A 115343-nucleotide genomic window follows, 5' to 3' on the forward strand; every position below is an offset into this window, starting at 1 on the left:
GACGCGGCGGCCAGCTCGGCCTCCGCCCGGGTGCGCGCCGACGTGAGCAGCTGCTCGGCCTCGCGCCGGGCCCGGGTCAACGTACGCTCGGCCGATTCCTCAGCCTGCTGGCGGATCTTGGTCGCCTGCCCGGTCGCCTCGGCCACGCGACGCTCCGACTGTTCGGCCGCCTCGCGCATCTGGGTGGTGAGGTTCTCGGTATCGCCCGCGATCTGCGCGTGCTTGTCGGCGAGCTCCTTGGCCTGCTGCTCGCGCTCGTCGGCCAGCCGCGCCCGCAATGCGGCGGACTCGCGCTGAATCGCCGTACGGATCTTCTCGGCCTCGTGCAAGGCGCCGTTCTTCAGCGTGCTGGCCTGCTGCTCGGCGGTGAGCCGCAGCTGCTCCGCCTTACGCCGGGCTGCCGCCAGGATCTCGTCGGCCTCGGTCTCGGCGGTCCGCTTGATCTCCGCCGCGTCACCCTCCGCCGTACGACGCATGCTGTCCATCTCGGTCAGCGCGACGGTCCGGATGTCCTGCGCCTCCCGCTCACCCGTCGACCGCAGCGCCTGCGCCTCCTTGGTGGCCTGCGCGCGCATCTCGTCGGACTCGCGCTTGGCCTCCTCGAGCGCCTCCTGCGCCTGGTCCTGCGCAAGCCTCAGGATCTGCGCCGCCCGGTCACCGAGCCCGGCGTACGTCGGATTGGCCGTCGCGTCGAGCTGCCGCTTCGCCTCCTCCAGCTGCGCGAGCAACGGAGCCTGACCGGTCGACAGCGCTTCGGCCTTCGTCTTGACCTCGGCCAGTTCGGCCTCCAGTCCGCGCACCGCCTCATCCACCGCATCCTTGTCGTACCCGCGCCTTCCCACTGGGAAAGTGCCGGCGGCGGACGCCGTCCGATCGAAGAACGGCAAACTCGATTCTTCAGCCATCACAGGGACCCTTCTGAGCGGCTCGGGGGCAAGACCAGACCCACCCTAGAGGTACCGCCCAGGGGCCCCGCTAGCGGTCGCGGAAGCGGTTGATCTGCGTGAGGTGCTTGGCGCGCATCTCGGGGTCGCGAACGCCCAGACCTTCCTCGGGCGCGAGGGCGAGGACGCCGACCTTGCCCTGGTGGAGGTTGCGGTGCACGTCGTACGCGGCTTGGCCGGTGTCCTCGAGGGAGTACGTCCGGCTGAGGGTCGGGTGGACCATGCCCTTGGCGATCAGGCGGTTGGCCTCCCACGCCTCGCGGTAGTTCGCGAAGTGGGAGCCGATGATGCGCTTGAGGTTCATCCAGAGGTACCGGTTGTCGTACTCGTGCATGTAACCCGACGTCGACGCGCAGGTGACGATCGTGCCGCCACGGCGGGCGACGTACGTCGAGGCGCCGAAGGTCTCGCGGCCCGGGTGCTCGAACACGATGTCCGGGTCGTCCCCACCGGTCAGCTCGCGGATCTTGGCGCCGAGGCGCTTCCACTCCTTCGGGTCCTGCGTGTGCTCGTCGGACCAGAACTGATAGCCCTCGGCATTCCGGTCGATGATCAGCTCGGCGCCCATCGCCCGGCACAGCTCGGCCTTTTCGGGGCTGGAGACGACGCAGACCGGGATCGCGCCACCGTTCAGGGCGAACTGCGTTGCGTACGAGCCGAGTCCACCGGAGGCGCCCCAGACCAGGACGACGTCGCCCTGCTTCATGTTCGCGCCGTTGGCCGAGACGAGCTGGCGGTAGGCGGTCGAGTTCACCAGGCCGGGGCTCGCCGCCTCTTCCCAGGTGAGGTGGGCGGGTTTCGGCATCAGCTGGTTCGACTTGACCAGGGCGATCTCCGCGAGGCCGCCGAAGTTCGTCTCGAAACCCCAGATCCGCTGCTCCGAGTCCATCATCGTGTCGTTGTGGCCGTCGGGACTCTCCAGCTCGACCGACAGGCAGTGCGCGACGACCTCGTCGCCGGGCTTCCACGCGTTCACGCCCGGGCCGGTGCGCAGGACGACGCCCGCGAGGTCCGAGCCGACCACGTGGTACGGCAGATCGTGGCGGGCGGTCAACGGCGAGAGCTTGCCGTACCGCTTGAGGAAGGAGAACGTCGAGACCGGCTCGAAGATCGAGGTCCAGACGGTGTTGTAGTTGATCGCGCTCGCCATCACCGCGACCAGGGCTTCACCCGGCCCGAGCTCGGGCGTCGGTACGTCGTCCAGGTGCAGGCTCTTGCGCGGATCCTTCTCCTTCGCCGGCATGCCTTCGAACATGGTCACGTCCTCGGCATGCACGGTGATACCGCGATAGTGCTCCGGTACGTCGAGCCGGCCGAAGTCCTCCGCCGGGGTGTCGCCGGCGAGAATCGCTTCGAGGATCTGCTTCACGTCGTTCCTCCTGGAGCCTGGAGCGTGGGATCGCGGTTCGATTTCGCCGGAATCTACCGACCAGTAGACCTCTATGGCACCGCCTTGTGACCCACTTCGCAAGGCCATCCGGCGTAACCGTGAGGCGTGTCACGGAATCAGGCCACCGTGAACAGTGGTCTTATCCCGATGAAGCCTTACCGAAAGCCGTCAGGAACGAGCGGGTTCCACCAGTTCGACGAGTACGCCGCCGGCCGAGCGCGGGTGGATGAAGTTCACGCGGGAGTTCGACGTACCGCGGCGCGGCTCGTCGTACAGCAGCTCGAGACCGCGTTCGCGCAACGTGCGGGAGACGGCGTCGATGTCGTTGACCCGGTAGGCCAGTTGCTGGATGCCCGCGCCTTTGCGGTCGATGAACTTGGCGATCGGCGACTCGTCCGACAGTGGTGCGAGCAACTGGATCGAAGAGCCCGAGTCGCCCACGGACAGCATCGCCTCGCGCACACCCTGCTCGGTGTTGACCTCTTCGTGCGCCACTTTCATGCCGAAGGCCTCCGCGTAGAACCGCACGGCCTCGTCGAGATCCGGTACGGCGATCCCCACGTGATCGATCGCCTCGAACAGCTGGGTCGGCAATTGCGTTCGCATATCGTCAGGGTCGCGCAACTCCGTGCGGGAAGCCATCAAGTGTGGCTGGTACAACACCATCCGTGTGACCTGATCGACAGGGCCGTACCAGTGTGAGCGCAGGTATCGTGGCGACATGTCGAACTCCCAGAACTCCACGGTCATCGTCGCCGGTGCGCGCACCCCGATCGGGCGGTTGCTCGGCGGCCTGAAGGGCTTCACCGGCGCCGATCTCGGCGGCTTCGCGATCAAGGGTGCGCTGGCCAAGGCCGGCGTCGCTCCGGAGCAGGTGGAGTACGTGATCATGGGCCAGGTGCTGCAGGCCGGCGCGGGCCAGATCGCCGCCCGCCAGGCCGCCACCAAGGGCGGTATCCCGATGACCGTCCCGGCTCTGACCATCAACAAGGTCTGCCTGTCCGGTATCAACGCGATCGCCCTGGCCGACCAGCTGATCCGCGCCGGTGAGTACGACGTGATCGTGGCCGGCGGGATGGAGTCGATGACGAACGCGCCGCACCTGCTGCCGAAGTCCCGCGAGGGCTACAAGTACGGCGACACCACGTTGGTCGACTCGATGGCGTACGACGGTTTGTGGGACGCGTTCACCGATCAGGCGATGGGTCTGCTGACCGAGACGGCCAACACCGACGGGCTCAAGCTGACCCGCGAGGAGCAGGACCAGTTCGCCGCCCGGTCGCACCAGCTTGCCGCCGAGGCCTGGAAGAACGGTGTCTTCGCCGACGAGGTCGTGCCGGTCGAGGTCCCGCAGCGCAAGGGCGACCCGCTGGTCGTCGACACCGATGAAGGTATCCGTGGCGACACCACGGCCGAGTCGCTCGGCAAGCTGCGCCCGGCCTTCAGCAAGGACGGCACCATCACCGCCGGCTCGGCCTCGCAGATCTCCGATGGCGGTTGTGCCGTCGTCGTGATGAGCAAGTCCAAGGCCGAGGAGCTGGGCCTGACCTGGCTTGCCGAGATCGGTGCGCACGGCGCCGTCGCCGGCCCGGACTCGTCCCTGCAGAGCCAGCCGGCCAACGCGATCGCGAAGGCCTGCGCCAAGGAGGGCATCGAGCCCGCCGCGCTGGACCTGGTCGAGATCAACGAGGCCTTCGCCGCCGTCGGTATCGCCAGCTCGCGCGAGCTGGGCGTCGACGTCAACAACGTGAACGTGAACGGCGGCGCGATCGCGCTCGGCCACCCGATCGGCATGTCGGGCGCCCGGATCGTGCTGCACCTGGCGCTGGAGCTGCAGCGTCGTGGCGGTGGCACCGGCGCGGCCGCGCTGTGTGGCGGCGGTGGCCAGGGCGACGCGCTGATCGTCCGAGTGCCGCAGCGTTGATGGTTGAGGGCTGATGCGCCGGACCGCGCCGGTTCCGGAGCTGGTCGAGCGGGCCCGCGCCGGGGATGCCCGCGCGGTCGCCCGGCTGATCTCGCTGGTCGAGGACGAGTCGCCGCTGCTACGCGAAGTGATGGCGGCGCTCGCCCCGCATGCCGGTAAGGCCCATATCGTCGGCATCACCGGTTCGCCCGGCGTCGGCAAGTCGACGTCGACGTCCGCCCTCGTTTCGGCGTACCGGGCGACCGGGCAGCGCGTCGGAGTGCTGGCGGTCGACCCGTCGTCGCCGTTCTCCGGTGGTGCCCTGCTGGGCGACCGCGTCCGGATGCAGGACCATGCGACCGACCCCGGCGTGTTCATCCGGTCGATGGCGTCCCGCGGCCATCTGGGCGGTCTCGCCTGGTCGACGCCGCAGGCGCTGCGCGTGCTCGACGCGGCCGGCTTCGACGTCGTACTTGTCGAGACGGTCGGCGTGGGCCAGTCCGAGGTCGAAGTGGCCGGGATGGCCGACACGACCTTGATATTGCTGGCACCGGGTATGGGTGACGGCATTCAAGCGGCGAAAGCAGGCATTTTAGAGGTCGGCGACATCTATGTGGTGAACAAAGCCGACCGTGACGGTGTGCAGAACGTCACTAGGGACCTGCGGGCCATGCTGGCGCTGGCCGATCGAGGCCCGGACGACTGGGTTCCGCCGATCCTCAAGACGGTTGCCAGTCGCAACGAAGGTGTCGACGAAGTGGTCGCGAAAATCGGTGAGCGACTGGCCTGGATGAAGGCCACCGGGGTGCTCGAAGAGCGTCGCCGAAGCCGCGCCAGGGACGAGATCGAGGCCATCGCGATGACCGCGTTGAGGTCGCGTTTCGCCCATCTCCATGGGGATTCCCGGCTCGACGTACTGGCCGCGAAGGTGGCCGGCGGCGACACCGATCCGTACGCCGCTGCCGACGAGCTGATCGCCGCGCTCTAGGCGGACGTGAACCTCGGGCCAGGCCGGGGCATGACCGCATGGTGAGACAGGTGGCCCAACGATTACTGACTGGTACCGACCGGTAAGGTGCGACCCGCCCGGACACTTCTCCGGGCGACGGCGCGCCGGGCTGTGCCGTGCCCCCCGATCCGTTACAGAATAGGACTTGTAGCTGGTGGGCATTGTGCGGTGGGCTGTGTTCAGTCAGTGACAATGAGTGACTAACCGTGATACAACACAGTCGACCGAATTGGTTGAGAACGAGGAGTGGTGACATGCCTAAGAAGCTGCTGATCTGGCTGGTCATCGCCTTTGCGGCGTTTTATTTGATCTCCCAGCCGGAGAATGCCGCAAACGCTGTGGGCGGTGCGTTCTCGGCCGTCGGGGATGCATTTGGAAGCGTTATCACCTTCCTGACGGCGCTGTTCAACTGAGCCCGCTGACCTAAGCTTGAGTCTCAGAGCTTGTCTTTCAGGGCCACACGGCCTGGTACGGGGCTGACGATGGTGGAGCGCGCATGGCGGGGATAGGCCTCTTCAAGATCTTCGACCCGAAGGTCAGGCGCCACCTGATCGCGGACGAGGGCGAAGTGGTGATCGACGAGGTCCGCCACCACTGGGTGGTGTTCTTCGTCCCGATGCTCGAGGTCGCACTCGCGGCCGCCTTGCTGGTCACCATGCTGCTGCTGTCGCTCAACGCGGCGGGAGTGGTGCTCTTCCTGGTGCTGCTTCTGCTCGGACACGCCTTCTGGCGGTTCCTCACCGAGCACCGGGACAGGTTCGTGGTCACGAACATGCGGGTGATGCGGATCCGGGGTGTCTTCAGCCAGCGAGTGGCGACCACCCCGATCGCGCGAATCCTGGACATCACCTTGGAGAAGCCCTGGATCGGCCGGTTCATGGGCTACGGACACTTCATCTTCGAGTCGGCGGCCCAGGACCAGGGCTTCCGCGAGATCCGCTTCGTCAGCCGGCCGGACGAGCGTGATCTCACCATTCAGCGCGTCATCCAGCGCACCGGCCTGCGGGCCAGTGCGAGTGTCGACACGGTCGTGGTCAGCGATGAGGACTCCGACGACGACGGCACCGGACCGATCGGGATGGATCCGGCGACCGAGGTCACCGCCGGGCCGGTCGCCAGTTCGCACCACCACGCGCCGACGCGCGCGACCAGCAAGTCGATCTTCAACAGCGATCGGGCCAACTGGACCGATGGCCACCCTGACGACTAGCCCCAACGGACCTGAGCCCTACCGACTGGCGCCCCCACTGACTGGCGCCTACTGGGTAGCCTCCTTCAGCCTCGCCCGGAACTCCTGGGTGACCTCTTCGGAGCCGGCGATCTGGATCGCGTCCTGATCGAGACGGCCCCAGACCCACAACAGCACCGCAGCGGGCTCGCCGAAGATCTCGGCGGCGACCTCACCTTCGGCGCCATCCGTCACCGTCACCTCGGTGCCGGTCAGCGCGACCGTCCACGACCGGCCGGCGGCGGTGATCCGGATCGACGCGTCCACCGGGTGCTTGGAATCGCCCTCGTCCCAGACGCCGCCCATCATCACCCGTAGCACCTCGTCGATGCCGTCGCTCGCCAGCTCGGCGTCGATCGGCGTCACCACGTCATGCGCCAGCTCGACGTCGACCCGGTGCACTGCCGTCTCCTGCGCCATCCGGCGGAACCAGAAGCCCGTGGTCTGGTCCTCCGGCCACCACGTCCAGCTCGGGGCCGAGGGGCCTGACTCGGCGAGTTGGGCGAACAGGCGCGCGGTCGCGTCGTCGTACAGCTCGAGGGCATCGCGATCGTCCAGGCCCGCGGGCGGCCAGGGCTCGGGTCTGGCGTTGCGCTGGATGGCCTCGATCTTGTGCAGATAGACCATGGCGACATGGCGGACGACCGTCTCGACGGTCCAGCCCGGGCAGCACGGGACCTCGGCGGTCAGGCCGAGCCGGGCCACCTCGGCGAGGCGGTCGGCGTCGGCCCGGAGGGTGCGGAGGAAGAACTCTGGCGTCGGCATGAGCAGAGCTTGCCAGGCAGCTCCGACACTTTGGGTACTCTGCGGCCATGGCGAGGAAGAAAGCGCTTCCGTTCGACCCGATCGACGAGGCCTCCCGGCAGTGGGGGCGGCGTTGGGGCGCGGTCGAGCAGATGCGTGCCGTCACCTCGCTGATGCGGGCCCAGCAGATCGTCATCGGTGAGCTGGACGAGCTGTTGAAGACGCACGGTCTGACCTTCGCCCGGTTCGAGGCGTTGGTGCTGCTCACGTTCTCCCGCCGCGGTTCGTTGCCGCTGGGCAAGATGGGGGAGCGGTTGCAGGTCCATCCGACTTCGGTGACGTCGATCGTGCGCCGCTTGGAGGCGGCCGGCCTGGTCACGCGTACGCCGCACCCCGACGACGGCCGCGCCGTACTGTGCGAGATCACCCCGGCCGGACGCGACCTGGTGGAGAAGGCGACGGCCGACCTGGTCGAGGCCGATTTCGCCCTGCGCGGTCTGACCGACGAGCAACTCCGCATGCTCTGGTCGGTCCTCGAGCCACTCAGGCACAACGCGGGCGATTTCTGACTGGCCCCAGGCTGGTCAGAAACCGCCCGCGCCGAATCAGGCCGGGCCGCCGAGGCCCCAATTGCCGCAGGGACAAAACCAATGGCGGTTCTTCAAGAGCTTCCTCCAGGCGTGCTGGTGCGGGGGCAAGCCGGGCGCTCCGGCCGCGGATCCAGCCAATCGCGTGGTCGTGGATGGGCCAATCGTTTCGAGGCGTCCCGAAGGTTCAACGATTTCCGTGATCGAACGATCGTGGTCCAACCGGCGTTCGGGCTGGGAAATAGTAGGACGTCCTAGTAGTTTGGAGGCGAGCACCCAGGAGGTCTGACATATGCATGCCGACGACATCGCGGCCGGCCGGAGCCGGTGGCAGCAGCGGTACGACGCTTCGAAGCGGCGTACGGCCGATTTCACCACCCTGTCCGGGACCGAGGTCGAGCCCGTCTACGGCCCGCCCGAGGGGTACGACGATCCCCGGATGGAGCGGATCGGCTGGCCGGGGGAGTTCCCGTTCACCCGTGGGCTCTACGCCACCGGGTATCGCGGCCGGACCTGGACGATCCGGCAGTTCGCCGGGTTCGGTAATGCCGAGGACACCAACGAGCGGTACAAGATGATCCTCGGTTCGGGCGGTGGCGGTCTGTCCGTCGCGTTCGACATGCCGACGTTGATGGGCCGCGACTCCGACGACCCGAAGGCACTGGGCGAGGTCGGCCACTGTGGTGTCGCGATCGACTCGGCCATCGACATGGATCGCCTGTTCAAGGACATCCCGCTGCAGGACGTCACCACCTCGATGACGATCTCCGGCCCCGCCGTACCGGCGTTCTGTATGTATCTGGTCGCGGCCGAGCGCCAGGGTGCCGACATCACCAAGCTCAACGGCACGCTGCAGACCGACATCTTCAAGGAGTACATCGCGCAGAAGGAGTGGCTCTTCCCGCCCGAGCCGCATCTGCGTTTGATCGGCGACCTGATGGAGTACTGCCAGCACAACATCCCGGCGTACAAGCCGTTGAGTGTGTCGGGCTATCACATCCGCGAGGCTGGTTCGACCGCCGCGCAGGAGCTGGCGTACACGCTCGCCGATGGTTTCGGGTACGTCGAGCTGGGGCTGTCCCGTGGGCTCGATATCGAGAAATTCGCGCCGGGTCTTTCGTTCTTCTTCGACAGTCATCTCGACTTCTTCGAGGAGATCGCGAAGTTCCGCGCCAGCCGCCGTATTTGGGCTCGTTGGCTGCGCGATGTGTATGGCGCCAAGACCGAGAAGGCCCAGTGGCTGCGGTTCCACACGCAGACGGCAGGCGTTTCGCTCACCGCGCAGCAGCCGGTCAACAACGTCGTGCGTACGGCGGTCGAGGCGCTCGCGGCCGTGCTCGGTGGCACCAACTCGCTGCACACCAACGCGCTCGACGAGACGCTCGCGCTGCCGACCGAGGAGTCGGCGGAGATCGCGCTGCGGACCCAGTCGGTGCTGATGGAGGAGATCGGTGTCATCAACGTCGCCGATCCGCTTGGTGGTTCGTGGTACGTCGAGGCGCTGACCGACAAGATCGAGGCCGAGGCCGAGGAGATCTTCCAGCGGATCAAGGACATGAGCTCCGACGGCACCATGACAGCGGGCATTCTGCGCGGGATCGAGGACGGCTGGTTCATGTCCGAGATCGCCGACGCCGCCTTCGAGTACCAGCAGAAGCTGGAGAAGGGCGAGAAGAAGATCGTCGGCGTCAACACGCTGACCGACACCGTTTCGGGTGAGCTGGAGATCCTCCGGGTCAGCCATGAGGTCGAGGTCGAGCAGTGCCGGGTGCTGGCGGCGCGCAAGTCACAGCGCGATGAGGACTCCGTCCGTCGTACGCTGTCGGCGCTGGTCGAGGCGTCCAGAGGGACCGGCAACCTGATCGAGCCCATGCTGGAGGCGGTGCGTGCGGAGGCCACGATGGGGGAGATTTGCGACGTCCTCCGAATCGAGTGGGGAGAGTACCGGGAGCCCGCCCGCTTCTGAGCCACCTTCGAAACCCGCTCAACCGGCTCGGCCGACCTCTCCCGACGGTCGCAGCGTCATCGTCTGTGGTTCGGACCGTACGACGCTGCGGGTCGTCTCGGAACTGGTCGATTCCGGCGAACGCGTGACCGCCATCGTCAATCCCGACTCGCGTCACTTCGAGCGCATCGGCGAGCTGGCCGACCACCAGATCGGCGTCCGCGTGCTGAGCGAGACGACGCTCGCGCGCGCGGGCGTCGACGCCATCGACGACAAGCCCTCGGCGGCGCGGGCGCTGGTTCTGCTCGATACGAACGACGTCCGCAACGTGCACGCTGCCCTGACCGCGCGGGACCTCGACCCGCGGATTCGGATCATCGTGCAGATGGTCAATCCGCGGATCGGGGAACAGCTGCACGCGCTGCTCGGCGACTGCGTGGTGATCTCGGGCCCCTCGCTCGCCGCCCCGGCCTTCGTCGCGGACGCGCTGGAGGAGGACGAGCTGATCTGGACGGACCTCGGCGGCCGCCGCTTGGTCGCCGGACCGGCCGACCGGATCAACGAGCAGCTGACCGTACTGGCCGACACGTCGTCGTCCGCGCGGCCGGATCTGCTGCCGGATACCAGCGACGACCCGACGGCCGACGTCGTCCTCGGTACGAGTATTCGCCGCAAGCCATTGCGCAAGGACGTCCGCCGGGCCGGTTTGATGATCGCGATCCGCGACGACGTCTTCGATCGGCGAGTGCGTTGGATCATGGCGGTGATGGCCCTGGTCGCGTTGGCCGGCACAGTGACGATCGCGCTGGGCACTGGGCCGGACGTGACTTGGTTGCACGCGCTCTACCTCGCGCTCGGTGCGATCACGTCCGCCGGTATCGAGGACGACTTGTTCTCGCACGCGGATCCGTGGGTGAAGGTCGTCGCGGTCGGCGTACAACTGACCGGCATCGTGCTGGTCGCGCTGCTGACCGCGGTGGTCGTCGACTCGCTGATCGGTGCCCGGTTGAGCCGGGTGATCGGTGGTGTCCGCGGTGAGCCGCGCAACCACGTGGTCGTCTCTGGCCTCGGTACGGTCGGCGCGCGCGTGCTCGAACTGCTGACAGAGCGCGGTGTCGCCGTCGTCGGGATCGAGAAGGACGAGGATGCGCCGGGCGTGCAGACCGCCCATCGGCTGCGCATCCCGGTCATCATCGGCGACGGCAGTGCGGAGGAAACGCTGCGCTCGGCGGGAGCCGCCCGATGTCAGGCGTTGCTCGCGATCACCGATGGCGATATCACCAACCTGGAAACGGCGATGGTGGTGCGCGGGCTCAATCCCGACGCGAAGATCACCATGCGCATGTTCGACCACGACCTCGCGCAACGGGTGGAGCGGCGGCTGAACATCGGCTCGAGCCGTTCGGTGTCGATGCTGGTCGCCCCGGCCGTCGCCGCGGCTGTCACGAACCGGTTGGTGCAGGCGACCGTACCGGCCGGTCGTCGCGTCCTCCTGCTCACCGAGGTCGTCGTACAGCCGAACTCCGTCGCCGTCGGCCGCCGCCTCGGCGAACTCCAGGAGCGCGGCCAGTCCCGGATCCTGGCGATCCGCAGGCCGGCCACTGGGCGTAAAGAGTTCGAGTGGGGCTGGAATCCGCGCTGGGATATGCGAGTCGAACCAGGCCTGCGCATCGCCGTCGCCGCCACCCGTAGCGGCCTCGCCCGGCTCCTCCTGGCCACCCGCGCGCCACGTGGTGGGGGGCTGTCGGAGAGGATGGAACCATGAACGTAAGAAGTGACCGATTCAGCGGAGGACAGCGGTGAGCCAGGCGAACTTCTCCCGGCCCGGAGCGATCGATCTCTCGGCCCTGCGTAAACCTGCCGGTGGTGCTGCTCCTGGTGCTGCTCCCGGGGCTGGGGCTGGTGCTGCTGGTGCGCCGGCCGCAGGCGGTGGGGCTTATGTGCTGGATGTGACTGAGGCGGCCTTTCAGGCGGATGTGATTGAGCGGTCGCTGCAGCATCCGGTGGTTGTTGAGTTCTGGTCTCCGCGTTCTGGTGCGTCGAATCAGCTCGCGCCGATCTTGGCTGCGCTGTCGACTGAGTACGACGGCAAGTTTTTGCTGGCGCGTATTGATATCGATGCCAACCCGGGGTTGGCGCAGGCCGTCGGGGTTCAGACTGTGCCGTTGGTTATCGGGGTGCTGCGGGGGCAGGTGGTGCCGTTGTTCCAGGGGCCGGTTGGGGAGCCTGAGGCTCGGCAGTATGTTGATCAGCTGCTGACTGTGGCTGTGGCTAATGGGATCGCTGGGCGTGCGCAGCCGGTGGCGGCCGCTGGGCCGGTTGATGCTGAGCCGGTGGTTGATGAGCGGTTTGTTAAGGCTGAGGACGCTGTGGGTGCTGGGGATCTCGACGGGGCGATTGCCGCGTATGAGGAGATCTTGGCGCAGACGCCTGGGGATGCTGAGGCTAAGGCTGGGTTGTCGCGGGTGCAGTTGGTGAAGCGGACTCAGGATGTGCCGGCTGATTTCCGGGAGAAGGCCGCGGAGGATGCTGCGGATGTTGAGGCGCAGATCTTGGTCGCGGATGTTGACCTCATGGGTGGGCATGTCGAGGATGCTTTCAACCGGCTGATCACGACTGTCCAGAACACGGCCGGCGAGGATCGCAACAAGGCGCGGGTCCATCTGCTTGAGCTGTTCGAGGTTGTGGGTGCCGATGACGAGCGGGTCGTGCGCGCTCGGCAGCGACTGATGATGGTTCTGTTCTAGGCAGGTCGTGTTGGTGATGTACGTCGTGTTGGCGTGCATCGTGCGGGTTGGTCGGTGGCACCCGTCCCCCTGAGTTCTTGCGAATTGTCAGGCCGGTCCGGGCCGCGTCAAGGGTTCCATCGGCTAACGCCGACGCATGCGCGCCCTTGACCCGACCCGAACCAGCCAAAGGCGGCAGCTATCAGACATCCCTAGTGCTAGGGAGTCAAGCGGCGGTGGTTTTGGTGCGGTGGGCCCAGGCGGTGTGGGTGTCGTAGTGGGTGCCGGTTTTGAGGCAGCCGTGGAGGAGGCCGACGAGCCGGTTGGCGAGTTGTCGTAGCGCGGCGTGGTGGCCGTGGCCGCGGGTGCGGAGTTCGTCGTAGTAGGCGCGGGTGTGTGGGTCACGCAGGATGGCGGCGCCGGCTTGCTGGTCGAGGGCGTTGACGAGCCGGTTGTTGTGGACGAACCGGGCGTGCACCGTTTTCAGCCTTCCGGATTGGCGGGTGAGGGGTGCGGTGCCGGCGTAGTTCTTGCGGGATTTCGCGTCGGCGTAGCGGCCTGGGGCGTCGCCGAATTCTGCCAGCACCCGGGCGCCGAGGATCGGTCCGAGGCCGGGCAGGCTGCGGTAGATCTCAACGTCCGGGTGCCGGCCAAAATAGGCCTCGACCCCTGCCTGCAGGCCGGTGATCTCGGTGTTCAGGGCCTGCAGGATCGCCACCGTGGAACGGACCGTGGCGGCGTAGGCGTCGGCCACGATCTCGGACTGGCCGAGTTGCTCGGTGCGCAGCGCGGCCTGAATCGCGGCGGCCCGGCTGGGCAGATCACCGCGCCGGCGAGCCGTTTTCAGCGCGGCGGTGATCTGGCCGGTGGTGAGTTTCGCCGCGGCCGCCGGGGTGGCCGCTTTGGCCAGCAACGCCAGCACATCAGGACTGGTCAACGTCAACGTCCCTTGCTGATACGCCTCCAGCGCGGCCGGGAAGTAGTCCAGCAACGCCGACCGCATCCGCAGCATGTGCCGGGTCCGTTCCTGGATCAGCGATTGATGCGCCCGGGTCAGCACCTTCACCCCGGCCGCGAGCTGCGAATCGGCCTCGGTGGCCACGAGTTGGTGACGCCGGGTCCGGACCATGTCGGCCAGGCTGTGCGCGTCGGTCTTGTCGTCCTTGGCACCCGACAACGACACCACCTCACGATGTCTCGCGGCCAGTTTCGGGTTCACCCCGAACACCACATAACCCGCCGCGATCAACGCGGCCACCCACGGACCCCGCTCGGTCTCGATCCCGACCATCACCTGGCCGGGGCCACCATCATCAGGCAAGTGTTGCGCGATCAGCTCATGGAACTTCACCATCCCCTGGACCCCCTCGGGGACCCGGCGAATGCCCAGCACCCGGCCCTGATCGTCTTGGACCTCGAGGTCATGATGATCTTCGGCCCAGTCGTCACCAACGAACAACACGATGAATTTCTCCCGTCACGCACTCGATGAGTGTCTGAGTAGCCCGCAGGAGATTCCGGCGCCCTAATGGATCAGTGCTCACACCACCCGAAAAGCGGCAGGCACGACACCCCATCAGCCATTCACATCTCCCGACCACCAGCAAGGGCACGCTCTGATACCAGGACTCAAAGCCCGGGGGTACGGAGTGCTCACCTACCAGCGACCACAGACACCGAGTCTGCCAGCGACCGACCCGATAACACCCATTAGGGGGACGGGTGAAGTCTGACCGGGCTTGGTCCATCGCACTCTGCCGCGCCGGGTTACCCGCGCGCTGCCGCGCCGGGTTTGCCGCGCGCTGCCGTGCCGCGCGCTGCGGCGTGGGGTTCGCGGACGTGCAGGCCCACACAACGGCCGGTTTTCAGCGAAATCGGGCCTAATCGGCGCCTCGTGTGGGCGTGCACGTCCGCAGCGGACGCCCACCCCTACACAAGTCCCGCTTTTCGCCTGCCTTAAGGGCTCCGGGCATGGTTTATGTAGGGCTGGCGGTCCGCTCCGTTCACCAGTTGGCGTCTTCCCGAGCGGACTGGACGTTTTCCGGCCGCGAAAACGTCCAGTTCACTCGGGAAGATGCGGGCAGCCGTCGATGCGCGCGCCCTCCGGTCCGGAAGCGCCGCTCCAGTGCGGATGGGCGCCTCCTATTCCGAGGGTCGACATGCGGAATGGGGGGTCGACCCCAAGGCCGGTTAGTTAGGCGGGTTGGTGGGCTGTCAGGGCGGTGGAGTGAGGATGTCGATGTTGATGGTGGCTTGGTAGGTGGTGCGGTTGGTGTTGGGTCCTTTGGCGGGGTATTTGGAGGTGGATCGTTTGACGGTGCGGGGGCCGAGGCGGGTTCGGCGTGGGGGTAGCAGGTTGGCCAGGACGAGTCGGCCGATGTGGCCGACGAGGTCGATTACGGTGCCGGCGATGACGCCGGTGGCTTGGATGAGTTGGTCGCGGGCGGCGTTGAGGGCGATGGTGAAGCTGGCCCGGTCGGGGTCGGTGCCGGGTTGGGTGTCGGTGGCGTCGGTCATGGCTTGGCGCAGGACCTGGTAGGTGATCAGGAGTGCGTAGACCTCTTGGGTGATGCCTTCAGGGGTGCGGGCGCGCAGGACGTGTCCGCCGAGGATGGTCGATTTGATCGCCAGGTAGGCCGACTCGATTTCCCAGCGCTGGTGGTAGAGCTTGACCAGGTCGATGGCCGGGTGGTTGCCGGGGTCGAGCAGGGTGGTGACGAGCCGGTAGGTGCCGGTGCGTCGGCCGTTGCTGGTGGCGATGGTGACCTCGGCCTCGATCACACGGACTGGAGTCGTATCCCACATCGACAGGTAGGAGCCATCGCGGTGGCGCTGCAGAACAGGGAGTTTGCGGTTGTCTTTGCAGCGGATCAGCAGGTCGGCGCCGGCGTCTGTGATCGCGGTGATGACCTGCCGGGCGGCGAAGTTCCGGTCGGCCAGCACGATCATCCCGCGGCGCAGGCTGCGGGCCAGTAGCGGCGGCGCATAGCGGGTTTCCCCGATCAGAGCTGACCCGAAGGCCGCGTCGATGATGGTGCGGGTGCCGCAACACACTACGACCATCAGCCGTAACAGCGGATAGCCCGATCCGCCGTGGCTGCCGGTCTGTTTGGTGAACACGCCCAGATTGGTGGCGGTGTCCGGCACGGTCATCGTGGTGCCGTCGATCGCGGTGACCAGCAGTCCCCGCCACCGCACCCCGGCAGCGGCGATCGGCGCGGACGGGCCACGGAGCAGGTCGAACAAGGCCTTCAACGGTGCAGCACCGAGTCGCCGCCGGGCATGGGTCAACGCGGCCGCGGTGGGTGTCGCGACGGTCAGGCCGTGCAGCCCGGCCACCAGCCGGTGCCACACCTGGCCATAGCCACGATCGCTGAACAGGCACCCCGCCAAGACCAGATACACCACCACCCGGGCCGGCAGATCACGCACCCGGGCCTGCGTCCTGCCAGTCTGGGCGAGAGCCTCATCGACCATCTCGAACGGAATGAACTGGGTCAACTCGCCCAGATGACCAGGCGCGAACGCACCCTCAGCCACCCTGATCGTGCGAGTAATGACAGACTGAACAGGCAGCGGAGCCTCACCGGTAGCTGGTTGTCTCGCGAGGACAAACCTGTCTACCCGCGGAGCTCCGCTGCTCGATGTCCAACACGCCCACCCAGTCCTGGGCAACCACCCGAAACGCCTAACTAACCGGCTTTGGGGTCGACCCGGCAAGTTTGGCGAGTCGACCCCCCATTCCGCATGTCGACCCTCGGAATAGGGGGATGGAGGTGGCGGGGTTACCAGGTGCCGCCGAGGGGGCGGGTGGGGTCGCCGGTGAAGGCGCCGGCTAGGAGGTCGGTGGGGTTGGGGGGTTGTACGTCGGTGGTGGGGGTGATGTGGTGTTCGGCGTTGTCGTGGGCTTTGAAGCCGATGGCTAGACCGGCTTCGGGGGAGAACCACGTTCGGGTGTTGGCTGATACGCCCCACACGATGTGATGGCCGGGGTGGTCCAGGGCGGCGGTTGCCTCGACCAGTCGCGCTAGGTCGCCGGGGGAGACCCAGGTTGAGAGGGTTCGGCCGCCGGTGCCGATGTCGGCGCCTACTGTGCAGATGCGGGCTGATACGACCGACATGCCGAAGCGGTCGGCGTATAAGGAGCCGAGTGCCTCCATCGCTACTTTGCCGACGCCGTAGTACGTGTCTGGGCGGGGTGGTAGGACGGGGGCGGCGGCCGCGTCGGCGGCGCGGACGAAGCCGACGGCGTGGATCGAGCTGCCGAGCAATACGCGTTGGACGCCTGCGCGTCGGGCGGCTTCGAGGACGACGTGCGAGCCGTTGATGTTGGTCTCGAGGATGTCCCGCCAGGGGCGCTCCGACTTGTGGCCGCCGAGGTGTACGACGAGGTCGGCGCCTTCGAAGAAGGAGGTCATCGCGTCCAGGTCGGTCACCGAGGCCTGCACGAATTCCTCGCCGGCGGCCAGGTCGCTGACCACCGAGATGTCGCTCAACCGCAGCACTCGGTCCGGTACGCGCAGCAGGGGCCGGATCAGGGTGCTCACCTGGCCGGCGGCGCCAGTGATCGCAATGGTCATCGTGAGCTCCTCAGGGGCGGCAAGGCTGTCCGAATCTGGACAGTGCGGGTTTCGGCTCGTTGACAGGTATGCGAACAAACTATTACGTTTCAAACCGTTCCGCCAATGTGGAGGACATTCACATATGTGGACAATCAGGCGAGACGAAGGGCAGACTCCCGTTGAAGATCACCGACCTGCACATCACCCCTATCGCGTTCGCCGATCCGCCGTTGCTCAACTCCACCGGAGTCCACGAGCCACTCGCCTTGCGCACGATCGTCGAACTGGAAGTCGACGGGACGGTCGTCGGCCTCGGCGAGGGATCGGGCGAGCTCGAAATCCTCGACGCCCTTCGATCCGTCCGGGACGTCGTCATCGGCCAGGACGTCTTCGCCATTTCCTTGCTAGAGGCATCGATCTACGAGGCCCTCGGAACGGTCAATCGCAGCGTTTTCTCGATCATCGAAGTGGCGTGCCTCGATGCCCAGGGCAAGCTTCTCGGTCGCCCGGTGAGCGATCTGCTCGGTGGCGCCGTTCGGTCGACCGTGCCCTACAGCGCCTACCTGTTCTACAAATGGGCGGCGCATCCGGGTTCGCCGGACGACGAGTGGGGCGAGGCGCTCGATCCCGACGGCATGGTCCGTCAGGCTCAGCGCATGGTCGACCTCTACGGGTTCGGCTCGATCAAGCTCAAGGGCGGCGTCTTCCAGCCGGACGAGGAGATCGCCGCCATCCGGGCTCTCGCCGAAGCCTTCCCGGACCATCCGCTGCGGATCGACCCGAACGGCGCGTGGACGGTGTCGACCTCGTTGTACGTCGGCAAGGAGCTCGACGGGGTGCTCGAATATCTCGAGGATCCGGCGCTCGGCTTCGACTCGATGTCCGTCATCGCCCGTCGCGTCTCGATGCCCTTGGCAACCAATATGTGCGTGATCAGCCCGGAGACGATCGCTCCCGCGTTGGCCGTCGACGCGGTCCAGATCGTGCTGTCGGACCATCACTATTGGGGTGGCCTGCGGCATACCCGCGAGCTCGGAGCCATCTGCGACACCTTCGGCCTGGGCATGTCGATGCACTCGAACTCCCATCTCGGCATCTCGCTCGCGGCCATGACCCACGTCGCCGCCGCCACGCCGAACCTGGCGTACGCCTGCGATACGCACTACCCGTGGAACCAGGCCGATGACGTGATCGAGCCCGGCGTACTCGTCTTCGACAAAGGCGCGTTAGCCGTGCCGCAAGGGCCGGGGCTAGGCGTGACACTGAACCAGGACAAACTGGCGGAACTGCACGAGCGGTACGTCGCCTCCGGCCGGACAACGCGCGCGGATACGGCGTACATGCGTCAGGTCCAGCCCGACTACGACCCGACCTTGCCGAGGTTCTGAGTGCGCATCGCCATCTACGCCTACCCGTGGGACGACGTCGACAGGGCTGACCTTGGCGCGGATCAGGTCGTGGTCGCGACGTCGTACCACTCGGTCCGGGCGGCAACGCCCCGCCACCCGCGCCATCGCGTCCTCACCGCCGCCTCCGGTCTCTACCTGCCGGTCGACCCGTCTGCCTGGGGTCGGCTGGTGCCGGCCGCGCGTGAGCCGATCGTCGAAGGGTTGGGCGAACGCGCGGCCTGGGTGGTCCTCACGCACAACAGCGTCATCGGGCGCGACCACCCGGACGTCTGCGCGCGGAACGCCTTCGGCGACCTCTACGAGTACGCGCTGTGCCCGTCCGTCCCGGCCGTCCGGGAGTACGCCGCCAACCTGGTCCGGGAGATCGCCCGCGCCGGCGCCACCTCGATGGTGCTCGAGGCCTGCGGGCCGATGGGCCTCGGCCACCTGAGCGCCCACGAGAAGACCGCCGGCGCCGATTGGTCCGCGATCGACGAGGCGTTGTTGTCGATCTGCTTCTGCGAGGCCTGTACGACGGCGCTCGCGGATGCGGGTCTCGACGTGGTCCACCTGCAAGACGCCGTACGTCGTGCAGTTGGCGCGGGTTGTGCGTCGATGGAGGACGCTCTCGGTCCGGACGCCAAGGTGGTGCTCGACGTCCGTCGCCGTGCCACCGCAGACCTCCGCGATCAGGTTGTCGCCGCTGCCCGCGCCAACGGCGTACGGGATATCGCGATGCACGCGTCGATCGATCCCTGGTCGACTGGTCCGGCGGCCGCCGTCGACTCGGTCATCGCGGGTATCGACCGGTTCGTCATCCCGGCGTGGGAACTCACCGGCGCGGGCGTCGAACGCGTCGCGCAGTTTCGCCGGCACCGCCTTCGCCCGGCGCGGCTGGCCGCCTACGTGACCGCGCTACCGCCTGTCCCGGCGCGTGCCGAGGTCCTCGCGGCCCATTGGCTCAGCCTGGTTGAAGCAGGTGTGGGGGAGTTGCACGTCTACCACGCAGGTCTCGCCTCGACGGCCCGCCTCGACGCGATCAGAACGGCCATCGCCATCGTTCGCGGGGCCACCGAGTGACGGCCGAGACCACGGGATACGACATGACGGCCGAGGCCACCGGATGACGGCCGAGGTCTGTCTGTGGATCACGCCGAAGATCTTCGATGATCTGACCGATCCGTTGCCAGCGATCGAGGCGTTCTTCGAGCATCACCGCGACTGGGGGACCGCGCTCACGATCGTGTTATGCGCGTCGAACGGCGACCACGTGCTGAACTACGCCGGGCCTTCGCATCGCGACGACGTGTTCGACTGGGCCCGGTACAACTGCTTCGCCGCCGTACCGGGGGAGACCGCGGGAGCGACGACCCGGCGGCACAACGCGGACTGGCTCAACCGCGTCCGCGAAGGCGGTGAGCGCTCGGCCAACCCGTATTCGGCCGGCCCGATGTTCACGCTTTCGGAACAGCCGATGGACTACCGCGTCCTCGCCGGGATCTACGCCGCCATCCGTACCGTCGCCGCCCGCCGCGGGGTCGACGTACGGCTGCTCGAGTATTTGGAACCCGGGCCCGAGTTCTGCCACAGCATCTGGAAGACCTCGCGCCATCCGGAGGTCGCCTCAGCAGCAGCAGACGCCGGCGGCCACATCATCCCGGGCGTCATCGACGTGACTTTGCCGCTAGCTGCCGACCCCCATCAATACGCCGCCTATCCAACGGGGATTCCGGCCGGGCTGCTCGCGGGAGATTTCGTAGCCGCCCAAACAGCCGCATTCGTTGAGGATTTCGGCCTGGACGGCATCCTGCTGGGCAACCAGTTCGGCCTGGTCGGATTCTGGGATCCCGCCCAGGCACCTCCGTTGACTCCGTCAAGGGCGCAGGGGATCGAGCGGTTCTTCGTTGCCATGCGCAAGCAACTCGGCGACCGGGCGCTCTACTGGATGGACACGTACTGGCGGGCCGAGGTCGAGCGCACGGTGTGGGGAATGACCGACACCTGCTACGGCACGCTCGACGCGATCATCGTCTCCACTTTCGCCGTACTGGTGGAACGCACCGAGATCGTGCCGAACCTGCGCAGTAAGGCCGCGCTGAACGGCCCGCGGGTGCTGCTCGGCCTCGATTTCGTCGATCCCTGGTACTGGTATCGCACCCACCTGGACGATCGTCGCACCTACGCCTATCAACGCGAGGTGCTCGCGGCCGAGTCCGCCCTCATCGACGGCGTGACCTTCTTCGCCAACGACACCTTCGGTCACTTCGTCCCGCCCGGTCCGCTCCGGGAGACCCTCGACGTCCTGAGTTTGGAGAACACCCAGTGACACGTATCGCCTTCATCGGTCTCGGCATCATGGGGTTGCCGATGGCAACTAACCTGCTCGCCGCCGGGTACGACGTCCGCGCCTACAACCGCAGTCCGCGTCCGGGCTATGAAGGGGAGCTGGCCTCGTCGGTCGCCGAGGCGGTCCAGGACGCCGAGGTGATCATCACGATGCTGCCCGATTCCCCGGACGTCTCGTCCGTCGTCCTCGGTTCCGACGGCGTTCTCGCATCAGCCGCACCGGGCGCACTCCTGATCGACATGAGCAGCATCTCGCCAGCCACGGCTCGGTCGATCGCCGCGGCCGGCGCCGACGTCGGCGTAGGGGTGCTCGATGCGCCAGTCAGCGGCGGCGAGCAAGGCGCGATCGAGGCGACGCTGTCGATCATGGTCGGCGGTGCGGCGGATGACGTGGCGGCGGCCCGTCCGATCCTGGAGACCGTCGGCAAAACCGTCGTGCACGTCGGCCCGGCCGGTTCTGGCCAGACCGTGAAGGCCGCCAACCAGCTGATCGTGGCCGGCACCATCGAACTCGTCGCCGAGGCCCTGACCTTCCTGGACGCCCATTCGGTCGACCTCGAGCCGGCCGTCGAGGTGCTCGCGGGCGGTCTCGCCGGGAACCGCATCCTCGATCGCAAGGCGGCAGGCATGATCGCGCACGAGTTCGCGCCCGGCTTCCGGATCGACCTGCACCACAAGGATCTCGGCATCGTCACCGACTCCGCCCGCGACGCCGGCGTGGTCATCCCGCTCGGCGCGCTGGTCGCCCAGCTGATGGCCTCCGCTCGCGCTCGCGGCCTCGGCGACCTGGACCACTCGGCCCTACTCCTCGGCGTCGAAGCCCTCTCGGGCCGCGGCCAGAACGGCACTGCAGCGACCGAGTAGCGCCAGCAGCGTGGCCCTCTCGTCGGCGTCGAACTCCGCCGCGAGGGCCCGCTCCACCTTCGTCGCCCTCTTGTCGGCGGCGTCGAGCGCCTGCTGCCCGGCGGGCGTCAGCCGGGTCTCGATCACGTGCCGGTGGAACGGATGCGGCGTGCGCTCGATCAGGTCGCCCGCCTCGAGATTGCGCAGGATCGTCGTCATCGTCTGCGGCGTGACCAGACACCGCCGCGCGAGCTCCGCGCCGGAGATGCCGGGCTGCTCCTCGAGCACAAAAAGCGCCGCATACTGCGCGACGGTCACGCCGGCGGGCTTGACCGCGGCCGCCTTCGCTACGACCAATTCCTGCTCGACGCGCTTGAGGTGACCCCCGATGCGCTCCTCGAATGACATCCGCATGAGCTCGATTGTATGACGATTGACAACCATCAGTGCTCTGATTACTCTCAGCCTTCTTGTCACTATGGGAGGTCTTATGGTTCTCCGGTCACTCATGACCGTTGTCGTCCTGGTCTCGACCCTTCTCGCTCCTTCTCCGGCCGCCGCTGAGGCCAAAGCTGAGGTCGTCGCTTCGTCGATGCCGGCGGTCATCCAAACCACTTCGCCGCGGCTCCACCCCGAGGGCATCGCGTGGGATCCCACCCGGCAGGCGTTCCTGGTCAGCTCGATCACGCACGGCACGGTCTCCGTCGTCGACCGAGCCGGTCGCACCCGCACCCTGGTCTCGGACCCGCACCTGATCTCGACGTTCGGCATCCACGTCGACGCTCGCCGCAGCCGCGTCCTCGTGACGTACGGCGATATGGGCGTGGCGGACCGATCCACCCCGGAGACGGCGTTCACGCGCTCGGGCGTCGGCATCTACGACCTGCGCACCGGCCGGCTCTTGCACCGAGTCGACCTCAACACCGCACAGCTCAACCCGAACGGCGGCCGCCACGCCGCCAACGACCTGGCGATCGATGCCCTGGGCAACGCCTACGTCACCGACCCCGCAGGTGATGCTGTCTACCGGATCACGGTGGCCGGCAAGGCCTCGGTGCTCGTCCGCGACGCCCAGCTCGCCAGCCCGACGATCGGCCTGAACGGGATCGCCTGGCACCCCGCCGGGTATCTCCTGGCCATGCGGTACGACACCGGCCAGCTCTTCCGCATCACCACCGCCGGCCACTTCCGCGAGGTCCCGACCGGCCAGTCCCTTGCCGGTGCCGACGGCCTCGCCTTTGGCCGGAATGGCCTGTACGTCGTGACGAACCACCTCGCCGCTCCGTCGGGAGTCGAGGCCGTCACGGTATTGCGTAGCGCCGACGGCTTCCGCACCGCTCGCGCTGTCCGTCGTACGCCGTGGCCGGTGAAGGCGCCGACCACGATCGCCCTCACGCCGTACGGCGGCTATGTGGTGTCGGGCAATCTGGATCTACTCCTGGCGGGCACTCCGTCGGACGAATTCACCCTGCGCCGAGTCTGACCTCTCGTTCCGACGCCCCGACGCGCATTGACGACCGCGCGCAGCTTCCTGAGCGGACTGGACGTTTTTCGGCCCGGAAAACGTCCAGTCCGCTCGGGAAGCGCCCCGAATTCGGTCTATTCGGCACGCGAACCCAGGAGTTGGCACGCGAACCCCCTCCACGTCCGGTCCGCGCGACGGCTTGCGGGACGCGCGGGCGCCGACACAACGGGAGACGTCCGACCCGGTCATACCTCACCCGTCCCCTGAGATAGCCCGCCGTACTTGGTGGACCCGGGCCGGGTCAAGGGCGCGCATGCGTCGGCGCTAGCCGATGAAACCCTTGACGCGGACCGGGTCCACCTGACAATTCGGAAGAGCTCAGGGGACGGGTGCAACCAACACAACCCGGGCCGAAGTCCGTACCTGGCAAGCGATTAGCGTTGATTCGTCCGAATCCGCCCGCCTACGCCGGTGACCAATCGACCCGCCGCGGAATGGGCGAGCGGATACAGACCAATCAACGCAGCCCAAAAGGTCTGAGCGCAGCCCAAAAGGTCTGAGCGCAGCCCAAAAGGTCTGAGCGCAGGCCAAAAGGTCTGGTCTGTCGATCTGGCCGTTGCTTGTTCGTCGGATAGGCGTCAGGTTTCCCGATGCGGAGGAGTGGTCGATGGGTAAGTACATGTTCTCGTTGTATGAGGCGGCGGATTGGATGGATCAGGCGTCCGAGCAGGAGTGGCAGGACGCGATGCGGGCGCATGAGCAGTTCGCCGCGGCGGTCAAGGCGGCCGGGGCTGAGGTGGTCAGTGGTGAGGGGCTGGCCAAGATCACCACCGCGACCACGGTCGCGGACGGCGTGGTGACGGATGGGCCCTACTTGCCGTCTTCGGACGTGCTGGGCGGGTTCTACGTGATCGAGTGCGCCGATCTGGACGCGGCACTCGCGCTGGCGAAGGTCTGTCCGTCGCCCGCGGTCGAAGTACGGCCGACGCTATAAAACTAGTTCGGGTGTGTTGTCGATTCCCCTGATGGTCGTTCGTCGGGAAGATGTCAGAAGACCCGAGAGAGGGAGCCAGTCATGGCGCAATACATGTTCATGCTGTTCGACTCGGAGGAGTGGTACGACCAGATCACTCCCGAGCAGTGGGAGAGCACGATGAAGTTGCACAACGATTTCTCGGCGGCGGTGGAGGCGGCGGGAGCCAGCATCACCGGTGGTGCCGCCCTGGAGCGCTCGTCGACGGCGACGACCGTGCGGCAGCCGGACGGAAACGCGCTGGTCACCGATGGTCCGTTCATCGAGACCAAGGAGGCGCTCGGCGGCTTCTACCTGATCGAGTGCCGCGACATGGAGCAGGCGCTCGAGCTGGCCAAGCTCTGCCCGTCGGGCAACATCGAGGTCCGCCCGGTGATGGACACGTCGAGCGAGACCCCGCCGGAGTGATGCCCGGCGCGCGGGATGTCGCGCGCTTGGTGGACGAGGCGCACCGCGGGCACTGGTCCGCGGTGCTGGCCTCGACCGTGCGGCTCACCCGGGACATCGATCTGGCCGAGGACTGTGCGCAGGACGCCTTCGTCCAGGCGCTGCGGACCTGGCCCGACGGCATCCCGGACAACCCGGCCGCCTGGCTGACCACCGTCGCGCGGCGGCTGGCCCTGGATCGGCTGCGGCGCGAGACAACGTTGCGCCGCAAGTTGCCGATGCTGATCGAGGACGCCGACCCCGATCCGGATGGTGAGCGCCCAACCGATCCGCTCCGGCTCGTCTTCACCTGTTGTCACCCGGCCCTGGCGCGCGAGTCCCAGATCGCGTTGACCCTGCGGCTGATCTGCGGTCTGACCACGCGCGAGGTGGCCGCCGGTCTGCTGGTGCCGGAGCCGACCGTGGCCGCGCGGATCACCCGGGCCAAAAAGAAGATCAGCGCCGCGGGCATCCCGTATCGCATCCCGGCCGACGCCGAACTCCCCGAGCGCCTGGACGCCGTACTCACCGTGGTGCATCTCGTTTACACCGCCGGCCATGTCGCCGCCGGGCCCGATCTGACCCGGGCCGATCTGACCGGGCGCGCGATCGACCTCGCTCGCATGCTGGTCCGCCTGATGCCGGCCGAGCCCGAGCCGCAGGCCTTGCTCGGGTTGTTGCTGATGACCGAGGCGCGTGGTGATGCGCGAGTTAGCGAGGACGGCGAGCTGGTATTGCTGGCCGACCAGAACCGCTCCCGCTGGGATGCGCGTTTGCTGGCGGAAGGCATCGCCCGCGCAACGGCTGCGTTGAATGCCGGCCAAGGGCGCTTCGCGTTGCAGGCGGCCGTCGCGGGACTGCACGTCACCGCCCGGTCGTGGCAGGAGACGGATTGGCCTGCCGTGGTTCGGATGTACGACGCGATGATGGCGCTCTGGCCCACCCCGATCGTCGCGCTCAACCGGGCGGCCGCGCGCAGCCTGGTGCCGGATGCGGATCTGGTCGCGGTCTTGGCCGAACTCGATGGGCTGGCGTCCTCGCCTGCGCTGAAGGCGTACGCCTATCTGCCGGCGACGCGGGCCGACGTACTGAATCGGCTGGGGCGTGCGGAGGAGGCGGCAGCCGCGTACCAGGAGGCTATCGATCTCACCGCGAACGAGGCGGAACGGCGGTTCCTGCTCCGCCGGCGTGCTTCACTTTCGCCATGAGCTACGGTCCTCCCGGTCCTGGTGCCGGTCCTGTTCCACCCCGGCCGCTGTCCGCGTCCGAGGAGCGGAACTGGGCCCTCGCCTCGCATATCGGCACGCTGGTCGCCGCCTGGCTGGCGATGGGCTTTCTCTGTCCGCTGGTGATCTGGCTGATCTTCCGCGAGCGGTCGGAGTTCGTCCGGCGGCATGCGCTGGACTCGCTGAACTTCCAGATCAGCCTGCTGATCTACAGCGCGGTGGGCGTCATCCTGTCGATCGTGACGTTCGGGCTCGGCGCGATCGTCGTCATTCCCGTCGCGGCCGTGGTCGCCGTTGTCGCGCTCGTCTTCATCATCCTCGCGACGATCGCGGCAGCCGACGGCCGCGAGTACCGGTACCCGCTGACGATCCGCTTGGTGCACTGACGGGTATTACTCCGGGTTGCCGTCGCGGAGTTGGTGCAGGCGGTTCGGCTCGGCCAGTACGCGCGGAAGGCGTCGTTCGTTCAGGGGTGATACGAGGCCTTTGAGGTCTTCGGCGTTGTACCAGTCGGCCTTGAGGATCTCCCGGCCGTCCGGCTGGAGCTGTTCGAGCAGCTCGGGCGGATGCACGCCGCCGTCGTACAGGATCTCGATCGCGTCGCCCCAGCCCTGCCACGGCGGCAGCCAGTCGATCGCGACGACCTGGCCGACGGGTAGTTCCATGCCGAGTTCTTCCACCACCTCGCGACGGGCGCCGGCGGCCGGGTCCTCGTTCGGCTCGACCACGCCGCCCGGGAGTTCCAGGTCGCGCTTGAAGCCGGTGGTGCAGAGCAGAATCCGGTTGGCGGTGTCCCGGACGACCACGTGCGCGATGACGCGTTTCTTCGGCAGCAGCGTGTCCATCTGGGCAGTCCAGCCGGGGAGCGTGTCCGGCGCCGGGTCGTCCTTCTGCAGGCCGAAGACCAGCATGTCGCGCCTGGCGCCTTGGAGGGTCGCCGAGCCGCGTAGACGTCCCTCGCGCCTCAAGCCGGCACGGACGGCCACTGCGATCGAGGCCCGGTTCTCGGCGTCCACCTCGGCGTGAACCCGGTCGAGCCCGAGCTCACCGAAGGCGTACACCGTGAGCATCCGGACGGCGCGAGGCGCGATCCGGCGGCCGCGATACGGCTCGTACGTCGTCCAGGACAGCTCGCCGACCCCGGGCGCGGTCTGCCGGACCTCGACGTTGCCGGCCGGCCCGGTCTCGCCCTCGAGCTCGATCACAAAGTTCACCGTGGACCGGTTCTCGTCGTACAGCCGGTGCCAGCGCTCGACCGCGTCCGCGAGGCCCTCCCGGGGCGGCAGGCCCTCGAAGTCGAACCAGCGCGAGATCTCGTCATCGGCCAGGCCGTGCGCGATGTCGATATCGTCCTCACGCCACGGGCGCAGCGTGATCTCGCCATCGGTCAGGGTCGGCTGCGGCGGTACGGCGGTCACGCCCGAACGCTACCCCAGCGTCGGTAAGGGGTCGCCGGGTGTCTGGCCTCGCAACTTTGCCGGTCTGGTGTGCATCGTGATCTATAACTGGATCGAGGAGAACCATGAAGAAGTATTCGATCGCGGTGGCCTGCCTGCTGTCGGCCCTGACAGCGGCCCACCTGGCGCCGGCTTCGGCCGCGCCAAGCGCTGTAAGCAACGTCAAGGTGGCCTGGTCTGACGCCACCCACTCGTCGGTCAAGATCACCTGGACCTCCCCGTTGGCCGACACCGTCGAGCTGACCACGCAGTACGGCCCGATTCCGCTCGGTTCCACCGCCGCGGGTGCCACGGACCAGCTGATCGTGCCGGTGAGCAAGTTCTACCCCACCCACGACGCCGCGCGGAGCAGCCAGATCGTGGTCACGGATTCGGGTGGCGCCACGGCGTCGTCGGTGCCGTTCGACCAGTACGTGCCGCGGGCGCGGCCGACCAACGTCGTGGTCGGCGCCGGTAACACGCTGCAGGGCACGGGTACCGTCGAGAACAACGCCGACACCACGCCGGGTGACCCGCTGGATGTCTCCGTGCCGCTCCGGTACACGCCGGATCTGCTGATCGACTGTGTCCGGCAGAGGTATGCGACCTCGGCCTCGCCGTCCTTCACTGTGCCGGTTCCGAGCGTTCCGGCCCTGATGTGGATCGATACGGCCAACGAATGGCCGGCGCCACGCGTGGACGAGGGGTACACCGGGTTCGACCTGCCGAAGGCGCTGATCAGCACCACGGCGCCGACCTCAACGACGTACCGCCAGGTCTTCACGCTGACTGGTGTCGTCTATCAGTTGCAGGAGTTCTACACCTTCGAACAGGGCAACTGCGGCGTTGAACGGACTTCGCCGGACCCGCGAACCGTGCTGATCCAGGCCCGTAAGGACAGCGGATCCGCGTGGGCCCTGGTCGGATCCACCAAGACCGTGACCGTGAGCGGCGCGGGCAGCCCGTACCCGTCCAGAGGTGTCTACTCCTTCAAGGTGACCAATCCGGGCACCCGGCAGTACCGGGCTGTTGTGCCGACCATCCGGACTTCCAACTCGATCGACTTCGGTGTGATCAGCGGGACGCGAACGGTCAAGGCGACGACCCAGGTGCTCTCGGCCAAGTTCCTGACCTCGGTGGTGAGCTATGGCCAGCCGGCGACGGCGTACCTGGCCGTTGCTCCGGGCCGCAGCCAGCGTGCGCTGCTGCAGGCCAAGAACACGTCGGGCGTGTGGGCGGGCGTGACCTACAAGACGCTGACCGCGGGCAAGGGGTATGCCACCTTCACCTGGCGGCGTCGCGGACTCACAGCGTTCCGCTGGTACAGCCCGGCGACGACGACCAGCACTGGCCTGAGCGTCGGTGCCGTGTTCACCGGACCCTTCTACCTGACCGTTCGGTAAGCGCTAGGCGCAACTTTTGAAAGGCGCTCTGCATCGTAGGAAATGTACCGATCGGTCATCGACCACGAGGGAAACCAATACATGAAGAAGCGTTCCATCGCCGTGGCGGGCGTGCTGTCCGCCATCGCGGCCGCGAACCTTGCTCCCGCCTTTGCCACCCCGGCCGCCGTGAGCGACGTCAAGCTCGCGTGGGCCGACGCCGCTCACTCGGCGGTCAAGATCACCTGGACCTCCCCGCTCGCCGACACGGTGGTGCTGACCGCCGCCTTCGGCCCCCAGACTCTTGGCAGCACCGCGGCCGGCGCGCCGAACGAGCTGACCGTGCCGGTGGCCAAGTTCGGCGCCACTTACGATCCGGCGGTGATCTCGCAGATCACGGTCACCGACTCGGCCGGCGCGAAGGCCACGTCCGTGAAGTTCGACTCGTACGTGCCGCGCGGCGTTCCGTCGTCGGTGACCTTCGGCGCCGCCAACGCCGTACAGGGGACCACCAAGGTCGAGCAGGAGGCCGACCTGACGCCGGGTGACCCGCTGGATGTGTCCGTGCCGCTGCGCTTCACGCCGAGGCTCAAGACCGATTGCGGGGACACGCTGTTCGCGACCTCGACCTCGCCGTCCTTCAAGCTGCCCTCACCCGGCGCGCCGAGCAGCCTGTGGATCAACACCGCCAACGAGTGGGGCGTGCCTGAGTTCGACGCCGGCTACCTCGGCTATGGCATCACGACGAGCGCTCTCAAGACGTCGGCGCCGACCACGTCGCCGTACGGGCAGGTCTTCACCATCAGCGGGTACGTCTTGCGGAACCACCAGTACTACGCGCCGTGGAATGGGGATTGCGGTGTCGAGCAGACCGAGCCGACGGGCGGGATCGTCGTCGTCCAGGCTCGCAAGGACAGCGCGAGTGCCTGGGGCGTCGTGGGGACCACCAAGGCCGATGCCATGGGTCGCTTCAGCTACCAGGTCACCAACCCGGGGACTCGGCAGTACCGGGTGGTCGTGCCGAACTACGCCGGTGCCAACAGGCTCGAGTACGGCGTAGCCGGTGGCGTGCGCACGATCGTCGCGACGACTCGGGTGCTCTCGGCGAAATTCCTGAGCACCTCGGTCGTCTACGGCAAGCCCGCGACGGCGTACCTGGCCGTTGTTCCCGGTGGCAGTCAGCGCGCGCTGTTGCAGGCTAAGAGCACGACGGGTGTGTGGTCCGGCGTTACCTACAAGACGCTTTCCGCCGGTAAGGGCGCGGTTGCCATCACCTGGAAGCGTCGCGGCCTCACGGCGTTCCGCTGGTACAGCCCCGCGGTCAAGACCGGTTCGGGCCTGACCGTCGGCGCTGCCTTCAGCTCGCCGTTCTACCTGACCGTGCGTTAACCCTTAGCCCTCGTCGATCGTCGGGGTGGTCGAAGCGGGGGTGTAGCTGAGCCAGACGGCGCCGAGCGGGGGTACGGAAAGCTCGGCGCTGCTGGCCATCCCGTGCCACTCCGGACCGCCGGCGGTGACGCCACCGAGGTTGCCGACCCCGGAACCGCCGTACTCCTGGGCGTCCGAGTTCAGCACCTCGGTCCAGTGGCCCTCGAACGGCAGACCCAGCCGGTACCCGTAGTGCGGCACGGCCGAGTAGTTCACCACGCACGCGATGGCCGAGCCGTTCGGGCTGAACCGCACGAACGAGAAAACGTTGTTGGCGGCATCATTCGCGTCGATCCAGGAGAAGCGCTCCGGGTCGTGATCGGTGCCCCACAACGCGTCGTTGGCGCGGTAGATCCCGTTCAGGTCCTTGACCAGCCGCTGCATGCCCTGGTGGTCGCTGTGGTCCAGCAGCCACCAGTCGAGCTCGCCCTTCTCGGACCACTCCGACTCCTGGCCGAACTCGCAGCCCATGAACAGCAGTTGCTTACCCGGGTGGGCCCACATCATCGACAGGTACGCCCGGAGGTTGGCGAGCTGCTTCCACCGATCGCCCGGCATCTTGCGCAGCAGCGAACCCTTACCGTGCACCACCTCGTCGTGCGAGAGCGGCAGCACGAAGTTCTCCGAGTAGGCGTACATCATCGAGAACGTCAGCTCGTGGTGGTGGTACTGCCGGTGGATCGGGTCATGCTCCAGATAGCGGAGCGAGTCGTTCATCCAGCCCATGTTCCACTTGAACCCGAAGCCGAGACCGCCCAGATGCGTGGCCCGGGTGACGCCCGGCCAAGAGGTCGACTCCTCGGCGATCGTCACGACGCCCGGCACGCGCCGGTAGATCGTGGCGTTCATCTCCTGCAGGAACGAGACGGCCTCGAGGTTCTCCCGGCCGCCGAACTGGTTCGGTACCCACTGGCCTTCACTGCGGGAGTAGTCGAGGTACAGCATCGAGGCCACCGCGTCGACCCGCAGGCCGTCGATGTGGAACTCCTCCGCCCAGTAGAGCGCATTCGCGACCAGGAAGTTGCGCACCTGTGGCCGGCCGAAGTCGAAGACCAGCGTGCCCCAGTCCGGTTGTTCGCCGCGGCGCGGATCCGGGTGCTCGTACAGCGGGGTGCCGTCGAATCGCGCCAGCGCCCAAGCGTCCTTCGGGAAATGCGCGGGCACCCAGTCCACGATCACGCCGATACCGGCCTGGTGCAGCGCATCGACCAGGAACCGGAAGTCGTCGGGATTCCCGAACCGCGAGGTCGGCGCGAAGTACGACGTGACCTGGTACCCCCACGAACCGCCGAACGGGTGCTCCATCACCGGCATCAACTCGACGTGCGTGAACCCCATCTCGCTCACGTAGTCGACCAGTTCGGTGGCGAGATCGGTGTACGACCGGCCCTTACGCCACGACCCGAGGTGCAACTCGTACACGCTCATCGGCTCGGCATAAGCCTGCGAGCTGGCCCGTTTCGCCAGCCATTCGTCGTCTTTCCACTCGTACGTCGACTCGAACACGACCGACGCGTTCGCCGGGGGAGTCTCGGCCAAGTTGGCCATCGGGTCGGCCTTCTGCCGCCAGACGCCATCCCGCCCGCAGATGTCGTACTTGTAGCGCGTGCCGGATCCGACGCCCGGGACGAACAGCTCCCACACGCCAGACGAGCCCATCGAGCGCATCGGATGCGCCCGGCCATCCCAGAAGTTGAAGTCGGCGGTGATTCGCACGCCCTGCGCATTCGGCGCCCAGACCGCGAACGAAGTCCCGGTCACGACGCCGGTCGGACCCTCGTAGCGCCGCACATGCGCGCCCAGCACACTCCAGAGCTGCTCGTGCCGTCCTTCACCGATGAGGTGCAGGTCCATCTCGCCTAACGACGGGAGATAGCGGTACGGGTCGTCGACCTCCTGCGCGGGAGCATCGCCGTACGCCACCTCTAGCCGATAGTCCGGCACGGTCGGCGTATTCAGCACGCCCACCCAGATGCCGTCGAACTCGTGCTCAAGCTCGGTCCGCTGCCCGTCTACCACAGCGGCGACACTCTTGGCGAACGGCCGGAGCACCCGCAACGTCACGGACTCCTCGCCGAGGTGCGGACCGAGCACCTGATGCGGGTCGTGATTGGTCCCACTGACAAGTCGTTCGAGCTGACCACTGTCGACCGGTACGGGAGTGATCTGACGCTCGCTCGATTCCATGAACCCCATCCTGCCCGATAGCTGTGCTTGACGTTATTCGTGACTCAGTTGGGCGGCCGCGGTGAGCGGGATCGGGAGCCACGACGGGCGGTTGCGTGCCTCGTACAACGTTTCGTAGATGACCTTGTCCGCGGTGAAGGCTCGCAGCAGCACGCCCTGCTCGCGTGGGTCGCTGCCGTAGACCTCGGCATAGCCCTCGCAGAACGCGCGACGGTTGCGGTTGGCCCATTCGCCTGACCGGTAAGCGATTTGCTGGTCGCCCGGGTGATCGGCGAGCAGACTCTTGGCGGCGTAGTCGAACGACCGGAGCATGCCGGCGATGTCCTTGATCGGGGTGTCGAGGGCGCGCCGTTCCACCAGGGACTTGGCCGGTTCGCCTTCGAAGTCGATCAGCTTCCAGCCGTCGATCGTGCGCAGGGTCTGACCGAGGTGGAAGTCGCCGTGGATCCGCTGCACCAGCACGGCATCGTCGTACTCGGCGAGGGCATCGAAGGCCCGGCCCAGTCCTTCGGCGAATTCGCCCAGCTCGGGCACGGCCTCGACGGCCACGGTCAGACGACGACGCATGGCGGCGGCGTGCTTGACCATCTCCGCCGGCTCCCACACGTCCGTGCCGAGGGCCTTGGCCAGCTCGAGGTGGACGGCGGCGGTGGTGGAACCGAGGCGGTGGGATTCGCCGGCGAAGTCGCCACCGACCTCTTCGGCGTGCAGATCGGCCTCGGCGTACAGATCCCGGACCGAGGTGGATGCGTAGTTCCAGCCGTCGGTCGCCGACCTCTGGAACGCTGTCATCATCGCCAGGTCACCCGAATCGGTACCGCCACCGGCGCGTGGCCAGGAACCGCGCACCGAGCCGAGCACCTCGGGCACCAGGTCGGAACCCGCCTCGGTGAGCGCCGACTCGATCTCGACCCCGGGGTTGCTGCCCGGTTCGAGCCGGCGGAACACCTTCAGCAGGGCCACGTCGCCGAAGACCAGCGACGTGTTGCTCTGCTCGACCGTCAGCACCAGCGACTGGGAGTCCTCGGGCACGACCGTGGCGTGCTCCGGCGCGTGCACGGGGTGGAAGACCAGGCCGTCCAGCGTCCGCCCATGGGTGAGGGCGTCCAGCCAGTACGGCGTGGCCTCCTTGTCGTGCAGCGCGTCGTACACCCAGACCTGGGTGTCGCCGAGATCCTGCTCGTCCCAGTCGCCGATCAGGGCGTGGCCCATGTTCTCCACCGGTTCACGGTGATAGCTCAAGGGCAACTGGTAGACCCTGATGGCCGCCTCCGCGCCGGGCGGACCGGCGCAGTAGACGAATCCGATCCGGACCGCGGGCCAGACGCCCTTGTCCGACAGCCACGCGGACGTGGCCATCGCGTCGACATGGACGTCATGTCCCTTCTCACCGAACCAGCGCTGGCCGGTACAGAAGGACTGGACCTGGTCCAGATGCGAAGTCACGAAGAGCTCTCCTCACGATTGACCGGCAGCCGGAACCAGTAGAAGCCGTGCGCGCCGAGGGTGAGCAGGTACGGCAGCTCACCGATGGTCGGGAAGTGGACGCCGCCGAGCAACTCGACGGGTTCGACACCCTGGTACTGACGCAGGTCCAGCTCGATCGGCTGCGGGAACCGGGAGAGGTTGTTGACGCAGAGCACCACGTCATCGCCGAACTCCCGGATGTACGACAGCACGCTCGGGTTGGAACCGCCCAGGTCGGTGAAGGTACCCATGCCGAAACAGGGGTGCTGCTTACGGGTCTGGATCATCCGCCGGGTCCAGTGCAGCAGCGACGAGGAGTTCTCCATCTCGGCCTCGACGTTCACCGCCTGGTAGCCGTAGACGGGATCCATGATCACCGGCAGATGCAGTTTGCCCGGGGTGGCGGTCGAGAACGACGCGTTCCGGTCGGGGGACCACTGCATCGGCGTCCGCACACCGTCACGGTCACCGAGCCAGATGTTGTCGCCCATGCCGATCTCGTCGCCGTAGTACAGGATCGGTGATCCCGGCAACGACAGCAGCATCGAGGTGAACAGCTCCATCCGGTTCACGTCGTTGTCGAGCAACGGCGCGAGCCGGCGGCGGATACCGATGTTCGCCTTCATCCGCGGGTCCTGGGCGTACTCACCCCACATGTAGTCCCGCTCCTCATCGGTGACCATCTCCAGCGTCAACTCGTCGTGGTTGCGCAGGAAGATGCCCCACTGACAGGTGTCGGGGATCTGCGGGGTCTGGGCCAGGATCTCCGAGATCGGGTAGCGCGACTCCCGCCGCACGCCCATGAAGATGCGCGGCATCACCGGGAAGTGGAAGGCCATCTGGCACTCGTCACCACCGGAGTCGCGATCGCCGAAGTACTCGACCACATCCGCGGGCCACTGGTTCGCCTCGCAGAGCATGACGCGGTCGGTGTAGTTGGCGTCGACCTCCTTGCGGACCCGCTTCAGGAACTCGTGCGTCCTGGGCAGGTTCTCGCAGTTGGTGCCCTCCTCCTCGAAGAGGTACGGCACGGCGTCGAGGCGGAAACCGTCCACGCCGAGGTCCAGCCAGAACTTCAGCGCCTCGATCATGGCGTCGCCGACGGCCGGGTTCTCGAAGTTCAGGTCCGGCTGGTTCGAGTAGAACCGGTGCCAGAAGTACTGCCCGCGGACCGGGTCCCAGGTCCAGTTGGAGACCTCGGTGTCGACGAAGATGATGCGCGCGTCGCTGTAAGCGGTGTCGGTGTCGGACCAGACGTAGAAGTCGCCGAAGGGTCCGTCCGGATCGTTGCGCGAGGCCTGGAACCAGGGGTGCTGGTCCGAGGTGTGGTTCATGACGAAGTCGACGATGATCCGGATGCCGCGAGCGTGCGCGGCCTCCATGAAAGCGGCGAAGTCGGCGATCGTGCCGACCTCCGGCATCACACCGGTGTAGTCCGAGATGTCATAGCCACCGTCACGCAGGGGTGAAGGGTAGAACGGCGGCAGCCAGAGGCAGTCCACTCCGAGCCACTCGAGATAGTCGAGTTTCTCGGTCAGGCCCTGCAGGTCGCCGATGCCATCGGCGTTGGAGTCCTTGAAGGACCGCACCAGCACTTCGTAGAAGACAGCCCGCTTGAACCACAGCGGATCACTCTTCGGCAGCCCATGGGATAGGCCCGGGTGCTGATCCGGCAACATATCGGTCACGCTCACCTCCATCTGATTTCGACCCCTTGTGTCCAACCTAACCGTTATCGCGCGCATGGGCAGGTGCACGGGATTCGGCGAACGCCGGTGGGGAATTCTGACTGTCCGGAAGGACTTCCGGACATTGTGAACCACGATCCGGCACTACCGGCTTTCGCCCCGCCGGTTTTGGACGGACGTCATACAAGCGGACCAACTGGTACTGCTATTTCTTACGGCGCCGTTCGTACTTGGTGAAGCCCGCGGCCGCCGCGTCCGCCTCGGTCCGGAACCAGACCTCAGGCTTGGTCCGACCGTAATACGGTGAATCGGTGGTGTGGAACAGCATGGACTGCGCATTGCCTTTGACCGTGTATCCATCAGGCACCGATCCATCCGCCGGCGACGCGATCGACCCCGGCCCGTACGGCCCAACCTCCGCGTCGACGCCGTCCGTCTGGTCTTCAGCCTGTACGTCGAACAGCGTCGCCGCCTCGGCCTTTGGTGCGGGGGATTCGGCCTTTGGCACACGCGGTTCGGCTTTTGGCGCAGGCGGTTCCACCTTGGCCGCAGGCGTTTCCACCTTAATCGCGGGCTGTTCGGGCTTCGGCCGGGTCGGCTCCGGCGCCGTACGAGCTGGGGGAGCCGTACGGGCTAGGGGAGTCGTAGCGACTCGGGCCGTTGCGGGAGTGGTCATTCGTGGATCCCGCCGGATCAGGAGGATCCAGGTGATGACGGCGCCGAGGAGGAAGGCGAGGACCTCCCAGAGCCAGTTGTGCCGAAATAACCAGGACATCAGCGAACCTCCTTCGAGCCGGCGCGGGCCTTCGCCAGTAGCCAGGCGGCGAGGCTGCCCAGCACGAAGGCGATCACCACCAGGATCCAGGTCTGCAGGATCAGCCAGCTCATCGGGTATCTCCCTAGTGGCCCGTCACAAAGTCAGCGGACCCTGAATTCGGCCCGGCGGTTGACGATCCGGCCGGCCTGGGTGTCGTTGGCGGCGATCGGGCGGGTGTGCCCATAGCCCTTGACGGTGATCCGGTCGGCGGCGATACCGAGGTGGACCAGTTGCGTCTTCACCGCGACGGCCCGGTCGGTCGACAGCGGCAGACTGGTGGACGGGTGGCCGAGGTTGTCGGTGTGCCCGCTGACCTGCACCTTGACCGAACCGCACTGGCGGAGCAATTCGGCCACCCGGATCACGGTCAGCTGGCCGTCCGCCGTGGTCTCGGCAGTACCGCCGCGGAAGAGCACGGGGTTCTGCGCGACCAGCCGGTCGAGCCAGGTCTGCGGGCTTTCGCAGACGCTGACCTCCCGCGGGGGTTTGACGTTCGGGGCGTGCAGTTCGTTGGCCAGCACGGCGCCCGGCACAGCTGCGGCGGCAGCGCGGCCGGCCGTCGCCTTGGTGGCCTGGTCCGGGACGTCGCCGGTGAGCGTCATCACCTTGCCGTCGTACCGGACGGAAACGTCGCCCTTGGCGCGCGCCAACGTGGCGAGTAGGGCGCCGATGGACTGCAGGTCTGGCCGGCCGACGGTGGCGTCGACCTCGATCTCGTCCTTGAGTTCGCCGCCGGGCAATAGTTGCGGTTGCGCGGCCGCGAGCAACGATTGTTCGGTCGACTCGTCGGGCACGATGGCCTGGACGCGGACGTTGTTGCCCGTCCGTTCGACGGCGAAGGGCTCGATCGCCACCTGGAGGCCGCCCGTCGGGGTGGTGGACGGCGACGGAGTCGGTTGCGCCTTGAAGGCCGGGTCGAGCGAGACCGTGCGCACGCCGTCGACACCGGCGACGATCTGCCGGACCTGTTCGATATCGATATCGGCATCGATGGAGACCCGGGCATCGCGCCCGGTGAACTCGACCTTGGCGCCGATGATGCCGGCCGAGGCCAGCGCGTCCATCGAACGGCGCTGCAGATCTTCCTCGATCGGACCGGTGCGCAGGCTCAGCAGAACGGCCGTGATCAGCACCGGGACGAGTAATAACGCCAGCAGCCAAAGCACCCAGGGTCGCCGGAAAAAACTGGTGGCCGGGCCGGATCCAGTGGCGGGGCCGGGTGACGTCTCACCCGAGGATGCTGGCACTGCTCCTCCGTGTCTGAGGCATTGTGACCGTCTGCGAGGAGGTTACTCCGTACGGAAGTCACGGCACACGGCAGTCTCACCACTGGAACGGCTGGTCTCCCACCACAGTGCCAACTGGTCTCTCACCATGGTTGCAACTGGTCTGCTGAGGCTTTAATTTAGGATTCTCCATTTGTTAACCGCCAGTGCTGGGCAGAGTGCGCTTAGTTGCCCCGCCTTCAGGAGGAACAACCATGAGAGTCCGCCCAGTCTCATCCGTTCTCGCCGCGGTGGCCATACTCGGCGCCGGGCTCGTCCCGGCCGTCGGGACCGCGGCCGCGTCCACAACCATCACTGCCGACCTCCCGATCCGTGAGGTCCAATCAACCCAGCAGGACTCGGCGAACGCCCCCGCCGCCGGGAAGCGCGTGGTCGGCTACTTCACCGAGTGGGGTGTCTACGACCGGAACTACCACGTCAAGAACATCAAGACGAGTGGTTCGGCCGCGAAGCTGACCAACATCGTCTACGCCTTCGGCAACACCACTGGCGGTCGCTGCACGATGGGCGACTCGTACGCGGCGTACGACAAGGCGTACGACGCAGCAGGTTCTGTAGACGGTGTGGCCGACACCTGGGACACAGGAGCGCTGCGTGGCAACTTCAACCAGCTGCGCAAGCTCAAGAAGCAGTACCCGAACATCAAGGTCGTCTGGTCGTTCGGCGGCTGGACCTGGTCCGGCGGCTTCACCCAGGCCGCGCAGAACCCGGCAGCCTTCGCGGACTCCTGCTACAAGCTGGTCGAGGACCCGCGGTGGGCCGACGTGTTCGACGGCATCGACATCGACTGGGAGTACCCGAACGCGTGCGGGCTCACCTGTGACACCAGCGGCCCGAACGCGTTCAACAACGTCATCAGCGCCTTGCGCAGCCGCTTCGGTACGTTGGCACTAGTGACCGCCGCGATCACCGCGGACGGTACGAACGGCGGCAAGATCGACGCGACCAACTACGCCCTGGCGGCGCAGAAGCTCGACTGGATCATGCCGATGACGTACGACTACTTCGGCGCGTTCAACGCGCAGGGGCCGACGGCACCGCACTCGCCGCTCACGTCGTACAACGGAATCCCGCAGGCTGGGTTCCACAGTGACGGGGCGATCCAGAAGCTGAAGAGCAAGGGCATCCCCGCGTCGAAGATCCTGCTCGGTATCGGCTTCTACGGCCGCGGCTGGACCGGCGTCACCCAGGCGGCTCCGGGCGGTAAGGCGACGGGTGCGGCTCCTGGCAAGTACGAGGCCGGCATCGAGGACTACAAGCTCATCTCGACCCGTTGCCCGTCGAACGGCACGGTCGGCGGTACGGCCTACGCGTACTGCAACGGCCAGTGGTGGGGATACGACACCCCGGCCACCATCCGGAACAAGATGGTCTACGCGAACAACCAGGGTCTCGGCGGCGCCTTCTTCTGGGAGCTGTCGGGTGACACCACCAGCGGCGCGCTGATCACCGCGGTCAAGACGATCGGCTGACCTCTGTACGACGGAGCGCCCGGGGCACCCACCCGGGCGCTACCGCGTGTCACCGTGGTGTCACGTCTCTTCCGGGCCGTGTAATCGCTTGACTTCAGCCAGTTGCACGCCAGTACTTGTCTCTGCGCTACAACGTTGTGAATGGAGGGGGAATCCATGCGAGATCCAGCCGCCACGTCCCTGGTGATCGGTGTCGCGAGCACCCCCGCCGAACGAGTCCGGCTGGCCGGTCTGCTGGCCGGCGCCGACGCGTTCCTGCTGGTCTCGACCCCCGAACAGGCCCGCGCCTTCCTGGACCTGACCGGCGTCCAGGCACCGGAGCCGGCTGCCACCAAGACCGAGCTGGCCGTCGTACGACCGCCGCTGTCCGTCGTGGTGTCACCCGAACTCCAGCTCGACATCGAACGGCGCATCCTGCGCTGGCGTGATCGCGAGGTCGGTCTGACCCGGCTCGAGCACGACTTCCTGCACTGCCTGGTCGCCGAACCAGGAGAGGTGTGGACGTACCAACGGCTGCATTCCGCCGTCTGGGGTAACGAGCATCTCGGCCACGGCTCGCACATCCACTCCGTGGTCAAACGCCTCCGCCGCAAGCTGGCCCGGGTGGGCGCGAACACCACCATCCACGCCATCCGCGGCGTCGGCTTCCACCTACTGCCGGTCTAAACGTGGACCGGCCCCTTCAAGTCCGAAGACTCGAAGGGGCCGGCTACTAGCTCACTGCGACCGCTAGCACTTCACAGGCTTGAGGGCGAAGTCCTCCACTGTCGGTTCGGCGACGTTCACCGAGCTCTGACGGACCTGGGGCTTCCAGCCGTCCTTGGCCGCGATGATCGTCAACGGGTTGTTGCGACGGTCGAGCCAGTAGGCGTAGCCGCCCGTGGCGTCGGTGGTGAAGGTGAACGACATCGCCCACGAGTCGACCTGGACGGTCGCGCCGGGAATGGCGACGCTGATGCCCTGGCAGTTGATACCGGTGACGGTGCCGGAGAGCTTGCCCCAGGTGGTCGGTGGGTTCACGTTCATCGTGACGCCCACGGGTGCGACCGAGTAGGGGGTGTTCTCCTTGATGCTGATCCCGGCGGTGTACTTACCGGGCTGGTCGACGGCCGCGGTGGTGGTCACCTTGACCACTACCTTGGCAGCCGGGGCCAGGGTGACCGACTTCTGGTCGATCGTCAGCCAGCTGACGTCGGCCGCGGCCTCGTCGCAGTCCTCGAAGCCGGGCAGCACCTCACTGTCGACGGTGGCGGTGAAGCCACCCGAGGAACCACCGACCTTGTAGAACCCACAGGCCGCGCCACCGCGGTACCGCGCGGTGTTGGCGTTCGGCAGGCTCGACCACGCGTTGGCGTCGGCGTCGTACGCGAAGCCGGCGTTGGTGACGGCCGCGCCCTGGACACCACCGACGACGAGCAGCTTGCCACCGCCAGTGGCGACGGAAGCGGCCCAGTTGTCGGCCGGAGCGTCGGCGATCGGCGTCCAGGTGTTGCTCGACGGGTCGTAGGAGGCACCCGTCTTCTGGCCGGCCGTGCCGTTGTTACCACCGGTGCAGACCACCGCGTCACCGACCGCGCCACAGGCGGCGAAGGCCACCGATGCCGGGTAGTTGGCGAGGGTCTCCCAGGTGTCGGACGCCGGGTCGTAGCGCACCACGGTGTTGGACATCGGGGTACAGGCGGCCGTGGTGCAGCCACCGATCGCGTACAGCTTGCCGTCGAGCACGGCCTGGCCGGCGGCCGCACGCGGTGCCGGGTTGGCCTTCACCGCGGTCCAGGCGTTGGCAGCCGGGTCGTACGACCAGGTCGCCGCGTCCGGACCGGAGGCGCCCCAACCGGAGCTGACGATGATCTTGCCACCGACGGCGCCGGCCGTGACCGCGTTACGAGCACCCGGCAGCGGCGCGATGGCCGTCCAGGTCTTCGCGGCCGGGTCGTACACATAGTTGTTGGCGCTGGAGGCCGAGCCGTTGCCACCCGCGATGGAGTAGATCTTGCCGTCGAGGCTGACCGTGCGGTTGTCCATCACGGTCGACGGGTAGTTGGAGATACCCGCCCACGGGTCGGCGCTGATACCGGGCTTCGCGGCCGGCACCGGCATCTTGCCGTTCAGCTTCTGACCGAACGAGGTGGCCACCTGCAACCGCTGCAGGGGAGCGCCCTCGGACTGCTCGATCTCGGACCGGGTCTTGCGGCTGCCGTCGGCGCCGAGGATCTCGACGTCGCCCTCGACCTCACCGAACTCGACGTCCACCGGCGCCTTACCCGTGTTGGTCACGGTGAAGGACTTGGTGGTCTTGCCGGTCGGCATCCGCAGGGTGGTCTCGATGGTGCCGGGGCTGACGCTGAGCCGGCCCGCGTCGAGCGCGAAGCTCGCCAGGGTGGTCCAGTCGGCCTCGACATCAACCGCGGTGGTCTTGCTGGTGTAGTTGCCGGCCTTCGCGGTGAACGGGTGCGAACCCGTGACCGAGGAGAACAGCCAGTAGAAGCCGTCCGCCAGACCGGTGTCGGCCGGGGTTGAGACCGTGGTGGTGGTCTCGGCCGGCTTGTCGCCACTGGTGACGACCGCGCCGTTCACGGCCGCACCGGTGTTGGTGTCGGTGACGTGTCCGGTGACCAGACCGCCGTTGACCGGCTGGCAGATGACCTTGCTGCCGATCAGTACGTTGTCGACCTGCCACCACCAGTCGTACGAGGCGTCGAAGTAGTGGAAGCGCACCTGTACCTCGGCCTTACCGGCCGCCTGCGGGATGGCGATCTCCTTGACGCCGCGGACGTCGGCCGTGGCCTGCGTCAGCACGGTCTCCCAGGTGGCGCCGCCGTCGATGGAAAGCTCGACGTTGGCCTTCTCGCCGCCCAGGTAGTTGAAGTCCTGGCCGAACTTGATCACCGGAGCGGCAACCGCGGTCAGGTCCACCTTCGGGCTGACCAGCGAGGTGTTCTGCTTGCCGCCCGAGCCGTACTTGTCGCTGTCGGCGATCGCGAACTTGCCGCTGCCGCCGGTCAGGTTGGCCCGGTTGCCCGGGTTGTTGAAGGTCCACACCTGGCCGTTGGCCGGCACCTGGTTGTCGACGACGGTCCAGCCGGTCGGCGCCGCGCCGGACTCGAACGTCTCGTAGACGCCGTCCGAACCGTTGACGTAACCGGGAGCCGAGAGGCAGGAGTCACCGCGAACGGGCACGGCGACGTTCAGAGTGGCGTTACCCGCACCCACGACGACGGGCTTGGTGACCGTCTCGTAGCCGGGGATCTGCGACTCGATCTTGACGTTGTACGTCGCGTTGGACGGCACCTGGAAGCTGTACCGGCCGTTGGTCGGCGTGGTGAAGTCGAACACGCCACCCGGGCCCTCGACGGTCACCTTCGCGTACAGCGGCCAGCCGTGGCCGGAGCCGTCCGTGATGGTGCCACCGACGTTGACGGTCGGGGCGGACTCGAGCGCGAAGTCCTTGGTAGTGGTCGCGTTCGCGGTCACTGTGGCGGTACCGGTGACCGACTTGAAGCCGAACGCCGCGACCGCGAGTGAGTAGTCGCCGGCGGTGACCTGGGTGGTGTAGGTGCCATCGGCGCCGGTGGTGAGCTGACGCTCGGTCGGGCCGGTGACGGTGATGGTGGCGCCGGCGATACCCGCACCGGTGGCGGTGTTGGTGACCTTGCCGGTCAGGGTGCCGGTGTCGCCGATCGGGGCCGCGTTGAGCAGCGCGAGGGCGTCGAGCCGGCCCTCACCGTAGACGTTGTTGTCGTCCGCGGTGCCGCCGCACTGGGCGCTGTCCTTGTCGCTCGCGGTGTTGTCGAGCAGCGCCTTGGTGGCCGCGACATTGCCGACCAGGCTGGGCGCCGCGGACCAGAGCAGCGCGATCGCGCCCGCGACGTGCGGGGAGGCCATCGACGTACCGCTGAAGTTGGCGTAGCCGCTGCCGGGAATGGCGGAGCGGACGTTGGTACCGGGCGCGGAGATGTTCGGCTTGATCTCGCCGTCCTGACCGGTGCCACGGCCCGAGCCGTTGTTGATGTTGTTGTTGATGTCGTAGTTACCGGCCGAGTAGTTGATGATCCGGCTGCCCGGCGAACCACTCGACTGGCAACCCAGCGCACCACTGTTGCCGTTGGCCCACATCCCGAAGATGCCGGACGCCTCCCATGCGAGGGCGATGTCCTCCATGAACGGGTCGTTGGACGGCTGCTGGCTGCCCCACGAGTTGTTGATGATGTTCGGCCGCTTGCTCGCGTCCGGGTTCTGCCCGGCGAGGTTGGTCGGCTCGAGCATCCACTGGCCCGACGTGATCAGCGCGGCGTCGCTCGGGCAGCACCCGTTCGCGGCGATCCACTTGACGTCGGGAGCCACCCCGATCTGGTTCGCGCCACCGTCGGAACCGGCCATGGTGCCCATCGTGTGGGTGCCGTGCCCGTTGGCGTCACAAGGCGCCGCGGCACAGGTGCCGGCCGCGTTGAACCAGTTGTAGTTGTGGTCGAACGTGCCGTCGGCCTTCTTGCCGCGGTACTGGTTCACCAGCGCCGGGTGGTCGAACTGCACCCCGGTGTCGATGTTCGCGATCACGATGCCGGCACCCTTGGCGCCGTACGTCGACCACACGTCGTCGGCGTTGATGTTGGCGATACCCCACTCCACCGCCATGGTGGTGTGGTCGCCGGAGGTGTCCTTGTCGACCTTCGGCGCCACGTACTGGACCGGCGCGTAGAGGCCCTCGACCTCGGAGAACGCGGCCAGCTTCTGTACGTGCGCCATCGAGCCGCCCGACACCTTGATGGCGTTGGTGCCCCAGAAGGCCTCGTACTTCAGGTGCATGCCGTCGAGTTCGGCACGGACCTTCGCCTGGCTCTCCGCCGCGGTCTTGCGCAGGGCGGCGGCGACGGCGGTGCCGCGCTCGTTCCAGTCGGTGATCCGGCCGGCCTGGCTCAGATCGGCCTGGTCGCCGAAGCGGACCCAGAAGTCCGTGGCCATTTTGGCCTGCAAGGCCTTGGTCAGTTCAGGCTTGATCTTCTCCGCGGCGGGCGGCGGGTCCGCCTGAGGTGCGGCCTGTGCGCCCACACTTGTGGCCGCCAGACTCGTCGCGACGACGGCCGCGGCGGCGATGGCACTCACCAGTGATCTGGCGATGCCCCTTCTTCGGTTGCGTGATGACATGGTTCTGCAGCCCCTCCTTGTACGACTCCGTGAACTCCCCCGAGCCATGGAGAAAGGGGACAGAAGACCGCCCACCGGCAGATGAACCGGTTCGGAACGATCATTCAGCGCCCAGAGCCAGACCGGATGACAGTCGTGACCTGCTGTGGACCTTATGTGTCACAGAGTGATGCCAACAAGCACCCCACGTGAGCAACTTGTCACTAACCGTCGAGGCAGAAATGCAGGTTTTTGCCAATCATTGTCAATTCATTGACGATTTCGGGCAGCTGTTGACATCGTTGCCTCCGTGCGTGGGGCAACCGGGGGAGAAGTGCCAGTGGGTGGATCCGGCCGTCCCGAGGGGGAGTCGCTGCCGTTGCTGATCGCGGTGAGCGCCGATCCGGAGCAACGGATGCGCCTGGCCGAGCTGCTCGACGGCGTCGGCCCGCTGCTGATGGTCTCCGGTCTGGACGAACTCCGCCGCCTCCTTGACGAGGGAAAGCCCAGCCCGCCGGCCGTGATCGAGCCCGAGCCCGAACCGGACGGCCTCAAGGTCGACGCGGATCGCCTGGTCGCGAGCTGGAGCGATCGCGAGGTACCGCTCACCATGCTCGAACGCGACCTGCTGACGCACTTGCTCACCGAACCCCTCCAGGTCTGGACCTACGAGGCGTTGCACCAAGCGGTCTGGGGCACGGGCCACCTACGCAGTACGGCGGACGTGCACTCCCTGGTCAAACGCCTGCGCCGCAAACTCGCCGACCTCGGCAACGCCGTCACCATCGACGCCGTCCGCGGCATCGGCTTCCGCCTGACCGACCACCAGAACCCGGTACGCCGTACAGGCTGAACCGGGTGCCGGTGGTTCTAGACCAGGTCAGGCTTGGCCGCGGCGGACGGCGAGGATGTGGGCGGGTTCGCCGTTGGGGTCGAGTTTGACGTAGTTCTGGCGGCCCCAGCGCCAGGTCGCGCCGGTGATCTCGTCGTGCACGGTGAAGGTGTCCTCGGGGCGCATGCCGAGTGCGGCCATGTCGAGATTGACCAGGCTTTCGCGAACGGTGTGCGGGTCGGTGTTGACGACCACGATGACGATGTCGCTGTGACCGTCCGGCCCGGTGGTGCGCTTCGACCAGCAGCTGATCGCCTCGTCGTCCACCTGGTGCAGGGTCAGGTTGCGCAACTCCTGCAGGGCCGGGTGGCGACGGCGGATGTCGTTCAGCTTGGTGATGTACGGCGCGAGCGAGCGCCCCTCGGCCTCGGCTGCCGCAAAGTCGCGCGGGCGGAGCTGGAACTTCTCGGTGTCGAGGTATTCCTCCGAGCCGGGCCGCAACGCGACGTGCTCGAACAACTCGAACCCGGCGTACACGCCCCAGCTAGGAGACGAGGTGGCCGCGATGGCCGCGCGGATCTTGAAGGCGCCCGGGCCGCCGTACTGCAGGTAAGCGGTGAGGATGTCCGGGGTGTTGACGAAGAAGTTGGGCCGCAGGAAATGGCCGGTCTCCTTGGTCATCTCCTCCAGGTATTCCTCGAGCTCCCACTTCTCGTTGCGCCAGGTGAAGTAGGTGTACGACTGGTGGAACCCGACCTTCGCGAGCTCGCGCATCATCGGCCGGCGCGTGAACGCCTCGGACAGGAACAGCACGTCCGGGTCGGTCTTGCGCACCTCGCCGAGCAGCCACTCCCAGAAGTTGACCGGCTTGGTGTGCGGGTTGTCGACGCGGAAAACCGTCACGCCATGCGCGATCCACAGCTTCACGACCCGCAGCACCTCGGCGTAGATGCCCTCGGGATCGTTGTCGAAGTTGATCGGGTAGATGTCCTGGTACTTCTTCGGCGGGTTCTCGGCGTACGCGATGGAGCCGTCGGCCCGGACGCTGAACCACTTCGGGTGTTCCTCCACCCACGGGTGGTCCGGCGAGGCCTGCAGGGCAAGGTCGATCGCGACCTCCAGGCCGACCTCGCGGGCCCTGCTGACGAACGCGTCGAAGTCCTCGAACGTGCCGAGCTCGGGGTGGATCGCGTCGTGCCCGCCCTCGGACGAACCGATCGCCCACGGCGAACCCGGGTCACCCGGCTTCGGGTCGAGCGTGTTGTTCGGGCCCTTGCGGAACGACTTCCCGATCGGGTGGATCGGCGGCAGGTAAAGGATGTCGAAGTTCATCGCGGCCACCGCGTCGAGGCGCTGCGCGGCGGTCTCGAACGTGCCGGAGATCCAGCGCCCGGCCCCCTCGTCGTACCGCGCGCCCTCCGAGCGCGGGAAGAACTCGTACCACGAGCCGTACAGCGCGCGCTTGCGGTCGACCCAGATCGGGTACGCCGCGGAGGCCGTGATCAGCTCGCGGACGGGATACCGGCTGAGCGCGCCGACGACCTGCGGCGACGTACCGGCGGCCAGGCGAGCCTCGGGCGGAAGGGCCGGGTTCGCGACGGCCTGCGCGGCATCGCTCAGCGTGGCCCGGTCGACTCGGACCGCGGGCGGCACCCCGGCCGCGGCGCGATCGAAGAACGCCGCGCCCTCGGCGAAGACCAGGTCGACGTCGATGCCCGCGGGGATCTTGATCTCGGCCGCGTGCCGCCAGGTGCCGTACGGATCGCTCCAGCCCTCGACCGCGAACGTCCACGGGCCGGGCTCGGCGAGCACCACTTCGACCTGCCAGTCGTCGGTGCCCTGGCCGAGCGGGACCATCAGCATTCGCCGGGTCTGCCCGCTCGGTGAGGTGAGTACGACGTTCGCGTTGACGGAATCGTGTCCCTCCCGGAACACGGTCGCCCCTACGGTGAAGGTTTCGCCGACCGCCGCCTTGGCGGGATAAGCCCCGTTGTCGACGGTCGGGCTGACGTCGGTGATCGGGATGCGGCCTGTCATCGATTGTCCGGCGTGAAACCCCGTCCGTCAGGGCGGGGAGGAAGCGCCGGTCCCTCCATTCAGGTTTTGTCGGGGGTGTCGGTTAGGTTTGTGGTGCTGGTCCGCGAGAACCAAGCGGCCAGTACAAGCACCATAGTTGGACCTTGCGGTGACTGCGGCCAGACGGGCCGTGGCAGCGCGGTGAGCCTTCTTGCGCAGTGGGCACGGCTACGATCCGCGAACCTCATCTCGCTACCTTCGGGTGGTGGGTTGGAATCCCCCGCCTTCAGGTGGGTGGAGGACGTCAAGGCGAGAGTTGACCTTCGCTTCTTCCGGGTAGATGTAATGACCAGGTGTAACGCTATCGGTTCCCGTACCCACTGAGGCGCAGAACTGTCCCGTAAAAGAGGTGGCTTGATCGATGCCACCTCTTTTACGGGATGCCAGGTCAAGCACTGCAAGATTTTGCTTGTGTTGCAAAATAGATGCATCCCACCTGTGTGCCAGCGCGGGGAGGGCTAGTACGGTGTCCCGGTGCGAGCGATACGACGATTCTCCGTCCGCCCAGTCCTGCCCGAGCCGTTGACCGGTCTCGGCACACTGGTCAACAACCTGCGATGGGCCTGGCACCCGGATACCCAGGACGTTTTCGAGGCGGTGGACGCCCAGCTGTGGCGGGCCACCGGCGGCGATCCGGTCCGCCTCCTCGGCGAGGTCTCGGCCGCCCGGCTGGAGCAACTGGCCGGTGACGGTGCGTTCCTGCGCCGGCTCGAGCTGGCCGTTGCCGACCTCAACGAGTACGTCGGTGGGCAGCGCTGGTTCCAGACCGAGGCGGGCAGCGCCGTCAGCGCGGTGGCCTACTTCTCCCCGGAGTTCGGCATCACGCACGTGCTGCCGCAGTACTCCGGCGGTCTCGGCATCCTGGCCGGCGACCACCTCAAGGCCGCGAGCGACCTCGGCGTACCGCTGATCGGGGTCGGCCTGCTCTACCGGCACGGCTACTTCGTTCAGTCGCTGAACCGCGAGGGCTGGCAGCAGGAGCGTTACCCGTTGGTGGATCCCGATGATCTGCCGATCAGCCAGCTGCGTGACGGCGACGAGCCCGCCACGATCAGCGTGACCCTGCCGGGCGGCCGCAAACTCGGCGCGCAGATCTGGGTCGCCCAGGTCGGCCGGGTGCCGTTGCTGATGCTCGACTCCGACATCGAGGACAACGAGTCCGCCGAGCGTGAGGTGACCGACCGGCTGTACGGCGGTACCACCGAGCACCGCCTGCTGCAGGAGCTGCTGCTCGGCGTCGGTGGCGTCCGCGCCGTCCGCGAGTACTGCCGGATCAACGGCACGCCCGCGCCCGAGGTCTTCCACACCAACGAGGGCCACGCCGGCTTCCTCGGCATCGAGCGCATCCGCGAGCTGTCGGTCGACGAGGGTCTCGACTTCGACACCGCGCTGGAGGTGGCCCGGGCCGGCACGGTCTTCACCACCCACACGCCCGTTCCCGCCGGTATCGACCGGTTCCCGCAGGAGCTCATCCAGCAGCACTTCTCGCCGGACGCCTTCGGCGAGGGCGTTCCGGTGGACCGGATCCTCGCGCTCGGTTGCGAGGACTTCGAGGGCGGCGACCCGTCCGTCTTCAACATGGCCGTGATGGGCCTTCGCCTCGCGCAGCGCGCCAACGGCGTCTCCCAGCTGCACGGTGTGGTCAGCCGCGGCATGTTCGCCGGGCTGTGGCCGAGCTTCGACCCGGTCGACGTACCGATCAGCTCGATCACCAACGGCGTGCACGCGCCGACCTGGGTGGCGCGCGAGATCTCGGAGCTGACCCACGCGGCCGCCTCCGAGGGCGATAGCGAGACCATGTTCGACGCGCTCGACCAGGTCTCGGACGACCAGCTCTGGGACACCAAGCGGATCCTGCGCCAGCGCTTCATCGACGACACCCGGTCCCGCGTCCGCGCGTCCTGGGTGAACCGTGGCGCCAGCGAGGCCGAGCTCGGCTGGGTGGACGAGATCCTCGACCCGGACGTGCTGACGATGGGATTCGCCCGCCGCGTTCCGTCGTACAAGCGCCTCACCCTGATGCTGCGCGACCCCGCGCGGTTGAAGGCGATGCTGCTGCACCCGGAGCGGCCGATCCAGATCGTCATCGCCGGTAAGGCTCACCCCGCCGACGAGGGTGGCAAGAAGCTGATCCAGGAGATGGTGCGTTTCGCCGACGACCCCGAGGTCCGGCACCGCATCGTGTTCGTGCCGGACTACGACATCGCGCTGGCCCAGCCGATGTACCCGGGTTGCGACGTCTGGCTGAACAACCCGCTCCGTCCCTACGAGGCGTGCGGCACGTCCGGGATGAAGGCCGCCCTCAACGGCGCCCTCAACCTGTCGATCCGCGACGGCTGGTGGGACGAGTGGTACGACGACGAGTTCGGCTGGGCGATCCCGTCCGCCGAGGGTGTCGACGACGTTGACCGCCGGGACGACCTCGAGGCCAAGGCGCTGTACGACCTGATCGAGAAGCAGGTCGCGCCGCGCTTCTACGACGGCAAGACGCCCGCCCGCTGGATCGAGATGCTCCGGCACACCATCAAGGAGCTCGGCCCGAAGGTGCTCGCCACCCGAATGGTCCGCGACTACGTCCAGAAGCTGTACGTGCCGGCCGCCGAGGCCTCGCACAAACTCAACGAGACGTACGACGGTGCGCGCGACCTGGCTGTCTGGAAGGCGAAGGTGCGCGCTGCCTGGCCCGAGGTCCGCGTCGACCACGTGGAGCTGCAGGGTCTTGGTGACGTGCCTCAGCTGGGTACGACGGTGGGCGTGCGCGCCTTCGTCACCCTGCCGGCCGGCTTGAACCCGACGGACCTCGACGTCCAGGCCCTCCACGGCCGGGTGGATTCGTCCGACGAGATCACGGACGCCGTCGCGGTATCGCTCCACCTCGCGGAGTCCTACGACGACAACCGCCACCGGTTCGAGGGCGACCTCAAACTGGACCGCACGGGGGCCTTCGGCTACACCGTCCGGGCGCTTCCCACCCACCCGCTCCTGGCGACGTCAGCCGAACTCGGCCTGGCGACCGCCCCTTCCACCCCCGACGTTCCTGCCGGGACTGAGTTCTAACTACCTGTAAGCGACAACGCCCTCCCTGAGCTTTGGGAGGGCGTTGTTGTTTGTCAGGAGCGGAGCCATTTGGCGGTGCCGCCGACGGCCGTCATGCCTACTCCGACCATGACGAGGACGACCGAGAGCAAGAGCATCCCGGCCCCTGGGTCGCTGTCCTCGGCCACGAATGCCAGCATCGCTCCGCCGCCGAGGCCGAGGATGGCGGTGCCGGCCGACAACAGGACATCGGTCCAGCCACCGCTGGTACGACGGATTCTGACGGTGTGCGCAGCCTGCTCGACGTAACTTGCCGATACCGAGTCCGAGCCGGAACGATGGGCGACCCGTTCTGCCTCCTCGTACAGCTCTAGCGCGTGCTCGCGCAGAATCTGGCGAGCCTTCGCATCGGAGGCAGGTGGCCAGCTCTTCTGCCGGGCCACTCCACCATCCGTCACGCCCGGCCCTCTCCAGGTCGGAAGATGTTCGTCCGGGGCCGCTTCTGCAGCACGATCTCCGCCCAGGCCGCGTCAGCGGTACGCATGGCGCGAACGTCGGTCTGCGTGGGCCGATGTCGCTGACTCCGCAGCAGGCCGGTGACCACCGATGCGAGCAACACCGAGAGCACCAGGATCAGGCCGATTCCTGGCGCCGCTGCATAACCGGCACTGTCCGACCCGGGCACAGGGAACGGCTCTGGATCAGTTCCGCCGCCTGGTCCCGACGAGATGATGAGGTCCACTGCCAGCCAGGTCGATACAACGACCAGCACCAAGGTCACGAGTCCAAGGCCGAGCACTGCCTTGCGCCGGCGCCGTTCATGCGTCGCCATCTCCGCGAGGAGCCTCTCGGCACTCACCTCGCGCTCTGGTCGCGGCTCCTCCGGACTCGACATGCCCCCAATCGTATCCACGCCACGGTCCCCTAAGCCTCTGCCGCCGTCCGGGTTTGCGCCCGCCAGGTCCACGCGGTGAGCGTTTCGCCGCGACTCGACGCGGCGGGACGCGGTGCACCCCGGCGCGGCAGCGAACCGGCACCACCTGATGCGGCAGCGAACCGGCCGCCTAACCCGGTCAGACTCCACCCGGCCGAAAAGTCCTTACCGGGCAGGCGTTTAGCGTTGATTCGTCCGAATCCGCCCGCCCACGCCCGCGACCAATCGACCCGCCGCGTAAGGGGGCGAGCGGATGCAGACGAATCAACGCAAGAGTGGGGGCAGGCGGATCAACGCAAGAGTGGGGGCAGGCGGATCAACGCAAGAGCGGATACGGGCGAATCAGCGGAGGGAGGAAGGCGTTCGGAGAGGTGTGGGGCGGTGGTGGCCGGTGGGGGAGAGTGTCTGGATGGTGGCGGTGGGCCGGAGGGGTGGGACGTAAAGGGCCGTAAGAGTGGCGTCGGCGTCGGCGGTGTCGGCGGTGTCGGCGGCTAGGAGAAGGGTGGCGAGGGTGTCGGTGGGGGTTAGGTCTTCGGGGAGGTCGGCGGACATTTCGCCCCAGATGTCCCAGAGGAGGAGTTCGTCGCGCATGCGGTGGGCTAGTTCCAGGTAGACGTAGTCGCGGATGAACCAGGGGCCCTTGAGGTCGTCGGTCGCGCCGTACAGGTCGGGGTCGATCAGGCCCTTGCGGTAGTCGGTCCACACCTGGGCAGCACTGAGCATTACGCCAGGCGGCAGGTCCAACGGGTCGAACGACCAGTCGCCGGCAGGGTCCAGTTGGGTGTCGGCCCAGACCCAGCGGGAGCCGTTCCAGTATTCGGTGACTACGTGGTCGTGGTTGAAGTCCGGCGCGAAGTACGTGGCGAAGCCGATTCGGCTCCGGGCCGGGATGCCCTTGTGGCGAAGGGCGGAGACCGTCAGCAGGGTGTAGTCGCGGCAGCAGCCGACCACTCGGTCGAAAGACTCGCGCGGCACCGCCAGCTCACAACCATTGCGGTTCTGGTCGACGGTGAGCAGGGTGTCGATCCAGCGGTTGTCGATCTCCGCGAGGCGGTCGCCGGTGAACTCGATACCGCCGCCGCGATAGTGGATCAGCGTGTTGCGTACGACTTCGCCGATCCCCGGCAGGTCCGACGGCAAGGCGTCGATCAGGCCGACGTACGGGCCAGGGTCGCTGTAGACGGACTGGCGGGCGTAGTCATCCAGCGTAGGCATGGTTGCTCCTAGCAACTAGCGGGAAACAGGTTGGGCGATGTGCACGCTCGGCTGGTCGGTGGGACCGGCCATGAAAGCGGGCAGGTAGATCTCGCGTACGGAGCCGGCGCGGGGGAGTGCGGAGTCGGCGATCCACACCTCGAGCAGGTCGTAGGCGAACATGATGCGCGGGAAGAAACACTCGTCCCGGCTGATCGTGCAAAAGGCTTCGGTATGCGCCGGTTCGACCCGCAGCGCGATCGGCCCACGCGGGTCCGCCGTACCCTCAAATGGCACGCAGATCTCGATCTCGCCCGCGCTGTCCGGCGTCACGTACCCGTGGTAAATCACCCAGCTCTCGCCAGTCATCGCAACACCGGCGGCGGCAAGGTGCTCACAGATGTACGTCGTATTGCCGACGATCTCGCCAACCAACCCAGGCTGATCGGTCGACGTACGGATCGACGCGATCTTGGTATCCGGCACGTCCCGAGTACTCACCGGCCGCGCCGGAAAATCCCCACCGGTCCGGGTGAACCGGGCCCGGATCCACTCGAGCGCACTCTTCCGCGCAGCGACTTCGGCCTGCTGCTCGTGCCACCAACGGTCCAACTGGTGCGCAGCCTCTTCGTCGGTCCCACGCAGTACGTCGGTGACGGTGGCGAGCGGCATCCCCAGCTGCCGCAGCACGCTGATCCGCCGGGCGCGTTCGAGCTGCGACGGCGAGTACAGGCGATACCCGTTCGACGGATCGACTGACGCCGGCGGCAGCAGGCCGGATTCGTCGTACAGCCGAAGGGCCTTTTGCGACAACCCCGCCCGGCGCCCGAACTCCCCGATCGTCAGTGCATCCATGCCAGGAAGTCTGGCCCCTACCCCAAGGTCAAGGTCAAAGAACCCGAGGCAAGGTCAACCATCACTTTGCATTCATTCGTCGGAATCCGCCCTCTGGCCACAGCGGACCGGTGCGGGTTGGCAGTCGGGTGAGGGCGGATTCCGACGAATGAATGCAAAGTGGGAAGGGCCCGCGCCTTTGGTCAGAGGGGACCGATGATGGGCGACACGCCGTGTCACAAGGGCCCGATGATCGGAAGGGGAGGTTAGAGGGCGGCGAGTAGGACTAGGCAGCGGGGTTCCAGGTTGACGGTTGCGCCGGCTTCGACTTCGGTGATGCCGGAGCGGCTGGTGTCGAGGACGACCTCGTACGCCGGGGCCCAAGAAGCATCCGGTACGACGACTCGGCGGGTTTCGGGCGTGGCGTTGAGAGCGAGCAGGAACGAGTGGTCGGTCAAGCGGTTGCCCTCGCCGTCCGTGCCGCGCAGCGCGTCGCCGGCCAGGAACATGCCGAGCGTGCGAAGCGACGGGTCGTGCCAGTCGGCCTCGGTCATCTCGCCACCATGCGGCGCGATCCACGACAAGTCCTTGCGACCGCCCTCGACCACCGGGCGGCCCTTGAAGTAGTGCCATTGCCGCAACGCCGGGTGCTTCCCTCGAAGCGCCAGCACATTCCGGGTCAGCTCGAACTGTCCACGCCACTCGCGAGACGTCGGCAGGGTCCAGTCGAACCAGGAGATCTCGTTGTCCTGGCAGTACGGGTTGTTGTTGCCGCCTTGGGTCCGCCCGCACTCGTCGCCGGCGGTGATCATCGGGACGCCGGTGGACAGCAATAGCGTGGACATCAGGTTGGCCGCCTGCCGACGACGCAACGCGTTCACCGCAGGGTCATTGGTCTCGCCCTCGACACCGCAGTTCCAGGAGCGGTTGTCGTCGGTGCCGTCGCGGTTGCCTTCGCGGTTGGCCTCGTTGTGCTTGCGGTCATAGCTGACGAGATCCCGCAGGGTGAAGCCGTCGTGCGCGGTGATGAAGTTGATCGACGCATACGGATGGCGGCCGTCGTCGCCGTACAGGTCGCTGGAGCCGGAGAGGCGGTAGGCGAGGTCCTGCACGGTGTGCGAGTGGCCGCGCCAGATGTCGCGAACGGCGTCGCGGTACTTGCCGTTCCACTCCGACCACGGGGTGCCGAAGTTGCCGAGTTGGTAGCCGAAATGGCCTACGTCCCACGGCTCGGAGATGAGTTTGACCTTGCGCAGCACCGGATCGGCCGCGATCTCGGTGAGAAAAGGGTGTTCGAGGTCCACCTCGTGCCGCTCGTTGCGGATCAGCGTCACCGCCAGGTCGAGGCGGAACCCGTCCACGCCCATCTCGGTCACCCAATAACGCAGCGAGTCGAGGATGAGGCGGCGGACCTGTGGGTGCGAGGTGTCGACGGAGTTGCCCGTGCCGGTCACGTCGTACATCGCGCCGCTGTTGCCGAGGCGGTAGTACACCCGGTTGTCGATACCGCGCAGGCTCAGCGTCGGGCCGTCGAAACCGCCCTCGGCCGTGTGGTTGAACACTACGTCGAGAATGACCTCGAGCCCGGCCTCGTGGTACGCCGCGACCATCGCCTTGAACTCCGCCACCTGGCCGCCGTCCGACCTGGCCGCGGCGTACGGCGCATGGGGCGCGAAGAAGCCGAGGGTGTTGTAGCCCCAGTAGTTCGGCAGGCCGCGGGCGGCGATCCCCGGCTCGGTGACCGAGTGGTGGATCGGCAGCAACTCGATCGAGGTGACGCCGAGGTCCTTGAGATAGCCGATCACCGACGGATGCGCGAGCCCGGCATATGTCCCGCGCAGCGCCGGAGGCACGTCAGGATGGGTCATCGTGAAGCCGCGCGCGTGCAACTCGTAGATGACGGTCTCGCCCCAGCGCACCGGGCGGCTGATCGGCGGCGGCGGATCGCTCGACTCGACCACCACGCCGACCGGCACGTGGCCGGCCGAGTCGCCGTCGGAGGAGTCGTAGATCAGCGGGCTGGCGAAATCGAGGGAGCCGTCGATGGCCCGGGCATACGGATCGAGCAGCAGTTTGGCCGGGTTGTAGCGCAGGCCGTGGGTCGGCTCGAACGGGCCGTGCACGCGATAGCCGTAGCGCTGGCCGTGGCCGACATCGGGCACGTCGGCCGACCAGTACTCCCCGATGTGCTGCAGGTCGAGATTGCGGTGGTTGCCGCCGTCGTCGAGCAGGGTCAGTTCGACGCGCTCGGCGTCGGGTGCCCACAGCGTGAAGGTGGTACCTCCCGGGTGCACGACGGCACCAGGAGTCGTCGAACCGAGGGCGGTCGGGGCGGCGGTGGCTTCGGTCACCGGCACATTCTGCCCGTCACCACCGACAGGCCAAGGGGACGAGGGTCACATCACCCCTCTTTGTCACGTCAAACCTAGGTAAAACCGCGCAAATAGCTGAACCGGTGTCCATGAGATAGCCATTGCGAGCACTAGCGCGCAGTGATAGAAACGAATGAACTGTAACTAACTGTCCGCGGAATACGCCTTCCATGTTCATGCTTTACGGCAAGGAGACAGTTGATGCGCACCCCCAAGTTCCTCATCACTCTCACCACCCTCCTCGCCGTACTCACGGCATGCGGCGGTGAGGGCGGTTCCGGTGCCGGTGACGTGAAGGTCCCGGACGACCCGGCCCAGGTCAAAGGCGACATCACGTACGCCATCTGGGACGTGAACCAGCAGCCCGCCATGCAGGAGGTCGTGAAGGCCTTCAACCAGACCTATCCGGGCGTGAAGGTCTCGATCTCGCTGGCCACCTTCGACCAGTACTTCACCAAGCTGAAGACGCAGGCCTCCAGCGACAACCTGCCCGACGTGTTCTGGATGAACGGCCCGAACTTCCAGCTCTTCGCGGCGAACAAGCAGCTCGCGCCGGTCGCCAACCTCGCCGACGCCAAGAACTACCCGCAGGCGCTCAACGACCTCTACTCGCTCGACGGCACCCAGTTCGGCGTTCCGAAGGACTTCGACACGATCGCCCTTTGGTACAACAAGAAGCTCTTCGCGGACGCCGGCGTGGCCGCGCCGACGGCCGAGTGGACCTGGGACGACTACAAGTCCACCGCGGCCAAGCTGAAGACGGCGCTCGGGCCCAAGGGCATCTTCGCCACTGGTGACGAATTGGGGAACCAGGGCAACTGGTACCCGGCGATCCTCAGCAATGGCGGCCACATCATCAAGGACGGCAAGTCCGGGTTCGGCGATGCCAAGACGGTCGAGGCGCTGCAGTTCTGGTCGGACATGGTCAAGCAGGGCTACACCCCGAGTGCGGCCCAGGGCGCCGACATCCGCGGGCGCGACCGGTTCTTCGCCGGCAAGGCCGCGATGATGTGGAACGGCAACTGGCTCGTCTCGGCCGCGCTCAAGTCGCCGGTCAAGGACGATCTGGCCATCCTGCCGTTGCCCAAGGCCCCTAGTGGTGACCGCAAGACCGTCATCCACGGCATCGGCAACGTGATGAGCGCCAAGACGAAGAGCCCGGAGGCGGCGGCCGCGTTCCTCTCGTTCCTCGGTGGCAAGGAGGCCGCTCTGATCCAGGCGAAGGCGGGCGCCGCCAACCCGGCGTACAACGGGACTCAGACCGACTTCGTGAAGTCCGCGCCGTACGCGTTGCAGACGTTCATCGACGCGGCCGCGCAGTACTCCGAGCCGTATCCGGTCAGCAAGGACACCGCCGTCTGGAACAAGCTCGAGACCGACCTGATCCTCCCGGCCCTCGGTGGCGACAAGCCGATGTCCGAGGTCGGCGCGGAGGTCGCCGCCAAAATGGACGAGGCACTGGGCAAGGAGAAGTGAAGTCCGACGGCCGCTGGCCCTGGCTTTTTGTCGGGCCGACGTTCGCCGGGGTGCTCGTCTTCTACCTGTGGCCGTTGGGTAAGACGCTGTACGACAGTTTCACCGAGATCGGGCCGTTCGGCGGCAGCACCTGGGTCGGCGCTGAGAACTACAGCCGGCTCGTCGCCGACGGCGAGGTCTATCGGGCGATCCTCAACACCGTCGTCTACACCGCGATCGTGCTGCTCGGCATCCCGTTGGCGGTGGTCTTCGCGAGCCTGATGAACCGCCCGGGCCTGCGCTTCGCGATGGTCTACCGCACCCTGTTCTTCCTGCCGTACGTCGCGATGCCGACGGCCATCTCGCTGGTCTGGCGGATCATCTACAACGGCGACTACGGCGTACTCAACCAGGCCCTCGGGGTGATCGGGATCGACGGCCCGACGTGGATCTCGACCGAGTGGTTCGCGTTGGTCGCGGTCGGCCTGGTCGGGTTGTGGATGTCGATCGGGTTCAACCTGATCGTGCTGTCGGCCGGGCTCAAGGGCATCCCCTCCGAGCTGTACGAGGCGGCCGCGCTCGACGGCGCCGGCCGGTTGCAGCAGTTCCGGGCGATCACCGTGCCGTTGCTGACGCCGTCGATCTTCTTCCTCTCGGTCATCACCACGATCGCCGGCTTCCAGCTGTTCGACATGTTGTTCGCGCTGCTCGGCCCGACGAACCCGGTGATGCCGAAGACCCAGTCACTGGTCTTCCTCTTCTACAACGCCGCCTTCGATAACAACGAGCGCGGGTACGGCGCTGCCGTCGCCGTCCTGATCCTGCTGGTGGTCGGGCTGCTGACGTTGTTCCAGTTCCGCTTCCAGCGCCGGTGGGTGAGTTATGACTAAAGGCAGCAATCGCTGGGCGCACGTCGTGCTCATCGTCGGCAGTCTGGTGATGATGTTCCCGTTCATCTGGCAGCTCAAGCTCTCGATCTCGACCCAGGCCGAGGCGACCGCCGTACCGCCCGACCTCGTGCCCGGCGGCATCGAATGGCGGAACTTCGTCGAGGTCTTCGAGCGGCTGCCGTTCCTCGACCAGTTCTGGGTCTCGGTGGCGGTCACCTCGGCCCGGACCATCGGCCAGTTGGTGCTCTGCTCGATGGCCGGCTACGCCTTCGCGCGGATGCGGTTCCGGCTCAAAGGCGTACTGCTTGCGTTGATCCTGTCGATCCTGATGGTGCCGTCTCAGGTCTACCTGATCCCGCAGTACCAGCTGATCCAGAAGCTGGGCTGGCTGGACACGATCCAGGGCATCGTTGCCCCCGGCATCTTCAGCGCGTTCGGCACCTTCCTGATGATGCAGTTCTTCCGGTCGATCCCGGTCGAGCTGGAGGAGGCCGCCCGGCTCGACGGCTGCAACCCGTGGCAGACGTTCTGGCGAGTAGTGCTGCCGGTCGCCAAACCCGGCCTGATCTCACTGGCCATCATCACCACGCTCACCTCATGGGGTGATCTGCTCTGGCCGCTGGTCGTCAGCTCGTCACCCGAGCGGATGCCGCTGGCGGTGGGACTCGCCACGCTGAGTGGGTACCAGGGCAGTATCTCGGTGGGCGTCATGATGGCGGCGGCCCTGATGGCGATGGCGCCGATCCTGGTGCTGTTCGTCGTACTGCAGCGCCGGGTGGTCGAAGGCATCGCGTTCTCCGGACTCAAGTAAAGGACCTCTGACTTGCTGAACGATCTGACCGTTGGCCTGATCGGCGCGGGCAATATCGCCCACGTCCACATCGCCGCCTGGAAAGCCCTCGGCGCCCGCGTCCTCGTGCACTCCGCGGCGGGTGCACCCGAGTTCGCCGCACAGTACGGCGTGGAGGCTGTCGCGTCGTACGACGAGTTGCTGGCGGAGGTGGAGTTCGTCGACATCGTCACGCCTTCGCCGACGCACAAGCAGGTCGCGCTGCAGGCGATTGGCGCAGGGCGTGACGTCATCTGTGAGAAACCGCTGTCGCTCACGGCCGAGGACGCCGCCGAGATGTCCGCAAAGGCCATAGCGGCCGGGGTACGGCTCTACCCGGCACACGTTGTCCGGTACTTCCCGGCGTACGCGTCGGCCCATGCCGCCGTACAGGAGGGACGGATCGGCAAGGTGGCCGTGGCGCGCTACTTCCGGGTGGCGAGCACTCCGGCGGTAGCAGGTTGGTACCGGGAGGTGGCCCGCTCTGGTGGCGTGATCATGGACCTGATGGTTCACGACCTCGACCAGGCCCGGTGGACGTGTGGCGAGGTGGACACCGTGTACGCCGTGCAGAGCCCGCCAACCGTGGATGGGATCAGCCCTGTCAACGTGGCGGCACACGTGACGCTTACGCACACCAGTGGCGCGATTAGCCATCTACGGGCGACGTGGGGCGCTACTGGTACCAAGTTCCGCTCTGGCTTCTCTATTGCGGGGGAGCGCGGGAAGCTCGAGTACTCGTCTGCTGTCCAGACTGGCATCGAGGAAGAGCTGCAAGAGGCAGAGGCGGGTGACCTGCTCATACCCGCGTCAACGCTCTACGAGAGCCCGTACCTGACACAGCTGCGGGAGTTCGCTCAAGCGCTCAGAGGCGGTCCACCCCCGCGGGTGACGGCCGAAGACGGCGCGGCCGCGGTCTACCTGGCCGAGGCGGCCCGCGAATCCATGGCGACCGGCCAAGCCGTCTCGATGTCCGCCTTCCGGAACGGAGCAACCGCATGAAGGTCGCTCTCGCGTCGTTCGCCCACACCCACGCAGCGTCATACGCACGGATCCTCAAGAGCCTCCCGGATGTCGAGGTCCTCTCGGCCGACCCCGACGGTGCCGCGGCGCCCGACCCCGGCCCGCGCGGTCTGGCCTTCGCCGTCGAACAGGGCATCCCGTACGTCGACACCTATGACCAGTTGTTCGCGTGGGGCCCGGACGCGGTCGTCGTCACCAGCGAGAACGCGTACCACCGAGCCCTGGTCGAACGCGCCGCGGCGGAAGGCGTGCACGTGCTGTGCGAGAAGCCGCTCGCGACTGAGGTCGCCGACGCCGAAGCCATGGTCGAGGCGTGTACGGCGGCCGGGGTGATCCTGATGACGGCGTATCCCGTCCGCTTCGCGCCGTCGTACGCGAGTCTGCGCGCCTCGGTCGAAGCCGGCCGCGTGGGAGACCTCTTCGCCGTACTCGGGACGAACAATGGGCAGATCCCGCACGCTCAGCGGCAGTGGTTCACCGATCCGGAGTTGGCCGGAGGTGGTGCGTTGGTCGACCACACCGTGCACTGCGCCGACCTGATCGACGGTTTGACCGGGGGAGTGGAGGCGGCTCGTGTCTACGCGGCGGCGAACCACGTCCTCCATGCGGACAAGGGCGTTTCGGTCGAGACCGGCGGGCTGGTCACCATCCAGTACAAGAACGGGCTGATGGCAACGATCGACTGTTCGTGGAGCCAGCCGGACAACGCGCCGACCTGGGGCGGGCTGACGCTGCAGGTCACGGGCACGCACGGCTCCATCGAGATCGCGCCGTTCGCTCCGCACGTCGGCGGGACCGACGCGACTGGCGAGGTCCATCTGCCGGTGGGCGCCGATCTCGACGGGTTGATGCTGGCCGAGTTCCTCACCGCGGTTCGCACTGGCACAATTCCCCAGCCGGATGGTTACGTCGGCGTCCGCACCCTGAAGATCGTGGACGCCGCGCGGCGGTCCGCCAAGACTGGTCAGCCTGTGGACCTGTGATGTGAGTGGTCCGATACCGTGCCTGAAGTGACTGGCGGGTAGCAGTAGGGTGGCCAGTTGAGTCTGGAACGGGATCAACCGAGGAGCTGAGGCATGGGCGAGTTCGTCAATCTGACGGTGGCCGACGGAGTGGGCACGATCCGGCTGGACCGGCCGAAGATGAACGCGCTGAACGTGCAGGTCCAGGAGGAGATCCGGGCCGCCGCCACCGAGGCCGCGACGAACGACGACGTGCGCGCCGTGGTGATCTGGGGTGGCGAGCGGGTTTTCGCCGCCGGCGCGGACATCAAGGAGATGGCCGACATGTCGTACGCCGACATGGTCAAGCGCTCCGGCCCGCTGCAGTCCTCGCTCAGCGCGGTCGCGTCGATCCCGAAACCGACTGTGGCGGCCATCACCGGCTACGCCCTCGGCGGCGGGTGTGAGCTCGCGCTCTGCGCCGACTACCGGATCGCGGCCGATGACGCCAAACTCGGCCAGCCCGAGATCCTGCTCGGCATCATCCCCGGCGCCGGCGGTACCCAGCGGCTGTCCCGGTTGATCGGCCCGTCCAAGGCCAAGGACCTGATCTACACCGGCCGCTTCGTCGACGCGGCCGAATCGCTCCAGCTCGGCCTGGTGGACAAGGTCGTCCCGGCCGCCGAGGTGTACGACGCCGCCGTCGCGTGGGCCTCGCAGTTCAGCAAGGGCGCGTCCCTGGCACTGCGCGCGGCCAAGGAGTCGATCGACAGCGGCCTCGGGGTCGACCTGGCCACCGGCCTGGAGATCGAGCGTCAGCAGTTCGCGGGCCTCTTCGCCACCGAGGACCGTTCCATCGGCATGAAGTCATTCGTACAGAGCGGCCCCGGCAAGGCCGAGTTCAAGGGACAGTGATGACCGCTAAGCCATCCGCCACCGCTGAAGAAGTCGAAGCGGCGTGGAGTGACAACAAGCTCGCCCAGGTGCTGTACCACGACTGGGAGGCGTCCACGTACGACGAGAAGTGGTCGATCTCGTACGACGAACGCTGCGTCGCGTATGCCCGCGAGCGGTTCACCGACGTCGCCGGCACCGACGGTTGGCCGTATGCCAAGTCCCTCGAGATCGGCGCCGGGACCGGCTTCTTCACCCTGAACCTCAAGCTGGCCGGGGTAATGGCCGAGGCGCACGTCACGGACCTCTCGCCGGGCATGGTCGAGGCGGCCAAGCGCAACGCGGAGACACTCGGATTCGCGATCGAGGGCCGGGTCGCGGACGCGGAGAAGCTGCCGTACGACGACAACGAGTTCGACCTGGTCGTCGGTCACGCCGTCATCCACCACATCCCGGACGTCGAGCTGGCCTTCCGCGAGATGCTGCGCGTGCTCAAGCCCGGCGGCCGCTTCGTCATCTGCGGCGAGCCGACCAAGTACGGCGACTTCGTGGCGCGCCGCCTCTCCCGGTTGACCTGGTGGGCCGCCACGAACGTGACGAAGCTCCCGGCCCTGACCGAGTGGCGCCGGCCGCAGGCGGAGCTGGACGAGTCGTCCCGGGCGGCAGCGCTCGAGGCGGTCGTGGATCTGCACACGTTCGACCCGGACGAGCTCAAGCGGACGGCCTTGCGCGCGGGCGCGGTCGACGTACGGACGGTGACCGAGGAATTGCTCGCCGCCTGGGTCGGTTGGCCGATCCGGACGTTCGAGGCCGCCGTACCCGAGCAGAAGCTCGGGTTCGGCTGGCGGATGTTCGCCTACCGGTCGTGGCAGCAGCTGTCCAAGGTGGACCGCGTGCTCGCGAAGGTCGTACCGGACGAGCTCTACTACAACGTGTCGATCAGCGGTACCAAGCCCTAGCGAGCGGCCCAGACTTCCGATCGGCACTGTTGAGGGACACTGAGGGTTATGCGGTTGCTGACGGCGGCGAATCTGCGCTGGGTGCTTAAGCATCGGGCGTGGACGCCGTACTACCTCAAGCGGTACTGGCGGTATGCCATTTTCCGCTTGCGGCACCCGCAGGTCGTGCTGGAGGGGTTCGTCTTCCTCGGTAAGAAGATCGAGGTGACGGCCCGCCGCGGTCACGGTCGGCTGGTGATCGGCAAATGGGTGCATCTCGGCGATGCCACCCGGCTGCGGGCGCACGAGGGCACGCTGCGGATCGGCGACAAGGTCGTCTTCGCGCGCGACGTGACCGTGAACTGCTACCTGGACATCGAGATCGGCGCCTCCACGCTGATCGCGGATTGGGTCTACATCTGCGATTTCGACCACAAGACGGACGATCTGGGCCTGCCGATCAAGGACCAGGGCCTGGTGAAGTCGCCGGTCCGGATCGGGCCCGACTGCTGGCTGGCGACCAAGGTCAGCGTGCTGCGTGGCGCCGATATCGGGCAGGGCTCGGTGATCGGCGCGAACAGCGTCGCCCGGGGCCGGATTCCCGAGTTCAGCATCGCGGTCGGCGTGCCCGCGACCGTGGTCAAGGATCGCGTCAGCGCGTACGCCGCGGCGGCGGACCGGCGGGCGTACCTGGAGAAGATCGCGCGTCAGGACGCCGCGGCGCTGGCCCGGGCTGGCAGTGTGGGTGCTGGAGCAGACGTGCCCGAGGGGTTCTCAAGTTACTCACCGGTCGGGCACTATGTTCCGAACGTTGCCGGAGAGGAGAGCCAGCGTGGCTGACAAGCCAGGACCGGATGGGGCGGAGGTCGTCTCGAGTCTGGACAAAGCCGTGTCCAGACAACGCGGCCCGCTGCCGAATCCGGACGCGCGTGGCAAAGCCGGCCCGATCTCCGGCGCCCGTCGCAGCAAACCACTGCGAAAGACGGAGCGGGTAACCGCCGAGGAACCAACACCGACACCGACACCGACATCGACACCGGCTGGGGAGATGGACGACGTGGCCATACGCAACAAGGCGGGCCAAACCGCCGAACCAACGGCCGAAGAGGCCAAGGTCGAGGAAACGCCTGCCGCAGCTGAGGTCACGAGCGAGGCTGACGACAGCACGAAGACGACGCAACTGAAGCCGATGGCGGCGCCTACGGCCACGAAGACCGCGGCCGCGGCCGCTACGGCCACGAAGCCTGCGGCCGCCAAGACGGCGCCGGCTGCCAAGGGTGGCGCGGGTGAGAAGGGTAAGGCCGCACTGACGGCCGTCGGATCCGGGGTGGCCCGGTTGCGTAACCTGATCGCCTCGATCGTCTGGCTCGCGGCAGTGCTTTGTGCGGCGCTACTGGCGCTCGGTGCGTTGTTCACCGCGCTGGACCAGGCGAACCAGAGCAACGAGATCGTGAAGTGGGTGCTCGATCGCGGTCACGACCTGGTCGGGCCGTTCGCCGACGTGTTCCGCCTGGAGACCGCGAAGAACACCCTGCTGGTCAACTGGGGTATCGCCGCGCTGGTCTACCTGATCGCCGGCAAGGTCCTCGAGCGCGTCATCCGGCCGTAGTTCATTCGGCGGAAAGTCACTCGGCCGTGAGGATCAGGTCGAGTGAGCCGTCGAGGTCGGCGTCGGTTCGCGGCGCGCGGATGGTGAAGTCCGTGTGCCGCACCGAGCGGACGAGCGCCTGCAGCTCGATCGACCAGTCGTCCGGTTCGGCGGCCAGTTGCGCGTCCACGACGGAACCGTTGGCCTCTTCCCAGGAGGTCAGACGTGGCCCATGCCACAGTCCGAGCATCTCCACGGCCTTGAACTCCGCGCTCACCAGCTCGGCCAATTCCGGCCCGGTCAGCTCGGTCGTGTGATACCAGTTGCCGCTCGGAAAGGTCAGCCGGTTCGGCGTTGAGAGCACCAGTGTGCCGCCCGGCCGCAGCACCCGGCGGCACTCGGTGATGAACCTCGGCTGCTCCCACAAATGCTCGATCGTCTGCATCGAAACGACCAGGTCGAAGCTGTCCTCCGCGAACCCGGTCTGGACGAGATTCCCTTGTGCACAAGGGATTTCGTAACGCTTCCGGACATGCCGGATGGCTGCGGTGTCGTAGTCCAGGCCGACCACGGTCGCCGTACCCGATGCTGCGATCAGCCCAGCGCCGTACCCCTCGCCGCAGCCGGCCTCGAGGATTCGGCCGGAGGAGGTGAGGCCCGTACGAGTGAGCCACCGGTACGCTGCCTCGTGCCGGGCGAACCAGTAGTTCTCGTGCCAGATCCCCGGCGCTGTTCTTTCGCCGGTCAGCGGTAACGTCTCAGTCACCCGGTGAGCCTAACGGTGAGCAGGACTGTGATCGGACTCGCACCGAACATAAGTTCCTCGCGAGTAACATCCGTGGCAGGCTGGGAGAGACCGCAAACCAGAAGGGGTCCCACAAGCTATGAAGATCGTCGTCTGCGCGAAGTTCGTGCCGGATGCCACCGCGGACCGCCGGTTCCGTGCCGAGGACAACACGGTGGACCGGGCCGGTGTCGACGGCCTGCTGTCCGAGCTGGACGAGAACGCGGTTGAGGCCGCACTCGCCGTTAAGGACAGTGGGGGTGACGCTCCTGATATCACAGTGACCGTGCTGACCGTTGGCCCCGAGCAAGCGGCCGACGCAGTCAAGAAGGCTCTGCAGATGGGCGCGGACGCCGGCGTGCACGTCGTCGACGACGCGATCCACGGCTCCGACGCGCTGGCCACCTCGCTGGTGATCGCCAAGGCGCTGGAGAAGATCGAGCACGACCTGGTCGTCTTCGGCATGGCCTCCACCGACGGCTCGATGGGCGTTGTCGCCGCGATGGTGGCCGAGCGCCTCGGCGTGCCCGCGGTGACGCTGGGCTCGGAGGTGACCGTCGACGGCACGACCGTGAAGATCCGCCGTGACGGCGACACCGCCAGCGAGACCATCGAGGGCACGCTGCCGCTGGTGCTGAGCGTGACCGACCAGGCCAACGAGCCGCGGTACCCGTCGTTCAAGGGCATCATGGCCGCCAAGAAGAAGCCGGTGCAGACCTGGTCGCTGGCCGACCTCGGTCTTGACGCCGCGCAGGTCGGCGCCTCCGCCGCCTGGTCGCAGGTCACCGAGGTGACCGCGCGTCCGCCGCGGACCGCCGGCACCATCGTCACCGACGACGGCACGGGCGCGACCCAGCTCGTCGAGTTCCTGTCCACCAACAAGTTCCTCTGAGGGGCGACCAGAGCATGTCGAACATTCTCGTTCTCGTTGACCACGTCGGTGGCACGGTTCGCAAGACGACCACCGAGCTGCTCACGATCGCCCGCCGCCTCGGCGAGCCGGTCGCGGTCTTCATCGGTGATGGCGTTGCCGAGGCTCTGCCGGTGCTGGGTCAGTACGGCGCGACCAAGGTGATCACGCTGACCAACCCGGAGCTCGGGCAGTACCTGGTGGCCCCCAAGGCCGAGGCGCTGCAGCAGGTCGCGGCCAAGCTCGAGCCGGCCGCGATCCTGATCCCGTCGAGCGCGGAGGGCAAGGAGATCGCCGCCCGCCTCGCGGTCAAGCTCGAGTCGGGTCTGATCACCGACGCGAATGACGTCCAGGTCGCCGATGGCGGTCCGGTCACCACCCAGTCCGTGTTCGCCGGCAACTACTCGGTGCAGGCCAAGGTCACCAAGGGCACGCCGATCATCACGGTCAAGCCGAACTCCGCCGCTCCCGAGGTCGCCGAGACCTCGCCCGAGGTGGAGGAGTTCGACGTCTCGATCTCCGACGGCGCGAAGACGGCCCGCATCACCGACTCGCAGCCGCGTGCGGCGACGGGCCGCCCGGAGCTGACCGAGGCCGCGATCATCGTCTCGGGTGGCCGCGGTACCGGTGGTGACTTCGCCGGGGTCGAGGCCTTCGCGGACTCGCTCGGTGCGGCCGTTGGCGCTTCCCGCGCGGCGGTCGACTCGGGTTGGTACCCGCACGCCTACCAGGTCGGCCAGACGGGTAAGACCGTCTCCCCGCAGCTGTACGTCGCCGCCGGTATCTCGGGCGCCATCCAGCACCGCGCGGGTATGCAGACCTCGAAGACGATCGTGGCCATCAACAAGGACGAAGAGGCCCCGATCTTCGAGCTGGTCGACTTCGGCGTCGTCGGCGACCTGCACAAGGTCCTCCCGACCGCCACGGAAGAAGTGACCAAGCGCAAGGGCTGATAGCTGTTCCTCCTGCTGCCGCGCCCGGATCTCTCGGGTGCGGCAGCGGTTTTATGTCACGACGTGAAGCTGTTGAGCATTGCCGCGAGCTCTGCGGGGCGGCTGAGGGCGGGGCAGTGACCGCTGCGGAGCTCGTCGGGAGTGATTCCGAGGCGGTCGTGTGCCAGCTGGCGCTGGAATGGGGCGGGGAACAGGCGGTCCTCGGTGCAGACGATGTATCGAGCCGGTGTGGCCGGATGGGCGTCGAGGGGCCAGGGCTCGTAGTAGGCCGTGTTCGAGGGCGGGCTGGGTTCCCTACTCTCCACCTGGTCGGCCAGCTCCTTGGGTACGTCGTGGAAGTAGCCCACGTAGGGGTCGGAGGAGCCGGTGAGTCCGCCGTCTTTGGCGGCCTGGATTCGGACTGCCTCCGGGTATCCGGTGTTGTCCCACCAGTCGGCCGGCGGTTCGCCGGGCCGGGGGACCATGGCCGTGACATAGACCAGTCCGGCGGTCGGAACGCGGTCGGCGACCAAGGGCGCGGTGAATCCGCCGAAGGAATGGGCAACGACGAAGAGTTCGTCGGACGTGTCGATCAGGTTGACGACAGTGTCGGCGTAGTCGGACAAGGTGTCCGTATCGTCGCCGGTCCACAGGGTGGGAGCGACGGTGGTGTGTCCGAGGGATCGGAGCTCGGCTTCTACCAGGTGCCAGAACCAGCCGCCACCGACGCCGGCGCCGTGGATCAACGCGAAGGTACTCATAGCTCATTGCCTCCCTTGCTGTGGTGAGGCTGACGACGCTAGCTCCGGGATTGGCATCGGGTATAGCGATGCTTTGAGATATAAATGATCGTTGCAGGCGATCATTCAGTGGCTGGCTCCGCGATGTGGTGTCCGCTGGGTCAGCGCGCGAGATACCTCGACGGCGATCTCGATGGCGTGCGCGGCGAGCGGCGACCTTGCGGTGTGTCCGGGCGGCCAGTGCAGGTAGATCTCGCGCGTGGGGGTGGGGTCGAGCTCGTGCACCCGCAGCGGTTGATCCGCACCGCCGTCCGAACCGTGGATGTCACCGCAGGACGGACAGATGAGATGGCGGATCGCCAGCCAGGGCAGGACGGCGGACCCCATGCCGGCTCGCACCATCGACAGGATCGTGTCGTTACCTGGCGTTCGGAACACGATTCGCAGCTGGGCGCCCGCTGCTGCCAGGGCTTCTTCGAGTCGCGGCTGGCCGTAGGTCGCCGGCCAGGCCACTACCCCTTTCCCGTCCAACGCTGCCAGGGGCAGCTTGCCGGCGGGCAGGTCGTCCGGACGTGCCACCACCAGATAGGGGTCGTCCGTCAGCAGCACATGTTCCGCGTCGTCGCCGATCGGCCGGTCATAGAACAGGAGGTCAAGTTCGCCAAGCTGCTCTTGGTCGGGCGCTTCTTCCGAGAGGCGTATCTCGCAGTTGGGATGTTCGACCTGGAGGCGACGCACGACCGTGGGAAGGATGACGTTGGAGATGCTCGGCAGGGTGCCGATGTCGATTCGGCCGTCGCCGGCCTTGAACCGGTCAACCGCGTCTTCCAGTGCTTCGGCGTTCGACAGCAGTTCCCTGCCGTGCTCGATCACGACGGCTCCCAGCGGGGTGATCCGCACCGGCTTCGGGCCGCCGGGCCGATCGAAGACCGGACCCCCGACAGCCTTCTCGAGTACGGCGATGTGCTGGCTCACGCTCGATTGGGTGTAACCAAGCCGGCTCGCGGCCTTGGCGAAAGTCCCCTCTTCGGCAATCGCCACCAGCGTCCTGAGGTGCCGCAGTTCCGTGTCGCCCATCTACATAATGATAGTTCAAAGCGATCACTAACATCGAAGATGATCGCTTTTCTTTGTATTCCCGCGCTTCTAGGGTCGTACTTCAGCAGCCCACTAGAAAGGCAACCGCCATGACCGAGCAGACCCTGAGCGCCGACGGGATAGAGCTGTGCTTCGAGACGTTTGGCGACCCAGTCGATGCGACGGTGTTGTTGATCGCCGGCGGAGCCCAATCGATGGTCTGGTGGGAGGACGAGTTCTGTGACCGGCTCGCCAAGGCCGGTCGCCACGTCATCCGGTACGACCACCGTGACACCGGCCGCTCGTCCAGCTCACAGCCCGGACGGCCGTCGTACACCTCTCGCGATCTGCTCACCGACCCGCTGCGAATCCTGGATGCCGTGGGGGTGGAACGCGCACACCTGGTGGGCTTGTCGATGGGCGGCGGCATCGCGCAGCGCATCGCGCTCGAGTACCCCTCGAGAGTGCGCACGCTGTGCCTGGCCTCCACCAGCCCTGTGGTCCCCGCCGACCATGCGCGTGAGCTGCCACCGCCGAGTCAGCAGGTGATGGCCACGTTCACCGAATCCGAACCCGAACCCGACTGGAACGACCGGGACGCCGTGGTGGCCTATCGGGTCGACGCCGAACGGCCGTATGCGGGAAGTCTTGGGTTCGACGAGGCGCGCTACCAGCAGCTCGCGGCCCGGGAGGTGGATCGAACCCGGGACATGGCTTGCTCGATCACCAACCACTTCGTGCTCGACGACGACACCCCGGCCGATGCCCGGCTCGAACAGATCACCGCGCCCACCTTGGTCCTGCATGGCACCACCGACCCGATGTTCCCGATCGAGCATGGCCAAGCCCTCGCCGCTGAGATCGCTGGCGCACGGCTTGTGCCACTCCCGGGTGCCGGACATCAACAGCCGCCACCGGAACTCTGGGACCTGGCCATCGCGGCCATCGTCGAACACACCAAATAACCCTGAGCCCAGGTGGCCGGCGTTCGGTAGCGTGAGCGGGTGGAGACCAGGCATTGGTATGCGGAGGGGCTGGATCCGGAGGAACTGCAGTTCCAGCGGCAGTACGGGCCGGTGCTGCCGGCGACGCGGGCGGAGGCCAAGGCGTTGCTCGAGGGGTACGACGGGCCCTGGTGGATCGCGGGTGGGTGGTCGATCGAGGCCTTCACCGGGATTCCCCGGCCGCACGAGGACCTGGACGTGTCGTTCTGGCGTAAGGACGTCGGCGCGTTGCGCGAGCAGGTCAAGGACCGGTACCACGTCTGGGCCATCGGTGAGGGCATGCTGCAACTCGTCACCGACGAGAGGCCCGGGATTCCGGACACCGCCGACCAGGTGTGGCTGCGGGAGCACGCGCTCGCGCCCTGGAAGTACGACTGCGTCCTCAATCCGGATCGCGACGGCCGCTGGGTCTTCCGGCGGGATCCCTCGCTGGACTACGACCTGGACGACGTGACCTGGGTCGCATCCGACGGCATTCGCTACATCAATCCCGAGATGGCGCTCGCCTATAAGGCGAAGCTGCACCGGCCGAAGGATGAGCGGGACCTGGCGGTCACGCTGCCGCTGCTGCCCAAGGCCAAGCGCGTCTGGCTCGGTGAGATGGTCGAGCACTTGCACCCCGGTCACGCCTGGCTGGAGCAGATCGTCCAGGCGTGACACACCGGTTCGGGGAATCAACCCGGCGGACTTACCCTTGATGGTGTTATGACCATCCCAGCCGCCCGTCGCACGGTTTATCTCGACCATGCCGCGACGACGCCGATGCTGCCGGCCGCCATCGAGGCGATGACCTCGTTGCTCGGCCGCACCGGCAACCCCTCCTCTTCGCACGGATCAGGTCGCGTCGGCCGGCGTACGGTCGAGGAGGCGCGCGAGGCGATCGCGGACGCGCTGAACGCCCGGCCGAGCGAGGTGGTGTTCACCTCGGGTGGCACCGAGTCCGACAACCTCGCCCTGAAGGGGTTGTGGTGGGCCCGGCTCGCCGAGGACCCCAAGCGCCGGCGGATCCTGCTGAGCGGGATCGAGCACCACGCCGTCCTCGACCCGGCGGTCTGGCTGGCCGAGCATGAGGGCGCCGAGCTCGAGTGGCTTTCGGTGGACGAGTTCGGCCGGGTCCGGCCGGAGGCGGTTCAGGCCGCCATCGAGAGTGATCCCGGCAGCGTCTCGTTCGTCACGCTGATGCTCGCGAACAACGAGGTCGGCACGCTTCAGCCGGTCGAGCAGGTGGCGGCGATGGCCGCGGCCCACGGCATTCCCGTGCACACCGACGCGGTTCAGGCCGTCGGGCAGGTGCCGGTGGACTTCGCCGGTCTCGGCGTGGACGCGATGACCGTGTCCGCGCACAAGGTGGGCGGCCCGTTCGGCATCGGTGCGCTGGTGGTCCGGCGGGAGACGAAGCTGGTGCCGATCCTGCACGGCGGCGGCCAGGAGCGCGACGTACGGTCCGGCACCCTGGACGCCCCCGCCGCGGCGGCCTTCGCGATCGCGCTCGAGCACGCCGTCGCGCACCAGCAGGGCGAGGCCGACCGTCTCCGTGGGCTGCGCGACGAGTTGATCGAGGGCGTGCTGAAGGCCGTGCCGCAGGCGCTGCTCTCGGGCGATCCGGTCGACCGTTTGCCCAATAACGCACACTTATCCTTCAGCGGCTGCGAAGGTGATTCGCTGCTGATGCTGCTCGACGCCCGCGGTATCGAGTGCTCGACCGGTTCCGCCTGCAACGCGGGTGTCGCCGAGCCGAGCCACGTGCTGCTCGCGATGGGGTACGACGACCAGCGGGCGCGCGGGTCGCTCCGGTTCACACTGGGGCACACGACCGAGCAGGCGGATGTCGATGCCGTGCTGGAACACATCGGGCCGGTGGTGGAGCGTGCGCTCTCCGCGGGTCTGCAGAACATACGAAAGGTGAGCTGACAAATGCGGGTACTCGCCGCCATGTCGGGTGGGGTCGATTCGGCCGTCGCCGCGGCGCGGATGGCCGAAGCCGGGCACGAGGTGGTCGGGGTGCACCTGGCCCTCTCACGCAACCCGCAGTCCTACCGCAGTGGGGCGCGCGGATGCTGCACGCTGGAGGACTCCCGCGATGCGCGGCGGGCCGCCGACGTGATCGGCATCCCGTTCTACGTCTGGGACCTGGCCGAGCGCTTCCACGAGGATGTCGTACAGAACTTCGTCGACGAGTACGCCGCCGGCCGGACGCCGAACCCGTGTCTGCGCTGCAACGAGAAGGTCAAGTTCAGCGCGGTGCTGGACCGGGCCATCGCGCTCGACTTCGACGCCGTCGTCACCGGGCACTACGCGCAGATCGTCGAGACCTCTGCCGGGCGTGAGCTGCACCGGGCCGTGGACCACGGCAAGGACCAGTCGTACGTGCTCGGCGTGCTGACCCAGGAGCAGCTCTCGCGGGCGTTCTTCCCGCTGGGCGATACGCCGAAGTCCGAGGTGCGGGCCGAGGCCGAGCGTCGTGGTCTGGCCGTCGCGGACAAGCCGGACAGCCACGACATCTGCTTCGTTGCCGATGGCAACACTCCGGACTTCCTCAGCGAGCGCCTCGGGGCGAACCCGGGCGACATCGTCGACTCCACCGGCGCGAAGCTCGGCGAGCACGAAGGCACCCACCGGTACACGGTCGGCCAGCGCAAGGGGCTGCGGATCGGCACGCCTGCCGCCGATGGCAAGCCGCGATTCGTGCTCGATATCTCTCCAGTGGATCGGACTGTCACGGTCGGCTCGCGGGAGGAGCTCGCCGTACGGCGCCTCTCCGCCTCCCAGCCGCGCTGGTGTGGCCCGGTGCCCGAGTCGACGATCAGCTGCCGCGCGCAGCTTCGCGCTCACGGTGACGAGGTCGCGGTGACGGCCCGGCTGGACGGCGACAAGGTGCTGGTCGACTTCGACGAGCCGGCCGACGCGGTCGCGCCCGGTCAGGCGGTCGTGCTGTACGACGGCACCCGGGTGATCGGGTCCGCCACCATCGACACGGTCGAGCGCGCCAGCCAGCAGCCGGTATGACAGGCCCATTCGGCGCCGCTCCCACCACGGGCCTCGGCTCGTTGCCGGGGGAGGACCTGCGCGAGTGGACCAAGTTCGTGCTCGAGGGTTTGTCGATCCCGTTCCTGCCGGAACTGCCCGCACGTCCGTACGGCGACATGGTCAGCCGGGCGGTCGCCGTACTGGCCGAGCTCACGGTTGACCTGCAGCCTGCCGGTTGGCGTTTGACCGGCGGCAGCGGTACGACGGGCAGCCTCGACCAGCGCCGGGCGAAATCCCTGCTGAACCAGGATCTCGACACCCTGGAGGAACAGGCCGACGGATATGCCGGGCCGTTCAAGATCCAGGTCGTCGGACCGTGGACGCTGGCCGCGATGATCGAGCGGCCGCGTGGCGACAAGGCGCTCGCGGACCATGGCGCCCGGCGCGATCTCGCCGAGGCGCTTGCGTATGGGGTCGAGCAGCACGTCGCCGAGGTGCGTAAGCGTGTACCGGGCGCGGACTTGGTCGTGCAGTTTGACGAGCCGGCGCTGCCCGCCGTACTGGCTGGTGCCATCCCGACGGCCAGTGGGTGGGGCAAACACCGCAGCGTTGACGGGCCGGGCGCGGTCGAACTGCTGAGTCGTCCGATCGAGGCGGCCGGTCCGGCGCACACGCTGGTCCATTGCTGTGCCGCGAACCCGCCGATCGAGGTCTTCCGCAAGTCCGGCGCCGAGGGCGTCGCGATCGACCTCGCCTTGGTCAACGACGCCGGATGGGATCGCGTCGCCGAAGCGATCGAGGCCGGCACCATCCTGTACGCCGGGGTGCTCCCGACGTCCGGCCCGATCCCGCATCCGGAACAACCCGCGGACGCCCTCGCCCAACGCTGGCACCGCCTCGGCCTCCCGGTCTCGCGCCTCGCCGACGTCGTCATCACCCCCGCCTGCGGCCTATCCGGCGATTCCCCCACCGACGCCCGCACCCGCCTGGAAACCCTGCGCCGGATCGCGGACGTACTCGGGGAGAAGTCCCAGGCCTAAGGCGTCAAGGCCGGCATCTCCCAGCCGCGGGCGAGTGCGGACGGGTGGACCAGGCTGCCGCCGGCGAAGAACTCGGTGAATTTCATGATCAGCGGGTCCCACCTGAGCGGATCGATGTAGTGATCCGTCAACGGCATCACCAGCTCCTCGTCGACGTGGGTGCGCAGGATGTCGACCTCGAGCGTACGCAGATTGCCCTCGCCGATCTGGTGGATGGCCCGGACGCGGCCCTCCATCCGGATCGGGCTCTCGTACACGCCCTGAACTCCGACGACGTCACTGTCCACCGGCGTCAACCCGGCGGCCGCGAACTTGTCCGGCTCGAAGGTGTAGCCGCGCTTCAGCTTGCGCTCCGGTATCTCCCGCGACCCCGTCAGCAGCGCGATCCGGTCCACCGCGGACACCATCGACGCGTCGGTCAAATTGAGCACACACTCCGGCCGCTCGACCAGATTCCGCACGGTCTGCGACGAAAGACTCATGCCCAGCACCGCCGTCCGATCCAACCACCACGCCGACGACATGGGCGCCAGATTCGTACTCCCATCAGGGCTGGCCGAGCTGACCAACAGCACCGGAGTACCGAAGTACAACGCCTTGAGATCCACCACGCGCTTCATCGATCACCTTTCGTCCGTACAGGTCACCGATAGAACGCCCACCCGCCCGACCATGTGAGCCCACGCTCCACGTCCGCCGTCCTTCAGCCGCGGGTGGTCCCGACATGACGTGCCCGCTCCCGGGATTTGAGCACGAGTGGACGCGTCAGCCGTGATCGCTCGCGGATGGTTCAAAGGTGACCACTGGCGGCAGACGCCGTACTTGTGGGCGTGGGATGGGTGTGGTGGCGGTAGGTTTTGGCTTTGACGTCCTCCCCTGCTTGGGGGGCGGGGGATTCCAGCCCACTACGCGGAGGTAGCGAGATGAGGTTCACGCTTCAACGGCACAGACCTCGTGCCTCGGCGTGCGGTCACGGCCCGTCCGGCCGCGATGTTCCTAGCTGCATTCACATCAGCGTGCGCGGTGTGCCCGCAGGCGAGGCATCGGAACACCGCTTGGCTCTCGCGGTTCTCCGACGCGCAATGCCCGCACTCTGCGCACGTCTGACTCGTAAACCTTGGGTTGACCCTCTCGACCCGGCCCGGCGCCTTGTGTTCAAGACGCTGGACCAGCAGTCCCCAGCCGTTGGCGAGGATGCCCCGGTTCAGCCCGGCCTTCTGCCGGACGTTGCGGCCCGGCTGCTCGATGGTGCTGCGAGCCGAACGGGTCATGTTCGCGATCTTGAGGTCCTCGACCCCGATCACGTCGAACCGGCGGGCCAGGGCGGTGCTGATCTTCTCGACCCAATCCTTGCGCCGAGCCGTCTCCCGAGCCTTGATCTGGGCGATCGCCACCTTCAACCGGGTGCGCCGGTTCGACCCGCGCCGGCACCGCGCGAACTGCTGTTGCAGCCGCTTCAACCGGGCCTGTTCGGTAGCGCGCAGCCCCGGGCACATGAGCAGCACGCCGGTGGACAGTGCTGCCGACACGGCAACACCCCGGTCCATGCCGACCACCTCGCCCGTTCCGGGTGCCGGGATCGGGTCGGGGATGGTGGCGAAGGCGATGTGCCACCGGCCTATCCGGTCGCGGGTGATCCGGTACGACTTCGCGTCGGGTATCTGCCGGGACCAGCGGAACTTGATCCAGCTGGCTTTCGGCACCAGCACCCGGCCCCATTTACGGTTCAACCGTTCCACTCGTTGGGCTTGTGGCCCGACGATGCGGAATCCCTCGTGCCGGCCGGCGCTGCGCCACGTCGGCCTGGAGTGAGTGCCGCCCCAGTAGTTCCGCCAGGCTTGGTCGAGGTCGCGCAGTGCTTGTTGTTGTACCGTCTGCGACCCGGCCGCCAGCCACGGTTCCGCCGCGCGGGCCTCGGTCAGTTGCGCTGCCTGGGCCACGTACCCGGGGGTGGGCGGCCGCCCTGGTCGCCACATCAGCCGTTGTTCCAGTCCGAGGTTCCACATGTACCGGGCGTGCGCACAGTGTCCCAGCAGCGCGGTCTCCTGCGCGGGGGTTGGGACAAGCCGGTACCTGGACATGCCACTAATGGTGGCGGCTGCCACCGACACTTTTCTGAAGGGAGGAACCGGCGCTACCACCCCGCCCTCGAGGACGGGGCTTCCGCGCCGGATCACCTATGAGTGCGGAGATCCCTGAGACGTTGGCCGCCGAGCGGCCTGAGCCCTCGCCCGCGGTGCGCGAGCGGCTTGCGGAGTTGAGCCAGCTGATCGAGGAGCACCGCTGGCGGTATTACATGGGCAGCTCGACGATCTCCGACGCGGACTTCGACGCCTTGATGCATGAGCTGGAGGGCATCGAGGCGGAGTATCCGGAGTTGCGTACGCCGGATTCGCCCACCCAGAAGGTCGGCAGCGCGATCGCCACCTTGTTCACCCCGGTGCAGCATCCGGTCCGGATGGAGAGCCTCGACAACGCGTTCTCCGCCGAGGAGATGGACTCCTGGGCCAAGCGGCTCGAGCGTGAGGTCACGGCCGGCCAGATCCACGACAGCGGGTTCCTCTGCGAGCTCAAGGTGGACGGCCTCGCGATGGACCTGGTGTACGAGAATGGCCGGCTCGTCAGCGGTGCCACTCGCGGCGACGGGCGGACCGGCGAGGACGTCACCCCCAACGTCAAGACCATCAAGAACATCCCGAATCAGCTGACCGGTGACGACATCCCGGAATTTCTCGAGGTCCGCGGCGAGGTCTACTTCCGCGTCGAGGATTTCCAGGAGCTGAACGCGCAGCTCGTCGAGGCGGGCAAGGCCCCCTTCTCGAACCCGCGCAACGGTGCCGCCGGATCGCTACGGCAGAAGGATCCGCGCGTTTCGGCGCAACGGCCGCTGCGATTTGTCGTGCACGGCCTCGGCAAGGTCGACGGCTACCACGTCGCGCGGCTCTCCGAGGCGTACGACAGCCTCAAGGCCTGGGGGCTGCCGGTCAGCGACCGGGTCAAACGCGTCACGACACTCGCCGAGGTCAACGAGTTCATCGCGTACTACGGGGAGAACAGGCACTCCGTCGACCACGAGATCGACGGCGTCGTGGTCAAGGTCGACGAGGTCAACCTCCAGCGCGCGCTCGGATCCACCTCGCGGGCGCCGCGCTGGGCCATCGCGTACAAGTACCCGCCGGAGGAGGTGACCACCAAGCTGCTCGACATCGATGTGAACGTCGGGCGCACCGGCCGGGTCACACCGTTCGGGGTGATGGAGCCGGTCCGGGTGGCCGGGTCGACCGTGGAGTTCGCCACCCTGCACAACCAGCAGGAGGTCAAACGCAAGGGCGTACTGATCGGCGACACCATCGTGCTGCGCAAGGCCGGTGACGTCATTCCGGAGATCCTCGGCCCGGTGGTGGATCTGCGCGACGGCACCGAGCGCGTCTTCATCATGCCGACGAACTGCCCTGCCTGCGGCACCGAGCTGCGCCCGGAGAAGGAGGCGGATATCGACATCCGCTGCCCGAACGCCCGGTCCTGCCCGGCCCAATTGCGTGAGCGTCTCTTCCACCTCGCCGGGCGTTCGTCGTTCGATATCGAGGTGCTCGGCTTCAAGGCGGCCGACGCGCTCATCACGGATGGCCTGATCGTCGACGAGGGCGACCTGTTCGGGCTGACCGAGGAGCAGTTGAGCCGCAGCGCGTTCTTCACCACCAAGGCCGGCACGCTCTCGGCGAATGCGGGCCGCCTGCTCACCAATCTCGAACAGGCCAAGACCAAACCGCTCGCCCGGGTGCTCGTCGGGCTGAGCATTCGCCATGTCGGGCCGACCGCCGCACAGGCTTTGGCCGCGGCGTACGACGACATCGAGGCCATCGCCGCCGCGAGCGAAGAGGAGCTCGCCCAGGTCGAGGGCGTCGGGCCGACCATCGCGACCGCGGTGATCGAGTGGTTCACCGTGGATTGGCATCGCGAGATCGTGGCGAAGTGGCGGGCCGCCGGCGTGGTAATGCGGCAGGAGGAGACCGGGCCGGGCCTGCCGAAAACGCTGGCCGGGTTGTCGATCGTCGTCACCGGCACGGTCGAGGGCTACAGCCGCGACGAGGCGACCGAGGCGATCACAGATCGCGGTGGCAAGGCGGCCAGTTCGGTGTCGAAGAAAACCTCGTTCGTGGTGGTCGGTGATTCGCCCGGATCCAAGTACGACAAGGCCGTTCAGCTGGGGGTGCCGATCCTCGACGCGGCCGGTTTCGGCGTGCTGCTGGCGGACGGTCCGGAGGCCGCAGCGGCGGTGGTGACCAATCCACCGGCTGAGACGCCTTAAACTGCGCCCAAATCGTTGACGGAACTCGTGGGATCCACCGGCCACGCTGATCCGTCGGACTGTTAGTTTCGACCCGACCAGTGGTTTTTTTGAAGGAGCGCATATGACGACGCCGCCGCAGGGGCCGTGGGGTCCTGGGCAGCCGGGGGGACAACCGGGAGGACAGCCGGGTCAGGGTGGCTGGGGACAGCAGCCCGGCCAGCCGCCTCAGGGTCAGCCCGGACAGACGCCTCAAGGCGGTGGCTGGGGCGGTCAGCAGCCCCCGGCACAGGGCGGCGGCTGGGGCCAGCAGCCAGGTCAGCAGCCGGGCCAACAGCCCGGCCAGACGCCGGGTTACGGCGGCTACAGCCAGCAGCCGTGGGGCCAGCAGGGTCAGCAGCCGGGCGGTCAGTCCGGCTGGCAGCAGCAGCACAGCCAGCAGCCGTGGTCGCCGGGCGGTCAGCCGCCGAGTGGTGGCGGCAACAAGAACCTGTTCATCATCGGTGGCGCTGTCGCCGGTGTGCTGGTCATCGCGCTGATCATCTTCGGCGTGATCAAGCTGACCGGTGGTGAGGAGCCGACCAGCAACCCGACCCCCGGCCCGACCGCGACCGACCCGTCCGCGAACCCGACCACGGATCCGAGTGGCGACCCGAGCACCCAGCCGAGTGGGCAGCCGAGCGGCCAGCCCACCGGCCAGCCGCTGGGCAATGCGACCGGCCAGGCCAAGAACGCGACCGACAAGCTGACGGCCGCCGGCTACGAGTGCAGCGACCTGTTCAACGGGCCGCAGGGCGCTCACCGCGGCTGCTTCAATTTCGCCGGTACGACGGAGGCCGAGGTCCGCTTCCAGTTCCAGCCCGACGGCGTGATCATGGGTGTGAGCATGCGCACCTATGACCGCGAGAACGTCAACAACGGAGCGAAGGCCTTCGACACCGCGCTCAACGGTCTCGCGGCCGAGGCCTTCGGCGCCGACCTGCAGAAGGTCCGGGCGGCCGTCGCCTCCGGGCAGAAGTCGGCCGACGTCGAGATCGGCTGGGGTGACCTCAGCCTCTCCAACAGTGGCGACAGCTTGCGGCTGCGTGGCCACAAGGACGGCACCGACGAGCTGCAGATCCCGAAGAAGCAGCTCGAGACCAGCGAGGCCGATCTGCAGGCCGCGCTGAAGGGCAAGGGCTACGAGTGCACCTCGTCGTGCAGCAAGAGCTTCGGCGACTACGGCCGGCAGCGGATCTACACCTACGCCTCTCAGGGCAGCAACATCCGCACGCTGGACCTCAGCGTCAGCGGTGACACCGCGCAGACCAAGGCGGCCTTCCCGGCCGTGCAGGCTGACGCGTTCGCGGCGGCGAAGGGTGCCGACCTGGGTGCCATCCAGGCCTGGGTCAAGGCCCACAGCGACGGCAAGAGCCACGTCGCCTACGTGAACGGCTGGCGGGTCGAGCTGCTGAACCGGGACCGCGGCGAGTCCCTCTCCATCGACCTCAACATCGACAACGAGTCGTACTACACCTGATGAGCGACAACGGCGAGCTCCAGCCGCCTCAAGAGCAGCCGGGCCTAGTGGCCCGGCCGCCTGAGGAGGCGGCTGGGCGCGTCGCTAACGGTGGGCCGTGGGGGCCGACGGATTTCGAACTGCCGGACCCCCGCGGCGACCAGTTCCCGGTCTTGATGGTCTCGGTGGTCGGCGGCCTGGTGCTGGTCCTACTGGTGGGCGTGCTGACGATCTTCTACTTCAACCTCACCTGAAAGCTGAAAGACCGAAAACCGAACGGTCAGCCGATGCCGGAGCGGATCGCGACGGCGAGGCTAGCCAGGTAGCTCAACCGAGCCACCTCGGACCCGAGGAACTCCGGTCCACCCCGACGCCCGATCACCAGGATCCGGCGATCCGAGTCCAGCGGTGCCGCAACCAGCACGGATTCGGCCAGTCCCTGGCCTTCCGGGGCCGACAAGGCGGTCGCCCGCTCCATCGGCAGCCACTTCTCGGCGATCTCCTTGCCGAACTGCGGCGTCGCACTCGTCTCGAGCGCGACCTTGACCTCACTGCCGGTGCCGTCGATCAAGGCGGCCCAGTCGGCATGGAGCACCGCGGGCGCCTGCTCGACCAGGATGTCGATCGCCTCGGCCGGAGCGGACGTCATCTGCTCAACGGCCTCGAGGTCCATGTGCAGCCCGCCACCGGCGCCGTACCTGGAGAACCAGATCACCTCGACGTCGGGCACGCTGTTACACGCGGAGACGAGGCGGTCGGGCAGCACGCCGGGCGGCAGATCGACGACGACATCGTCGACGGCCGTAGCGTTCTCGCGGCGGTGCTCGACGATCTCGATCGCATGAATGTCGGCACCAACCTCGCCAAGAGCGGAAGCCACGGTGCCGAGCGAACCGGGGCGGTCGGGAAGGATTACACGCAGCAGGAACACCGACCGATCATCTCCCACCGAAAAACCCCGCGCGTTACGCCCTGTCGCGGCCAATGTTACAGAGCGGGACCCGTTTCCGCGCAGTCGCTCTCATCAGGTGGTCAAATTCGCGCCATCCCAGGCGGGGGAAAAGTAGTCGTCGACGACTGGTGGCCTGCGTCAGAGGCTCGTGCCCCAGCTCCGGCGCCCAGGCACGCACCTCGCGGCGTTGTCGTCGGGTCACAATCGAAAAAGATTGCTCCCCTCCTCCGCCTTGCGATGCACGCACCTGAACACCGGAGCTGGGGCACGAGCCTCTGACGCAGGCCACTAGGATGAACCGGTCCGCACTCACTACCGGCGGGCCGTCAAGCTTCGCGTTTCGACCATTGGACCATCTCCATGTCATCGATTACCCGTGACGAGGTCGCGCACCTCGCGCGCCTGGCGCGGATCGAGCTCACCGATGACGAGCTCGACCACCTCGCTCCGCAACTCGATCTGATCATCGGCTGGGTCGCGCACGTCAGCGACGCGGCGGCCGGCGACATCCGGCCGACCTCGCATGCGCTGCCGCTGACCAACGTGATGCGCGCGGACGTCAACGTTCCGTGCCTCACCCCCGAGCAGGCGCTCTCCGGCGCGCCCGCCGCCGAGGACCAGCGCTTCCGGGTGCCGCGGATCCTGACCGAGGAGGCGTGATGACCGACCTGACCCGCAAGACCGCCGTCGAGCTGTCCGAGCTGATGGCGTCCGGCCAGACCAGTTCGGTGGAGATCACCCAGGCCCACCTGGACCGGATCGCCGCCGTCGACGGTGCCGTGCACGCGTTCCTGCACGTCGACACCGAGGGCGCGCTCGCGCAGGCCGCCGCGGTCGACGCCAAGCGCGCCGCGGGGGATGACCTCGGCCCGCTCGCCGGTGTGCCGCTGGCGCTGAAGGACGTGCTCGCCCAGGAGGGTGTGCCGACCACGGCCGGTTCGAAGATCCTCGAGGGCTGGAAGCCGCCGTACGACGCGACCGTGGTGAGCCGTCTGCGCGCCGCCGGCATCGTCATCCTCGGCAAGACCAACATGGACGAGTTCGCCATGGGCTCCAGCACGGAGAACTCGGCGTACGGCGTGACCCACAACCCGTGGGACCTCTCCCGTATCCCGGGCGGTTCCGGTGGCGGCTCTTCGGCGGCCCTCGCGTCGTACGAAGCGCCCCTGGCCATCGGCACCGACACCGGCGGCTCGATCCGTCAGCCCGGTTCCGTCACCGGCACGGTCGGGATCAAGCCGACGTACGGCGGGACCTCGCGCTACGGGCTGATCGCGCTCGCGTCGAGCCTGGACACGCCCGGCCCGTGCGCCCGTACGACGCTGGATGCGGCGCTCTTGCACGAGGTCATCGCCGGGTATGACCCGCGCGACTCGACGTCGATCAACGAGCCCGTGCCGCCGGTCGTCGAGGCCGCGCGCCGTGGCGACGTGCAGGGCATGCGCATCGGTGTCGTCAAAGAGCTCGGTGGCGAGGGCTACCAGCCGGGTGTCGAGGCGCGGTTCCACGAGGCGGTCGAGCTGCTGACCAAGCTCGGCGCCGAGGTGGTCGAGGTCTCGTGTCCCAACTTCGAGTACGCCTTGCCCGCGTACTACCTGATCCTGCCGAGCGAGGCCTCGTCCAACCTGGCCAAGTTCGACGCGATGCGGTTCGGCCTGCGCGTCGGCGACGACGGGGTGAACGACGCGGAGAAGGTGATGGGCCTGACCCGGGCGGCCGGTTTCGGTGCCGAGGTCAAGCGCCGGATCATGCTCGGCACGCACGCGCTCTCGAGCGGTTACTACGACGCGTACTACGGTCAGGCCCAGAAGGTCAGGACCCTGATCGTGCAGGACTTCGAGCGCGCCTTCCAGCAGGTCGACGTGCTGGTCTCGCCGTCGACGCCGACCACCGCGTTCCCGATCGGCGAGCGGGTCAACGATCCGATCGCGATGTACAAGAACGACCTGTGCACCATCCCGACGAACCTGGCCGGTAACGCCGCGGCCTCGTTCCCCTGCGGCCTCGCGGATGAGGACGGCCTGCCGGTCGGCTTCCACGTGATGGCGCCGGTGCTGCGCGACGAGCGGCTCTACACCGTCGGCGCCGCGCTCGAGTCGGCCCTGGCCGAACAGTGGGGTGGCACGTTGATGTCCAAGGCTCCGGAGCTGGAGGTCTCCCGATGACTGTCACCGCTGAAGTGCTGGACATCGACACCGCGCTCGCGACGTTCGACCCGGTGATGGGCCTCGAGGTCCACGTCGAGCTGAACACCAAGTCGAAGATGTTCTGCGGCTGCCCGACCGAGTTCGGCGCCGAGCCGAACACGCAGACCTGCCCGGTCTGCCTCGGTCTGCCGGGCGCGTTGCCGGTGGTGAACGCGCGCGCCGTCGAGTCGGCCATCAAGATCGGTCTCGCGCTGAACTGTGAGATCGCCGAGTGGTGCCGCTTCGCCCGGAAGAACTACTTCTATCCGGACATGCCGAAGAACTTCCAGACCTCGCAGTACGACGAGCCTATCGCCTTCAACGGCTGGACCGAGGTGGTCGTCGACGGCGAGACGTACCGGATCGAGATCGAGCGCGCGCACATGGAGGAGGACACCGGCAAGTCCCTCCACGTGGGTGGCGCGACCGGCCGGATCCACGGCGCCTCGCACTCGCTGGTCGACTACAACCGCGCCGGTATTCCGCTGATCGAGATCGTCACCAAGACCATCGAGGTCCCCGGTGACAAGGCGGCCGCCGTCGCGAAGGCGTACGTCAGCATGTTGCGCGACCTGCTGCTGGCGCTCGACGTGTCCGACGTCCGGATGGACCAGGGCTCGCTGCGCTGCGACGCGAACGTCTCGCTCAAGCCGCGCGGTTCTTCAACGTTGGGGACGCGGACCGAGACCAAGAACGTGAACTCGTTCCGTTCGGTCGAGCGCGCGGTGACGTACGAGATCACCCGGCAGGCGGCGATCCTGACCGGCGGCGGCAAGATCATCCAGGAGACCCGCCACTGGCATGAGGACACCGGTATCACCACGGCCGGCCGGGAGAAGTCGGACGCCGAGGACTACCGGTACTTCCCCGAGCCCGACCTGGTTCCGGTCGCGCCCTCGCGGGAGTGGGTCGAGCAGCTGCGTGGCACCCTGCCGGAGCAGCCCGCGCTGAAGCGGGCGCGGCTGCAGAAGGAGTGGGGTTTCACCGATCTGGAGATGCGCGACGTCGTCAACGGCGGCGTGCAGACCCTGCTGGAGCAGACCATCGCGCTCGGTGTCGCCCCGGCGGCGGCCAAGAAGTGGTGGCTCGGTGAGCTCGCCCGTGCGGCGAACGAGGCCGGTCAGGACATCGACAGCCTCGGGGTCGGCCCGGCCGAGGTCGCGGCCGTGCAGCAGTTGGTCGACGCCGGCGAGCTGAACGACAAGCTGGCCCGGCAGGTCTTCGACGGCCTGGTCAAGGGTGAGGGCACGCCCGCGGAGATCGTCGCCGCCCGCGGTCTCAAGCTCGTCTCGGACGACTCGGCTCTACAGGCCGCCGTCGACAAGGCGATCGAGGCCAACCCGGATGTGGTCGAGAAGGTTCGTTCCGGCAAGCCCGCCGCCGCCGGTGCGCTGATCGGCGCGGTGATGAAGGACATGCGCGGTCAGGCCGACGCCGCCAAGGTCCGCGAGCTCGTCAACGCCAAGCTCGGTATCTAAAGAAAGGTGACCAGCGGTGCCATCAGAGCATCGCGCCGCTGGTCACCTCGCCGGGCAGGTTGAGCCACCACCCGGCGATCCCGCGTGCCTTTGCCGGTAGCGTCGTGTCGTCGCGAATGGCGCGCACGGCGAGCCACTCACGAGTGGTGCCCGCGCCATAGGCAAGGCCTTCCAGTACGTCGGAACAGCCCTGGCTCTTGTCCCGGCGCCACCGATTGGCCTGCCGCTCGATCGCGGCCAGCCAGTACGTCGGCGAGGTGCTGCCGCCGATATGCGCGAGCGCGAACGCGGCCGACTGAGCCACCTCGGTTGGAACGCCTTCCGCCATCACCAGCCGCTCGGCCAATCGGCGTTCGGCCGGTCCGCCCAGCAGTTGCAACGCGCTGAGCAGGTCGGCCGCCCACGCGGGCTGATCCGGAATCGTCCGGCCGCTGGTCAGCTCGATCGCCAACGCCCGGGCCAAGGCCGGCTTGTACGGCGTCGCGGCCAGCAGGGTGGTCGCGATCAACTGTGCGTCCGACAACGGGTGGAACAGCATGTCGGCGACCATGACCGGCAGGATCGGGTCGTGTAACGGCTGGTCCAGCCGGCCGAGGCACAGGTTCACGATCCGGCTCACCACAATCTCTTCGCGGCGGAGCGTATCGGCCGACTTCGGCGCCGGCGGCGAACCGGTCAACGCCCGCTGGACCGCGGCAACGGCCGGACCTTGCGGCAACTCGCGGGTGAGCTCGACGATCCGGCGTCGCTGCGTGGGAGTGAAATGACCCGCCTTGAGTTTGCGGATCGTGCCGCGCAGGGCGCCGAGTTGTGCGGCCGGGTTGGACGGATTCTCCAGCTGGGTGAGGATGCCGCTGTTCGCATCGGCATGACCGGTGTTGTCGAGCACGCTCACCACTTCGACGAATCCCTGGCCGATCGTCTCCCGGCCGAACGTCACGCACGCGTCGATGGCTGCCGCCTGCCCGGCCGGATGGGCCATCATCCGGTTGAACGCCTCGAACCGGCGATGCCAGTTCAGCCCGTCCGCGATCCGCATCTCGCTCAGCAGCCGCTCGGTCATCCGTGCCCAGGTCCGCCGGGACAAGTAGATCCCCGGGTCCGCCGCGAGCGCCGCGGTGAGGTCATCCCAGTCGTGCCCGGTCATCGCCCCCTCGTCGGCGACGGCGGCCAGCAGCACGTCCAGCCGCGGATCGTTGACCTCGCGATGTGGCGGCCGGGTGAGCGTCGGCTCGGATCGTCGTTCGGCGGACCAATAGCGGTTCATCGTGTCGAGCACTGCGACCAGGGAGTTCGGCTCGAGTTCGAGGACGTCCTCATAGCGTCGTACGGCGCTGTGGGGTGCCGCGAGAATGCCCGCCTCCCAACGCGAAACCGTGCCCGGCGTGACGCCGTGGGCGCGGGCCATCGCGGCCATCGTGCGGTACTTCGGACTGCCCCCAAGCGTGCGAGTGCTGCGCAGCAACCAGCCTGCCAGCACCCGTGGACGTACCCCCATGGTCGTCACATCGTGTAACCGGCCCAATGCGTTACCACCAGTCTCAGCTGCTGGCAAGCGATGTTGCGTAAGCCGGTGGATCGCGCAACAACGCGCCCGCTCGCGAGTTGGCGGACACAGGCTGGATGCTCTCAGTCCGCCCTGCCCGAGGAGCACCCCGATGTCGGTCAAGGAGAAGTCGGTCCCGGCCAAGAAGGCCGAAGATCGCTGGCATCGCCATCCGGTCTTCGTCGGCGGCGTGGTCGCCCTGCTCACCGCGCTGATCGGCATCGTTTCAACCCTGATCGCGGGTAAGACCGGAAACCTGCCCGAAGCCCTTTCGCCGACGCCGTCCTTCACGACCGTGACCATTCCCGGCCCGACGACGACCGTTGCCGGCCCCACGGTCACCACGACGACCACGGCCACGGTGACGATCACACCGGTCGGCACCATCGACACGGCGGCCCCTCCGGTCGCCGCGAAGCTCACCGCGTTGACGTCCAATGATGGCTGGGAGGACGGGCCGCTGGAACTGAACGGCAGCCCGTACGGCGACTCGGTCCGGTCCGGCCTGAGTACGTGCCGGCAGACCAAGACGAGTACCTGGCGGATGTCGCGCGACTACGCGAAACTCACCACGACCGTCGGCCTGACGGATGACTCGGCGCCGGACCTCCGGGTGCAGTTCCGGGCGTACGTCGATGGGCGGAGCGTTCTCACGCCGGTGAACCTGACCAAGGGCACGACCCGGAAACTCGAGATCCCTCTCAACAAGGGTCTCGACCTCAAACTCGAGATCGCGATGATCGCCGGGAACAAGAACACTTGCAGCATCCAGGGGTACGGCGTGTGGGCGGACCCGACCGTCTACCCCTGAGTGACGGTCAGCCGAAGGATGCGGTCGTCGCCGTCGCGTGGGTCGGCCCGGCCGTCCGTGTTGGAGGTGGTGAGCCAGAGCGACCCGTCCGGCGCGGTCTCGACGGTACGAAGCCGGCCGAGCTGGTTCGTCAGGTAGGCGACGGGTTCACCGGTCCGGCGGCCGGCGTTGTCGACCGGGATGGCCCAGAGCCGTTCGCCGCGTAGGCCCGCCATGAAGATGTTGCCCTGGGCAAAGGCGATCCCCGAGGGCGAGGCGACGTCCACGGTCCACTGGGCGATCGGATTCGTCATCCCGTCGAGCGACTCGATGCCCTCGGCTGCGGGCCAGCCGTAGTTCGCGCCGGCCTTGATCGCGTTCAACTCGTCCCACTCGTCCTGCCCGAACTCCGCGGCGTACAACTGGTTGCCCCCGAAAGCCAGCCCTTGCACGTTGCGATGGCCCTTGCTGAACACGGGGGAGCCGGCCCGGGGATTGCCGGGGGCAGGCTGGCCGTCGCCGGTGATGCGCAGGATCTTGCCGCCGAGCGTGTTGTCGTTCTGGGCGTTCTCGCGCTCCCGGCCGTCACCCGTGCCGACGTACAGGAAGCCGTCCGGGCCGAACTTGATCCGGCCGCCGTTGTGCACCGCGGACATCGGAATGCCCTCGAAGATGACGCGTGGTTCGGTGATCTGGTTGTTCCGCCAGGTGAAGCGCGCGATCCGGTTGTCGTCGCCGGTGCTGTAGTAGGCGTAGACGTACGGCCGGGTCGCGAACTTCGGGTCGACCGCCAGCCCGAGCAGGCCGCCCTCCGACGATGGATCGACGTCCGGTACCGTGCCGACCTCGGACACCTGGCCGCCCACGATCCGCTTCACCTTCGCCGAATCCCGCTCGGCCACCAACGCCGACTTGTCGGGCAAAAACGCCAAGCCCCACGGCACTTCCAGCCCTGTCGCCACCGTGCCGGCGACCACGACCTTGGCTGCCTTGCCCGGCCCGCTGCTCGCCGTAGGCGTCGACGGCGTCGAGGGCTTCGGGGACGTCGTCGATGGCGGCGGCTCGGTTGAAGGCGTCAACGTGGTCGTCCGCCCAGGCGTCGGCGACGCCTCGCCGTCACCGCCGGAACAACCAGTCGCGACCAACGCCATGGCGACCGCACCCCAGATAACCCGCCGACTCATCCGCCCGAGCACCTTCCGTTGGAAACCGAGAGCCCCACGGTAGCCACCTGGACCGAAAGCCGGGCGTAAGCGGTCAGCTCAGCCAGGTCGGCCGGAGCGGGAAGTCGGAGGTGGCGTCGGGGTGGAGTTTTACGGCGAGGACTTGGTGGAGTTGCACCTCGTTGCGCTCGAAGCCGACCCGGCAGGCGGCCAGGTAGAGCCCCCAGACCTTGGCGGTGGCCGGCCCGACCTCTTCGACGGCCTCATCCCAATGGGCCTGAAGATTGTCGGACCAGGCGGCAAGGGTCTTGGCGTAGTGCTCGCGCAGGTTCTCCGAATGCCGGACCTCGAAACCGGTGTCCTGCATTTCGGTGATGATCCGGCCCGATCCGGTCAGCTCGCCGTCCGGGAAGATGTAGCGGTCGATGAACGCGCCGGTCGGGCGCAGCCGGTTGTCGGACCGCGTGATGCTGTGGTTGAGCAGGCGCCCGCCCGGCTTGAGCCGCTCCAGCAGGAAACCGAAGTACGACGGGTAGTTCCGGATGCCGATGTGCTCGGTCAGACCGATCGAGCTGATCGCGTCGAACTCCCGCTCCGGCACATCGCGGTAATCCCCGAACCGCACCTCCGCCACACCACCCAGGCCGTCGCGCTCGATCGCCGAGCGGGCCCAAGACGCTTGCTCCGAGGACAACGTCACCCCGAGCGCCTGGACGCCGTACTCGCGAGCCGCATGCCGGACCATGCCACCCCAGCCGCAACCCACGTCGAGCAGGCGCATGCCTGGTTTGAGGTCGAGCTTGCGGGCGACCAGGTCGAACTTCTCCGTCTGGGCCTGCTCCAGCGTCGCGTCATCGCTGGGGTAAACCGCGCAGGTGTACGCCATCGACGGGCCGAGAACCCACTCGTAGAACGTGTTCGACACGTCGTAGTGGTGGTGGATCGCGGCCCGATCGCGGGTCTTCGAATGCCGCAGGCCCTCGAACGTACGCCGCCAGCGGGGGAGGTGCTCCTGCGGCGGAGGTGGCGGCGGCTTGAGGTGGTTCCAGCCCAGACCGCGGACGATTCGCAAGGCCTCCGCGGGCGTTGGGCGCTGGAACGACAACTGGCGCAGCATCAACCGCATCAGCTCGTACGGATTGGCCGGGTGCGAGCCCTCGATCTCGAGGTCGCCCGCGACATACGCACGGACCAGGCCGAGATCGCCGGGGGCGGTCAGGATGTACGACAGGCCGCGCTCGTTGGCGAGGTGCATGTGCACGGCCGCGTCCTCGGGACCGGCCGAGCTTCCGTCGTACGCCGTGAAGCGGAACGGCAGACCGGCCGGGGTCACGGCGGTCAGGGCATCCGCGATCAATACCTGAGTCGGGTTCATCGTCGCCGTCATCGGCGCGTCACCGCCTTCTCGTAAAGCCCGGTCAACCGGGACTGCGGGTCGTAGCGTTCTTTCACCTCTGCCAGGGCCGGCACGTTGTAGAGCCGGTCGAACGTCTCCCGGTCGTAGTAAGCGTCCGAGTAGAGCGATTTGTGCCCATCGAAGTCGGCGACGGCGGCCTCGATCTTGCGGTTCACGTCGCCGTCGTGAGCACCTGGCGCGATCGCCACCGTGCCCCAGAAGCCGACGTTGACGTACGTCTCGCCCGGCTTGAGCGGGTAGAGCGGCCAGTCCGCCTTAGCCCGCAGCGGGCACAGCCAAACCGGCCGCATCCCGACCTCGGCGTCGAACCAGCGCAGGAATCCCGCCAGCCGGTCGAGCGGGATCTCGACATCCTGGACCACGCGTTCGCGCGGCGGTTTGCCCTTGCGGGCGTCGAGCTTGGCCGCGATGTGCCAGCGGTTCTCCAGCCCGATCAGCTTGTGGAAGACGTCGCTGCGTCGGAATCGCTTCGGCCACAAGCGCCGTACGTAAGGGTTCTGCACGCCGAACGCCGAGGAGCACCAGAACCAGTCGGTGTCCCAGCGCCAGAGGTAGTCGTTGGCGGTCAACGTATCTTTCGATCGTTGCCGGATCGACCGATAGAAGATGTGCTGACCCGTGTAGTCGCTGGTCTTCGTCACGGCATCGCTGTTCCGCCCGAGGGTCAGGTAGGCCTCGTCCGGGCTGAAGGCCACACCGTCGAGGAAATGCACCGGCTCGTCGCGGTACTTGCCCTCAGCAATGATCTCGGCGATCACCTCTGCCAGGTCGTCCAGGGCGACGGGGATATGCCGGAGCGCGACGTACGGCGAGATGCGGTCGAGGTCGATCCGGAGCCGGGTGGCGTATCCCAGCGAGCCGTAGGAGTTCGGGAAAGTGCGGAACAAGTCGGCGTGCTCGTTGTCCGGCCGGGCAGTCACGATCTCCCCGGCACCGGTGAGGATGTCCATCTCGACGACGGACTCGTGCGGCAGCCCCTCGCGGAACGAGGACGACTCGATGCCGAGGCCGCTCACCGCACCGCCGAGGGTGATCGTGCGCAACTGCGGCACGACCTTGGGGGTGAGGTTGTACGGCAGGGTGGCCGCGACCAGGTCCTCGTACGTGCACATGCCCTGGACATCCGCCGTACGGGCCTCGGCGTCGATCGAGATCACGCCGGTCAGACCGGATACGTCGAGCCCTGGGGTGTCCACCGCCGTTCTGGGCCGGAACAGGTTGGAACTGCGCTTCGCGAGACGGACCGGCCGGCCCAGGGGAATCTGCCGGTACGACGCCCGAAGCTGCTCGACTGCCGAACCGTGGTCCATTGTCGGAGGCACCTAACCAGAGTACGACGCGGTGCCCCGTCCCGGCAGGCGTTTTCCACAAGGCGGCCCACCTGTTCGGAAACTGTCGGAGGGCGCGGGTAAGTTGCTGACATGGCTGACGATGTGAAGACGTTGCTCCCCTGGCAGGACCCGGATGCGTTCCTCGGTGGCATGCCGAGCGGGTTCGACGTCCGGTTTTACGCCGGTGGCCCGCGGCCGGAAGGGCTCGACGAGATCGAGTTCTACGTGCCGCACTACATGGGCGGGCAAGAGGTCGTCGAGGTGATCGCGGACATGCCCGCGCTCAAGGTGGTGCAGACGCAGACCGCCGGTTTTGAGAACGTGCTGCCCTTCCTCGGGGAGGACGTGACGCTGTGCAATGCGCGCGGGGTGCACGACGCCTCGACCGCCGAGATCACGGTGGCGCTGATTCTCGCGTCGTACCGGCGGATCCCGCGCGCCGTGCGGAACCAGGGCGAGCAGATCTGGCCGCCGTATGACGGGCCCGACGACTCGCTCGCGGACCGGACCGTGCTGATCCTCGGTTATGGCTCGATCGGGGAGGCGCTGGAGCGGCGGCTGGCCGGGTTCGAGTGCGACGTGGTCCGGGTGGCGCGGCGTGCTCGCGAGGGTGTGCACCCGATCGAGGAGCTGCCGGCACTGCTGCCGAAGGCCGACGTGGTGGTGTTGCTGACGCCCGCGACCGAGCAGACGAAGGGCATGGTCGACGCCAAGTTCCTGGGCCAGCTCAAGGACGGCGCCCTGCTGGTGAACGTTGCTCGTGGTGTCGTGGTGAACACGGACGACCTCGTCGCGGAGCTGACCACCGGCCGGATCCGGGCCGCCCTGGATGTCACCGACCCCGAGCCATTGCCTGCCGGCCACCCGTTGTGGTCGGCTCCGAATGTGTTGATCAACCCGCATCGCGGCGGCGCCTCCACGGCCTTCGCACCGCGGGCTGCCCGGCTGGTGCGCGCCCAGCTGGAGCGATATGCCAAAGGAGAACCACTGATCAACGTGGTGGCGGGGCCGCCGCGTTAGTGGTCCGTTAACGATCCACTCGACCTGAGAAAGGACAACGATGTCCGAGGCCGTACTGCTGATCGGGACCAAGAAGGGTCTCTGGATCGGTCACAGCGATGCCGAGCGCCGGGAGTGGAAGCTAACCGAGCCAGCCTTCGAGATGCAGGGAATCTACTCCGTCGGTATCGATACCCGCGGTGATCGGCCTCGTCTGTTCGTCGGCGGGACCAGTGAGCACTGGGGCCCGGCGGTGTTCCACTCCGACGACCTGGGTCAGACCTGGGACGAGCCACCGCAGGGATCGATCACGTTCCCGGCCGACGCGGAGGCCTCGCTCGAGCGGGTCTGGCAGATCCAGCCGGGTCCGCTGGCTGAGCCGGGTGTCGTCTACGCGGGCGCGCAACCGTCGTCACTGTGGAAGTCGACCGATGGGGGAGTGACGTTCGAGCTCGTCCGCGCACTCTGGGACCACCCGCACCGCAAGGACTGGGGTGCCGGTTTCGGCGGCCAGGCGATCCACAGCGTGCTGCCGCATCCCGACGACCCGAACCAGGTCACCGTCGCGATGTCGACCGGCGGGGTCTACCGCACCACCGACGGCGGCCAGAGCTGGCATCCGTCCAACCACGGCATCTCGGCGTACTTCATGCCCGATCCGAACCCCGAGTTCGGCCAGTGCGTGCACAAGATCGCGGCCCACCCGAGCCGTCCCGAGCGGCTGTTCGCGCAGAACCACCATGGCGTCTACCGCAGCGACGACGCCGGCGCCAGCTGGAAGTCGATCGCCGGCGGCCTGCCCTCGGACTTCGGCTTCCCGATCGTGGTGCACCCGCATGAGCCCGACACCGTTTACCTGTTCCCGTTGATTGCCGACGGCAACCGAATCCCGCCCGACGCGCGCTGCCGGGTCTACCGATCCCGCGATGCGGGCGAGACCTGGGAGGCTCTGTCCAACGGCCTTCCCGACGTCCCGTCGTATGCGCCGGTCCTGCGCGACGCGATGTGCGCCGACAACGCCGAGCAAGCCGGCGTGTACGTCGGAACGCGGGACGGCTGCGTCTACGCGAGCGCGGACGCGGGCGACACCTGGACCGAGGTGGCCCGCCATCTGCCCGACGTCCTGACCGTGCGCGCGGCGGTGGTCTGATGCCCGTCACCGTTCGCCTGCCGACGGTCTTGCGGCCGTTCGCCGGTGGTGCCGAGCGGGTCGAGGTCGACGTACCGGCCGAGGCGACGGTGGGTCGCGTCATCGAGGTGCTGGAGGTGGAGCACCCCGCCCTCCGCCGCCGCCTCACCGACGAACAAGGCGAGCTCCGGCGTCACGTCAACGTCTTCCTCGGCGACGACAACATCCGCGACCTCAACGCCCTCGACACCCCACTCCAAGACGGCGCCGAACTGCTGGTGCTCCCCTCAGTGGCAGGAGGCTAACTACGGCGTGGCCTGCTGGTCGGTGTAGGCGATGACCTGCGCGGCGAGATCCTGGACGATCGGGATCGCGCCGGGCAGGAGTAAGACGCCCGCGATCAGCAGGACCGGCGCGATGATCAATCGCTCGATCCAGCTGTCCGTGCTGAAGCGCAGCCCGCGCGGCGGGCGGATCTCGAACCAGGTCTCGCCGCGGATCGGCAGTGGCCAGAGCCAGGGGCAGCCCGAGCGGGTCAGGCTGTCGCCGAGGCAGTGCACGAACATGCCGACGGCGACCGCCGCGCCGATCCAGCTGCCGATCTGGTCGAAGCCGGCTTGCAGTGCGACGGCCGCATCCGCGCCGGGCAGGTGCGAGCCGGACACGGTCCAGAAGGCGGCCGCCGCGACGACGAACAACAGCCAGTCGCCGAGCACATCCGCCGCCAGGATCAACCCGAACAACGCCACCCCGAACACGGCCCATTGCCCACCACTCGCACCGGCTCCGGCGGCGAGCCAGCCGAGCAACAACGCGGCGGCCAAGGTGTGGCTCGCATGCCGGTGTTTGCCGGTGCTGTCCTCATCGCGAGGGCCCTTGGTCGCGGCGTACAGGATCGAGGAGAAAGCCCGCACCGCACGGGAGATCAGGCCGGTGATCGGTCCGAGCAACCGGGACGCGCTCGCGCCCGTATGGTCGAGATCGGGCACCAGCGCATAGCCCGCGGTCGCGGCCGCGAACGGCACGATCTCCGCCATCGTGGTCAGGCCGACCATCGGCGCCACGGCCAGGCCCGCGACCCAACCGGACAAGGCATGTGAGCGACCCATCATCGGCCCTCACCACCGGAAATGCGCGTCACTCAGCAGCCCCTCTGTCGTTGTGCAAGAAGACGAATGCAGCGGCTGAGTATGTCAGCGAGCACCGACAGTTTTTGGTCCCGGATCCGCAGGCCCGCCTGCCTGGTCATACAGTGAGATGCATGTCCACGAATACTCCGTCTGGCACTCCCGACATCAAGCCCCGGAGCCGCGTCGTCACCGACGGGCTCGAAGCCACCGCCTCCCGGGGCATGCTCCGTGCCGTCGGCATGGGCGATGACGACTGGGTCAAGCCGCAGATCGGCGTAGCGTCCAGCTGGAACGAGATCACCCCGTGCAACCTCTCCCTCGACCGGCTCGCCAAGGCCGTCAAGGAAGGCGTGCACGCGGCCGGCGGGTATCCGCTGGAGTTCGGCACGATCAGCGTGTCCGACGGGATTTCGATGGGCCATGTCGGCATGCACTACTCGCTGGTGAGTCGCGAGATCATCGCCGACTCGGTGGAGACGGTCGTCGAGGCCGAGCGGCTCGACGGTTCGGTGCTGCTCGCGGGCTGTGACAAGTCGCTGCCGGGCATGCTGATGGCCGCCGCGCGTCTGGACGTGTCCTCGGTGTTCCTCTACGCCGGGTCGATCATGCCGGGCAAGCTCGGCGACAAGGACGTCACGATCATCGATGCGTTCGAGGCCGTCGGTGCATGCGCCCGTGGGCTGATCACCCGCGAGCAGGTCGACGCGGTCGAGCGCGCGATCTGCCCGGGCGAAGGCGCCTGCGGCGGCATGTACACCGCGAACACGATGGCCTCGGCCGCCGAGGCGCTCGGTATGTCGCTGCCGGGTTCGGCCGCGCCGCCCGCGGTGGACCGCCGCCGGGACGGGTTCGCCCGCAAGTCCGGTGAGGCCGTCGTCGAGCTGCTGCGCCAGGGCATCACCGCGCGCCAGATCCTCACTCGCGAGGCCTTCGAGAACGCGATCGCGGTCGTGATGGCGCTTGGCGGTTCCACCAACGCCGTACTGCATCTGCTGGCGATCGCGCGTGAGGCCGAGGTCGAGCTGACCCTGGACGACTTCAACCGGGTCGGCGACAAGGTCCCGCACCTCGGTGACCTGAAGCCGTTCGGGCGGTACGTGATGACCGATGTGGACCGCGTCGGCGGTATCCCGGTGGTCATGCGCGCGCTGCTCGACGCAGGGCTGCTGCACGGTGACGTGATGACCGTGACCGGCAAGACCATGGCCGAGAACCTCGCGACCATCAACCCGCCGGACGTCGACGGCACCATCATCCGCGCGCTGGACAAGCCGATCCACGGCACCGGCGGCATCACCATCCTCACCGGCACGCTGGCTCCCGAGGGCGCCGTCGTGAAGAGCGCGGGGTTCGACTCGGACGTCTTCGAGGGCACCGCGCGAGTGTTCGACGGCGAGCGTGGCGCGATGGACGCGGTCGAGGACGGCACGATGAAGGCCGGCGATGTCGTGGTCATCCGCTACGAGGGCCCGAAGGGTGGCCCGGGGATGCGCGAGATGCTCGCCGTCACCGGCGCGATCAAGGGCGCGGGCCTCGGCAAGGACGTGCTGCTGCTGACCGACGGCCGCTTCTCCGGCGGTACGACGGGCCTGTGCGTCGGCCACGTCGCCCCCGAAGCGGTCGACGGCGGCCCGATCGCCTTCGTCCGCGACGGCGACCGGATCACCCTCGACGTCAAGAACCGCACCCTCGAGCTGCACGTCGAGCCCGAGGAGCTCGAGCGCCGCCGCGAGGGCTGGACCCCGAAGGAGCCCGCCATCACCAAGGGCGTCCTCGGCAAGTACCGCCGCCTCGTCGGCTCCGCGTCTCAAGGCGCCGTCTGCATCTGAGGCGGTCAAACCCGCGCTGTAGAGTAAGACGCGAGTCTCACGGAGTGGGACGGACGTCCAGCAAGCTTGACCGGATCGAGGGGAGTCGGCAAAAGTGGCCGCATGCGAACGATTCTCCTCGTACTTGTGCGGCGCGCCGACTGACGCGACCACTGAGTCGAGCGCGCCCCCTTCAGCCACCTGGCGAAGGGGGTTTTTTGTTCCCTGGAAGCGTTCGCTGGACAGATTCTCCGGAGCTGGTGTGTATGAACAGGAAAGGCAGTCATGAGTGAGCAGCTGACCGGGGCACAGGCCCTGATCCGCGCATTGGAACATGCCGGTGTCGACACCGTCTTCGGCATTCCCGGGGGCGCGATCCTGCCGGCGTACGACCCGATGCTCGACTCCACCCAGATCCGCCACATCCTCGTACGGCACGAGCAGGGCGCTGGTCACGCGGCCCAGGGTTATGCCACCGCGACCGGTAAGACCGGCGTCTGCATGGCGACCTCCGGCCCGGGCGCGACCAACCTGGTCACCCCGATCGCGGACGCCTACATGGACTCGGTGCCGATGGTCGCCATCACCGGTCAGGTGGCCAGCAAGTCGATCGGTACGGACGCCTTCCAGGAGGCGGATATCCGCGGTATCACGATGCCGATCACCAAGCACAACTTCCTCGTCAACGACCCGAACGAGATCGCCGCGACCATCGCCGAGGCCTTCCACATCGCCTCCACCGGTCGTCCCGGTCCGGTCCTGGTGGACGTGACCAAGGACGCGATGCAGGCCAAGGTCGACTTCCACTGGCCAACCGAGCTGTCGCTGCCCGGGTACCGCCCGGTCACCCGGCCACATCCCAAGCAGGTGCGCGAGGCGGCCCGGCTGATCGCGGCGTCCGAGAAGCCGGTGCTGTACGTCGGTGGTGGCGTGCTCAAGGCCAAGGCCCACGAGGAGCTGAAGGAGCTGGCCGAGCTGCTCGGCCTCCCGGTGGTCACCACGCTGATGGCCCGCGGCGCGTTGCCCGACAGCCACGACCTGCACTTCGGGATGCCCGGCATGCACGGCTCGGTCTCGGCCGTCGGCGCGCTGCAGAGGTCCGACCTGCTGATCTGTCTGGGTGCGCGTTTCGACGACCGGGTGACCGGACAGTTGGAGTCGTTCGCCCCCGAGGCGAAGGTCATTCACGCCGATATCGACCCGGCAGAGATCGGCAAGAACCGGGTCGCCGATGTGCCGATCGTGGGCGACTGCCGCGAGGTGATCATCGACCTGATCGCGGCGCTGAAGACCGAGATCGCGAACGGCCCGACCCCGGACTACTCGGCTTGGCGCGGTCTGCTCGAGTCGGTGCGCGCGAAGTACCCGGTCGGGTACGACGAGCCGGAGGACGGCACTCTCTCCCCGCAGTACGTGATCCAGCGGATCGGCCAGATCGCCGGCCCGGACGCCATCTACACCTCCGGGGTCGGGCAGCACCAGATGTGGGCGGCGCACTACCTGCCGTTCGAGAAGCCGAACCACTGGCTGAACTCGGGTGGTCTCGGCACCATGGGCTACTCGGTGCCGGCCGCGATGGGCGCGAAGGTCGCCCGGCCGGACAAGACGGTCTGGGCGATCGACGGTGACGGCTGCTTCCAGATGACCAACCAGGAGCTCGTCACCTGCGCGCTGGAGAACATCCCGATCAAGGTCGCGGTGATCAACAACCAGTCGCTGGGCATGGTCCGGCAGTGGCAGACGCTGTTCTACGACAAGCGTTACTCCAACACCGACCTGCACTCCGCGCGCATTCCCGACTTCGCCAAGCTGGCCGAGGCGATGGGTTGTGTCGGCCTGCGCTGCTCCGACCGGGACTCGGTCGACGCCACCATCGAGAAGGCGATGGCCGTCACCGACAGCCCCGTGGTGGTCGACTTCGTCGTGCACCGCGACGCGATGGTCTGGCCGATGGTTGCCGCCGGCACCAGTAATGACGACATCCAGATCGCCCGCAATATGGCGCCCAAGTGGGACACGGAGGAGCTGTAACCATGTCCAAGCACACGCTGTCGATTCTGGTCGAGAACAAGCACGGCGTCCTGGCCCGCGTGGCCGCACTGATTTCCCGGCGGGGCTTCAACATCGACTCGCTCGCGGTCGGTCCGACCGAACACCCCGAGGTGTCCCGGATGACCATCGCGGTGAGCGTTGACGAGCAGCCGCTGGAACAGATCACCAAACAGCTCAACAAGCTGATCAACGTGATCAAGATCGTCGAACTCGAGCCCGCCGCCACCGTGCAGCGCGAACTGCTGCTGGTGAAGGTGAAAGCGGACACCCTGAGCCGGGGACAGGTGCTGGAGACCGTCCAGCTGTTCCGGGCCAAGGTGGTCGACGTGGCACCCGACGCGATCACCATCGAGGCGACCGGTAATCCCGAGAAGCTCGAGGCGATGCTGCGCGTGCTGGAACCCTTCGGCGTGCGGGAGCTGGTCCAGTCCGGCATGGTCGCGATCGGCCGGGGCAGCCGCTCCATCACCGATCGCACGTTGCGGCCGGTGCCGGTGCCGCCGCCGCATGTGGCCACCGGCGCACCCGCGCTGCAGGCCCGGCCGGCGCCGCCGAACTCCACCCCGCATCCGCCGCACCACCCGGTGCCGACGCCGCCGCCGGGTCACCGCGCGGCTCCGCAATCCGCACAGGCATAACAAAAATTCTCAGAGGGAGACGAGCTACACCGTGGCAGCAGAGATGTTCTATGACGACAACGCCGACCTGTCGGTGATCCAGGGGCGCAACGTGGCCGTGCTCGGCTTCGGCAGCCAGGGCCACGCCCACGCGCTGTCGCTGCGCGATTCCGGTGTCGACGTTCGCGTCGGCCTGCCCGAGGGCTCGAAGTCCCGGGCCAAGGCGGAGGCCCAGGGCCTGCGCGTGCTCACGCCGTACGAGGCCTGCGAGGAGGCCGACGTCATCGTCGTCCTCGCGCCGGACCCGGCTCAGCGCAGCCTGTACAAGGAGGCCATCGAGCCGAACCTGGTGGACGGCGACGCGCTCGTCTTCGGCCACGGCTTCAACATCCGCTTCGGCTACATCAAGCCGCCGGCCGGTGTGGACGTGTTCATGGTCGCGCCGAAGGGCCCGGGGCACCTGGTCCGCCGCGAGTACACCGAGGGCCGCGGCGTACCCGTGCTCGTCGCCGTCGAGCAGGACGCCTCCGGTAAGGCGTGGGACCTCGCCCTGTCGTACGCGAAGGGCATCGGCGGTCTCCGGGCCGGCGGTATCAAGACCACCTTCACCGAGGAGACCGAGACCGACCTGTTCGGCGAGCAGGCCGTGCTCTGCGGTGGTGTCTCCGCGCTGGTCCAGGCCGGGTTCGAGACGCTGACCGAGGCGGGTTACCAGCCCGAGGTCGCGTACTTCGAGTGCCTGCACGAGCTCAAGCTGATCGTCGACCTGATGTACGAGGGCGGGATCGCCAAGCAGCGCTGGTCCGTCTCCGACACCGCGGAGTACGGCGACTACGTGTCCGGCCCGCGCATCATCGACGCGTCGGTCAAGGCCCGGATGAAGGATGTCCTCAACGACATCGTCGACGGTAAGTTCGCCGACCGGTTCATCGCCGACCAGGACGCGGGCGCGCCGGAGTTCGCCGAGTTCCGCAAGAAGAGCGAGTCGCACCCGATCGAGGCCACCGGCAAGGAGCTGCGCGCGCTGATGGCGTGGGTCAAGTCGCACGACGACGACTACGTCGAAGGCACCGCCGCCCGCTGATCACCACCGATGCCCGGCCGTCCCGTGTGGATGGCCGGGCATCGGCCTGTCTGGTGAGAGAATCGGGCCCGTGACGCAGAGGGGGAAGCGGTAGATGGCGACGGACGGGCTGCCACGCCCGCCTCGGCGCGTGCCCGCGGGCGCTGATCCGCTTCGCCCGCCGACCGTCGTCCAGGGCCGGACGCCCCGAAAGCAACAGCAGGTTGTACGACGCGCGCCGCGAGCGTGGTACCTCATTCCCCTCGTGCTGGCCGTCGCCGCCGCGGGCGTGGGCGCCGGCTGGTTGCTCCGCGCCGAAGAGGGCATCCTCGATACGGCCGCGGCCCAGCGTGCGGTCGGCTCGGGCGTGGTCACCGTGCTGGCGACCACCTGCCAGGGTGACGGGCGGGCGACCGGATTCCTGATCGGCGACAACAAGGTCATCACGGCCGCCCGGGCGATCTTCGGGCCGGTCTCGGTCGTGGTGGTGACCGCCGACGGCCAGGTCCGCAGCGCCACGGTGATGGGCACAAGCACGGACGGCATCGCCCTACTGCGGATCCCGGGCCCGCCGATCGACGGCCAGCCGCCGTCGCGCGCGGCCAAGGCTCCGGCCATTGGTACCGAGCTCGCGTTGATCGGTAACGGCAACGAGTACATCGGCACCGATGACGTCGGCAGTGGCACGGTCAAGGTCTCGGTGGCCGGCGCCAACCAGCTCAGCGGCTCGGTCAACGAGGCCTTGCTCGGATCGCCGTTGGTGAATGTCGACGGCCAGGTCGCCGGCGTACTGACCGGGCTGAGTGTCTATCTCCCGCCGGCCGGGATCGAGCCCTACCTCGGCGCCGCGCCGCCGATCAGCTCGACACGCGGTGGCGTCTGCCCGGCGGCCCAAGGGCCGGAAGACCTCGTCACCCCGGTCCTCGACGACAAGCCCAGCGAGTTGTCGGGCGCCGTGATGCAGACCTTCGAGCGGTACGTCCGCGCCGTCAACGCGCACAGCTTCGAAGCCGTCCTGGCGACCTATACCGGCAAGCAACTGGCTCGCGCGAGCCTCGAGACGGTCAGCCGGCAGCACCGGACGACGTACCTGTTCGGGCCGCGCGTCAGCGACATCACGCCGATCGGCGTCGGGGGAGTACGGGCACGGATGGTGTTCACCACCATCCATCACACCGATGGGCCCGCCGCCAATATGACCTGTGCGAGATGGAACATCATCTACCAGCTGGAGCCGTCGGACGGCGTACTGAAGATCTCGGGTCTCACCACAGGCGGGAAGACCCTCGGTTGTGACGGTGCGTGACGTTTCGCACAGCGAGCCCCGGTCGGGGGTCACTGACACGAGCGGGTAGCATCGTTACCAGCGGGCACAGCGCGGTGCTCAATCTCCACCGAGCCCTTCCGCAACTGCTGAGGAAAGCCCCATGACTGTTGATGTCACCCGTCCGGTCGTTCTGATCGCCGAGGAACTGTCCCCGGCCACCGTCGAGGCTCTCGGTCCCGACTTCGAGATCCGGCAGGCGAACGGCGCCGATCGCGCCGAGCTGCTCGCCGCCATCGTCGATGTCGACGCGATCCTGGTCCGCAGCGCGACCAAGGTCGACGCCGAGGCCCTGGCCGCGGCCAAGAAGCTGAAGGTCGTCGCCCGCGCGGGCGTCGGTCTCGACAACGTCGACGTGAAGGCCGCCACCCAGGCCGGTGTGATGGTCGTCAACGCGCCCACCTCGAATATCGTCAGCGCCGCCGAGCTGGCGGTCGCGCTGCTGCTCGCCACCGCGCGGCGGATCCCGGCGGCCGACAAGTCGCTGAAGAACGCCGAGTGGAAGCGCAGCAAGTACACCGGTGTCGAGCTGTACGAGAAGACCGTCGGCATCGTCGGCCTCGGCCGGATCGGCGTCCTGGTCGCGCAGCGCCTGGCCGCCTTCGGCATGAACGTGATCGCGTACGACCCGTACGTACAGGCCGGTCGCGCCGCCCAGATGGGCGTCCGCCTCGCCACCCTGGACGAGCTGCTCGCGGCCTCCGACTTCATCTCCGTGCACCTGCCGAAGACGCCGGAGACGCTGGGCCTGATCGGTGACGAGCAGCTGCACAAGGTCAAGCCCGAGGTCATCATCGTGAACGCGGCCCGCGGCGGCATCGTCGACGAGCACGCGCTCTACACCGCGCTCAAGGAAGGCCGCGTCGCCGGCGCCGGTGTCGACGTGTTCGCGACCGAGCCGTGCACCGACTCCCCGCTGTTCGAGTTCGAGAACGTCGTCGCCACCCCACACCTCGGCGCCTCCACCGACGAGGCCCAGGAGAAGGCCGGTGTCGCCGTCGCCAAGTCCGTCCGCCTCGCGCTGTCCGGCGAGCTGGTCCCGGACGCGGTCAACGTCCAGGGTGGCGTCATCGCCGAGGACGTCCGGCCGGGTATCGCGCTGACCGAGAAGCTCGGCCGCATCTTCACCGCGCTCGCCGGTGGGGTCGCCCAGCAGCTCGACGTCGAGGTCCGCGGTGAGATCACCCAGTTCGACGTGAAGGTGCTCGAGCTGGCCGCGCTCAAGGGCGTCTTCGCCGATGTCGTCGAGGAGAACGTCTCCTACGTGAACGCGCCGCTGCTCGCGGCCGAGCGTGGTGTCGAGGTTCGCCTCGTCACCGACCACGAGAGCCCGGATCACCGCAACCTGATCACCCTGCGCGGCACGCTTGCCGACGGCGAGCAGGTCTCGGTTTCTGGCACGCTGGTCGGCGTCAGGCAGGACGAGCGTTTGGTCGAGGTCGACGGCTTCGACGTCGAGGTCCCGCTGGACGCGCACCTCGCGTTCCTCAGCTACGAGGACCGTCCGGGCATCGTCGGTACGGTCGGCCGGATTCTCGGCGAGGCCGGCGTCAACATCGGCGGCATGCAGGTCAGCCGTGACCGCAAGGGCGGCAAGGCCCTGGTCGCTCTGAGCGTCGACTCCAGCATCAACCCGACCCTGCTCCAGGACATCGCGACCGCCGTCGAGGCCGACACGGCACGCACGGTCGACCTCGAAGCCTAGGCAGTATCGGTCTGAAAATGCAGGTGGGCCCGATCCCTCCCGGCGGGAGGGGATCGGGCCTTGGTCGGCCGCCATGCGCCTGCGGGCGGCAAACCGTCACTTCAGGCTACGGATTCACCGGTTCATCGGCTGATTCGCCCATGATGTGAGACCCGTCAAATTTCAACGTCTGGTGGCCAGCAAGACGGCCGCGTCGGGCGCGACCATCACCTCGACGGTGGTGAACCGCTTGTCGGTCAGCCACTCCTGCCGCAGCGCGTCGACCCGGCCTTCGTACATCGGCGGCCAGACCATCGACGGCGTGAAGTCGTCCAGTACGACGAAACCGCCCGGCTCGACCGCCTCGGCCACCACATCGCGGGCCGACAACTTCGCCTCGCGCGCGTCGACGAACAGCAGCGCGAACGGGCCGCGCTCGATCAGCGCCGTCCAGTCCGCTTCCAGCACCTCGATCCGGTCATCGCCGGAGAAGAGCTCGGCCACGGCCTGAGCCAGTTGCGGGTCACTCTCGGCCGTGACGATCTTCGTTCCCTCGGCCGCGCCGCTGCGCAACCAGGCCGAACCGACACCACAACCGGTGCCGAGCTCGCCCAAGGTGCCACGCCGGGACGCCGCGAGGGTGGCCAAAAGCCGGCCTGTCTCGTTCCTGGTCGCACTGACGAATCCGCGTCGACCGGACAGGCTGAGGGCCGCTGATACCAGCGGCGGGAGTTCTGGGGGAGCGCTCACCGGCTGAGACTCGCACAGCTCTGGCCCAGAGATGGCAACGACATCCCAGATTCCGAGATGGAATGCCCGCATGCTGGCGATTTAGTCGTACGTCGGAGTATCTTCGACAAATCATGCAGTTCGCGGTACGCATTCTTCGCTGCCGCGCCGGGGCTCGCTAAGGCCGACATCCCGGCGCGGGTTCAGGCGTACCGTCCGCCCGGATGCGCCACCGTCGGCCGATCTTTCACAAGAGAAGCGAATCCAACGGGAGAGCAGCATGTATGACATGTATCCGGCACAGTGGCGGACCATCGACGCACGCGAGCGCAAGGCGGAACGACGCCGGCGCCCCGCCCCGCGTCCGGCTGACCGCGAAGCCGTCCAAGAGGCGATGAACCGTCGCGACAATGGGGGAGAACCCACCAAGTGAGCAAGAACTTCAAGCTGGCCGTCGTCGGGGGCGATGGAATCGGACCCGAGGTCACGGCCGAGGCCCTCAAGGTCCTCGACGCGGTCAGCGCACAGCACGGTGTCACGTTCGAGAAGACCGAGTTCGACCTGGGCGCGGCCCGCTGGCACAAGACCGGCGAGACCCTCCCGGACGACGAGCTCGAGGCGATTCGCGGGCACGACGCGATCCTGCTCGGCGCGGTCGGCGACCCGACGGTCCCGTCCGGCGTACTCGAGCGCGGGCTGCTGCTCAAGCTCCGCTTCACTCTCGACCACTACGTGAACCTGCGTCCGTCGAAGATCTACCCCTCCGTCGGTTCCCCGCTGGCGAACCCGGGTGAGGTCGACTTCGTCGTCGTGCGCGAGGGCACCGAAGGTCCGTATACCGGCAACGGCGGCGCCCTGCGCGTCGGCACCCCGGCCGAGATCGCGACCGAGGTCAGCGTCAACACGGCGTACGGCGTGGAGCGGGTCGTGCGGGACGCCTTCGCCCGGGCGCAGGCGCGGCCGCGGCGCAAGCTCACGCTCGTCCACAAGAACAACGTGCTGGTCTACGCCGGTCACCTGTGGAAGCGCACGGTCGACGCCGTCGCGAAGGAGTTCCCCGAGGTCTCGGTGGACTACCTGCACGTGGACGCGGCCACCATCTTCCTGGTCACCGACCCGGCCCGGTTCGACGTGATCGTCACCGACAACCTGTTCGGCGACATCATCACCGACCTCGCGGCCGCGGTCACCGGTGGTATCGGTCTGGCCGCGAGCGGCAACATCAACCCGGACCGGTCCGTCCCGAGCATGTTCGAGCCGGTGCACGGCTCCGCGCCGGACATCGCCGGTCAGCAGAAGGCAGACCCGACGGCGGCGATCCTGTCCGCGGCCCTGCTCTGCGAGCACCTCGGCCTGACCGAGGCCGCCCGGGCGATCGAGGCCGCCGTGACCGCGGATATCGAGGAGCGCACCGGCGCCCCCCGCAGCACCGCGGAGATCGGCGACGCGATCACCAAGCGCGCGGCCGGGTGACGTCGTGTGCACGTCTCGCCTGACCACTTCTCCTAGAGGTACGGTGCGGCTATGAGCGCCGATCTGCAATTCACCGTTGAGCCCAACACCCAACCGGCCAGCGACGACCAGCGCGCCGCGGTCCTGGCGAACCCAGGATTCGGGCAAAACTTCTCCGACCACATGGCCATCGCCACGTGGAACAAGGAGAAGGGCTGGCACGACGCGAGGATCACCGCCTTCGGACCGCTGGAGCTGTCTCCCGCGACCGCGGTGTTCCATTACGCCCAGTCGATCTTCGAGGGGATGAAGGCCTACCGCCACCCGGACGACTCGATCCACGCCTTCCGGCCTGAGGCCAATGCGCGCCGGTTCAACCGGTCCGCCCAGCGCCTCGCCCTGCCGGAGCTGCCCGAGGAGGCGTTCCTGGACGCCGTCCGGCAGGTCGTGACGATCGACAAGGACTGGGTCCCGGCGGGTGGCGAGTCCTCCCTGTACCTCCGTCCGGTCATGTTCGGATCGGACCCGTTCCTCGGTGTCCGGCCGTCCGCCCAGGTGACGTTCCTGGTGATGGCCTCGCCCGCCGGGTCGTACTTCCCCAGTGGGGTGAAGCCGGTCCGGATCTGGCTCAGCGAGGAGTACACCCGCGCCGCGCCTGGTGGTACCGGTGCCGCGAAGGCCGCCGGCAACTACGCCGCCTCCCTGATCGCGCAGGCCGAGGCCGCCGAACAGGGCTGCGAGCAGGTCGCCTTCCTGGACGCGATCGAGCGCAAGTGGATCGAAGAGCTCGGCGGGATGAACCTGTACTTCGTGCTCGACGACAACTCGGTGGTGACGCCGGAGCTGTCCGGCACGATCCTCGAGGGCATCACGCGGGACTCGATCCTCAAACTCGTCACCGACCTCGGGCACCCCGTGACCGAGCGCAAGATCTCGATCGACGAGTGGCGCGAGGGTGCCGCCTCCGGCCGGATCCGCGAGGTGTTCGCCTGCGGTACGGCCGCGGTGATCACGCCCGTCGCTTCGCTGAAGTGGCACGACGGTGAGGTCCAGGTCGGCGATGGCGAGGCCGGTGCGGTCACGAACGCCATCCGCACCGCCCTGCTCGACGTCCAGTACGGCCGCGCCGCCGACCCCCACAACTGGATGACCCGCATCTGCTGATCGCACTGCCCGGCCGTGCCCCGATGGCGCGGCCGGTCCCCTTTGCCAGTCGTTCGTTCGTCGGAATACGGCTTGTATACAACCCGTGTGCAGGCCGTATTCCGACGAATGAACACATGTTGAAAGGCGTGTGTGTGGGTTTTCCTGAGGACGTCGAGGTCTATTACGCGGAGCTCGCGGCGAGCCGGGAATGGCCGCCGGAAACGGTGCGGGCGATTCGCGCGACCGTCGAGCTGATCCGGGATCTCGACCGCAGTACGACGGCCCGGACGTACGGCGCCTGGGCCGACGAGAACGGCACGGACTGGCTTTTCGAGGCCGTCTGGCACGAGCGGGAGTGGGTCGTGGTCCGCCAGCTCGGCGCCGGCGAGGACGGCGAGATCACCCGGTACTGGTGGAAGCGCATCGAGGACGACGCGGGTTTCCTCACGTCCGAGGCGCTCGACCGGGACGCCAAAGGCCTGCGGGAGCTGGCCCGGGACGACTTCTACGCCGCCTGGGACGACCCGGGCTGGTCGCTCACCGCGTAAATCTGGACTGGCGCACGCGCGGCAGTACTCCCCGGCGTACTGGATGTTCACTTTCCGAGACGCTCCGCCACGGAGTGGGCTGGGTGTGGCAGTATCCGAGATGTCATGAACAAGTTCCGGGTCATTATTCGTTAAGCGCGCTCAGCAAGCAGTACCTGAGCGCGCAGACCTCTCGCATTCGCGGGAGGTTTTTTGTTTGCCCGGAACCTACCTGCCGCGGAGGCGAAAACCGTGACCGTATCGGACGAATTCCACGTCTACGACACCACGCTGCGCGACGGCGCCCAGCAGGAGGGCCTCGCGCTCTCCGTGGCGGACAAGATCGCGATCGCGCAGCACCTGGACGACCTGGGCGTGGGATTCATCGAGGGCGGCTGGCCGGGCGCGGTGCCCAAGGACACCGAGTTCTTCCTCCGGGCACGGACCGAGCTTGACCTGCGGCACGCCACCTTCGCGGCGTTCGGCGCCACCCGCAAGCCGCAGGCCGTCGCCGCGGACGACCCGCAGGTCGCCGCATTGCGCGAGTCCGGCGCTGGGGTCGTGACGCTGGTCGCCAAGAGCCACGACGCTCACGTCGAGCGCGCGCTGCGGACCACGCTCGACGAGAACCTGGCCATGGTCGTCGACACCGTGCGCCACCTCCGCGAGAACGGCCAGCGCGTCTTCCTCGACACCGAGCACTTCTTCGACGGCTACCGCGCCAACCGGGCTTACGCCTTGGAGGTCGTACGGGTGGCCGCCGAGGCAGGCGCCGACGTCGTGGCGTTGTGCGATACGAACGGCGGGACGCTGCCGCGGGAGTTGCAGGAGATCGTGCACGACGTCCTCCAGTCCACCGGCGCCCGCCTCGGAATCCACTGCCACAACGACGCCGGCTGTGCCGTGGCGAACTCGATCGCCGCGGTTGAAGCCGGCGTCACGCACGTCCAGGGCACGGTCAACGGGTACGGCGAGCGCACGGGTAACGCCGACCTGCTCGCGGTGGTGGCCAACCTGGAACTCAAGCGCGGCATGACCCTGCTGCCGCCCGGCCGGTTGGCCGAGTCCTTCCGGATCGCGCACGCGATCGCCGAGGTGACGAACGTGCCGCCGTCGACCCGGCAGCCGTACGTCGGTGTGTCCGCCTTCGCCCACAAGGCAGGGCTGCACGCCAGCGCCATCAAGGTGGACCCGGATCTCTACCAGCACACCGATCCGGCGCTCGTCGGCAATGACATGCGGATGCTGGTCTCGGAGATGGCCGGCCGGGCGAGCGTCGAGCTGAAGGGCCGCGAACTCGGCTTCGACCTCGGCAACGACCGCGACCTGGTCAGCCGGGTGACCGACCGGGTGAAGGAGATGGAGTCGCGCGGCTACACGTTCGAGTCGGCCGACGCCTCGTTCGCGCTGTTGCTCACCGAGGAGGTCACCGGCAAGCGGCTGAGCTTCTTCGACGTCGAGTCCTGGCGGGTCATCACCGAATCCCGGGCCGACGGCGAGGCCGTTTCGGAGTCCACGGTCAAGCTCGTCGCGGGTGGCGAGCGGGAGATCGTCACCGGTGAGGGCAACGGCCCGGTGAACGCGCTCGACCACGCCTTGCGAACCGCGATCGAGAAGGCCTATCCGGTCGTCGGCAAGTTCGAGCTGGTCGACTACAAGGTCCGCATCCTCGACCAGGGCCACGGCACCGACGCGGTGATCCGGGTCCTGATCGAGACGTCCGACGGCGAGGGTTCGTGGTTCACCGTCGGTGTCGGTGCCAACATCGTCGAGGCCTCGTGGGAGGCACTGGTCGACGGTTTCAGCTATGGCCTGCTGCGCCACAAGGAGGTTCCGCGATGACCACCCTCGCCGTTCGGCCCGAGGTTCCCGAGGCGGAGGAATTGCCTGAGCGTACGCTCACCGTCTTCACCGCGCGCGTGGTGGAGACCGAGGGCCTGTTCGCCCGGGTCGCCGTACAGCTCAACCCGTACGACGTCCGCGAGCTGCGGCTGTGCTTCGAGACCGGCACCCTGCGAGCCGTCGTCGAAGGCGACGGCTTCCACGCCGAGCGCGTCGCCGCCCGGCTGAACAAGATCATCGGCGTCCTCGACGTGACCCACTCCTGACCTTCATTCCCGGAGAGTCGCTCCGGCCTGGATCAGGGCAGGGAGGCGGAGGCTCCGCCGTCGATGACCTGGGCGGAGCCGGTCATGAAGGGATAGCGGTCGGAGGCGATGTCGACAACGAGCGCGGCGATCTCCTCCGGCTTGCCGACCCGGCCGGCGGCAGGGGCGCGGGACCGGGCCACGGCGGCGATCCCGGCCCGATAGACGGAGTCGGGCAGCGACTCGGTTCCGGAGGCCTTGCGGGCCATCTCGGTGTCGGTCAGCCCGGGGAGCACCGCGTTCACGCGAATCCCGTGCGCGCCGTAGTCCAGGGCGGCCGCCTGCATGAGACCGATCAGAGCGTGCTTGCTGGCGCCGTACGCCGAGAACCCCGGCCGCACCGCGAGCGAGTTGATCGACGCGGTGAGCACGACGTTGCCGCCGTCCTCGAGCAGGTGCGGGATGCTGTGTTTGAGAGTGAAGTAGGCGCCGCGCACATTGGTGTTCTGCACATCGTCCCAATTCGCCGTGGTGATCTCGTGGACCGGCTTGATGTGATGGATGCCCGCGTTGCTGAACACGACGTCGAGCCGGCCGTACCGGGCGACGATGGCGTTCACGAAACGCACCACCTGGTCCTCCACCCGGACATCGGCCCGAACGTAGGTGGCATCGTGGCCGGCCACGCGGATCTGCTGCTCGACCTGCCGGCCGAGTTGTTCGCGGCGGCCGCAGAACCCGACGCTGGCGCCTTCCGCGGCGAACGCGATCGCTGCCGCGCGGCCGATCCCCGAGGTCGCGCCGGTGATCAGCACCACCTTGTTCGCGAACCGGGCACCGGCCGCCGGTGCGGAACTCATCCGCGGGCCGGGGTCGGCGGTGAGCCGCCCGCCGACGGCGCCGGCCGCGCCGGATACCAACGCGGTCGCCGCGGCCGCCCCGGCCATCACCGCCCTGCGACGGACCCGGCGGTCCGGCTCGGCGGTAGCGGTCGGTTCCTGCTGCTCTTCGGTCGTCCCTGTCATCGCTGTGCCTCTCGTCTCGTCACGATCGCTTTCGAGCCTAGAAACGGCAGCTGGGCGGCCGCATCTGTACGAGGGCCGAACCTGGTCCGCCTCAGGTGTCCGGCCGGTCCCACCTTCGGCCTAGGTCTCAGGGCAGAGCCGATCCGGCCTTGCGTGCGATGGCCGTGCGCCCACGATGTGGTGCACTGAGACGGTTCCCGGAGCGAAGGGCGCCATGTCCCACGATCTGTACCCCGCGGTACGGCGGCGGCCGCGGTGGTGCGCGCCACCGTGGCCGGTCTCCGCCTTGGTGACCGCCGCGGTCGGCTTCAGTTGCCTGCCGATCATCGTCAGCCGGGACCTGCGCGGTACGGACGATTCGTTCCTGCCGACCGCGCTGGCCCTGACCACGGTCGCCGGTGTGCTGGCCGTGCAGTTCCTGGTCGACCGGCGGTTCCGCGATCAGCCCCCAAAGGTCGTCGCCGCGGGTGCCCTGGCGATCCAGGCCGCACTGATCGAGGTCCTGACCCAGGTCGACGGGTTGAGCCTCGCCTCGATCATGTACCTCGCGCTTCCGTACCCCGCCGTGTCCTGGCTGGGAGCGCGGGCTGGTGTCTCGGTCTGCCTGGCCATCCTGGCCTGGTTCACGATCCGGTTCTCCGCGCACAAGCCGCTGTGGTCGGCCGGCCCGGAGGACCTGCACTCCTACGCACTATTCGCCCTGGCCATAATGTTGGTCACGACCACGGCGCTGCTGATTCGGCGGGAGCAGGCCAGCCGCCGGCACGCCGAGCGGCTGCTCGACGAGCTCGGCACCTCGCACGACCAGCTGGTCGACTCCCAGGCCCGGGTGGCCGAACTGGCCGCGATCGAAGAGCGGAACCGGCTGGCCCGCGACATCCACGACAGCCTGGGGCACCACCTCACTGTGATCAGCGTTCAGCTGGAGAAGGCGCAGGTGTTGCTCCCACCCGGGCAGGACACCGCCGCAACTGCCATCGGCAACGCGAAACGGCTGGCCGACCAGGCGCTGACGGACGTGCGGCAGTCCGTCGACACGCTGCGCCGCGACCGGGCGCCGTTCGTCCTGGGACCGGCCCTGCGATCGCTGGCCGCCGACCTCCAGGTACTGCCGTTCGAGCTGGAACTGACCATCACCGGCGACGAGCATCGGTACTCCGGACAGCAACTGGTCACTCTGTACCGCGCTGCCCAGGAAGGCCTCACCAACGTCCAGCGCCATGCCCGCGCCAATCAAGTACGGCTCACGGTGGAACTGGGCGACCGGTCGGCCCGGCTGACCCTGGACGACGACGGGATCGGCCCTCCGATCACGCCCGGCAACGGTCTTCGCGGCGTCCGCGAACGGGTCGAGCTGGTCAGTGGCCGGCTGACCCTGCTCGACGCACCCGGTGGCGGCACCAGGCTGGCGATCACCCTGCCCCGCGCAGCGAACGGGGAGGCCTGAATGGAGACGGACACCACCGACACGATCCGGCTGCTGGTAGTCGACGACCAGGAACTGATGCGGGACGGCCTGACTGCGATCCTGGAACGGCAACCCGGGCTTGAAGTCGTGGGTGCCGCGGCCGACGGCGCCGAAGCGCTGCGGCTGGTCGAGACACTGAACCCGGACGTCGTCCTGATGGACATCCGGATGCCGGTGCTCGACGGGGTCCAGGCGACCGCCGAGATCGCTCGCACCCGGCCCGGCATCAAGGTCCTGATTCTGTCCACGTTCGACGACGACGAGTATGTGCTGCAAGCCCTGCAAGCGGGCGCTGCCGGCTACCTGCTCAAGAACCTTCCCGCCCGGGACCTCGCCGAAGCGATCCGGCTGGCCCAGCGGGGCATCGTGCAACTGTCACCCGCCGCCGCGGCCAAAGTGGTCGCCGTGCTCACGACCGCCGCCGCCAGGCCGGCCACCCGGCCGGTACCGCCGCAAATCGCCCGGCTGACCGACCGGGAACGCGAGGTCCTGCGCCTGGTCGCGCTCGGCGCCAGTAACCGGGAGATCGCACGGGAGCTGATCATCTCCGAGGGCACCGTGAAGACCCACATCTCCAGCATCCTCGGCCAGCTCAAGCTGCGCGACCGCACCCAGCTCGCCGTCTTCGTCCACCAGGGCAACTCGGCCCGTGAGGAACATCGGAACGGAAACGTACGGTAAGGATGTTTGTAGGACTGGGAGTGCAGGTGGCTAGCGGCGCTGGCTCAGGTCTTGGCGTACGTTTCCGTTCCGATGTTCCCGGTCTGCTGTGGCAGCTTGGGGCTGGCCAGCGCGGTTGGTAGGCCGTAGTTTCTCGGGCCATGCCTGTTGAGTTTCTGACCGATGATCAGGCGGCCGCGTATGGCCGCTACAACGGCCCGCCTGCCAGGGCCCAGCTGGAGCGGTTCTTCTTCCTCGACGACGCCGACAAGGTGCTGGTCGGGAAGCGGCGCGGTGATCACAACCGGCTTGGGTTCGCCGTGCAGTTGGCGACGGCTCGCTATGTCGGAGCGTTCCTGGCTGACCCGGTCGATGTGCCGAGCGAGGTGGTGGACTACCTCGCCGAGCAGTTGGGCATTGCCGATCCTTCGTGTGTGAAGCAGTACTCGCAGCGGGACACGACGCACCGAGAGCATGCCGGGGAGATCCAGCGCGAGTACGGGCTGCGTGATTTCGCCGAGGTGGAGGCGGAGTTGTCGGCGTGGGTGGATGCCCGGGCGTGGACCACTGGTGAGGGGCCGAAGGCAACCTTCGACGGTGCGGTGGCGTGGCTGCGGGAGCGGCGGGTCCTGCTGCCGGGGGTGAGCACCCTTGCGAGGCTGGTGGCGCGGGTCCAGGGCGAGACGGCTCAGCGGTTGTGGGACACGCTGTACGGGATGGTCACCGATGAGCAGCGCCGACTGCTGGATCTGTCGTTGGAGGTGCCGGATGGTGCCCGGACGTCTCGGTTCGACCAACTACGGAAGGGACCGGCCGCGAAGCCGTCGGGTCCGCAGATGGTGAAGGTCCTGGATCGGGTGGCGGAAATCGCGGGCCTCGGGGTCGGCGGGATCGATCTGAGCGCGGTGCCGGCGCGGCGGGTGGCCGAGCTGGCCCGGTACGGGCTGTCGGGGAAGGCTCCGGCGTTGAAGCGGCACCCGGCTGAGCGGCGGCTGGCCACGATGCTGGCAGCGGTCCGGCAGTTGGAGGGCAAGGCGGTCGATGACGCCTTGGAGCTGCTGGACGTGTTGATGGTGTCGGATTTGCTGGCTCGCGCGGAGCGTGCGTCGAACAAGGAGAAGCTGCGCCGCTACCCATCGGTGTCCAGAGACGCGGGGAGGCTGGCCGCTGCGGTGGAGGTGCTGTTCGAGGCGACCGAGTTCGGCGAGAACATCACCGTCGAGCAGTTGTGGGAGTCGATCGAAGCGGTGGTGTCGCGCGCGGAGCTCCGCGCGGCGGTGGACAAGATCTCTGATGTGGCGCCGCCACCGGGTGCGGATCCGGATGGGGAGTGGCGCGCCGAGCTCGCCGGCCGGATCGCGACCGTGCGGGGGTTCTTGCCGATGCTGTGCGAGGTGATCACCTTCGGCGCGACCGCCGACGGCGGGCAGGTTCTGGCCGCGATGCGCGCATTGCCGGAGGTGCTGGCCTACCGGTCCCGCAAGCTGCCCGGCGGCCAGATCCCGGCCGGGCTGATCGATGCCGACCTGGTGGGTGGTGAATGGCGCCGCCTGGTGCACCGACCGGGCCTGCCGGACGGGGTGGTCGACAAGGCGGGCTGGGTGTTTTGCGTCCTGGAGCGGTTCCACCGGGCGCTGCGCCGCCGCGATGTGTACGCCGAGACCTCGACCAGGTGGCGCGATCCGCGGGCGCAGTTGCTCGATGGGCCCGCGTGGGTGGCGGCGAAGCCGGCCGCGTTGAACGCGCTCGGGTTGCCCGATGATCCGGATCCGCTGCTCGCCGCGCATGCCCGGCTGCTGGATTTGTCGTACCGGGAGGTCGGTGGCCGGCTGGTCGTGAACACCGCCGTCACCGTCGACGCCGACGGCCGGCTGCATGTGCAGCACATCGAGGCGATCCCGGACCCGCCAAGCCTGATCGACCTACGCGCGCGGCTGGCCGCGATGCTGCCGAGGGTGGACCTGTCGGAGGTCCTGCTGGAGGTGGCGTCCTGGCATCCACGGTTCATCGACGCCTTCACCGCGGTGTCCGGCGGCGGTACTCGGCTGGCCGACCTGCACGTCACGATCGCGGCCGTCTTGACCGCGCACGCCCTCAACATCGGGTACTCCCCGGTCATGTCGTCAGGGATCGCGGCGCTGACCCGCGACCGGCTGTCCCACGTCGACCAGAACTATCTGCGTGCCGAGACCTATGCGGCTGCGAACGCACCGCTGATCGAGGCCCAGACCCAGATCGAGCTGGCCCAGGCCTGGGGCGGTGGCCTGGTCGCGGCGATTGACGGGATGCGGTTCGTGGTGCCGATCCCCACCATCCACGCCCGGCCGAACCCGAAATACTTCGGGCGCAGGCGTGGCGCGCAGTGGCTGAACATGGTCAACGACCAGGCCCTCGGCCTGGGCGGCAAAGTTGTCGCCGGCACCCCGCGTGACTCCCTTCACACCATCGACGTGATCTACAGTCAAGACGGCGGCCCCCGCCCCGAGGTGATCGTCACCGACACCGCCTCTTACACCGACGTCGTGTTCGGGCTGCTACACCTGCTGGGGTTCTCCTACCGCCCCCAGTTGGCAGACCTGCCCGACCAGAAGCTGTGGCGCATCGACCTCAGCGCCGACTACGGGCCGTTGAACACTGCCGCCCGCGGCAAGGTCGACCTCGGCGCGGCCCGCCGCCACTGGCCCGACATTCTGCGGGTGGTCGCCTCGATCCACACCGGCACCGTCACCGCCCACGACGCGCTGCGGGTGCTGTCCCGCGACGGGCACCCCACCCCGCTCGGGTCCGCGGTCGCGGCATACGGGCGGATCTTCAAATCTCTGCACGTCTTGTCCTACATCGACGACGAGCCGTACCGGCGAGACATCAAGGCGATGCGGAACCTGCAAGAGACCCGCCACGATCTCGGCCGGCACGTGTTCCACGGACAGAAAGGCGAGCTGCGGCAGAAATACCACACCGGGATGGAAGACCAGCTCGGTGCGCTCGGCCTGGTCCTGAACTGCATCACCTTGTGGAACACCGTTTACCTGAACGCCGCCCTGGAAACCCTACGGGCACAGGGATACCCGGTCCTCGAAGACGACGTCGCCAGACTGTCACCGTTCATCCGCCGCCACCTCAACGTCCACGGCCACTACTCCTTCCACCTGCCCGAACTGCGCGGCGGCCGCCGCCCGCTGAGAGATCCCGACACCGCCGGCGACGACGAAGATTCCTGATCGGCCGCCCGACGAGGAGCGTCACCGCCGTGCGCGTGCTACCTGGGTGCTGGTAAGTAGTGTGTCAGCAGCCGCCACATTGAGGTCCGGGCTATCGAGGTGTCTCGGCGAGTGCTCGATAGAGAGACGCGACTGAGGGGTGCTGGCCGGCGTTCTTCCCGGTGGCGATGGTCAGCTTCTGGGCGATCTCGCCGATTGGTGTCCCGTGGTCACGTAGAGCGCGGGCGAACACAAGCATGTCGTCGTCGATGACCTTTGGCCTGCCGCCGTGGTTGCCTTTGTTCGCGGCAGCCTGCTGACCTTCGAGGGTCTTCTCCCGGATGTAGTTGCGGTCGAGCTGGGCGGCGACCGCGCACACCGCGAACAGCATCGACCCCATGCCGTTCGGGTCGTACACGCCGGTCAACGGTCCGGTGAGGAGCTCGAGCCCGATTCCGCCGGCCTGGAGCTGGGCCGACAGGGTCATCAGTTCGGCGGCGTTGCGGGCAAGGCGTTTCATTTCGTGCACCGTGATGATCACCGGCTGGTCCGGTGCTGCCTGCTTGATGTCGTGCGCCAGCGCGAGCGCCTTCTCCAGCTCGGGCCGGACCTTGATCCTGGTGCTGATCTTCTCGGAGAACACCCGCATGCAGCGCGCCCGGCGGAGCGCGTCGAGCTGGGTCTGCAGCTCCTGCTGAGCTGTCGAGCAGCGGGCGTAGCCGATCCGGATCGGGGCGCCGGCGCTGTCGGGCTCGCCCGGAGCAACCTCCGGACCCTGCACCCACGGCGTACCGGGCCGCCGGGTGGCCGGTACCGAGACAGCGAGCTCCTCGCGCAGCGCCGGGACCAGGATGAAACGGGCGGTGTGGTACTTCGCGGCGGTCTTACCGCCGCGAGTACGGCAGGCACTGCCGGCGGGCACCTCGCAGTTCGGGCACGGGTGCCGTTCCACCGCGGCAGCGGCCTGATCGGGTGTCAGATCCATTCGGCAAGCCTCTCAGAACTGGTCCTCAAACCACGAGGTTTTGAGAGGTGTTTTGCGAATCGCTCTAGGCGTGATCCGAGGTTGGATCTGGCGGGTTTGCAGAACTCTCACAACTGACCATTTATGCGACAGGAGACCTCCACCAACTTTGGCGGGCTGGGACAGCTACCCAAGCATTCGGGCCTGAACCAGGCCGGGGCCGGGTAGTCACCACGACAGGAGCGCCACGATCAGGCTGCCAATGACCGCAGTGGCCAGCCAGCTGCG

The 115343-nt window shown here is 67.7% G+C and carries 99 protein-coding genes (2 of these 99 cut by a window edge); 63 read left to right on the forward strand and 36 right to left on the reverse strand.

The genetic code is table 11. The annotated features are described in order from the left end of the window. The 3 genes from OG394_RS38435 to mce all read right to left on the reverse strand — a co-directional run. Positions 1 to 905, reverse strand: partial view of a hypothetical protein gene (locus OG394_RS38435; protein WP_328992261.1) — the 5' portion only. The gene continues 214 nt to the left of window position 1, outside the view; the window shows 905 of its 1119 coding nt (coding positions 1–905); the start codon lies at positions 903 to 905; the stop codon falls past the left edge of the window. Between the two features lie 70 nt (positions 906 to 975). After that, positions 976 to 2313 (reverse strand): crotonyl-CoA carboxylase/reductase, encoded by a 1338-nt coding sequence (gene ccrA / locus OG394_RS38440; RefSeq protein ID WP_328992262.1) that lies wholly within the window; start codon positions 2311 to 2313, stop codon positions 976 to 978. A 189-nt stretch (positions 2314 to 2502) separates the two neighbouring features. Continuing rightward, a complete protein-coding gene (gene mce, locus OG394_RS38445; protein ID WP_328992263.1) occupies positions 2503 to 2940 on the reverse strand; it encodes a methylmalonyl-CoA epimerase in 438 nt (145 codons plus the stop codon). Between the two features lie 115 nt (positions 2941 to 3055). On the opposite strand from mce, the gene OG394_RS38450 reads away from it, so the two are divergent. The 4 genes from OG394_RS38450 (at position 3056) to OG394_RS38465 (ending at position 6456) form a co-directional block, all read left to right on the forward strand. Next, the gene (locus tag OG394_RS38450; protein WP_328992265.1) at positions 3056 to 4258 is read left to right on the forward strand and encodes an acetyl-CoA C-acetyltransferase; all 1203 of its coding nucleotides are present in this window, start codon (positions 3056 to 3058) and stop codon (positions 4256 to 4258) included. Between the two features lie 10 nt (positions 4259 to 4268). Beyond that, complete coding sequence (gene meaB, locus OG394_RS38455; protein ID WP_442914319.1) at positions 4269 to 5225, forward strand: methylmalonyl Co-A mutase-associated GTPase MeaB; 957 nt, start codon at positions 4269 to 4271, stop codon at positions 5223 to 5225. 275 nt (positions 5226 to 5500) lie between these two features. Next, a complete protein-coding gene (locus OG394_RS38460) occupies positions 5501 to 5659 on the forward strand; it encodes a hypothetical protein (protein WP_328992267.1) in 159 nt (52 codons plus the stop codon). Positions 5660 to 5742: 83 nt separating this feature from the next. Beyond that, on the forward strand, positions 5743 to 6456 hold the full coding sequence (locus OG394_RS38465) for a PH domain-containing protein (RefSeq protein WP_328992268.1): 714 nt from the start codon (positions 5743 to 5745) through the stop codon (positions 6454 to 6456). A 48-nt stretch (positions 6457 to 6504) separates the two neighbouring features. Here the strand turns inward: OG394_RS38465 and OG394_RS38470 are convergent, their stop codons facing one another. Continuing rightward, positions 6505 to 7239 (reverse strand): maleylpyruvate isomerase family mycothiol-dependent enzyme, encoded by a 735-nt coding sequence (locus OG394_RS38470; protein ID WP_328992269.1) that lies wholly within the window; start codon positions 7237 to 7239, stop codon positions 6505 to 6507. A 47-nt stretch (positions 7240 to 7286) separates the two neighbouring features. Here OG394_RS38470 and OG394_RS38475 point away from each other — a divergent pair, with 47 nt between their 5' ends. The 4 genes from OG394_RS38475 to OG394_RS38490 all read left to right on the forward strand — a co-directional run bounded on the left by OG394_RS38475 (position 7287) and on the right by OG394_RS38490 (position 12497). After that, complete coding sequence (locus OG394_RS38475; RefSeq protein WP_328992270.1) at positions 7287 to 7787, forward strand: MarR family winged helix-turn-helix transcriptional regulator; 501 nt, start codon at positions 7287 to 7289, stop codon at positions 7785 to 7787. Positions 7788 to 8097: 310 nt separating this feature from the next. Further along, positions 8098 to 9771 carry an acyl-CoA mutase large subunit family protein gene (locus OG394_RS38480; protein WP_328992271.1) on the forward strand — a complete coding sequence of 558 codons (1674 nt, stop codon included), beginning with the start codon at positions 8098 to 8100 and terminating at the stop codon, positions 9769 to 9771. Then, positions 9692 to 11515: an NAD-binding protein gene (locus OG394_RS38485; protein ID WP_328992272.1), complete on the forward strand. Its 1824-nt coding sequence runs from the start codon at positions 9692 to 9694 to the stop codon at positions 11513 to 11515. Before OG394_RS38480 ends, OG394_RS38485 begins: the two co-directional genes overlap by 80 nt. Positions 11516 to 11549: 34 nt before the next feature. Further along, positions 11550 to 12497, forward strand: a complete 948-nt coding sequence (locus OG394_RS38490; RefSeq protein ID WP_328992273.1) for a tetratricopeptide repeat protein — start codon at positions 11550 to 11552, stop codon at positions 12495 to 12497. A 205-nt stretch (positions 12498 to 12702) separates the two neighbouring features. Here OG394_RS38490 and OG394_RS38495 read toward each other — a convergent pair whose 3' ends face one another. The 3 genes from OG394_RS38495 to OG394_RS38505 form a co-directional block, all read right to left on the reverse strand. Then, positions 12703 to 13938, reverse strand: a complete 1236-nt coding sequence (locus OG394_RS38495) for an IS110 family transposase (protein ID WP_328992274.1) — start codon at positions 13936 to 13938, stop codon at positions 12703 to 12705. Positions 13939 to 14690: 752 nt separating this feature from the next. Beyond that, positions 14691 to 16016: an IS4 family transposase gene (locus OG394_RS38500; RefSeq protein ID WP_328988392.1), complete on the reverse strand. Its 1326-nt coding sequence runs from the start codon at positions 16014 to 16016 to the stop codon at positions 14691 to 14693. Positions 16017 to 16261: 245 nt separating this feature from the next. After that, positions 16262 to 17056: an NAD-dependent epimerase/dehydratase family protein gene (locus OG394_RS38505; protein ID WP_328992275.1), complete on the reverse strand. Its 795-nt coding sequence runs from the start codon at positions 17054 to 17056 to the stop codon at positions 16262 to 16264. Between the two features lie 161 nt (positions 17057 to 17217). Between OG394_RS38505 and OG394_RS38510 the strand changes: the two genes are divergently transcribed. From OG394_RS38510 to OG394_RS38525, 4 genes are read left to right on the forward strand one after another with little or no spacing between them, the layout of a single operon-like run. Further along, positions 17218 to 18426 (forward strand): glucarate dehydratase family protein, encoded by a 1209-nt coding sequence (locus tag OG394_RS38510; protein ID WP_328992277.1) that lies wholly within the window; start codon positions 17218 to 17220, stop codon positions 18424 to 18426. Beyond that, on the forward strand, positions 18427 to 19506 hold the full coding sequence (locus OG394_RS38515; RefSeq protein WP_328992278.1) for a hypothetical protein: 1080 nt from the start codon (positions 18427 to 18429) through the stop codon (positions 19504 to 19506). Positions 19507 to 19549: 43 nt separating this feature from the next. Further along, positions 19550 to 20752 carry a hypothetical protein gene (locus OG394_RS38520; protein ID WP_328992279.1) on the forward strand — a complete coding sequence of 401 codons (1203 nt, stop codon included), beginning with the start codon at positions 19550 to 19552 and terminating at the stop codon, positions 20750 to 20752. Then, positions 20749 to 21636 carry an NAD(P)-dependent oxidoreductase gene (locus OG394_RS38525; RefSeq protein ID WP_328992280.1) on the forward strand — a complete coding sequence of 296 codons (888 nt, stop codon included), beginning with the start codon at positions 20749 to 20751 and terminating at the stop codon, positions 21634 to 21636. The genes OG394_RS38520 and OG394_RS38525 overlap by 4 nt, the downstream gene beginning before the upstream one ends. On the opposite strand, the gene OG394_RS38530 is transcribed toward OG394_RS38525, so the two are convergent. Next, positions 21574 to 22029 (reverse strand): MarR family winged helix-turn-helix transcriptional regulator, encoded by a 456-nt coding sequence (locus tag OG394_RS38530; RefSeq protein WP_328992281.1) that lies wholly within the window; start codon positions 22027 to 22029, stop codon positions 21574 to 21576. The genes OG394_RS38525 and OG394_RS38530 overlap by 63 nt on opposite strands. 94 nt (positions 22030 to 22123) lie before the next feature. Between OG394_RS38530 and OG394_RS38535 the strand changes: the two genes are divergently transcribed. The 5 genes from OG394_RS38535 (at position 22124) to OG394_RS38555 (ending at position 26151) form a co-directional block, all read left to right on the forward strand. Then, positions 22124 to 23098 (forward strand): SMP-30/gluconolactonase/LRE family protein, encoded by a 975-nt coding sequence (locus tag OG394_RS38535; protein WP_328992283.1) that lies wholly within the window; start codon positions 22124 to 22126, stop codon positions 23096 to 23098. Positions 23099 to 23747: 649 nt separating this feature from the next. Continuing rightward, the gene (locus tag OG394_RS38540) at positions 23748 to 24074 is read left to right on the forward strand and encodes a YciI family protein (RefSeq protein WP_328992285.1); all 327 of its coding nucleotides are present in this window, start codon (positions 23748 to 23750) and stop codon (positions 24072 to 24074) included. 81 nt (positions 24075 to 24155) lie between these two features. Beyond that, a complete protein-coding gene (locus tag OG394_RS38545) occupies positions 24156 to 24521 on the forward strand; it encodes a YciI family protein (protein ID WP_328992286.1) in 366 nt (121 codons plus the stop codon). Next, positions 24521 to 25747: an RNA polymerase sigma factor gene (locus OG394_RS38550; protein ID WP_328992287.1), complete on the forward strand. Its 1227-nt coding sequence runs from the start codon at positions 24521 to 24523 to the stop codon at positions 25745 to 25747. The genes OG394_RS38545 and OG394_RS38550 overlap by 1 nt, the downstream gene beginning before the upstream one ends. Next, positions 25744 to 26151 carry a DUF4870 domain-containing protein gene (locus tag OG394_RS38555; protein ID WP_328992288.1) on the forward strand — a complete coding sequence of 136 codons (408 nt, stop codon included), beginning with the start codon at positions 25744 to 25746 and terminating at the stop codon, positions 26149 to 26151. The genes OG394_RS38550 and OG394_RS38555 overlap by 4 nt, the downstream gene beginning before the upstream one ends. A 6-nt stretch (positions 26152 to 26157) precedes the next feature. Here OG394_RS38555 and OG394_RS38560 read toward each other — a convergent pair whose 3' ends face one another. Beyond that, on the reverse strand, positions 26158 to 27183 hold the full coding sequence (locus OG394_RS38560; RefSeq protein WP_328992289.1) for an NUDIX hydrolase: 1026 nt from the start codon (positions 27181 to 27183) through the stop codon (positions 26158 to 26160). 104 nt (positions 27184 to 27287) lie between these two features. Between OG394_RS38560 and OG394_RS38565 the strand changes: the two genes are divergently transcribed. After that, positions 27288 to 28604, forward strand: coding sequence for a hypothetical protein (locus OG394_RS38565; RefSeq protein WP_328992290.1), 1317 nt, complete (start codon positions 27288 to 27290; stop codon positions 28602 to 28604). A gap of 81 nt (positions 28605 to 28685) precedes the next feature. Further along, on the forward strand, positions 28686 to 29972 hold the full coding sequence (locus OG394_RS38570) for a hypothetical protein (RefSeq protein ID WP_328992291.1): 1287 nt from the start codon (positions 28686 to 28688) through the stop codon (positions 29970 to 29972). Positions 29973 to 29975: 3 nt separating this feature from the next. Here OG394_RS38570 and glgB read toward each other — a convergent pair whose 3' ends face one another. The 5 genes from glgB to arfA all read right to left on the reverse strand — a co-directional run bounded on the left by glgB (position 29976) and on the right by arfA (position 37336). Continuing rightward, positions 29976 to 32198, reverse strand: coding sequence for a 1,4-alpha-glucan branching protein GlgB (glgB, locus tag OG394_RS38575; RefSeq protein WP_328992292.1), 2223 nt, complete (start codon positions 32196 to 32198; stop codon positions 29976 to 29978). Between the two features lie 33 nt (positions 32199 to 32231). Then, a complete protein-coding gene (locus OG394_RS38580; protein WP_328992293.1) occupies positions 32232 to 33644 on the reverse strand; it encodes a maltokinase N-terminal cap-like domain-containing protein in 1413 nt (470 codons plus the stop codon). Further along, a complete protein-coding gene (gene treS / locus OG394_RS38585; protein WP_328996918.1) occupies positions 33641 to 35344 on the reverse strand; it encodes a maltose alpha-D-glucosyltransferase in 1704 nt (567 codons plus the stop codon). The genes OG394_RS38580 and treS overlap by 4 nt, the downstream gene beginning before the upstream one ends. A gap of 214 nt (positions 35345 to 35558) precedes the next feature. Beyond that, complete coding sequence (arfC, locus tag OG394_RS38590) at positions 35559 to 36128, reverse strand: channel accessory protein ArfC, sunset domain variant (RefSeq protein WP_328992295.1); 570 nt, start codon at positions 36126 to 36128, stop codon at positions 35559 to 35561. Between the two features lie 143 nt (positions 36129 to 36271). Beyond that, the gene (gene arfA, locus OG394_RS38595; protein WP_328992296.1) at positions 36272 to 37336 is read right to left on the reverse strand and encodes a channel-forming protein ArfA/OmpATb; all 1065 of its coding nucleotides are present in this window, start codon (positions 37334 to 37336) and stop codon (positions 36272 to 36274) included. A 314-nt stretch (positions 37337 to 37650) separates the two neighbouring features. On the opposite strand from arfA, the gene OG394_RS38600 reads away from it, so the two are divergent. Both OG394_RS38600 and OG394_RS38605 read left to right on the forward strand, forming a co-directional pair. After that, the gene (locus tag OG394_RS38600; RefSeq protein WP_328992298.1) at positions 37651 to 38928 is read left to right on the forward strand and encodes a glycoside hydrolase family 18 protein; all 1278 of its coding nucleotides are present in this window, start codon (positions 37651 to 37653) and stop codon (positions 38926 to 38928) included. Between the two features lie 156 nt (positions 38929 to 39084). After that, the gene (locus OG394_RS38605; protein WP_328992300.1) at positions 39085 to 39594 is read left to right on the forward strand and encodes a winged helix-turn-helix domain-containing protein; all 510 of its coding nucleotides are present in this window, start codon (positions 39085 to 39087) and stop codon (positions 39592 to 39594) included. A gap of 63 nt (positions 39595 to 39657) precedes the next feature. On the opposite strand, the gene OG394_RS38610 is transcribed toward OG394_RS38605, so the two are convergent. After that, entirely contained in the window at positions 39658 to 44073 is a 4416-nt protein-coding gene (locus OG394_RS38610; protein ID WP_328992301.1) for a S8 family serine peptidase, read from the reverse strand. Between the two features lie 319 nt (positions 44074 to 44392). On the opposite strand from OG394_RS38610, the gene OG394_RS38615 reads away from it, so the two are divergent. Then, complete coding sequence (locus OG394_RS38615; RefSeq protein ID WP_328992302.1) at positions 44393 to 44905, forward strand: winged helix-turn-helix domain-containing protein; 513 nt, start codon at positions 44393 to 44395, stop codon at positions 44903 to 44905. Between the two features lie 27 nt (positions 44906 to 44932). On the opposite strand, the gene OG394_RS38620 is transcribed toward OG394_RS38615, so the two are convergent. Then, a complete protein-coding gene (locus OG394_RS38620; protein WP_328992303.1) occupies positions 44933 to 46921 on the reverse strand; it encodes an alpha-1,4-glucan--maltose-1-phosphate maltosyltransferase in 1989 nt (662 codons plus the stop codon). 513 nt (positions 46922 to 47434) lie between these two features. Between OG394_RS38620 and glgP the strand changes: the two genes are divergently transcribed. Continuing rightward, on the forward strand, positions 47435 to 50017 hold the full coding sequence (gene glgP / locus OG394_RS38625; protein WP_328992304.1) for an alpha-glucan family phosphorylase: 2583 nt from the start codon (positions 47435 to 47437) through the stop codon (positions 50015 to 50017). A 53-nt stretch (positions 50018 to 50070) separates the two neighbouring features. Here the strand turns inward: glgP and OG394_RS38630 are convergent, their stop codons facing one another. From OG394_RS38630 to glgX, 5 genes are all read right to left on the reverse strand, one after another. Continuing rightward, positions 50071 to 50454, reverse strand: a complete 384-nt coding sequence (locus tag OG394_RS38630; RefSeq protein WP_328992305.1) for a hypothetical protein — start codon at positions 50452 to 50454, stop codon at positions 50071 to 50073. Further along, positions 50451 to 50891, reverse strand: a complete 441-nt coding sequence (locus OG394_RS38635) for a hypothetical protein (RefSeq protein ID WP_328992306.1) — start codon at positions 50889 to 50891, stop codon at positions 50451 to 50453. Before OG394_RS38635 ends, OG394_RS38630 begins: the two co-directional genes overlap by 4 nt. A 381-nt stretch (positions 50892 to 51272) precedes the next feature. Beyond that, on the reverse strand, positions 51273 to 52145 hold the full coding sequence (locus OG394_RS38640; RefSeq protein WP_328992307.1) for a transglutaminase-like domain-containing protein: 873 nt from the start codon (positions 52143 to 52145) through the stop codon (positions 51273 to 51275). 15 nt (positions 52146 to 52160) lie between these two features. Continuing rightward, positions 52161 to 52979 carry a MerR family transcriptional regulator gene (locus OG394_RS38645; RefSeq protein WP_328992308.1) on the reverse strand — a complete coding sequence of 273 codons (819 nt, stop codon included), beginning with the start codon at positions 52977 to 52979 and terminating at the stop codon, positions 52161 to 52163. 245 nt (positions 52980 to 53224) lie between these two features. After that, positions 53225 to 55315: a glycogen debranching protein GlgX gene (gene glgX, locus OG394_RS38650; RefSeq protein WP_328992309.1), complete on the reverse strand. Its 2091-nt coding sequence runs from the start codon at positions 55313 to 55315 to the stop codon at positions 53225 to 53227. A 216-nt stretch (positions 55316 to 55531) separates the two neighbouring features. Here glgX and OG394_RS38655 point away from each other — a divergent pair, with 216 nt between their 5' ends. The 9 genes from OG394_RS38655 to OG394_RS38695 all read left to right on the forward strand — a co-directional run bounded on the left by OG394_RS38655 (position 55532) and on the right by OG394_RS38695 (position 63909). After that, complete coding sequence (locus OG394_RS38655) at positions 55532 to 56806, forward strand: ABC transporter substrate-binding protein (protein ID WP_328992310.1); 1275 nt, start codon at positions 55532 to 55534, stop codon at positions 56804 to 56806. After that, positions 56803 to 57675 carry a carbohydrate ABC transporter permease gene (locus tag OG394_RS38660; RefSeq protein WP_328992311.1) on the forward strand — a complete coding sequence of 291 codons (873 nt, stop codon included), beginning with the start codon at positions 56803 to 56805 and terminating at the stop codon, positions 57673 to 57675. The genes OG394_RS38655 and OG394_RS38660 overlap by 4 nt, the downstream gene beginning before the upstream one ends. Beyond that, on the forward strand, positions 57668 to 58486 hold the full coding sequence (locus OG394_RS38665) for a carbohydrate ABC transporter permease (protein ID WP_328992312.1): 819 nt from the start codon (positions 57668 to 57670) through the stop codon (positions 58484 to 58486). The genes OG394_RS38660 and OG394_RS38665 overlap by 8 nt, the downstream gene beginning before the upstream one ends. A gap of 12 nt (positions 58487 to 58498) precedes the next feature. Next, entirely contained in the window at positions 58499 to 59506 is a 1008-nt protein-coding gene (locus OG394_RS38670) for a Gfo/Idh/MocA family protein (RefSeq protein WP_328992313.1), read from the forward strand. Then, on the forward strand, positions 59503 to 60510 hold the full coding sequence (locus tag OG394_RS38675; protein ID WP_328992314.1) for a Gfo/Idh/MocA family protein: 1008 nt from the start codon (positions 59503 to 59505) through the stop codon (positions 60508 to 60510). Before OG394_RS38670 ends, OG394_RS38675 begins: the two co-directional genes overlap by 4 nt. A 93-nt stretch (positions 60511 to 60603) precedes the next feature. Beyond that, entirely contained in the window at positions 60604 to 61383 is a 780-nt protein-coding gene (locus OG394_RS38680) for an enoyl-CoA hydratase/isomerase family protein (protein WP_328992315.1), read from the forward strand. Next, positions 61383 to 62321 carry a class I SAM-dependent methyltransferase gene (locus OG394_RS38685; RefSeq protein WP_328992316.1) on the forward strand — a complete coding sequence of 313 codons (939 nt, stop codon included), beginning with the start codon at positions 61383 to 61385 and terminating at the stop codon, positions 62319 to 62321. The genes OG394_RS38680 and OG394_RS38685 overlap by 1 nt, the downstream gene beginning before the upstream one ends. A 48-nt stretch (positions 62322 to 62369) precedes the next feature. Further along, entirely contained in the window at positions 62370 to 63140 is a 771-nt protein-coding gene (locus tag OG394_RS38690; RefSeq protein WP_328992317.1) for an acyltransferase, read from the forward strand. Then, entirely contained in the window at positions 63133 to 63909 is a 777-nt protein-coding gene (locus OG394_RS38695; protein ID WP_328992318.1) for a hypothetical protein, read from the forward strand. Before OG394_RS38690 ends, OG394_RS38695 begins: the two co-directional genes overlap by 8 nt. 16 nt (positions 63910 to 63925) lie before the next feature. On the opposite strand, the gene OG394_RS38700 is transcribed toward OG394_RS38695, so the two are convergent. Beyond that, positions 63926 to 64654, reverse strand: coding sequence for a class I SAM-dependent methyltransferase (locus tag OG394_RS38700; protein WP_328992319.1), 729 nt, complete (start codon positions 64652 to 64654; stop codon positions 63926 to 63928). A gap of 118 nt (positions 64655 to 64772) precedes the next feature. On the opposite strand from OG394_RS38700, the gene OG394_RS38705 reads away from it, so the two are divergent. Both OG394_RS38705 and OG394_RS38710 read left to right on the forward strand, forming a co-directional pair. Next, on the forward strand, positions 64773 to 65564 hold the full coding sequence (locus OG394_RS38705) for an electron transfer flavoprotein subunit beta/FixA family protein (RefSeq protein ID WP_328992320.1): 792 nt from the start codon (positions 64773 to 64775) through the stop codon (positions 65562 to 65564). 14 nt (positions 65565 to 65578) lie between these two features. Further along, positions 65579 to 66535, forward strand: coding sequence for an electron transfer flavoprotein subunit alpha/FixB family protein (locus OG394_RS38710; RefSeq protein WP_328992321.1), 957 nt, complete (start codon positions 65579 to 65581; stop codon positions 66533 to 66535). Between the two features lie 56 nt (positions 66536 to 66591). On the opposite strand, the gene OG394_RS38715 is transcribed toward OG394_RS38710, so the two are convergent. Then, on the reverse strand, positions 66592 to 67275 hold the full coding sequence (locus OG394_RS38715; protein ID WP_328992322.1) for an alpha/beta hydrolase: 684 nt from the start codon (positions 67273 to 67275) through the stop codon (positions 66592 to 66594). Positions 67276 to 67380: 105 nt separating this feature from the next. Then, on the reverse strand, positions 67381 to 68331 hold the full coding sequence (locus tag OG394_RS38720; protein ID WP_328992323.1) for a LysR family transcriptional regulator: 951 nt from the start codon (positions 68329 to 68331) through the stop codon (positions 67381 to 67383). A 110-nt stretch (positions 68332 to 68441) separates the two neighbouring features. Here OG394_RS38720 and OG394_RS38725 point away from each other — a divergent pair, with 110 nt between their 5' ends. From OG394_RS38725 to OG394_RS38745, 5 genes are read left to right on the forward strand one after another with little or no spacing between them, the layout of a single operon-like run. Then, complete coding sequence (locus OG394_RS38725; RefSeq protein ID WP_328992324.1) at positions 68442 to 69296, forward strand: alpha/beta fold hydrolase; 855 nt, start codon at positions 68442 to 68444, stop codon at positions 69294 to 69296. A gap of 39 nt (positions 69297 to 69335) precedes the next feature. Beyond that, positions 69336 to 69992 carry a nucleotidyltransferase domain-containing protein gene (locus OG394_RS38730; protein WP_328992325.1) on the forward strand — a complete coding sequence of 219 codons (657 nt, stop codon included), beginning with the start codon at positions 69336 to 69338 and terminating at the stop codon, positions 69990 to 69992. 48 nt (positions 69993 to 70040) lie between these two features. Then, a complete protein-coding gene (locus tag OG394_RS38735) occupies positions 70041 to 71246 on the forward strand; it encodes a cysteine desulfurase family protein (RefSeq protein ID WP_328992326.1) in 1206 nt (401 codons plus the stop codon). Between the two features lie 3 nt (positions 71247 to 71249). Then, complete coding sequence (gene mnmA / locus OG394_RS38740) at positions 71250 to 72341, forward strand: tRNA 2-thiouridine(34) synthase MnmA (protein WP_328992327.1); 1092 nt, start codon at positions 71250 to 71252, stop codon at positions 72339 to 72341. After that, positions 72338 to 73342, forward strand: a complete 1005-nt coding sequence (locus OG394_RS38745; RefSeq protein ID WP_328992329.1) for a methionine synthase vitamin-B12 independent — start codon at positions 72338 to 72340, stop codon at positions 73340 to 73342. The genes mnmA and OG394_RS38745 overlap by 4 nt, the downstream gene beginning before the upstream one ends. Here the strand turns inward: OG394_RS38745 and OG394_RS38750 are convergent. Both OG394_RS38750 and OG394_RS38755 read right to left on the reverse strand, forming a co-directional pair. Further along, the gene (locus OG394_RS38750; protein WP_328992330.1) at positions 73339 to 73962 is read right to left on the reverse strand and encodes a flavin reductase family protein; all 624 of its coding nucleotides are present in this window, start codon (positions 73960 to 73962) and stop codon (positions 73339 to 73341) included. The two genes, OG394_RS38745 and OG394_RS38750, sit on opposite strands and share 4 nt — an antisense overlap. Before the next feature lie 285 nt (positions 73963 to 74247). Then, the gene (locus OG394_RS38755; protein WP_328992331.1) at positions 74248 to 75423 is read right to left on the reverse strand and encodes an RNA-guided endonuclease InsQ/TnpB family protein; all 1176 of its coding nucleotides are present in this window, start codon (positions 75421 to 75423) and stop codon (positions 74248 to 74250) included. 98 nt (positions 75424 to 75521) lie between these two features. Here OG394_RS38755 and ligA point away from each other — a divergent pair, with 98 nt between their 5' ends. From ligA to OG394_RS38770, 3 genes are all read left to right on the forward strand, one after another. Next, the gene (gene ligA, locus OG394_RS38760) at positions 75522 to 77651 is read left to right on the forward strand and encodes an NAD-dependent DNA ligase LigA (RefSeq protein ID WP_328992333.1); all 2130 of its coding nucleotides are present in this window, start codon (positions 75522 to 75524) and stop codon (positions 77649 to 77651) included. Positions 77652 to 77754: 103 nt separating this feature from the next. Further along, entirely contained in the window at positions 77755 to 79149 is a 1395-nt protein-coding gene (locus OG394_RS38765; RefSeq protein ID WP_328992334.1) for a hypothetical protein, read from the forward strand. After that, a complete protein-coding gene (locus OG394_RS38770; protein WP_328992335.1) occupies positions 79149 to 79382 on the forward strand; it encodes a hypothetical protein in 234 nt (77 codons plus the stop codon). Before OG394_RS38765 ends, OG394_RS38770 begins: the two co-directional genes overlap by 1 nt. A gap of 26 nt (positions 79383 to 79408) precedes the next feature. On the opposite strand, the gene OG394_RS38775 is transcribed toward OG394_RS38770, so the two are convergent. Continuing rightward, positions 79409 to 80059, reverse strand: coding sequence for an ACT domain-containing protein (locus OG394_RS38775; RefSeq protein ID WP_328992336.1), 651 nt, complete (start codon positions 80057 to 80059; stop codon positions 79409 to 79411). 381 nt (positions 80060 to 80440) lie between these two features. Here OG394_RS38775 and gatC point away from each other — a divergent pair, with 381 nt between their 5' ends. From gatC to gatB, 3 genes are read left to right on the forward strand one after another with little or no spacing between them, the layout of a single operon-like run. Continuing rightward, positions 80441 to 80740, forward strand: a complete 300-nt coding sequence (gene gatC / locus OG394_RS38780) for an Asp-tRNA(Asn)/Glu-tRNA(Gln) amidotransferase subunit GatC (protein WP_328992337.1) — start codon at positions 80441 to 80443, stop codon at positions 80738 to 80740. Further along, positions 80740 to 82245, forward strand: a complete 1506-nt coding sequence (gatA, locus tag OG394_RS38785; RefSeq protein WP_328992338.1) for an Asp-tRNA(Asn)/Glu-tRNA(Gln) amidotransferase subunit GatA — start codon at positions 80740 to 80742, stop codon at positions 82243 to 82245. Before gatC ends, gatA begins: the two co-directional genes overlap by 1 nt. After that, positions 82242 to 83744, forward strand: a complete 1503-nt coding sequence (gatB, locus tag OG394_RS38790; protein ID WP_328992339.1) for an Asp-tRNA(Asn)/Glu-tRNA(Gln) amidotransferase subunit GatB — start codon at positions 82242 to 82244, stop codon at positions 83742 to 83744. Before gatA ends, gatB begins: the two co-directional genes overlap by 4 nt. Positions 83745 to 83766: 22 nt before the next feature. Here gatB and OG394_RS38795 read toward each other — a convergent pair whose 3' ends face one another. Continuing rightward, positions 83767 to 85242, reverse strand: a complete 1476-nt coding sequence (locus tag OG394_RS38795) for a hypothetical protein (protein WP_328992340.1) — start codon at positions 85240 to 85242, stop codon at positions 83767 to 83769. A 160-nt stretch (positions 85243 to 85402) separates the two neighbouring features. Between OG394_RS38795 and OG394_RS38800 the strand changes: the two genes are divergently transcribed. Continuing rightward, positions 85403 to 86101, forward strand: coding sequence for an NPCBM/NEW2 domain-containing protein (locus tag OG394_RS38800; protein WP_328992341.1), 699 nt, complete (start codon positions 85403 to 85405; stop codon positions 86099 to 86101). Here the strand turns inward: OG394_RS38800 and OG394_RS38805 are convergent. The 3 genes from OG394_RS38805 to OG394_RS38815 form a co-directional block, all read right to left on the reverse strand. Beyond that, positions 86092 to 87264 carry a PQQ-dependent sugar dehydrogenase gene (locus OG394_RS38805; protein ID WP_328992342.1) on the reverse strand — a complete coding sequence of 391 codons (1173 nt, stop codon included), beginning with the start codon at positions 87262 to 87264 and terminating at the stop codon, positions 86092 to 86094. The genes OG394_RS38800 and OG394_RS38805 overlap by 10 nt on opposite strands. A gap of 73 nt (positions 87265 to 87337) precedes the next feature. Further along, the gene (locus OG394_RS38810) at positions 87338 to 88630 is read right to left on the reverse strand and encodes a class I SAM-dependent methyltransferase (protein WP_328992343.1); all 1293 of its coding nucleotides are present in this window, start codon (positions 88628 to 88630) and stop codon (positions 87338 to 87340) included. Beyond that, a complete protein-coding gene (locus OG394_RS38815; RefSeq protein WP_328992344.1) occupies positions 88627 to 89982 on the reverse strand; it encodes an FAD-binding oxidoreductase in 1356 nt (451 codons plus the stop codon). The genes OG394_RS38810 and OG394_RS38815 overlap by 4 nt, the downstream gene beginning before the upstream one ends. A gap of 99 nt (positions 89983 to 90081) precedes the next feature. On the opposite strand from OG394_RS38815, the gene OG394_RS38820 reads away from it, so the two are divergent. From OG394_RS38820 to OG394_RS38830, 3 genes are read left to right on the forward strand one after another with little or no spacing between them, the layout of a single operon-like run. Further along, a complete protein-coding gene (locus tag OG394_RS38820) occupies positions 90082 to 91011 on the forward strand; it encodes a 2-hydroxyacid dehydrogenase (RefSeq protein WP_328992345.1) in 930 nt (309 codons plus the stop codon). A 40-nt stretch (positions 91012 to 91051) separates the two neighbouring features. After that, positions 91052 to 92140 carry a WD40/YVTN/BNR-like repeat-containing protein gene (locus OG394_RS38825; RefSeq protein ID WP_328992346.1) on the forward strand — a complete coding sequence of 363 codons (1089 nt, stop codon included), beginning with the start codon at positions 91052 to 91054 and terminating at the stop codon, positions 92138 to 92140. Next, complete coding sequence (locus OG394_RS38830; protein ID WP_328992347.1) at positions 92140 to 92424, forward strand: ubiquitin-like small modifier protein 1; 285 nt, start codon at positions 92140 to 92142, stop codon at positions 92422 to 92424. Before OG394_RS38825 ends, OG394_RS38830 begins: the two co-directional genes overlap by 1 nt. Here the strand turns inward: OG394_RS38830 and OG394_RS38835 are convergent, their stop codons facing one another. After that, the gene (locus tag OG394_RS38835) at positions 92425 to 93231 is read right to left on the reverse strand and encodes a metal-dependent hydrolase (protein ID WP_328992348.1); all 807 of its coding nucleotides are present in this window, start codon (positions 93229 to 93231) and stop codon (positions 92425 to 92427) included. It lies immediately after the preceding gene. A 149-nt stretch (positions 93232 to 93380) separates the two neighbouring features. Here OG394_RS38835 and ilvD point away from each other — a divergent pair, with 149 nt between their 5' ends. From ilvD to serA, 6 genes are all read left to right on the forward strand, one after another. Further along, positions 93381 to 95078, forward strand: coding sequence for a dihydroxy-acid dehydratase (ilvD, locus tag OG394_RS38840; RefSeq protein WP_328992349.1), 1698 nt, complete (start codon positions 93381 to 93383; stop codon positions 95076 to 95078). 264 nt (positions 95079 to 95342) lie between these two features. After that, entirely contained in the window at positions 95343 to 97088 is a 1746-nt protein-coding gene (locus tag OG394_RS38845; protein WP_328992350.1) for an acetolactate synthase large subunit, read from the forward strand. Between the two features lie 2 nt (positions 97089 to 97090). After that, entirely contained in the window at positions 97091 to 97747 is a 657-nt protein-coding gene (gene ilvN, locus OG394_RS38850) for an acetolactate synthase small subunit (RefSeq protein WP_442914260.1), read from the forward strand. Between the two features lie 43 nt (positions 97748 to 97790). Then, positions 97791 to 98810 carry a ketol-acid reductoisomerase gene (gene ilvC / locus OG394_RS38855; RefSeq protein WP_328996919.1) on the forward strand — a complete coding sequence of 340 codons (1020 nt, stop codon included), beginning with the start codon at positions 97791 to 97793 and terminating at the stop codon, positions 98808 to 98810. Between the two features lie 94 nt (positions 98811 to 98904). After that, positions 98905 to 100095, forward strand: a complete 1191-nt coding sequence (locus OG394_RS38860; protein ID WP_328992351.1) for a S1 family peptidase — start codon at positions 98905 to 98907, stop codon at positions 100093 to 100095. 121 nt (positions 100096 to 100216) lie between these two features. Then, positions 100217 to 101818 (forward strand): phosphoglycerate dehydrogenase, encoded by a 1602-nt coding sequence (serA, locus tag OG394_RS38865; protein WP_328992352.1) that lies wholly within the window; start codon positions 100217 to 100219, stop codon positions 101816 to 101818. 162 nt (positions 101819 to 101980) lie between these two features. Here serA and OG394_RS38870 read toward each other — a convergent pair whose 3' ends face one another. Then, positions 101981 to 102547 carry an O-methyltransferase gene (locus tag OG394_RS38870; RefSeq protein WP_328992354.1) on the reverse strand — a complete coding sequence of 189 codons (567 nt, stop codon included), beginning with the start codon at positions 102545 to 102547 and terminating at the stop codon, positions 101981 to 101983. Between the two features lie 408 nt (positions 102548 to 102955). Between OG394_RS38870 and OG394_RS38875 the strand changes: the two genes are divergently transcribed. From OG394_RS38875 to OG394_RS38895, 5 genes are all read left to right on the forward strand, one after another. Next, complete coding sequence (locus OG394_RS38875) at positions 102956 to 103999, forward strand: 3-isopropylmalate dehydrogenase (protein ID WP_328992355.1); 1044 nt, start codon at positions 102956 to 102958, stop codon at positions 103997 to 103999. 51 nt (positions 104000 to 104050) lie between these two features. After that, entirely contained in the window at positions 104051 to 105142 is a 1092-nt protein-coding gene (locus tag OG394_RS38880) for a branched-chain amino acid aminotransferase (RefSeq protein ID WP_328992356.1), read from the forward strand. Between the two features lie 134 nt (positions 105143 to 105276). Continuing rightward, on the forward strand, positions 105277 to 105672 hold the full coding sequence (locus OG394_RS38885; RefSeq protein WP_328992357.1) for a hypothetical protein: 396 nt from the start codon (positions 105277 to 105279) through the stop codon (positions 105670 to 105672). Between the two features lie 231 nt (positions 105673 to 105903). Next, entirely contained in the window at positions 105904 to 107493 is a 1590-nt protein-coding gene (gene cimA / locus OG394_RS38890) for a citramalate synthase (RefSeq protein ID WP_328992358.1), read from the forward strand. Then, positions 107490 to 107759 (forward strand): hypothetical protein, encoded by a 270-nt coding sequence (locus OG394_RS38895; protein ID WP_328992359.1) that lies wholly within the window; start codon positions 107490 to 107492, stop codon positions 107757 to 107759. Before cimA ends, OG394_RS38895 begins: the two co-directional genes overlap by 4 nt. 32 nt (positions 107760 to 107791) lie before the next feature. Here the strand turns inward: OG394_RS38895 and OG394_RS38900 are convergent, their stop codons facing one another. Beyond that, on the reverse strand, positions 107792 to 108763 hold the full coding sequence (locus OG394_RS38900) for an SDR family NAD(P)-dependent oxidoreductase (protein ID WP_328992360.1): 972 nt from the start codon (positions 108761 to 108763) through the stop codon (positions 107792 to 107794). Positions 108764 to 108977: 214 nt separating this feature from the next. On the opposite strand from OG394_RS38900, the gene OG394_RS38905 reads away from it, so the two are divergent. The 3 genes from OG394_RS38905 (at position 108978) to OG394_RS38915 (ending at position 114112) form a co-directional block, all read left to right on the forward strand. Next, a complete protein-coding gene (locus OG394_RS38905; RefSeq protein WP_328992361.1) occupies positions 108978 to 110210 on the forward strand; it encodes a sensor histidine kinase in 1233 nt (410 codons plus the stop codon). Beyond that, a complete protein-coding gene (locus tag OG394_RS38910) occupies positions 110211 to 110912 on the forward strand; it encodes a response regulator transcription factor (RefSeq protein ID WP_328992362.1) in 702 nt (233 codons plus the stop codon). A gap of 140 nt (positions 110913 to 111052) precedes the next feature. Continuing rightward, on the forward strand, positions 111053 to 114112 hold the full coding sequence (locus OG394_RS38915) for a Tn3 family transposase (RefSeq protein WP_328992363.1): 3060 nt from the start codon (positions 111053 to 111055) through the stop codon (positions 114110 to 114112). Between the two features lie 91 nt (positions 114113 to 114203). On the opposite strand, the gene OG394_RS38920 is transcribed toward OG394_RS38915, so the two are convergent. Both OG394_RS38920 and OG394_RS38925 read right to left on the reverse strand, forming a co-directional pair. After that, entirely contained in the window at positions 114204 to 115076 is an 873-nt protein-coding gene (locus tag OG394_RS38920) for a recombinase family protein (protein ID WP_328992364.1), read from the reverse strand. A gap of 207 nt (positions 115077 to 115283) precedes the next feature. Then, positions 115284 to 115343, reverse strand: partial view of a hypothetical protein gene (locus OG394_RS38925; protein ID WP_328992366.1) — the end only. Its footprint extends 147 nt past the window's final position; only the last 60 of its 207 coding nucleotides appear in the window; the start codon falls outside the window, past its right edge — the gene reads right to left on this strand; the stop codon is at positions 115284 to 115286.

The organism is Kribbella sp. NBC_01245, assembly GCF_036226525.1.
Classification (GTDB): Bacteria; Actinomycetota; Actinomycetes; order Propionibacteriales; family Kribbellaceae; genus Kribbella.

What these genes read in the sequence shown, in the direction of transcription:
- mce (WP_328992263.1), bottom strand. Translation starts at nt 2,940, where the DNA reads ATGCGAACGCAATTGCCGACCCAGCTGTTCGAGGCGATCGATCACGTG.
- OG394_RS38450 (WP_328992265.1), top strand. Translation starts at nt 3,056, where the DNA reads ATGTCGAACTCCCAGAACTCCACGGTCATCGTCGCCGGTGCGCGCACC.
- OG394_RS38460 (WP_328992267.1), top strand. Translation starts at nt 5,501, where the DNA reads ATGCCTAAGAAGCTGCTGATCTGGCTGGTCATCGCCTTTGCGGCGTTT.
- OG394_RS38465 (WP_328992268.1), top strand. Translation starts at nt 5,743, where the DNA reads ATGGCGGGGATAGGCCTCTTCAAGATCTTCGACCCGAAGGTCAGGCGC.
- OG394_RS38470 (WP_328992269.1), bottom strand. Translation starts at nt 7,239, where the DNA reads ATGCCGACGCCAGAGTTCTTCCTCCGCACCCTCCGGGCCGACGCCGAC.
- OG394_RS38475 (WP_328992270.1), top strand. Translation starts at nt 7,287, where the DNA reads ATGGCGAGGAAGAAAGCGCTTCCGTTCGACCCGATCGACGAGGCCTCC.
- OG394_RS38480 (WP_328992271.1), top strand. Translation starts at nt 8,098, where the DNA reads ATGCATGCCGACGACATCGCGGCCGGCCGGAGCCGGTGGCAGCAGCGG.
- OG394_RS38505 (WP_328992275.1), bottom strand. Translation starts at nt 17,056, where the DNA reads ATGACCATTGCGATCACTGGCGCCGCCGGCCAGGTGAGCACCCTGATC.
- OG394_RS38520 (WP_328992279.1), top strand. Translation starts at nt 19,550, where the DNA reads ATGACGGCCGAGGTCTGTCTGTGGATCACGCCGAAGATCTTCGATGAT.
- OG394_RS38530 (WP_328992281.1), bottom strand. Translation starts at nt 22,029, where the DNA reads ATGCGGATGTCATTCGAGGAGCGCATCGGGGGTCACCTCAAGCGCGTC.
- OG394_RS38535 (WP_328992283.1), top strand. Translation starts at nt 22,124, where the DNA reads ATGACCGTTGTCGTCCTGGTCTCGACCCTTCTCGCTCCTTCTCCGGCC.
- OG394_RS38540 (WP_328992285.1), top strand. Translation starts at nt 23,748, where the DNA reads ATGGGTAAGTACATGTTCTCGTTGTATGAGGCGGCGGATTGGATGGAT.
- OG394_RS38545 (WP_328992286.1), top strand. Translation starts at nt 24,156, where the DNA reads ATGGCGCAATACATGTTCATGCTGTTCGACTCGGAGGAGTGGTACGAC.
- OG394_RS38550 (WP_328992287.1), top strand. Translation starts at nt 24,521, where the DNA reads ATGCCCGGCGCGCGGGATGTCGCGCGCTTGGTGGACGAGGCGCACCGC.
- OG394_RS38555 (WP_328992288.1), top strand. Translation starts at nt 25,744, where the DNA reads ATGAGCTACGGTCCTCCCGGTCCTGGTGCCGGTCCTGTTCCACCCCGG.
- OG394_RS38565 (WP_328992290.1), top strand. Translation starts at nt 27,288, where the DNA reads ATGAAGAAGTATTCGATCGCGGTGGCCTGCCTGCTGTCGGCCCTGACA.
- OG394_RS38570 (WP_328992291.1), top strand. Translation starts at nt 28,686, where the DNA reads ATGAAGAAGCGTTCCATCGCCGTGGCGGGCGTGCTGTCCGCCATCGCG.
- glgB (WP_328992292.1), bottom strand. Translation starts at nt 32,198, where the DNA reads ATGGAATCGAGCGAGCGTCAGATCACTCCCGTACCGGTCGACAGTGGT.
- treS (WP_328996918.1), bottom strand. Translation starts at nt 35,344, where the DNA reads ATGTTGCCGGATCAGCACCCGGGCCTATCCCATGGGCTGCCGAAGAGT.
- arfC (WP_328992295.1), bottom strand. Translation starts at nt 36,128, where the DNA reads ATGTCCTGGTTATTTCGGCACAACTGGCTCTGGGAGGTCCTCGCCTTC.
- OG394_RS38600 (WP_328992298.1), top strand. Translation starts at nt 37,651, where the DNA reads ATGAGAGTCCGCCCAGTCTCATCCGTTCTCGCCGCGGTGGCCATACTC.
- OG394_RS38605 (WP_328992300.1), top strand. Translation starts at nt 39,085, where the DNA reads ATGCGAGATCCAGCCGCCACGTCCCTGGTGATCGGTGTCGCGAGCACC.
- OG394_RS38610 (WP_328992301.1), bottom strand. Translation starts at nt 44,073, where the DNA reads ATGTCATCACGCAACCGAAGAAGGGGCATCGCCAGATCACTGGTGAGT.
- OG394_RS38620 (WP_328992303.1), bottom strand. Translation starts at nt 46,921, where the DNA reads ATGACAGGCCGCATCCCGATCACCGACGTCAGCCCGACCGTCGACAAC.
- OG394_RS38635 (WP_328992306.1), bottom strand. Translation starts at nt 50,891, where the DNA reads ATGTCGAGTCCGGAGGAGCCGCGACCAGAGCGCGAGGTGAGTGCCGAG.
- OG394_RS38640 (WP_328992307.1), bottom strand. Translation starts at nt 52,145, where the DNA reads ATGCCTACGCTGGATGACTACGCCCGCCAGTCCGTCTACAGCGACCCT.
- OG394_RS38645 (WP_328992308.1), bottom strand. Translation starts at nt 52,979, where the DNA reads ATGGATGCACTGACGATCGGGGAGTTCGGGCGCCGGGCGGGGTTGTCG.
- OG394_RS38655 (WP_328992310.1), top strand. Translation starts at nt 55,532, where the DNA reads ATGCGCACCCCCAAGTTCCTCATCACTCTCACCACCCTCCTCGCCGTA.
- OG394_RS38665 (WP_328992312.1), top strand. Translation starts at nt 57,668, where the DNA reads ATGACTAAAGGCAGCAATCGCTGGGCGCACGTCGTGCTCATCGTCGGC.
- OG394_RS38675 (WP_328992314.1), top strand. Translation starts at nt 59,503, where the DNA reads ATGAAGGTCGCTCTCGCGTCGTTCGCCCACACCCACGCAGCGTCATAC.
- OG394_RS38680 (WP_328992315.1), top strand. Translation starts at nt 60,604, where the DNA reads ATGGGCGAGTTCGTCAATCTGACGGTGGCCGACGGAGTGGGCACGATC.
- OG394_RS38685 (WP_328992316.1), top strand. Translation starts at nt 61,383, where the DNA reads ATGACCGCTAAGCCATCCGCCACCGCTGAAGAAGTCGAAGCGGCGTGG.
- OG394_RS38690 (WP_328992317.1), top strand. Translation starts at nt 62,370, where the DNA reads ATGCGGTTGCTGACGGCGGCGAATCTGCGCTGGGTGCTTAAGCATCGG.
- OG394_RS38705 (WP_328992320.1), top strand. Translation starts at nt 64,773, where the DNA reads ATGAAGATCGTCGTCTGCGCGAAGTTCGTGCCGGATGCCACCGCGGAC.
- OG394_RS38710 (WP_328992321.1), top strand. Translation starts at nt 65,579, where the DNA reads ATGTCGAACATTCTCGTTCTCGTTGACCACGTCGGTGGCACGGTTCGC.
- OG394_RS38715 (WP_328992322.1), bottom strand. Translation starts at nt 67,275, where the DNA reads ATGAGTACCTTCGCGTTGATCCACGGCGCCGGCGTCGGTGGCGGCTGG.
- OG394_RS38720 (WP_328992323.1), bottom strand. Translation starts at nt 68,331, where the DNA reads ATGGGCGACACGGAACTGCGGCACCTCAGGACGCTGGTGGCGATTGCC.
- OG394_RS38725 (WP_328992324.1), top strand. Translation starts at nt 68,442, where the DNA reads ATGACCGAGCAGACCCTGAGCGCCGACGGGATAGAGCTGTGCTTCGAG.
- OG394_RS38735 (WP_328992326.1), top strand. Translation starts at nt 70,041, where the DNA reads ATGACCATCCCAGCCGCCCGTCGCACGGTTTATCTCGACCATGCCGCG.
- mnmA (WP_328992327.1), top strand. Translation starts at nt 71,250, where the DNA reads ATGCGGGTACTCGCCGCCATGTCGGGTGGGGTCGATTCGGCCGTCGCC.
- OG394_RS38745 (WP_328992329.1), top strand. Translation starts at nt 72,338, where the DNA reads ATGACAGGCCCATTCGGCGCCGCTCCCACCACGGGCCTCGGCTCGTTG.
- OG394_RS38750 (WP_328992330.1), bottom strand. Translation starts at nt 73,962, where the DNA reads ATGAAGCGCGTGGTGGATCTCAAGGCGTTGTACTTCGGTACTCCGGTG.
- OG394_RS38755 (WP_328992331.1), bottom strand. Translation starts at nt 75,423, where the DNA reads ATGTCCAGGTACCGGCTTGTCCCAACCCCCGCGCAGGAGACCGCGCTG.
- ligA (WP_328992333.1), top strand. Translation starts at nt 75,522, where the DNA reads ATGAGTGCGGAGATCCCTGAGACGTTGGCCGCCGAGCGGCCTGAGCCC.
- OG394_RS38765 (WP_328992334.1), top strand. Translation starts at nt 77,755, where the DNA reads ATGACGACGCCGCCGCAGGGGCCGTGGGGTCCTGGGCAGCCGGGGGGA.
- OG394_RS38770 (WP_328992335.1), top strand. Translation starts at nt 79,149, where the DNA reads ATGAGCGACAACGGCGAGCTCCAGCCGCCTCAAGAGCAGCCGGGCCTA.
- gatC (WP_328992337.1), top strand. Translation starts at nt 80,441, where the DNA reads ATGTCATCGATTACCCGTGACGAGGTCGCGCACCTCGCGCGCCTGGCG.
- gatA (WP_328992338.1), top strand. Translation starts at nt 80,740, where the DNA reads ATGACCGACCTGACCCGCAAGACCGCCGTCGAGCTGTCCGAGCTGATG.
- gatB (WP_328992339.1), top strand. Translation starts at nt 82,242, where the DNA reads ATGACTGTCACCGCTGAAGTGCTGGACATCGACACCGCGCTCGCGACG.
- OG394_RS38795 (WP_328992340.1), bottom strand. Translation starts at nt 85,242, where the DNA reads ATGGGGGTACGTCCACGGGTGCTGGCAGGCTGGTTGCTGCGCAGCACT.
- OG394_RS38800 (WP_328992341.1), top strand. Translation starts at nt 85,403, where the DNA reads ATGTCGGTCAAGGAGAAGTCGGTCCCGGCCAAGAAGGCCGAAGATCGC.
- OG394_RS38805 (WP_328992342.1), bottom strand. Translation starts at nt 87,264, where the DNA reads ATGAGTCGGCGGGTTATCTGGGGTGCGGTCGCCATGGCGTTGGTCGCG.
- OG394_RS38810 (WP_328992343.1), bottom strand. Translation starts at nt 88,630, where the DNA reads ATGACGGCGACGATGAACCCGACTCAGGTATTGATCGCGGATGCCCTG.
- OG394_RS38820 (WP_328992345.1), top strand. Translation starts at nt 90,082, where the DNA reads ATGGCTGACGATGTGAAGACGTTGCTCCCCTGGCAGGACCCGGATGCG.
- OG394_RS38825 (WP_328992346.1), top strand. Translation starts at nt 91,052, where the DNA reads ATGTCCGAGGCCGTACTGCTGATCGGGACCAAGAAGGGTCTCTGGATC.
- OG394_RS38830 (WP_328992347.1), top strand. Translation starts at nt 92,140, where the DNA reads ATGCCCGTCACCGTTCGCCTGCCGACGGTCTTGCGGCCGTTCGCCGGT.
- OG394_RS38835 (WP_328992348.1), bottom strand. Translation starts at nt 93,231, where the DNA reads ATGATGGGTCGCTCACATGCCTTGTCCGGTTGGGTCGCGGGCCTGGCC.
- ilvD (WP_328992349.1), top strand. Translation starts at nt 93,381, where the DNA reads ATGTCCACGAATACTCCGTCTGGCACTCCCGACATCAAGCCCCGGAGC.
- OG394_RS38845 (WP_328992350.1), top strand. Translation starts at nt 95,343, where the DNA reads ATGAGTGAGCAGCTGACCGGGGCACAGGCCCTGATCCGCGCATTGGAA.
- ilvN (WP_442914260.1), top strand. Translation starts at nt 97,091, where the DNA reads ATGTCCAAGCACACGCTGTCGATTCTGGTCGAGAACAAGCACGGCGTC.
- ilvC (WP_328996919.1), top strand. Translation starts at nt 97,791, where the DNA reads ATGTTCTATGACGACAACGCCGACCTGTCGGTGATCCAGGGGCGCAAC.
- OG394_RS38860 (WP_328992351.1), top strand. Translation starts at nt 98,905, where the DNA reads ATGGCGACGGACGGGCTGCCACGCCCGCCTCGGCGCGTGCCCGCGGGC.
- serA (WP_328992352.1), top strand. Translation starts at nt 100,217, where the DNA reads ATGACTGTTGATGTCACCCGTCCGGTCGTTCTGATCGCCGAGGAACTG.
- OG394_RS38880 (WP_328992356.1), top strand. Translation starts at nt 104,051, where the DNA reads ATGAGCGCCGATCTGCAATTCACCGTTGAGCCCAACACCCAACCGGCC.
- OG394_RS38895 (WP_328992359.1), top strand. Translation starts at nt 107,490, where the DNA reads ATGACCACCCTCGCCGTTCGGCCCGAGGTTCCCGAGGCGGAGGAATTG.
- OG394_RS38900 (WP_328992360.1), bottom strand. Translation starts at nt 108,763, where the DNA reads ATGACAGGGACGACCGAAGAGCAGCAGGAACCGACCGCTACCGCCGAG.
- OG394_RS38905 (WP_328992361.1), top strand. Translation starts at nt 108,978, where the DNA reads ATGTCCCACGATCTGTACCCCGCGGTACGGCGGCGGCCGCGGTGGTGC.
- OG394_RS38910 (WP_328992362.1), top strand. Translation starts at nt 110,211, where the DNA reads ATGGAGACGGACACCACCGACACGATCCGGCTGCTGGTAGTCGACGAC.
- OG394_RS38915 (WP_328992363.1), top strand. Translation starts at nt 111,053, where the DNA reads ATGCCTGTTGAGTTTCTGACCGATGATCAGGCGGCCGCGTATGGCCGC.
- OG394_RS38920 (WP_328992364.1), bottom strand. Translation starts at nt 115,076, where the DNA reads ATGGATCTGACACCCGATCAGGCCGCTGCCGCGGTGGAACGGCACCCG.